The organism is Pseudomonas sp. GL-RE-29, from assembly GCF_019947275.1.
GTDB lineage: Bacteria > Pseudomonadota > Gammaproteobacteria > Pseudomonadales > Pseudomonadaceae > Aquipseudomonas > Aquipseudomonas fluorescens_A.
On the sequence record NZ_JAGYGD010000005.1, the window covers coordinates 109,001 to 208,239 of the forward strand.

Below are 99,239 nucleotides of genomic sequence, written 5' to 3' on the forward strand. Positions count from 1 at the left end.
CCGCCATCGAAGTCCACGACATTGGCCTGGAGCCGGTGCACAACGCCGCTGGCGAACTGGGTTTCCGTGTGCTGGTCGGCGGTGGCCTCGGCCGTACGCCGGTCGTAGGCGCGTTCATCAATGAATTCCTGCCATGGCAAGACCTGTTGAGCTACCTCGACGCCATCCTGCGGGTTTACAACCGCTATGGCCGTCGTGACAACAAGTACAAGGCGCGAATCAAGATTCTAGTGAAAGCGCTGACGCCTGAAGTCTTCGCCCAGAAAGTCGATGCGGAAATGGAACACCTGCGCGGTGGCCAGACCACGTTGACCGAAGCCGAAGTGCATCGCGTCGCCAAACACTTCGTCGACCCGGACTACAAGGCTCTGGACGATCAGAGCGCCGCACTGGCCGAGCTCGACCAGCAAAACCCGGGCTTCGCCCGCTGGCGTGTGCGCAACACCCTTGCTCACAAGAAGCCGGGTTATGTCGCTGTGACCCTGTCTCTGAAGCCGACCGGCGTTGCGCCGGGCGACATCACCGACAAGCAACTCGACGCCGTTGCCGATTTGGCCGACCGTTACAGCTACGCTCAACTGCGCACTTCCCACGAGCAGAACATCATCCTGGCCGACGTTGAGCAGGACAAGCTGTTCACCCTGTGGGGCGAGTTGCGCGAGCAAGGTTTCGCCACGCCGAACATCGGCCTGCTGACCGACATCATCTGCTGCCCTGGCGGTGATTTCTGCTCCCTGGCCAACGCCAAGTCGATCCCGATCGCCGAATCGATCCAGCGCCGTTTCGACGACCTGGACTACCTGTTCGACATCGGTGAACTGGACCTGAACATTTCCGGTTGCATGAACGCCTGTGGTCACCACCACGTCGGCCACATCGGCATTCTCGGGGTGGACAAGAAAGGTGAAGAGTTCTACCAGGTTTCCCTCGGCGGCAGCGCCAGCCGCGACGCCAGCCTGGGCAAGATCCTCGGCCCGTCCTTCGCCCAGGAAGCCATGCCTGACGTGATCGAAAAGCTGATCGACGTGTACATCGAACAACGTACCGAAGACGAGCGTTTCATCGACACCTATCAGCGTATTGGCATCGACCTCTTCAAGGAACGCGTCTATGCAGCGAATCATTAAGAACAACGAAGTCGTCGACGAAACCTGGCACCTGCTGCCCAAGGATTTCAGCATCGACGAGATCACCAATTGCGACGACTACATCGTGCCGTTGCAACTGTGGCGCGAACACAGCCGCATGCTCCTGGCCCGCGACGGCGGCCTGGGCATCTGGCTGGACGCCGGTGAAGAAGCCGAAGAAATCGGTGAAGACGTGGCGAATTTCCAGGTCATCGCCTTGAACTTCCCGGCCTTCACCGACGGCCGCAACTACTCCAACGCGCGTTTGCTGCGTGACCGTTATGGTTTCAAAGGCGAACTGCGGGCGATTGGCGATGTGCTGCGCGACCAGCTGTTCTACATGCATCGCTGCGGTTTCGACGCCTTTGCCGTACGTCCCGACAAAGACCCGTACGAAGCACTGGAGGGCCTCAAGGACTTCTCGGTGACCTATCAGGCCGCCACTGACGAACCGCTGCCGCTGTTCCGTCGCCGTTGATCGTGATGCCTTGAACCCCTTCGCGGGGTTCAAGGCCATCCACTTACAAAACGTTTGCTACTTCCCTATCGGAACGCCCCGCCCCAACGCCACCCAGTCTCTGTAGAGCCGCGCCCTGTCCTCCAGCGCGGAAAACATCACGAACGGGTTTTCGGCATCAGCGATGGTGGTTTCCAATGTTCTTCTCAACCAGCCCCACAACTCATCTGAAGCATCCGCTTCGTGCAGCAGTCGCCAGACCCTTGCCTGCAAGTCCAGGTAACTGACCCGAAAATCCGCGGTCAGGCTCAGACCGTCCATTACCCGCAAGAAACCCGTGCTCGAAGGCCTGGCCTTCAGTCGCTGCCAGATCAGTGCCCTCGTCTGACGCAACGCCTCGTCGCCCTCACGCAACCAATCGGTAGCGCTGCCATAACTGGCTCCCGGCTCAGCCAGCCACAGGTTGATTCCCGTCAGTTCCCGATGCCTGACAATGCGCAACAACGTGTCTTCGTCCGTCAGTGGGTTACCCCACAATTTCACGCGACCACGGGCTATGGCTTGATTCAACACAGCTTGCGGGACACGGCTGATGTGGTTGTCGCGCAGGTCGAGCGACGTCAGGTACGGCTCATCCATGATGCCGATCGGGCACGTGGTAATCCGCGTGTTGCGCAGGTTTACTTCTCGCAGCTTGTCCATCCCCAGCAGCACCGGCGCCACGTTCAACGGGTTGTCACTCAGGTCCAGCGCTTGCAGATTGACCAGCTCACGGAGCTTCGATGCGGTGTTTTCCTGAAATTCAAGGGAGGTTGCTCTCAGATTGAGTGCCGTGAGCTGTTTCATCTGCGGGATAACGGGAGGTAACCCTCCTATAAGGCGGCCTTCGGGGTTGGGTACGCCCAGATCGAGACGCTCCAGACTCAGTGCCTTGAGATTGGGAAAACTCTCCAGAAACGCACCCAGACTCTCACCCGCGCCCAGAGACATGCCTCGCATCGACAAACCTATGACCTCGTTGAACCTTACGCTCATGTCGGGCAATCGGTGGTATTCCTCAAACTCCAGATCCAGTTTGTATCCGGCAAACACTCCATTCGAATAACGTTTGCTGGCCTGTGGTGCGCGTTTCTGCCAGATGGCAATCAACTCGTGGGCCAGTTCAGTGCGGGTCTCTCGCTCGTACTCCATCACATGCTGCGCCAACCCGATGTTGTGCGCGGCCACTTGCGCCGCATTCATCCCGGCTGCCTCTTCATCGCCCACGGCCAGGAAGTCGACGTCCATGGCATCGATGTCCAGCGCCGTTCGGTCGATCCAGGCAGTCAGGTCAATGTGAAGCTGCTGAAACTGCTGCATCAACCGGTCCAGATGTCTCTGAGCGGCCTCGCCTGCCACCAGCAACAGAGCATCGGCTTCGCTGTCAGTGAATTCCGGATACAGGTGCTGCACCTGGATCCGCATCATCTGCTGTGTCAGGGCGCTACCTTGTGGTGTTGCCGGGTAACCACCGCCGCGCAGTCCTTGCGCGTCGAACGGCAATCCGGAATCCATCCTGCCCAGTCCTAGCATGAACCCGGAACGCGGTAGCGCCATTTCACTGAGAAGTCGTCGCAACTCAATGGCCTGATCCAGCGAGTGCAAGGCCAGCGCTGTACGTTCTTCAGCAGACAAGAGACTCAGGAGAGCCACAAACAGGTCAGTACTTTCTTTGGCCGGGTCCGCCACACCCGCCCCGGCATAGCGACCACCCGTTTTGATCAAACGACGGCAGTCCGGCGCATCGAACGGGCCGCTACGGTCCAGCACGCGGCCGCTGATCGAGCCATCCAGCACTTCGATTCGCACGCCTTTTGGCCATCCGGGCAAGCGTTCCAGCGAGTGCAATGCCAGGACGTTGGTATCGGAATGAGCGATGGAGCGCAGGTAAAGGCCTTCGTATGCCCGGTTAAGACGCAAATGCTCTTGGTATTGACGCACCTTGCTGTCCAGACGCTGGAGCACCGGTATGACCTCGGTAGCTTCAGGTGACCGGTTGATATCAACGCCGGAGCGGTCGAGGATCTGCTGCACAACGCTTTTCGGCAGGCCGGGATACTCGCGCTCGAAAATGCGAACCCATTCAAGCTCTGAATGCTGGAGCGCCTGATAGCGCTGGTTGAACAGCTCGGCCCTGGCGCCCGGATCGACGACACCGTCAAGCGCCTGATCGAGCTTGAAACGACTGATGCTGTCGGCCAGTAGCGGCGTCGGTGGACGTCCAGCATGCATCAGCCGCAGCATGTCGTCATCGACGGTGGTCACCCGGCCAATGTGCGCCAGCAGCTCATTGCTGAAGGTGGCCTCGGGGGCACAGATACCGCGCAGCAACTCCATACGGGATAAGGCTGTCTGGGGCAGAACTGCCGGCGGCACGCCCGGCCTGGGCACAATCTTGCTCTCTGGCAACCTCTCCACCGTCGTGGCTTCATGCGGTAACTCGGCACTGGAACCGGCCACGTTGAGATCGGCCACCGCTTTTGCCAGAGGCAGCGCATTGAACAATCCGAATATCGTGCGTGACACGCCCTCTGCGCGCTCTTCCGGGCTTTTGCCATTCACCGCCTCAGCGACGCCATAGCCGGCATCGATGATCCCGGCCAATACCACCACCCCCTCACCACCCGGTACAAACAATGCCAATGGGCCAAACTGGTTGATCCACTTGACGAGAGGCTCGACGACCGCACTCAAATTGTCTCGATTGACCTGCGCATCGTCGCGGATGCTTTCGACGCTGGCCATGGCGGTCTTCTTCATGCTCAGCACCAGTTGCGCGAAAGGGTCGGTGCCTGGAGGCGGTGTATCAAAACCAATGTATTGCCGCGGATCCCAAAAGCCATCGTCGTTGAACAGTCCGGCATTTTTCCCCAAGTGATGTTGCCTGGGGTAAATCGCCATGCCATCCAGCGCGGTCAAGACACCGGCGTGGAAAGTGCCGTCCGCACGATCGTCTTCAACGAAGTGTGCAGCCAGTGACTGTTTCGTGTCTGACGCCGAGGCTTGTTGCACAACCCATTTGCGTAACGTTCGAATGTCAGTGAAAGGGTGCAAGGGTGACGAATTACCGGGGATGTACAGCAAATAACCGCCGGTAGTGTGCTCGTAAAAACACCAGATGTCCGTCGAGGTGTAGCGATAGAGTTTCAGTCGACTGACCTCAATCGACGACATCGCGTGGGTCGGCGCTTGCAGTTGCGCCAGGGTCAGCGTGCCCCAGGTTTGATCGGCCGGCAGTCCGGCCGCCTGCATCGCCAGTGCCAGACCTGCCTCGCCCAAACTGTTTTCCTTGCGTTGCAAGCAGGCCGCAATGACAAATGCTGACTTTACCGATGTTCGCAGCGGGTAAGGATCGTGTGCCAGGATGCGCTTGTCCGATGGCCAGGTACGGTCGAGGTATTCCTGAAAGTGCCTTTTGAGCTCCAGCTCCCAGACCCATTTCTTGAAGTCTGCGGGCCGCAGGGCGATTTGCGTCGAAGGGCCATAAGTCTGTGGCTGGGTGCGGCGGTAGACGCCTTCATAGGTGTCATGGTTGCCGTTACCGTGGTCGGCGAACTCATCGACATTTTCCACGATGCGAACCGAGGGGCCGACGTCGGGGGGCGTGTACAAACCAAACGCGGTTTCGCCAAAACGTCCGTCGCCGACGGTTTGCGCGTTGGACAGCAGTGCCTGGAGCAACGTTTGCGACGTGGCGATCCGGCCCTGCTGGATGCCGTCCTGTGGCGGGTGCCCTCGGTAGTTGTAATCCAGCGTGACGAGTTGGGCAGTCTGCGGATCGATGTCCTGCCCCCACTTTTTCTTGAGCAGTTGCCCACCAAAAAGCTCGGGGGTTTGCGGTTGCGCATCGGCCACGGCCGATTGCAATCCGGCCGGCATTCGCACATTTGGCGCAGGGCTCGGAGGTGCATTGAGCGGAGGGTTAATCATGTGCATTCCTTTGCAAGGTCGAGGAAAACCAACATAACCACCCGCCATCGAAGGGGCAGCAGGAATGAGCGACGAGCTGCTTCAGAAAATTCGCTGTGATGTGGAGGACGTTGGAAGCAGCGAGGATTCGCAGGCGAAAAAAAACCGGGGCAATGTGCCCCGGCTTGATGTTTTCGATGCAGCTTTGCGCGTTACCAGAAACGCTGCTGAGTCAGGCGGCTCCACCAGCTCAGCAACAGACGATCGACCGAACCGCTGGCCGCCATACCGATACGTTCTTGCAGGCTTTTACGCTCGGCGTAATGCAGATGATAAAGCTCGGACTGCTTGGCACGTTCGGCGAGGTACTCGTCGCTGGTCTTAAGTTCGTCCACCAGTTGCTTGTCGAGTGCCGCGACACCGAGCCAGATTTCACCGGTGGCCACATCGTCGATGGCCAATTGCGGCCGGTAGCGAGCAACAAAGTTTTTGAATAGCTGATGAGTGATATCCAGGTCTTCCTGGAATTTCTCCCGGCCCTTCTCGGTGTTTTCGCCGAACACCGTCAGGGTGCGTTTGTATTCGCCAGCGGTGAGGACTTCGAAGTCGATGTCGTGCTTTTTCAGCAGGCGATTGACGTTAGGCAACTGCGCCACAACGCCGATGGAACCGAGAATCGCGAACGGCGCGCTGATAATCTTCTGGCCGATGCACGCCATCATGTAGCCGCCGCTGGCCGCGACCTTGTCGATGCACACGGTCAACGGCACGCCTGCCTCGCGGATACGCGCCAGTTGCGATGACGCCAGGCCGTAGCTGTGCACCATGCCGCCGCCGCTTTCCAGACGCAGCACCACTTCATCCTTCGGCGTCGCCAGGGTCAGCAGCGCGGTGATTTCGTGACGCAGGCTTTCGGTGGCCGAGGCTTTGATATCACCGTCGAAATCGAGCACGAACACCCGGGGTTTGGCCTCGGTTTGTTTCTTCTGTTTTTTCTCGGTTTTAGCCTGCGACTTGCGCAAGGCCTTGAGCTGATCCTTGTCGAGCAGGGTTTGCTCCAGGCGTTCGCGCAACCCTTTGTAGAAATCATTAAGCTTGCTGACCTGCAACTGGCCGGCAGCCTTGCGCCGACCTTTGCTGCGCAATGCCGCAAAACTGGCCAGGACCACCAGAATGGCGATCACCAGGGTCACGGTTTTGGCCAGAAAACTGGCGTACTCGGTGAGAAACTCCACAGGGACTCCTTAAACGATGCGCGGCTCGAACGCGCGCGGGATACCTCCAGCATACCCATGCGCCGGCCTTGCGACCAGCCGCGAAACCTCTGGCAACAGGCCTGTAACGAGCATTTCAAACAAGCGTATGTTTTTTCATTGACAGCTCACCGCCATCCTCATAACCTCGCCAAACCTTCAACGTACCGGGATGACGCGGACGTGGGCAGCATCTATTTGATTCGACATGGCCAGGCCTCCTTTGGTGCAGACGACTATGACGTCCTGTCGCCGACCGGTATTCGCCAGGCAGAAATCCTCGGCCAGCACCTGGCCGAGCTCGGCATCAGCTTCGACCGCTGCCTTGCCGGCGATCTGCGCCGCCAGCAGCATACGGCCAATAGCGCGCTGGAACAGTTCGCTGCGGTGGGCCTGCCTGTGCCGATCCTGGAAACCGATGCCGCCTTCAACGAATTCGATGCCGACGCGGTGATCCGCGCCCTGCTCCCGGCGATGCTGCCGGAAGAGCCCGAAGCGCTGAACATCCTGCGCAACGCCGCGCAAAACCGTAGCGAATTCCAGCGCATTTTCGCCCTGATCATCGAACGCTGGCTATCCGGCACCTACGACACACCGGGCCTGGAAAGCTGGCTGGGCTTTGTCGAGCGGGTTCAGGCCGGTTTGCAGCGGATCCTCGAACAGGCCGACAACACCCAGAAAATCGCCGTGTTTACTTCCGGCGGCACCATCACTGCCCTGCTCCACCTGATTACGCAAATGCCTGCCAAACAGGCCTTTGAGCTGAACTGGCAAATCGTCAACACCTCGCTCAACCACCTGAAGTTTCGTGGACGCGAGGTGGCCCTGGCTTCCTTCAACAGTCATGCGCACCTGCAACTGCTGAAGGCCCCGGAACTCATCACGTTTCGCTGAGTCCGGACTATTGTGACCCTGGCTGTAACCACCCAGCGCTTTATTACCCAAGAAAGGATCGAACCATGACCTCCGTAGCTGATGCCGTACAAGCAATGAAAGCCAAGTTCAACCCAGCCGCTGCTGCCGGTCTGGACCTGGTCTTCGGTTTCCGCATCGACGACACCAAGAACTTCTCGCTGATCGTCAAAGACAGCACTTGCGAGCTGCAAGAAGGCGAAAACCCGGACGCCCAAGTGACTCTGGTGATGGACGGCGAAACCTTGCAAGGCATCGTTGACGGTTCGACCGACGGTATGCAGGCGTTCATGGGCGGCAAACTGCGCGCTGAAGGCGACATGATGCTGGCGATGAAACTGTCCGAGCTGTTCCCGAGCTAAGCACGTCGCTCCCGACTTACGGGAGCGCACCTGCCTGCCAACGAATCCCGCCCCTTGTGGCGGGATTCGTCGTTTTCGGCCTCATGAAACGACCACCTGCGGATTTGCCGTCTATATTCCTTCTGGCCGCATGCGTCAGACATCGGCCGTTTGCCCCTCGATCCTTTTGCGCGGAGCACTGCCATGAGCCCACCTGACGATCACGACGGTTTCAATCGCCGTCGTGTACTGCAAGGCCTTTCGGCAGGTGCCGTCGGTGCCTGGATCAGCCCGCTGTTCGCTGGGAGTAAAACCATGCCCGATAAACCCGCCGACCTCATTCTGTATAACGGACGCCTGCACACCGTCGACCGCAAAAAACCCCAAGCCAGTGCCGTGGCGATCAAGGACGGCCATTTTGTGGTGGTCGGCAGCGATGCCCAGGCCATGGCCCTGCAAGGACCCGGCACGCAAATCGTCGACCTGCACGGGCGCACGGTGATTCCCGGTCTCAACGACTCGCACCTGCACCTGATCCGTGGCGGCCTCAACTACAATCTGGAACTGCGCTGGGAAGGCGTGCCGTCGCTGGTCGATGCCCTGCGCATGCTCAAGGAGCAGGCCGACCGCACGCCCACGCCGCAATGGGTGCGGGTGGTCGGTGGCTGGAACGAATTCCAGTTCGCCGAAAAACGCCTGCCCACCCTCGACGAATTGAACAAGGCCGCGCCCGACACGCCGGTGTTTGTCCTGCATCTCTACGACCGCGCCCTGCTCAACCGCGCGGCGTTGAAAGTGGTGGGTTATACCCGCGACACGCCAAACCCGCCGGGCGGGGAAATCCAGCGCGACACCAATGGCGACCCGACCGGCATGCTGATCGCCCGACCCAACGCGATGATTCTGTACTCGACGCTGGCCAAGGGACCGAAGCTGCCACTGGAATATCAGGTCAACTCGACCCGGCAGTTCATGCGCGAACTCAATCGCCTGGGTCTGACCAGCGCCATCGATGCCGGTGGCGGTTATCAGAACTACCCGGACGACTATCAGGTCATCCAGCAATTGGCCAAAGATCAACAACTCACCGTGCGCATTGCCTACAACCTGTTCACCCAGAAACCCAAGGAAGAGCTGACCGATTTCAAGAACTGGACCAGCAGCGTGACCCTGCATCAGGGCGACGACTTCCTGCGGCACAACGGTGCCGGGGAAATGCTGGTGTTCTCCGCGGCGGACTTCGAAGATTTTCTTGAACCGCGCCCGGACCTGCCGTCCAGCATGGAGCAGGATCTGGAGCCGGTGGTCCGCCATTTGGTGGAACAGCGCTGGCCGTTCCGCCTGCACGCCACCTACAACGAATCGATCAGCCGCATGCTCGACGTGTTCGAGAAGGTCAATCGCGACATTCCGTTTGATGGCTTGCCATGGTTTTTCGACCACGCCGAAACCATCACCCCGCAGAACATCGAACGGGTCAAAGCCCTCGGCGGCGGCATTGCGATTCAGGATCGCATGGCGTTCCAGGGTGAGTACTTCGTCGACCGCTACGGCGCCAAAGCCGCCGAGCACACGCCGCCGATTGCGCGCATGCTCGCCGAAGGCGTGCCTGTGGGCGCCGGCACCGATGCCACGCGGGTGTCGAGTTACAACCCGTGGACTTCGCTGTACTGGCTGGTCAGCGGTCGCACCGTCGGCGGTCTGGAGCTGTATCCGCAAGGCTTGAGCCGCGACACCGCGCTGGAGCTGTTCACCCACGGCAGCGCCTGGTTCTCCTCCGAGCAAGGCAAGAAGGGCCAGATCAAGGTCGGGCAACTGGCGGATCTGATCGCGCTGTCGGCGGACTATTTCCACATTGAGGACGAAGGCATCAAAGGCATCGAATCGGTGCTGACCATCGTCGACGGCAAGGTCGTCTACGGCAGCGTCGAGTTCGAAAAACTCGGCCCGCCGCCGATTCCGGTGGTGCCGGAATGGTCGCCGGTCGCAAAAGTTCCGGGGCACTGGAAACCCTTGGCGCCGCTGACCGCGCAGGTTCATCAATGCGTCGGGGCCTGTGCGGTGCATGCGCACAGTCATGAACGGGCGCGGTTGTCGAATGCGCCGGTGAGCGATTTTGCCGGTTTCTGGGGGGCGTTCGGCTGTTCTTGCTTCGCGTTTTGAAGTGAGACCACGCATCTGTGGCGAGGGGGCTTGCTCCCGCTCGAGCGCGTAGCGCTCGCATAAAATCTGTGGCTGCCGATTTTTTGGGGCTGCTGCGCAGCCCAGCGGGAGCAAGCTCCCTCGCCACGGGTGAACGGTGCTCCTACAATGCGAGCACCTCCCACACCGGCCACCCCATGGACATCGACCTCGCCCGCACCTTTCTGGAAATCGTCCGTCACGGCAGCCTCGCCGCAGCCGCCGAAAAACTCCACGTCACCCAGACCGCCATCACCGCGCGGGTGCAAAAACTCGAGAGCCACCTGGGCAGTACGCTGTTTGTGCGAAACCGCGCCGGCGCCCGCCTGACGCCCAATGGCGAAGCCTTCGTGGTGTATGCCAATCAACTGGTGGAAACCTGGGAAGCCGCGCGCCGTGACTTGCCGCTACCCGAGGGTTATCACGACGTGCTGCACATCGGCGGCGAGGTCAGTCTGTGTAATCCGCTGATGCTCAGTTGGGCCGGCGAACTGCGCGAAAAGATTCCCGGCCATGCCCTGCGCATGGAAATCCGCGATGGCGAGAACCTGCTGCGCCAACTGGAGCTGGGGGTTCTGGATGCCGCGCTGGTCTATCAACCGGAATACGGGCCACGCCTGCAAGTCGAGCAGATTCTGGAAGAAAAACTCATCCTCGTCCGCCAACCCGGCCGGGCCGACCCTTACGTGTACATCGACTGGGGCGAGGATTTTCGGCGCCAGCACGATGCCGCCCTGCCGGAAAAAGCCAGGGCGCCCCTGAGCTTCAATCTCGGCCCGCTGGGCTTGCAGTACATTCTGGAAAACGGCGGCAGTGGCTACTTCCGTACCCGCGTGGTGCAGAGTTACCTGGAAAGCGGCGCGCTGGAGCAAGTGCCCAAGGCGCCGGAGTTCAGTTACCCGACCTATCTGGTTTACTCCCGCGACCGTGATTCGCCAACCCTGCAACGGGCCTTCGACCTGCTGCGCGAAGTCATCCAGTCCGATGACGACTGGTCGCAACGCTGGAACCCGCTGACCTGAGTCGCCCTGCACCGGATCATGGCATTTGTGTCATCAGGTTCGGCCAGCCAAAACGCCGGAATCGACTACTCTGCTGGAGATAACAATAACGACAGGTGATTGCAGTGAGGCAGACCACCGAAGCATTCCGCAGCCGCTACCGCGCCAACATTCATCCACTCTATAACCCATGGCTGCACGGCACCTTCGTGCTCGTGTTCGGCCTGATGGCGATTACCGTCTTCTGGAGCAGCGTGCATCAGGTGCTACCGCTGGAATGGCTGGCGGTGCCACTGACCCTGTTGTTTTACAACTTTGGCGTGTACATGGTGCATCGGCACCTGGGCCATCAGAAAAAGAACTTCGCGCGCCTGTTCTATGCCCGCCACACTGGCGACCATCACAGTTTTTTCGCCCCCGGTCACATGACGTACAACAGCGCCCGCGACTGGCGGGTGATTTTGTTTCCAGCCTGGCTGATCGTGTTGCATACGCTGGTCATTACCCTGCCCGTCTGGTGGCTGCTCAGCCAGTTCAATGCCAACGTCGCGGGAATGGTCGGGGGTTGTCTGGTCCTCGGTTACCTGGCCTATGAGGTGTTCCATGCCTGTGAGCATCTACCGCCGCACAATCCGCTGACTCGGCTGCCGTGGATTCGCCAGATGCGCCGCTTGCACGAGCTGCATCACCGCCGCGAGATGATGCAGGAGCGCAATTTCAACATCGTTTTTCCGTTGATGGACTTCCTGTTCGGCACCCTCCACTGGGAGCCGGAAGACGCCACCCCGTACCTGACGAGAACACCCATGACGCGCATGCAGCATCAGATCGACATTGCCGGAAGTCCCGTTGCCGTACTTGCCTATGCCAGCACCGTGACTCGGTGGCCGGAATGGCACCCGTCTTCGCTCAAGATCAATGCGCAGCGCGGGCCGTTGCATGCCGGGGCACGGTTCGAAGAAGACATCCGCGCTGGCGAGCGCGAGGGGCATTTGAGTTGGGTGGTCGATGAGTATTTGCCCGGGCGACGCTGGGTTGCCCGGGCTTACGGCGACAACGGCCTGTCTTTGCTGCTGACTTACGAATGCGAATCCGCAGGCGAAGGCACGCGATTTGTTCGCACGCTGGAGTATGAGTTCAGCGGTCTGATCATGCGCGTTGCCAACAAATTGCTGCTCAAACGACGCATCGATGACGAATCGGCCGCGTCGATGCAAGCCTTGCGCGAAATGGCGGAAAAACACCTGGTGCTTTCGGGAGCTCGCGTGTGAGGCGATCGTTCAAGTTTCGCCATGGGCTGTTGCTGCTGATCGTGGCCATCGGCGCCTTCCTGCTGCTGATGCCGACCAAAGTCAAACCGGTGGCCTGGAGCCCGCCACCGGCGCCGTCCCTCACCAGTGGTGTCTACGCTGATAACCAGCGCCTCAAAGGTGTGGAGCGCGTCGGCGCGGCGGATATCGACGGGCCGGAGGCGCTGTTGCTCGAAGGCGATACGCTGATCACCGGCCTGCATGACGGTCGGGTCATCCGCACCAGCCTGGACGGCAAGGTCACTAAAGTCCTGACCGATACCGGCGGCCGACCACTGGGCCTGGCCCGCCATCCCAATGGTTTGCTGGTGATCGCCGACGCGGTCAAGGGCTTGCTGTCGCTGGACGCCCAGGGCCGCCTGGTGGCACTGACCACGACCGCCAGCGGTGTGCCCTTCGGTTTCACTGACGACGTGGCCATCGACAAGTCCGGGCACTACGCCTATTTCAGCGACGCCTCCAGCCGCTTCGGTTATGGCAAGGACGGTGAGGCGATCATCGAGCATGGCGGTGACGGGCGATTGCTGCGTTATGACTTCCAGACCGGGAAAACCGCGGTGCTGCTGGACAAGCTGGAGTTCGCCAACGGCGTCGCTCTGGGCCCGGACGACAGCTTTGTGTTGGTCAACGAAACCGGCGCCTATCGCATCAGTCGTTATTGGCTGAGCGGACCGAAAGCCGGCACCCATGATCTGTTCATCGACAACCTGCCGGGCTTGCCGGACAACCTGTCCTTCAATGGTCACGATCGCTTCTGGGTGGCGCTGTATGCCCCGCGCAACGCGCTGCTCGATGCCACGGCGGAGCATCCCTTGGTGCGAAAGATGATCGTGCGGGCCATGACCGTCTTGCCCAAACCGGTGGAAAAACGCGCCTTCGCGCTGGGGCTGGATCTTGAGGGTAAGGTCATCGCCAATCTGCAGGATGGCAGCAGCGGAAACTACTCGCCGATCACCACCGTGCGCGAATATGGGGAGTGGTTGTACTTGGGTTCGTTGAAAGCGAAAAACATGGCGCGATTGCCGCTGAGTAAAGCGTTGCAATAAACCTGTAGGAGCGAGCCTGCTCGCGATGAGGTCCTGACAGTCGACATTGATTTTGAATGTGCTGCCGTCATCGCGAGCAGGCTCGCTCCTACAAGGGTTGGGGTAAACCAGCACTACCGGGGATCAACCTCGCCATCGCGTTCCGCATTATCGGTTTCTTCGCGCATGCGATCCCGGTCGATATCCGTACCGTCGTCCTGGTCCATGGGGATGGCACCTTCGTTGTTCGGCAATTCGTCAATTCCCGGCTCGTCTTCCGGATTGACCGCAGTCCGGCCGGGACTCAAAGGTTCGGGATGGGTTGGAATGGGGTCGTAGCCGCCCTGCTCTTCACTGGGAAATTTTGGGTCTGTCATGAGGCACCTCGTGTCGAGCCGTCAAGTCGGGCTCTGAACATTCGAGGTGCCGGTTAACATCGCCGTTCCAATTATTCAGCCACCGATGGTCGGTGGCTCATGACGGTGCGTCAGGACGGCGATTGAAGTTGTTTGACGATCCTGTCCTTGACCTCCAGGCGCTTGGCCTTGAGCCTGGTCACTGCGTCATCGCTGGATTTGGCTTCCTCTGCCTTCACCACCTCAGCATCCGCCTGCGAGTATTTATTTATCAATGAATCCAGTAACGGATCATTGGTGCGTTTCTGCTGGATTTCTTCCTTTGTTGTGAAATTCAAATCCTTGTAAAGATCGTGTGGCACCGGCATGGAACACCTCCGTTTGTTAATCGGAAGCAAACGCGACTGATTGCGTTCGCCAACTATCAGAATGGCCTTGGTTTGCCGGTTCTGTCGACCATCTGTCAGACCAGCGGTGGCCGTTCGTCGCCCTGTCGCAAATGCGATAAAACCTTTACCCGCGCCGCAGCCTCCACAGAATAACGATCAACTCGATCGCCAATAAAAACTGTGTGGAGAAGAACCAATGGACGGATTTAACCTGCGCCACCTCACGCTGGCCATCGCCCTGAGTACCAGCATGGGCGCGGCATTCGCGGCGACCTCCAATGATTTTGTCGACAAGGCAGCCGCCGGCGGCATTGCCGAGATCGAGACCAGCCGACTGGCGCTGGAAAAAAGCCAATCGGCAGACGTCAAGGCTTTCGCCAACATGATGATCACCGACCATTCCAAGGCCAACGACGAACTGGCCGCCATTGCGAAAAAGAACGACATCGAAGTGCCGGACACCACGACGCTGGTGAAACAGGCCAAGGAAAAAATCCTCGATATGCGTGATGAGTCCTTCGATGCGGCCTACGCCAATAATCAGGTGAAGGCTCACGAAGACACCATCGAGCTGTTCAAGAAAGAAGCCAACACCGTGACCGACGACAAAACCAAAGGCGCCACCGAGCTCAAGGGCTTTGCGCAAAAAATGTTGCCGGGACTGGAAAAACACCTGGATATGGCGAAAAAGCTTCAGGCCGCCCATCCGGACAAATAACACCCTCACACACAAAGAGGCCGCATCCAGGATGCGGCCTCTTTGTGTGTGAGGGTTCCACCTAGCCACCGTCGGTGTCGATATCTGCATCGGTGTCATCACTGGGCTTGGGTCGATCAGGATTGGGTTTGAAGCCCGGGCTGAATTCATTGTCGTTATCGGTATGGCGATTTTTCTGATCAACCGCCGAGTCACCACTTTGTGGTTGCGGGGTTGCTTCCTCGGGCTGGCCAAGGTTGTCACGCTTGGGTTGGTCTTTCATGAGTACCTCCCATCAATGCAAGCTCACGACTGAAACTGTCAGGCCTTGATGTTTCGAAGCCGTGACACAGGCAACGTTCCATCGGATGGATCAATACACCGCGATCTCTACTGTGCAAGGCACCTGTAGGAGCTGCCGAAGGCTGCAATCTTTTGACGTCGGCACATGTTGCAGAAGATCAAGATCGGGATCAAAAGATCGCAGCCTTCGGCAGCTCCTACTACAGTCCGTATGCACATCCGATAAAAAACCTGTGGTCGCCGAACAACTATTTGTTGCGGCAAATGTCACTGCTTTGCGCCGGTCATTTTTCAGGGAATCGGCTGCATACAATCAAGGAGTCAAGTCTCATGGCGGCACTGCAATCCAGCACTCTCGATGCGATGAAAAAAAACCAGACACAACTGCTTGCCGAATGGAAAAACGGCCTTGAGGCCAGTGGCGCCACGCGCAATCTCAAAGAGCAGGATCTGCAACAGCAGACCTCGGAATTCCTACATCTGGTTATCTCGGGTCTGCAAAATGGCAACGGCCAAAACATTGCTGCGTCCGGCTGGGATGAAATTCGCCAGTTCCTCGACAAACTCTCCCATAGCCGCGCCCTGCTCGGCCAGGATTCGCACCAGACCGCCAGTTTCATCTTCTCGTTGAAAGGCCCGCTGTTTGCCCTGTTGCAGAATCATTACCAGGACAGCCCGGCCCTGTTGGCCGAGCAACTCTGGGAAATCTCCGAACTGCTCGACGCTCTGGGCATGCACACCATCCGCACCTTCCAGAAGTCCCGCGAAGCGGTGATCAAGCGCCAGCAGGAAGAGTTGCTGGAACTGTCGACCCCGGTGGTCAAGCTCTGGGACGGTGTTTTGGCGTTGCCGATGATCGGCACCCTCGACTCGCAACGCACCCAAGTGGTGATGGAATCGCTGTTGCAGCGGATCGTCGACACCGGCTCCGAGATCGCCATCATCGACATCACCGGCGTACCGACCGTCGACACGCTGGTGGCGCAACACCTGCTCAAGACCGTCACCGCCATTCGCCTGATGGGTGCCGATTGCATCATCAGCGGTGTGCGCCCGCAAATCGCCCAGACCATCGTGCACCTTGGGCTGGACCTGCAAGGCGTGGTGACCAAGGCCAACCTGGCCGATGCCCTGAAACTGGCCCTGACCCGGTTGGGACTGACCGTCAGCAAGGCGGATTGAGCCGATGGAACGCATACCGATTTTGCAAATGGGCGACTTCCTGCTGGTGACCATTCAGGTGGACATGCATGACCAGTTGGCCCTGACCCTTCAAGACGACTTGTCCGAGCGCATCAGCCGGACGTCCGCGCGCGGCGTGTTGATCGATATTTCCGCGCTGGACATGGTGGACTCGTTCATTGGTCGGATGATCGGGACGATTTCCGGGCTGTCGAGAATCATGGATGCCCAGACGGTACTGGTCGGCATGCAACCCGCGGTGGCCATCACCCTGGTGGAGCTTGGCCTGACCCTGCCCGGTGTCAGTACCGCGCTGAATGTCGAACGCGGGATGAAACTGCTTCAGGAACGAGTACGCAACCAATGACTGTGCGCAGCAGCGGCACTCATCCGATTCACATCGAGCAGGACGTGGTCCTGGCCCGCCAACTGACGCGCAAGCTCGCTCAGGAATGCGGCATGCGCCTGATCGACCTGACAAAACTGGTGACCGCGGTCAGCGAATTGGCGCGCAACACCATGGTGTATGGCGGTGGCGGCGACATGGACTGGGAAATCCTCGATGAAAACTCGCGTACCGGCCTGCGCCTGCTCTTCCGTGACGAAGGGCCGGGCATTCCCGACATCAAACTGGCCATGACCGATGGCTGGACCTCCGGTTCCGGTTTGGGCCTGGGCCTGACCGGTGCCAAGCGCCTGGTGAATGAGTTCGAACTCGACACCGCGCCAGGCAAGGGCACTCGCATAACGATTACCCGATGGACATGAATATCAGCGGTTCGATGACACAAGTGCTGGTCATCGAGGACAGCAGCCAGATCGGGCATGCCCGACGCACCGCGCAGAGACTCGCGGAACAACACGGCTTCGATACCACGGATGCGGGACGTGTGGCGCTGGTCGCCACCGAGCTTGCCAGCAACATTCTCAAGCATGCGGCCCGTGGCGAATTGCACCTGAGGGTTTTGCCCCGCGCGAATGGCGCCGGCATCGAAATGCTCGCCATCGACCGCGCCCAAGGCTTTGATTTGCACGCGTGCCTGGCCGACGGTTTTTCCACCGGCGGCACCCAGGGCATTGGCCTTGGCGCCGTGTCACGGCAGACTGAAGTGTTCGATGTGTATGCCGATTCACGGGGTGCCGTGCTGCTCACACGGTTGTATCCGCGAACGGACAAGGCCCCGGACCGACGCATTGGTGTCAGCCAGCATTCGTTGCACCACGATCCCGCTTGCGGCGATGTCTGGCACCTGGCGTTTGACGGTCCGCGCATCAGCGCCCTGGTGATCGATGGCCTCGGTCACGGCGAGGAGGCGGAACGCGCCGCCCGCGCCGGGGAGAAAGCCTACGCGCTGATGCCGTTCGCCTCCCCGTTGCTGTTGCTGGAGGACATTCATCAAGCCATGACCGGCACTCGCGGCGGCGCACTGGCCATTGCCCAGTTCGACGGTGCTGGCGACGCGTTGAAATTCGTCGGCATCGGCAATATCGGCGCCTGTCTGATCGCGCCGGACAAGTCCCGCGGCCTGGCGTCTCATCCGGGCATCGTCGGCGGCCAGTATCGAAAGGCGCAACCCTTTGACTATGCTCAGGTGAACGGACAGCTATTGATCATGTACAGCGACGGCCTGCAATCGCGTTGGAACCTGCAGGACTACCCCGGCCTGGTGCACCGCCATCCCGCCGTCATCGCTGCGATTCTGCACCGCGATTTCTGTCGTGGACGGGACGATGTCACGGTGTTGGTCATTGCTCTGGAGGCCGACCATGGCTGAATTACCCATCAGTCAGATTGATGAACAAGCCGCACTGATCGCCCGCCTGCAAGGCGAAGCCAATGCCCTGCGTGAAGAGCTGGACGAAACCAACCAGGGCGTTCTGGCGCTCTATGCCGAACTCGACACCCAGGCTGAACAGTTGCGCCAGGCTTCGGACCTGAAAAGCCGTTTCCTGTCGTACATGAGCCATGAGTTCCGCACGCCTTTGGGCTCGATCCTCAGCATCGCCAGCCTGCTCTCCGACGAGCTCGACGGCCCGCTCAGCCCCGAGCAGCACAAGCAGGTTGCATTCGTCAGCAATTCCGCCCGCGAACTGAGTGACATGGTCGACGACTTGCTGGATCTGGCGAAGATCGAGGCCGGGCGCATCAGCATTTCGCCGGCCTGGTTCGACATGTTCGACCTGTTTTCCGCGTTGCGCGGCATGTTTCGCCCGATTGTCGATGCCAGTGCGGTTGACCTGATTTTCGAGGAGCCAGTGGGGCTGCCGCAGTTGTATACCGACGACAAGAAACTCGCGCAGATCCTGCGCAATTTCATCGCCAACTCGCTGAAGTTCACCACTCATGGGGAGGTCCGGGTCTCGGCCCGGCTGGAAAACAGCGATCACGTACGCTTTGCCGTCAGCGACACCGGAATAGGTATCGCTCCTGATTTACATGGCGCATTGTTTGAAGACTTCTCCCAGGTCGATTCACCGCTGCAAAAACGCCTGCGCGGCACCGGGCTCGGATTGTCCCTGTGCAAACGCTTCGCCGAGTTGCTGGGTGGCGAAGTCGGAATGCAGAGTACGCCAGGCATTGGCTCGACCTTTTTCGTGATCATCCCGCTGGCCATCGCCGTGGAGCCTGCCGATGAAGCGTGACATCCGATTACTCATCGTCGACGACAACATCGCCACGCGCTATGCCCTGCGCCGCCGCCTGGAGAACCATGGCTATGAAGTGCTCGAAGCAGGCACGGGTAGCGAAGGCCTGGAACTGATCGACAGCGTCACCCTCGATGCGCTGATTCTCGACGTCAACCTGCCGGACATGAGTGGTTTCGACATCGTCCGCAAACTGCGTTCCGACCCCGCGACGGCCCTGCTGCCGGTGATCCACGTGTCGGCGGCGTCGATCCAGACCGGCGACATCATCACCGGCCTGGACGCCGGCGCCGATGCTTATCTGATTCACCCGGTGGACCCGGATGTGCTGCTGGCGACCCTGCGCACCTTGCTGCGGGTGCGCGAAACCGAAAATGCCCTGCGTGCCAGCGAGGCGCGTTTTCGCGAGATTTTCGTCAACGTTTCCGCACCCATTGCGGTGCTGGATGCCGAGATGAAAGTGCATGAATGCAACCATGCGTTCGCGCAACTGATTCAGGACAATCGCACCCCGGACACCTTGCTCGAATGTTTCGCCGAGGACCAACAAGCGGTCATCGAAGAACTGCGCCTGCGGCTGGCTTATGGCGAACGCTGGAAAGGCACCTTGAGCATGCGAGTCGGCGGCGAAATTCGCGAAACCGAGTGGCAGATTTCGCCCTACCGCACGCCGGAATTGAGCCTGGTATTCGTTGAAGATGTCACCGAACACCGGCACCGCGAACGCTCGCACCTGGCGCGGCTCGACGATGCCACGGAACAGTTGGCCAAGGAGGTCGCCGAACGAGCGCGCACCGAGGCGCAGCTGTTGCAGGTGCAGAAAATGGACGCGTTGGGCAAGCTGACCGGCGGCATCGCCCACGACTTCAACAACCTGCTCACCGGCATCATCACCAGCCTGGAGCTGATCCAGAAACGGGTCGCCGAGTCCCGCACCGACAAGGTCCAGTTCTACACCGAAGCGGCGTTGAACTCAGCCATGAGTGCAGCCGCCCTGACCCATCGCCTGCTGGCCTTCGCCCGACAACAACCCCTCGACACCCGGCCGGTGGACATCAACGAGCACATCCGCTCACTCGAAGAGCTGCTGGTGCGCACCATCGGCGAACGCATTTCGCTGAAACTGGAACTGACCTCAAAAGCCGCGATCGCGCTGGTTGACCCGATTCAGCTGGAAAGCGCCGTGCTCAACCTGGTGATCAACGCCCGCGACGCCTTGCCCCAGGGCGGCAATGTCTGGGTCAACACCTATGCCGCCTACTCCCACGGCGACCCCAATCTGGCCGATGGCGCGTACGTCGCCTTGTCGGTGCGCGATGACGGCACGGGCATTGAGCACCACGTGATCGACAAGGTGTTCGATCCGTTCTTCACCACCAAACCCTTGGGCCAGGGCACCGGGCTCGGCTTATCCACCATCTACGGTTTCGCCCGGCAATCCGGGGGCGATGCGCACATTCGCAGTGTGGCGCGGCGTGGTACCGAAGTGACCATCATGTTGCCGGCCAGCTCTGATCCCACCATGAGCGAAGCGGCGCCGGTCACCGTCGATCCGCAAGGGGCCGGCGAGCATGTATTGATTGTTGAGGACACGCCGTCGGTGCGGATGTTCGTGGCAGAAGTATTGGTGGACGCCGGGTATCGCTGCACCCAAGTGGCGGACATCGAAGGTGCCCTCGAACGCCTGCAGAAAGACGAGTCCATCGACCTGCTGCTGACCGACGTCGGCCTGCCGCGCATGAGCGGCCGAGAGCTGGCCGACGTCGCGCGCGGCTGGCGCGAGAAGCTGCCGATCCTGTTCATGACCGGCTACGCGGAAACCGCGCTCAACCGTCAGGTGTTTCTGGGTGATGGCATGGAAATGCTGATCAAGCCGTTCCAGATCAAGGAGCTGCTGGACAAGGTACGACGCACAATCGACGGCGCTTAAGATCAAAAGATCGCAGACCTGAAGGAGCCCACAGGTTGTGTGAACGCCACAGATCCCTGTGGGAGCTGGCTTGCCAGCGATGGCGATTTCAAGCGCACCATCGCCAGCAAGCCGGCTCCTACAGAATGGTGTGAATCCACAGGTTGTGTGAACGCCACAGATCCCTGTGGGCGCTGGCCTGCTGGCGATGGCGATTTCAAGCGCGCTATCGCCAGCAAGCCGGCTCCTACAGAATGGTGTGAATCCCCAGGTTGTGTGAACGCCATAGATCCCTGTGGGAGCTGGCTTGCCAGCGATGGCGATTTCAAAGGCACCATCGCCAGCAAGCCGGCTCCTACAGAATGGTGTGAACCCACAGGTTGTGTGAACGCCACAGATCCCCGTGGGAGCTGGCTTGCCAGCGATGGCGATTTCGAGCGCGCCATCGCCAGCAAGCCGGCTCCTACAGAATGGTGTGAATCCCCAGGTTGTGTGAACGCCATAGATCCCTGTGGGAGCTGGCTTGCCAGCGATGGCGATTTCAAAGGCACCATCGCCAGCAAGCCGGCTCCTACAGAATGGTGTGAACCCACAGGTTGTGTGAACGCCACAGATCCCTGTGGGAGCTGGCTTGCCAGCGATGGCGATTTCAAAGGCACCATCGCCAGCCAGCCGGCTCCTACAGATTGAGCGCCCTCGCAAGGAACGGTGCCGTCCGGCTCTTCTTGCTTTTCGCGACTTTCTGCGGCGTCCCTGCAACCACAATCCTGCCGCCCTGATCCCCCGCCCCCGGCCCGATATCGATCACCCAGTCACTCTGCGCCACCACGCGCATTTCGTGCTCGACGACGATCACCGTATGCCCCGCCGTCACCAGGTTATTCAACTGTTCTAGTAAACGGTCGACGTCCCGTGGGTGCAATCCCGTGGTGGGTTCATCGAGCACGTAAAGCGTTGCCCCACGCTGGTTGCGTTGCAGCTCGGTGGCCAGTTTGATCCGCTGGGCCTCACCACCCGACAGCTCCGTCGCCGGTTGGCCGAGACGCAAGTAACCCAGGCCAATATCGCGCAATACCTCCAGCGAGCGGCGGATCCCCGCTTGCTCGGCAAACACCTCGACCGCTTCGTCGACGGTCAATTGCAGCACCTGGGCAATGTTGCGGCCCTGCCAGGTGATCGCCAGCGTCTCGGGGTTGTAGCGCGCGCCATGGCAGGTCGGGCAAGGTGCATAGACGCTGGGCATGAACAGCAATTCGACGCTGACAAACCCTTCGCCTTCACACGTCGGGCAACGCCCCTTTGCGACGTTGAAGGAAAACTGCCCGGCGTCATGGCCAGCGGCTTGAGCCTCGGGCGTGGCGGCGTAGAGCTTGCGCACGTTGTCGAACAGGCCGGTGTAAGTTGAGAGGTTGGAGCGCGGGGTGCGGCCGATGGGTTTCTGGTCGACCTGCACCAGACGCTTGATCGACGCCAGTCCTGCGGTGACCTGCCCTCCGCTGACTTGCGGGGTGTCGTCTTCAAGGTTCAGTTCTTCCGGCTCACTGTCGGTCGCCGGACGCCCAAGGTGCGCACCGACCAACTCCAACAACGCCTGACTGACCAGACTCGATTTGCCTGAGCCGGAAACGCCGGTGACCGAGGTAAAACAGCCCAGTGGAAACTCGGCACTGAGGTTGTTCAGGTTGTTGCGAGTGATGCCTTCCAGGCGCAGCCAATCGCTGGCCTGGCGCGCCGTACGGGGCTGACTGACGTGTTCAGCGAACAGGTAGGCGCGGGTTTGCGAGTCCTTCACATCGGCCAGACCCGCCGGTGCGCCGCTGTACAGCACCCGCCCGCCATGCTCGCCCGCCGCCGGGCCGACGTCGATCAACCAGTCGGCGCGGCGCATGGTTTCCAGATCGTGCTCGACCACGAACAGGGTATTGCCAGCGGCTTTCAGGCGTTGCAGGGCTTCGAACAGCGCCTCGCCATCCGCCGGATGCAGACCGGCCGAAGGTTCGTCCAGCACGTAGATCACGCCGAACAACTGCGAGCCAAGTTGCGTCGCCAGGCGCAGGCGCTGCAACTCGCCGGACGACAGCGTCGGCGTGCTGCGCTCCAGCGCCAGATAGCCGAGGCCCAAATCAGTCAGGGTGCTGACCCGCTCCAGCAAGTCCTGGGCGATACGTTGCGCGGCCAGACGTTTTTCCACCGACAGATTCGGCGTGTGCCGCACGTCCGGAGCGTTGGCGTGGCCACTGGCGCCGTGGGCCACCCGTTGTTCACGGGCTTCGCGGGTCTGGGTGTGGGTCAACACCTCGCCCGCTTCATCGCCCTCTTCAAGATAATGCTGGGCCGCCACCGGTTTCAGCACTTCGGCGACTTGCAGCAGCGGCATCTGCGACAACTCGCCGATGTCATAGCCAGCGAACGTCACCGACAACGCCTCGCGCTTGAGGCGCTTGCCGTCGCACAACGGGCACGGGCTGCCGAGCATGAATTGCGAGACGCGCTTCTTCATCAGCGCGCTTTGCGAGTGAGTAAAGGTATGCAGGATGTAGCGGCGCGCGCCGGTAAAGGTGCCTTGGTAACTCGGTTCCATCTTGCGCTTGAGGGCGACCCGGGTTTCCTCCGGCGTGAGCCCGGCATACACCGGCACTGTCGGGGTTTCTTCGGTGAACAGGATCCAGTCGCGCTGCTTTTTCGGCAGTTTGCGCCAAGGGATGTCGACGTCGATGCCCATGGTCACGAGGATGTCGCGCAGGTTCTGCCCCTGCCACGCCAAGGGCCAGGAAGCGACGGCGCGCTGGCGGATCGTCAGGTTGGGGTCCGGCACCATCAACGCTTCGGTGACTTCATACACCCGGCCCAAGCCGTGGCATTCGGGGCACGCGCCTTGGGGTGTGTTGGGTGAAAAATCCTCGGCGTACAGCATCGGCTGTCCCGGCGGATAGCTGCCGGCGCGGGAGTACAGCATGCGGATCAGGCTCGACAGCGTAGTCACGCTGCCCACCGAAGAACGCGTGCTCGGCGTGCCCCGCTGTTGCTGCAAGGCCACTGCTGGCGGCAGGCCTTCGATGGAGTCGACATCCGGCACGCCGACCTGATCGATCAACCGCCGCGCGTACGGCGCCACCGACTCGAAGTAGCGCCGCTGCGCTTCGGCGTAGAGGGTCGAAAACGCCAGCGACGACTTCCCTGAACCGGACACGCCGGTGAACACCACCAGTGCGTCGCGGGGAATATCGACATCGACGTTTTTGAGGTTGTGCTCCCGGGCACCGCGCACCTTGACCATGCCGGAGGTTGGGTTGGGGCTGCGCGTGGAAGTCATCAGGTCGCCTTGTTTAATTTCCTGGAAAACAAATGACTGTAGGAGCTGGCTTGCCAGCGATCGCGTCGGGCCAATTGCTTCTTTATTGACTGCGAAGCCGCCATCGCTGACAAGCCAGCTCCTACAGGGGAATCGTGTTCAGCTGTTGAGGACGGTGCGAATCATCCGGGTCAGCGCGTCGGGGCTGTAGGGTTTGCTCAGCAAGTGGGTATCCGGGCTGAGTTGATGGTTGCGCGAGATAATGTCACGGGTGTGCCCCGAGGTGAACAGCACCGTCACCGGCGGGTTTTGCACTTTCGCCCACGCCGCGAGGTCCGTACTCTTGATCAAACCAGGCATGACCACGTCGGTGAAAATCAGGTCCACCGCCACACCTTCCAGCAACATCTGCATTGCGGCGTCGGCATTGGCGGCCGTCAGCACCTGATAGCCCTCTTCGCGCAACAACTCCACGGTCGAAACGCGCACGGCTTCGTTGTCCTCGACCACCAGAATCTGTTCGTGGCCGCCCCGTTGCTGCACGTCGGGGGCGGTTGTTTCACTGCCCGCCGAGCGCAGGCTGCGCGGGAAATACATCTGCACCCGGGTGCCTTGGTCGACGACGCTGGACATCTCGATATGCCCGCCGCTCTGTTTGACGAACCCGAACACCATGCTCAAGCCCAGCCCCGTGCCCTGTCCGTCGGGTTTGGTGGTGAAAAACGGTTCAAACGCCTGCGCGAGCACCAGCGGCGCCATACCGACGCCCGCATCGGCCACCGATACACGCACATAGTCACCAGACGGGATGCCCTTGCCTGCGCAAAACGCGCGATCAAGGAAGATGTTCTCGGCGCTGAGGTCGATGGTCCCCTCGCCCTTCATGGCGTCCCGGGCATTGATCGCCAGGTTGAGGATGGCGTTTTCCAGTTGATTGCGATCAACGAAAACCTGCCAGGGGTCTGCGGGGGCGGCCAAATGGATCTGAATGGTTTCACCCAGCGCACGCTGCAACAGTTCGCCCAGGCCATCGAAAATCTGCTGAGGGGTGCAAATCGCCGGGGACAATGGCTGACGCCGGGCAAACGCGAGCAGTTGCGAGGACAGTTTTGCACCGCGCTCGACAGCGGCAATCGATGCTGCGACCCGGCGCTGGACGTTGGCGTTGTTCGGCTCATGGCGAGCCAGCAAGTGCAGGTTGCCGGCGATCACTTGCAGCAGGTTGTTGAAGTCGTGGGCCACGCCGCCGGTGAGGCCGCCAATGGCTTCGAGTTTCTGCGATTGCCGTAGTTGCTCCTCCGCCGTCAGCCGCGCTTCGACTTCGTCGGCGACCCGCTGCTCCAGGTTGCGGGTGAACCGGAGCAAAGATTCTTCGGCGATCTTGCGTTCATGGATGTCGATCAACACCCCGGGGAAACGAAACGGCTCACCCTGTTCATTGAACTCGCAGCAACCGCTGGCCAGTACCCACAGGTAAGTGCCATCGGGGCGCAGAACCCGATATTCGGCGTTAAAGGGTTCGCCGTTTTCCACTGATTGCTGGACTTGCTCCTGCACCCAACTGAAGTCGTCGGTGTGAATACGCGCTTCAGCAATGTCCTGCGGCAGGTTGTCCAGTGGCACGTCAGCGGGATAAGAAAAGGTCCGGGCGAAACGCTCATCGCCGCTCAGCACATTGCCTTTGACGTCCCAAACGAACGAACCGAGCAAGGCCCCGGCATTCAGTGCCAAGCGAACCCGTTCGTTGTCGGCGCGATAGGCGTTTTCGGCAGCCTGGCGCAAGCGTTCGGAAATCACGAACTCCGTGGTTTCGACCACCATCGCCATGACTCCGGCCGGGCATCCGTCATCATTGGCCACCGGGCTGTAATAAAGGTCCAGCCAGACGTCTTCGGGAATCCCGTTGCGTAGCAACACCAATTCCTTGTTGCGGTAGGACAAGGTGCCGCCGGCCAGGCAAGTGTCGACCACATGCCGATTGAACTCGGCGACTTCCGGCCAGCCCAGTTCTACCGGCGAGCCCAACAGATAAGGATGCCGCCCGCCGGCAAATTCCGAATAGGCATCGTTGTAGATCATGTACCCGGCGCGGCCCCAGAGCATCACCATCGGCAGTGGTGAAGCGAGCATCAACTGCACCGTACTGCTCAGGCTTCTCGACCACATATCGAGAGCCCCCAACTCGGTGCGACTCCAGTCGAACGCACGAATACGCTCGGCCATTTCGCCGCTCCAGCCGGCACATCCGTGGCTATCGTCAAGAAACTGCATCGGTTGGCTCTGTCCCGGTCATCCACACCCGTTTGTTTCGAGCATCGTGGGTGCCATTGGTTTCATAGAGGTATAGCTGAAGCGAAGAAATAAATGTCCCCGTAGGAGCTGCCGCAGGCTGCGATCTTTTGATCTTAAAAAATCAAAGTCAAAAGATCGCAGCCTTCGGCAGCTCCTACAGGGGTTGCGTGGGTCAGCGGAAATCCCGGCTACGCACGTAATGACGCCATCGCTGGCAAGCCAGCTCCTACAGAAGTACGGAGAATGGTTTGGCTTTGTCCCCCAATAAACAGATGTACGGGTCAGCGGAAATCCCGGCTGCGCACGCTGATGCCGTCCAGCAGTGGGCTCAGGTCGCTCAGGCGTCCGGCGATCAGGTGTCGCACTTCGCCCTCCTTCTCCCAGCGCCCATCGACCTTGAGCAACTGCGACCCCACCAGCACCTGGCGCTGGCGCTCGGCCAGGTCGCGCCAGACCACCACGTTGACGTTGCCGAACTCGTCTTCCAAGGTAACGAAGGTCACGCCGCTGGCGGTGCTTGGCCGTTGTCGGCCGGTCACCAGCCCGGCGACGCTGACCGGGCGCCCATGTTCCACTTCCAGCAACTCCTTCGAACTGCGGCAGCGCCGGGCTTTCAACTCAGCGCGCAACAGGGCCAGCGGATGCGGCCCGAGGGTGGTGCCGAGGCTGTTGTAATCGGCCAACAAATCCTCGCCGACCGTGGGTTTGGGCAGCGCCACCGCCCCCTCCTCCTGACTGGGCAAGCCGGCAAACAGCCCAAGCTGTTTCTGCACCCCCGCCACTTCCCAACGCGCCCGATGGCGATCACCGGCCAGCCCGCGCAATGCACCGGCATCGGCCAGTTGTTCCTGGGCGCGGGCATCGAGTCGCGCCCGTTCGCCAAGGTCGGCGATGTCGGCAAACGCACCTCTCTCCCGTGCCGCCTCGATGCGCCGGGCATCGTCCTCGCGAAAGCCCTTGATCATCCGCATGCCCATGCGAATCGCCGGTTGCGCGCCGGCAATCGGTTCGAGACTGCAATCCCAATCGCTGGCCCGCACGTCCACCGGGCGAATTTGCAAATGGTGACGGCGGGCGTCCTGCAGGATCTGGTCCGGGCTGTAGAAACCCATCGGCCAACTGTTGATCAAGGCACAGGCGAAGGCCGCCGGTTCGTGGCATTTCAACCAGCAACTGGCGTAGGTCAGCAAGGCAAAACTGGCGGCGTGGGACTCGGGGAAACCATAACTGCCGAAGCCTTTGATCTGCTCGAAGATCTGCGCGGCGAAGTCAGCGGTGTAGCCTTTTTTCTTCATCCCGGCAGCCAGGCGATCCCTGTGCGGCTCCAGTCCGCCATGGCGTTTCCACGCCGCCATGGAACGGCGCAACTGATCGGCCTCGCCGGGGCTGTAGTCGGCGGCGACGATAGCGATCTGCATCACTTGCTCCTGGAACAGCGGAACGCCGAGGGTGCGTTTCAACACTTCCCGCAACTCTTCGGAGGGATAGCTTTCGAGTTCTTCCTTGTTTCGCCGGCGCAGGTACGGGTGCACCATGCCGCCCTGAATCGGCCCGGGGCGAACGATGGCCACCTCGATCACCAGGTCATAGAACTTGCGCGGCTTGAGCCTGGGCAGCATCGACATCTGTGCCCGTGATTCGATCTGGAACACCCCGACGGTGTCGGCGCGGCCAATCATGTCGTAGGTCAACGAGTCTTCGGAGGGGATCGACGCCAGGCTCAAGTCCAGGTTGCGATGACGACGCAGCAAATCAAGGCAACGACGAATCGCGCTGAGCATGCCCAACGCGAGGATATCCACCTTGAGCAGGCCGACCGCATCCAGATCGTCCTTGTCCCACTGGATGATGGTGCGCTCGGCCATGGCAGCGTTTTCCACCGGCACGAGGTGATCCAGCGGCTGCTCGGAAATCACGAAGCCGCCGGGATGCTGGGACAGGTGCCGGGGGAAACCGATCAGTTGCTGGGTCAAACTCAACACCCGGCGCAGCACCGGGCTCTCGGGATCGAAACCGCCTTCACGCAGGCGCTCCACGGGTGGTGTTTCATCACTCCAGTGACCGCAGCAATCGGCCAGGGCGTTGATCTGATCCGGCGGCAAACCCAACGCCTTGGCCACATCACGCACGGCTCCGGCCGCATGGTAAGTGCTGACCACAGCAGTCAATGCCGCTCGAGTCCGGCCATAGCGCTGGAACACGTACTGCAAGACTTCTTCGCGGCGTTCGTGCTCGAAGTCCACATCGATATCCGGCGGTTCGTCGCGCTCCTTGGAGAGAAAACGCTCGAACAGCATGTTCATCCGGTCGGGGTCGATCTCGGTGATGCCCAAGGCGAAACACACCGCCGAGTTGGCCGCCGAACCCCGGCCCTGACAGAGGATTCTTTCGCGCCGGGCGAAGGCGACGATGTCCTGAACGGTGAGGAAATAACTCTCGTAGCCCAACTCGGCGATCAGCCCCAGTTCCTTGTCGATCAACCCGCGCACTTTCTCGCTGGCCCCCTGAGGCCATCGATCGCGAATGCCGCGCTCGGTCAATTCCCTCAGCCACGACGCGGCGCTGTGTCCGTCCGGCACCAGCTCCCGCGGATACTGATAACGCAACTGGCCAAGATCAAAGGTGCAGCGCCGGGCAATGTTCAACGTTTCGTCGAGCAAGGCTGGCGGATAGAGCTCGCGCAGCACATCAAGGCTGCGCAAATGCCGTTCACCGTTGGGGTGCAGGCGCAACCCGGCATCGGCAACCGGCAAGTGATGGCGGATCGCGGTCATGGTGTCCTGCAGGGCGCGCCGTCCGCGCGCGTGCATGTGCACATCACCGCTGGCCACCGCAGGAATCTGCAGCTCCCTGGACAGCGTCAGCAAATCGTTGAGGCGCCGGGTATCGTCCTGACAACGATGCAACTGCACCGCCAGCCACAGGCGTTCATCGAAGACCTGCTTGAGCCAATGACCTTGAGCAAAATCATCGACGGCGTCCGGCACCCAGAGCGCCAACAGTCCCGGCAACGGTTCGCTGAAGTCTTCCCGCAGCACTTGATACTGGCCTTTCTGCGTACGGCGCCGGGCGCGGGTGATCAGTCGGCACAGGGTCTGGTAACCCACGAGATTTTCCACCAGCAGCACCAGTTTCGGGCCGTTTTCGATGCGCACTTCACTGCCGATGATCAGCGGCAGCTCCACGGATTTCGCCGCTTGCCAGGCGCGGACGATGCCGGCCAGGGTGCATTCGTCAGTGATCGCCAGGGCTTGATAGCCCTGCTTTTTCGCCCGCTGAAACAGCTCAAGGGCGCTGGAGGCTCCGCGCTGGAAACTGAAATTCGACAGGCAGTGCAGTTCGGCATAACCGGCGTTCATGCGAACCAGCCTTGCAGCCACAACGGCCCATCCTCGCCCACCGCGCGATAGGCCCAGCCCTGCTGGCCGGTACGGGTTTCGATCAGGTAGTAATCGCGGCGCACGTCAGCGCCGTCCCACCAACCGGACTCGATGCGCTCCGGCCCCATGAGAATGCGCGTCGAGCCTTCGTGCACCGCCATCGGCTCGCTCAGCAGCCAACCCGGTCGTTGCACGGTCGCAAATCCGGCGCAAGGCTGGCTGTCGGCACTGGCCTGCCACGCGCACTCGGGTCGGTGATCGGCCTGAAAGCGCAAGCCGTGCACCGCCTCATCCCCCAACCGTGCGCGCAGGCGTTCGCGCAGTTGCTCCCAAGGCAAGGTCTGCTGCGGACGGTCGTCGAACAGCTCCTGGAACTGGGGAACGAAGGTCGGCAAGTCTTCGGCGCGCAAGCGGAAACCGCGCACAGGGGCTTCGACCTGGACCTGCTCCAGACGCCCACGCGCCAGTTCGAAGAGCATCGCCGGATCGCGCTCGGCGCTGAGCAGGCCAACCTTGATGACGGTATCCGGCAATCCGGTGTGTTCCAGGTGCAGGTCGAAACGCTGTACGCCGCTGTCCCGACCGCAGAGGAACGCCGACAAGTCGCCGGTCAATCGACGCAGTGGAAACAACAAGGCCTGATGGGATTGCACATCGAAATTGAGCTCGATGCGCACGTCGAAGCGGTCCGGCGGCAGGTAGAACGCCAGCGCCAGCCGCCGCGTACCCTGCAACGCATCCAGGTGTTTGAGCACCTGGGCCTCGAAACGTCGAGCCAGGCTGTGCCGGGGCAACGCCTGCACCTGGCTCAAAGTGCGCAGCCCCATGCGCGACAACGCTGTGGCGACGCTGGCCTCCAGCCCGATGCGGTCGACGGGCAATTGCCCGAGGTAATGCTGCAAGGCTTGCTCGTCGGGCACCACCAGACCGTCATAAGCGTTGGCCAGCACCCGCGCCGCCACCGGGTTGGGGGCGGCGACAATGCGGTGACGAAACCCCAGTTCGCCAAGCTCAGTGCGCAAACGCGCCTCGAATTGCGGCCAGGCGCCGAACAGCCCAAGGCTGGACTCGATTTCAAACACCAGCGCCCGTGGGTAATGCACGCTGACCTGCGAGCTGAAGCGATAGGCCCAAGCGGCGAGAAATTGCTGCCAGTGCTCGATGTCAGCGCCGTCGTACTCGGCCGTGGCAAAGCCTTTGCTCAAGGCTTGCGCGGCGCTCATCGACTGACCGGGGCGCAAGCCCAGTGCCCGCGCCGCGCCGTTGACTGCCTGCAACACCCGACGCTGGGCCGGGCCGGTCAGCAGCGCCAGCGGCTCTTCGGGGTCGGCGCGTTGGCGCAGTACCGCGTCCAGCGCCAATTGCGGGAAAAGAATGCAAACCCAGCGCATGGCAACCTCAATGCCCCACGGCAAAGGCAATCGGCGCCGAACGGGCCAACCCGCCCCGGCACTTGAGCACCCGCAATTGCGCAGGTTTGGCATCGATGGCGATGCGCAGGGCCGCCGGTGACGGGTTGATCGCTTCACTGAGCGAGCGATAGGCAAACGCCAGGGTCGAGCCGGTTTCCGCCGCCACCTGCAAGCGCCGTAGCGCCCGGTCATCAGCCTTGTGCGGCCAGCACAGCACCGCGCCGCAACTGCCTGAACGCAGGCATTGTTCCGCCGCCCACAACGCATCGCGCTCGCTGGCCTGGATGATCGACAACTGACGCAGATCGACTCCGGCGCTCTGCCAGGCCTGGGGGTACGGCACATACGGCGGCGCCACCAAGACGATGCGTTCGCCCGCCGCCGACAGTCGCGCCAGCGCTGGCCACACCAATTGCAACTCGCCGACGCCCTGCCCGGCCAGGAGGATTTCGCTCAGGGCCGCTTCCGGCCAGCCGCCCGTGGGCAGCGCCGCATCCAGCGCGGCATGCCCGGTCGGTTGCGGGCTGGCGGCCGGCGGCGCAGGCCGGCCCTTCCAGACCTGGCCGCCATTGAACAGCGTATCCAGCGCAACGACGGCACCCATCAGCCTTGCCTCACCAGACCGCAGAACACGCCTTCGATGGCCAGATCGCGGTCACCTTCGACGATGATCGGCTGATAGGCCGGGTTGCGCGGCAACAGGCGCACCGTGTCGCCGACCCGTTCGAAGCGTTTGATGGTGACCTCGCCGTCGAGGCGCGCCACGACAATCTGGCCGTTGACGGCTTCAGGACTGCGATGCACGCCCACCAGATCGCCATCGAGAATGCCGTCCTCGATCATCGAGTCGCCGCGAACGCGCAGCATGTAGTCCGGCACCCGGGAGAAGATCGACGGATCAAGCAGCAATCGGCTATGGATTTCGGCATCGGCGCCAATCGGCGCACCGGCCGCCACCCGGCCGAGTACCGGGATGTCCAGCAGCTCGGGGCGCGGTGGTTGCCCGAGCAGGCGAATGCCCCGGGCCTGATGCGGGTTGACCTCGATAAAACCGGCTTCGGTCAGCGCCAGCACATGCTTGCGCGCCACGCTGCGGGAGGCAAAACCGAACGCCTCGCTGATTTCAGCGAGGCTCGGGGACTGACCGTGTTCGGCGATGCGTTCGCGGATGAAGGTCAGGATGGCGGTACGGCGGGGAGTGAGAGTCGTCATGGAGTACATTTGTACTCTTTCCGGATTTTTCTGGCAAGCACCTGTGGTCGGAGCGGTGTAGGAGCTGACGAGTGAAACGAGGCTGCGATCTTTTGATGTTGTTTTTAAAGAGCAGGATCAAAGGATCGCAGCCTCGTTGCACGAGACAGCTCCTACAGGGGATCGAGTGCCCCCAAACCACGGGACTCCAGAAAACCTGCGATGTAATCGATAAAGGCCAGCACTTTGGCCGTGGCCCGCCGATGGCTGGGGTACACCGCCAGGATATGCGGGCCGAAGCTGTCCGGGTCAATGTCGTAGTCGGCCATCAGCCGCACCAGTCGCCCGTCCGCCACGTATGGCGCGGCACTCCACAACGGTGTGTGCAACAAACCACGCCCGGCCAGGGCATTGGCCAGCAGCAGGTCGTAATTGTCGCTGCGTAACCGTGGCGACTGCGGTTGCGGCAGGCTCAAGCGCTGGCCGTCGCGCTCGGCCCACCAGAATTCTCGGCTGAGCAGAGGGTGGCGATACAGCAACCATTCGTGGTCATCGAGGGTTTGCGGGTTGACCGGCAGCCCCTTGCGCGCCAGGTATTCCGGACTGCCACACAGCGCCAGGCGATTGCTGCCGACCACCCTGGCGATCAACCCCGGCAAGTCATCATGGCCTTCGCGCAAGGCCAGGTCGTAGCCGCTTTCCAGCAGATTAACGAACTCGTCGCACAGGTCCACTTGCAGGTTGATTTGCGGGTATTGCTCCAGGAAACCGCCACACACCTGATCGAGAAAAGCCTGCCCATAGGCGAGCGGCGCAGTGATTTTCAGGCTGCCGCGCAGGCCATGCTGCAACTGCTCGATTTCCTCGCCGGCCTCGTCCAGCCGCTGCAACACCTGTCGTGCGGTTTCCAGGTAAAGCCGCCCGGATTCGGTGAGCAAAATCCGCCGGGTGCTGCGCTCGAACAAACGCGCGCCAAGCTCCGCTTCCAGGTGATTGACCGCTTTGGTCAGAGCCGACGGGGTCTTGCCCAACTGCTCGGCGGCGCGGCTGAAACTGCCCAGTTGCGCCGTGACCACGAACATTTTCAGTGCACCCAACTTGTCCATTCTTTTTCCATTCAGGCAAAAACGTTTTTCGCGAGTGAGGCGTTCTACCGAGCGCGGCAAGCCACTAATCTGGCCATCAGACGCAATAACAAGGAAACATTCAATGAAAAGATTCATCCCGAATCTGTTGATGGTGGCAGTGAGTTTTGCCTCGTTGGAAGCCATGGCGGCGACCGATCTGGTGCTGTTCAATGGCAAAATCTTCACCGCCGACCGCAACCAGCCGAAGGTCCAGGCCCTGGCGGTACAGGACGGCAAAGTGCTGCAAGTGGGCAGCGATGCGCAGATCAAGGCCTTGATCGAAACGGGAACCAAGGTCATCGACTTGGGCGGCAAGACCCTGATGCCCGGCCTGATCGACAGCCATTCCCACGCGATTTTCGGCGGATTGGAGATGGTCTCGGCCAACATGGAAGACGAAGTGGTCGACCTCGACGAACTGGAAAAACGCCTGCGCGCCTGGCGTGAAGACGGCAAGGCGAAGCATGGCGATGTCCTGAGCGTGGCCGGCATGAGCTCGGCTTACTGGGCGCAGGCCGAAGCCTTGGGCAAGAAATTCAACAGCGGCGAATGGGCCGACGTCGCCGTGGTGTTCACGGGCAGCGACCACCACACGGCGTGGGCCAACAACGTGATGCTCAAACGTGCCGGGGTGGATGCGGCGCTGCTGAAAACCCTGCCGGACGCCGAGAAGGACACCATCGGCAAACTGGCCGATGGCAGCCCCAACGGTTTTCTGGTGGATGCAGGTTGGGACCGGGTCGCCTCGAAAATGCCGTCACCGAGTGCCGCCGACATGCTCAAAGCGGCGCAAACCGCCGTGAGCTACAACAACAGCGTCGGCATCACCGCGTGGATGGACCCCGCCGCCAACGCCGCGCCCGGCGAACCGATTTTCGCCCTCAAGCCTACGGAGAAAACCGTCGGCGTGCTGCCGGTGTACAAGGCGCTGTCGGAAAGCGGCGGCATGAGCGTTCACGTCGCCGCGCTGCTGGTGGCCAATGGCAAAAGCGTTCCCGCCGATCTCGACACCCTCGACAAAGTCCGCCAACAATTCCAGGGCATTCCCAACCTGACGTTGCCCGGGATCAAGATCTTCGCCGACGGCGTGATCGAGTACCCGGCACAGAGCGCGGCGATGATCGACCCGTACACCAACTCGCACAAACCGGGCGAATTGCTGATCGATCCGCAGCACTTCGGTGAACTGGTCAGCGCCATCGATCAGCGCGGCTGGCTGGTGCACATCCACGCCATCGGCGACCGTGCGGTGCGCGAATCACTGAACGGCATCGCCCAGGCGCGCAAGGACCGGCAGAGCGGCGTGACCCACTCGATCACGCACTTGCAAATCGTCAATCCGAAAGAGTTCGCGCGCTTCAAACCGCTCGACGTCATCGCTTCGATGCAACTGCTGTGGGCCAGCGCCGACGACTACACCACCGACATGATCAAGCCTTACGTCAGCGCCCTGGCGTTCCGTTACCAGTACCCTGCGCATTCGCTGCTCAAACAAGGCGCGACCATCGCCGGGGCCAGTGACTGGCCGGTGTCTTCGCCGAACCCGTGGAACGCCATGGCCCAGGCCATGACTCGGGTCGGTCCGCTGGGGGTACTGAACGCCGATGAACGCATCGACCGCGAAACCATGTTCTACGCCTACACCCTCAACGCCGCCCGCACCATTGGCCTGGACAAACAGATCGGTTCGCTGAGCGCCGGCAAACAGGCCGACTTCATCGTGGTTGACCGCGATGTGTTCAGCGTCGATGAGAAAGCCCTGCACGACACCCAAGTGCTGCAAACCTGGTTCGCCGGCCGTCAGGTCTACGCGCCGACCCTCTAATAAAAACCACTTCACTGCCCGACTCCGTGTTTCCCGACACGGGGCCTGGCGCAGCCTTGCCTGAAATCTGCCCATAACAATCACAACAGCGGGATCCCCCATGAAAGCTTTCACCCTGTTCGCCCTCGGTTCCTTGAGCTTGCTGCCCTTGAGCAGCCAGGCTGTGCCCTTGAACGATGACTTTTCGTTGCTGATGGATGTGACCTTGGCCAGCGACTATCGCACTCGCGGCATCTCACAAACCCAAAATGATCCGGCCCTGCAAGGCTCTGTCACCCTGGCCCACAGCAGCGGCCTGTACCTGGGCGCGTGGAGTTCCAACGTCGATTTTGGCGGCGGCCTGAAGACCCGTCAGGAGGTCGATTACTACGCCGGTTGGTTGTGGCAAGCCACCGATGATGTGAGCCTCGACGTGGGCTATCTGAAATATTCCTATCCAAAAGAGAGCCAGTTCAATCAGAGCGAGGTCTACGGGATTCTCAGCGTGTATGGGGTGAAACTCGGGGCCTATTATTCCGACGACGCGCCGGGTATCGACAGCGAACAGAACTCGCTCTACAGCTACGTCGGTTATGAGACCGCGTTGCCCTACGACGTGGGACTGAAACTGCGTTATGGCTTGATGGACTTCAAGGATCCGCACCTGTATTCGAGCTCGGGTGAAGCCGAGGATTCGTACCGTGAATGGGAGGTCAAGCTGACCCATGAACTGGCGGGGGTGATGCTGGGCTTGAGTTATGTCGACACCGATTTGTCGAAGAGCCAGTGCGCCAGCAACTGGGGCTTCGATGATGTGTGCAGCGCGACGGTGGTAGCGAGCATCAGCAAATCCTTCTAATCACCATAGATCCCCTGTAGGAGCTGACGAGTGAAACGAGGCTGCGATCTTTTGATCTTGCTTTTAAAAGCCAAAGTCAAAAGATCGCAGCCTCGTTTCACTCGTCAGCTCCTACAGGGTTCCGGTCAGGCTGGAGAGGTAGGGCCAAGGATAAATCCCGCGTTCGTGGCCGTCGCTGAACACCAGTTGCAAGCCGTAGCCCTGTGAATTCACTTCGATCACCTGAACCCGTGAATCCACCAACGGCGGCATCCCCTGCAACCGAAACGCCCGACACTGCGAACACGGACACTGGCGCCGCAACTCCACGTGATCCAGCCGCTGTTCGCGACCATCCGGCCAGTTCAATCGAAGCTGCTGTTGGCTCCGGGAATTACCCACCGACACCGGGTTCATTGCAGCTGACTCAAGGCAATGCGCACGGCTTTGCGCACTTCCGGGTCGCCGTCGTCTTGCGCGGCGAGTAATGGCGCGATGGCACCTTTTTCATTCAGTTCGCCGAGGGCCAGGGCGGCTTCCTTGCGCAGGTTGCTGATGCGGTGGCCGAGGGTTTCGATCAGCGCGTCGAGGGCCGGAACGTAACGCAAGCGACCGAGGCTGCGAGTGGCACGCAGGCGAACTTGCCAGTAATCGTCGCTCAAGGCTTCGACCAGGGCCGGGCCGGCGTCGACCTGTCCGACTTTGCCCAGCGTGGTGGCCGCTTCTTCGCGCACTTGCCAGGCCTGGTCCTGTAGCGCCTGTCGCAGGGCCGGCAAAACGTGTGCATCAGACGCCAGACCGAGCGCGCCAGTCGCAGCGCGACGGACTTCAGTGTCCGGATCAGCGCTGGCCAATCGCGCCAGCGCCGGCAAGGCATTCAGCTGTTTGAGCCAACCCAGCACACCGACCGCTTCACGGCGGACATTGGCATCCTGATCGCCCAACGCCACAAGCGCCGCCGAAGCCGCTTCTGGATAGCGCAACTCGCGCAACGCCCTGAACGCCGCGATGCGCACACCGATATCGGCATGCGTTGTCCACGGCAGGATCACCCTGCCCGCTGCTTCGCTCTTGAGCAGGCTGAGGCTTTGCGCGGCGGCGGCTTGCACCGCTGCGGCTGGATCGGTCAGCGCCTGACACAGCGCTTCGACCACAGGCTCATCCTCCCAGGCTTCCAGCAAGCGCGCGGCTTCGGCGCGGACCTCTTCAGCCGGATCCTCGGCCAGTCGATTGACCAGCCACAGCAGGCCATCCGGTTCTTCCAGGTCAGCCAAGTCGATCAGCGCGATGCGGCGCACGCCGGCATCTTCATCGGTCAGGCGCGGTTGCAGGGCAAGAATGTCGTCGTTGTCGGTTACATCGAATAGTGAGGTCATAGGGCAAATCGCGGCAGTTTGTTTTCAGGGGGAAGTCCGAGAGGGTTCAGGCGCGGTAATTGCCGACCGTCTTCGTGACGCAGTAATTCGAGGCAGTGACGCTTCAAACGGGAGAACTCATGGCTGGTCACCAGTTCGGTGGTGCGTGGCCGGGGGAAGTCGAGGCGCAGGTCTTCGATGATCCGGCCGGGGCGCGAACTCATCACCAGCAGGCGATCGGCGAGGAACAGCGCTTCGTCGATGTCATGGGTAACGAACACCACGGTGGTGCGAATCCGCGTCCAGATGTCCAGCAACAGTTCCTGCATGTTCAAACGGGTCAAGGCATCGAGAGCGCCGAACGGCTCGTCCATCAGCAACAGCCGAGGGCGATTGACCAGCACCCGGGCGATTTCCACCCGTTGCTGCATGCCACCGGACAACTGATCCGGCCAGCGCTCGGCAAAGCCTTCGAGACCGACCAGAGCGAGGATTTCATCAGCCGCGTTATGCCGCTCGGCTTTGCCGATGCCGCGCATTTTCAGGCCGAAAGCGACGTTGTCACGCACGGTTCGCCAAGGGAACAGCGTGTGATGCTGGAACACCATTCCGCGCTGGGGCGAAGGTCCCGAGACTTTTGCACCGTCGACATTCAGGGTCCCGGTATAGGTGGTCAGATGCCCGGCCAAGGCGCCGAGCAAGGTGGATTTACCGCAGCCGGATGGCCCGAGGATGCACACAAACTGTCCCGGTTCGATCTGGCAATCAAGGCCCTGCACCGCTTCGAACGCGGCGCTGCCCTCGCCCAGGCTGATCGACAAACCGCGAATATCGATGCGCCCTTCCGGGTGTTGAAAAACGCTCATCAGGCTTTTCCTCGTGGTCGATGCCAGGGCGTGAACAACCCGCCCAGGCGTTTGATCAGCAGGCTGCTACCCATCCCGAGGACACCGATCAGCAACATGCCGACGACGATGTCGGCGTAGTTCTGGATGGTGTAGGACTCCCAGGTGTAATAGCCAATGCCGTATTGGCCGGAGATCATTTCGGCGGTCACCAGGCAGAACCACGAGGTGCCCATGCCGATGGCGAGGCCGGTGATGATGCTCGGCGCGGCCCCCGGCAGAATCACTTCCAGCAGAATCGCCCGCCGCCCTGCCCCGAGGCTTTTCGCCGAGGCGATCAGCCGTGGATCGACGCCTTCGACGCCGTGCACGGTGTTGAGCAGGATCGGGAACAACGCGCCGGTGAAGGTGATGAAGACCATCGACAGCTCTGACGACGGGAACATCAGGATCGCCAAGGGTATCCAGGCGACTGCCGGGATCGGGCGCAGCACCTCCAGAGGCGGCAGCAGTAAATCTTCGGCCCATTTCGAGCGGCCGATCGCCACGCCCAGGGCAACGCCGATGACCAGCGCCGCAAGGTAACCGGCGAAGACCCGGCTGAGGCTGCTGCCCAGATGCTGAGCGAGTTTGCCGGAGTCGCCGAGGCCGAGCGCGGCTTCAATCACCGCAAGCGGGGTCGGCACGTTGGCGAAGGTCACCAGGCCGAGGTTCCAGTGGTGGCTGGCGGCGAGTTGCCAGAATATTAGGCAGAGCAGCAAGGATGCGGCCCTTGGAATCCAGCGTAAAAATGATCCAGACATACAAAATTTCCAATGGCGACCACTTCACCTGTAGGAGCTGCCGAAGGCTGCGATCTTTTGATCTTGATCTTCGGCGTATTTGAAGCCGCCAAAAGATCGCAGCCTTCGGCAGCTCCTACAGGTGGTTGCGGTGAACGTGGGTTAGCGAACGGCCACGGCCTGCGTGGTGGCATCGGTGAAGTCGAACACCTTGCCGCCCTGGGCCGTGGCGAATTGCTGGGCCTGGCCTTTGAGCAGGAATGCGCTGAGCCGGCCTTTCGCATCACTGGCGAACCACGCCTGATCCGCCAGCAACTTGATGCCGCTGTCACTGGCCTGGGCGTACACCGCGCGAATGTTTTTGCCTTCCTGCTTCAGGGCAGCCAACGCAGAGAATGCCTCTTCCGCTGAAGCGTACTGGCGGACTTTCGGCTCGCCGCGCACCCAAATCTCGGCCACGTGGCTGAAGTCAGTGATGGCTTTGCCACTGGCGGCATCGACGACTTTGAGCGGCGTCTGCGCGTAGTTGGCCAGTTGCGCGCTGTAGTCGAGGTTCGAGGCTTTGAAGGCGGCGCGGATGTACTGATCGTCGATGAAGGTATTCAGGTCGAGACCGCGATCAGCCTTTTTCAACAGCTTGAGGGTGTCGATGGCGGTGCCGACGGCCTGGCGGTATTCCGGCTTCCAGCTCAGGTCGCGGGTCTGTACGCCGAGCGGACCGTGGAACAGGTAATTGACCTCGGCATCCACCCCGGTGACTTTGGCGATCAGTTCGCTGTACTTCTCCGGCTCGGCGGCGAGCAACTGGTTGGCTTCGATGCTCGCACGAAGATAGGCGACGACGATCTCCGGGTATTTTTTCGCATAGCTCTGATCGACCAACGCCCCGTGGAAGGTCGGCGCGCCCGCCTGGGAACCGTCATAAATCTTGCGGGCGAAACCCCGGCTCGGGAACAGTTCGGCGAACGGCACAAAGTCGGCATGAGCGTCGATTTTCCCGGCCTGCAATGCGGAGCCGGCGACTTCCGGTGGCTGGGCGATGATGTTCACGTCCTTCAACGGGTCCCAACCCTGGGCCGCCACCGCACGCAGCAACATGCCATGGGCAGTCGAGGCGAACGGCACGGAAATGGTCTTGCCTTTCAGCTCTGCCAACGACTGCACGCCCGAGGCGCTCGGCACCACGATGCCATTGCCACTGCCCTTGGTACTGCCGGAAAGCACGCTGATAAACAGGCTGTGCTTGCCGGCGGTTTCGAACGCCACGCCGTTGAACGAACCGGGGAAATCGGCCATCGCGCCGAAGTCGAGTTTGCCGGCAACCATCTCGTTGGTCAGCGGCGCGCCACTGGTGAAGTTCTTCCACTCGATGTCGTATTTGGCGTCTTTGTACTGGCCGTCGTGGGGCAGGTATTTGTCCAGCAGGCCCAGTTCGCGAATCAACAAACCGCCGGCGGCGCAGTTGATCGTGGTGTCCTGGGTGCCGATCGCGATACGGATGGTTTCGGCCGAGGCCGACAAGGTGAATGAGGCCAGTACCAGACCGGCAAATGCTGCACGCAATAACATGGTGAATCCCCTCGAATCATTTATAGGATGTTCGTCTCCGCCACGATCAGGGCGTGGTGGGAAACGAGGGGTTTTGCAAATCAAGCGTCCGGGAGTGGCCCGGATAGCTTTTAACGCATTGCCGCTGCAACGCACGACCTGTAGGAGCCGGCTTGCTGGCGATTGAGATCTGACATTCAACATTGATGCTGGCTGGACAAACGCTATCGCCAGCAAGCCGGCTCCTACAGGGTTGGTGTTTCAGCGCAGCAGGTACGGGATTTCGACTTTCACCGCCCCGGTCGGGCAGTCCTTTTCACACGGCATGCAGTACCAGCATTCATCGAACGCCATGTAGGCCTTTTGCGTGGTCGGGTTGATCGCCAGCAAGTCCATCGGGCAAACATCGACGCATACAGTGCAGCCCTTGTGAGCGATGCACAGGTCCCCGTCGACCGTGACCGGCGCGTTGGAGCGGAAGAAGATTTCCTGGGGTTGATAGGCCATGTTCGGTCTCTCTTTTGTGGACGGCATCAAGCCGCATCGGCACCGACCCGCAACCGGTCGTAGGCCTGCATTTCATCGGCATCCAGCGGGATGATGTAAGGCTCGACGGCTTTCTTGAAACTGGTCATCAGGCCGTTTTCGCCCTTCTTCAGGTGGCAATGGCAGAACCAGTCGCTGTCATTGCGCTGCGGATGATCGACCCGGTAGTGGTAAAGCCCCCAGCGACTTTCGGCGCGGAACAGCGAAGCCCTTGCAGCCATTTCCGCACAATCGCGGATCATGCTGACTTCCATGGCGCGCATCAGTTCGTGGGCGTTGTGGGCCTTGATCTGGTCGAGATCGCGCTGGATATCGCTGAAGCGTTGCAGGCCGATTTGCATTTTCTTGGTCACTTTCGGCGGTTGCAGGTAGTCGTTGACGAAGCGACGCAGCTTGTACTCGACCTGAGCCGGTGGCAGACCGTGTTCACGGTCCAGCGGAGCGTAGACCCGTTGCTTTTCGGTTTCGATTTGCTGCGTATCCAGCGCTGAGAACTCGCGGCCAGCGACAAAATCTGCCGCGTTATTGCCCGCAAACCAACCATAGGTGAACGCGCCGAGCATGTAGTTGTGCGGCACCGCCGCCATGTCCCCCGCCGAGTACAAACCCTTGACCGAAGTCTCGGCCTTCTCGTTGACCCACACCCCCGACGCCGAATGCCCGCTGCAAAAACCGATCTCGGAGATATGCATCTCGACCATCTGCGTGCGGTAGTCGGTGCCGCGATTGGCGTGGAATTGGCCGCGACTCGGCCGCTCGTTGCTGTGGAGGATTTCTTCAATGTTCTGGATGGTTTCCTCGGCCAGGTGATCGAGCTTGAGGAACACCGGGCCGTTGCCGCTTTCGAGTTCCTGGTGGAACTCCCACATCATCTGACCGCTCCAGTAGTCGCACTCGATGAAACGCTCGCCCTTGTTGTTGGCGGTATAGCCGCCCAAGGGGCCGGTGACGTAGGCGCAAGCCGGGCCGTTGTAGTCCTTGATCAGCGGGTTGATCTGGAAGCTTTCGAGGTTCGCCAGCTCGGCCCCGGCGTGGTAAGCCATCGCGTAGCCGTCGCCGGCATTGGTCGGGTTTTCGTAGGTACCCATCAGGTAACCCGAGGACGGCAGGCCCAAACGCCCGGCCGCACCGCAGGCGAGGATCACTGCCTTAGCCTTGATCACATGGAAGTCGGCCGTGCGGCAATCGAAGCCCATCACACCGTTGACCGCGCCCTCTTCGTCCGTCAGCAAACGGGTGCAGACCAGGCGATTGGTGATGCTCACCCGCGCCCGCTTCAACTGGCGATAGAGGACTTTCTTGATGTCGTGCCCTTCCGGCATCGGCAGCACATAGGCGCCCATGTGGTGGACCTTTTTCACCGCGTAGTCACCGGTTTCGTCCTTCTCGAATTTCACGCCCCAGCGGTCCAGTTGCTCGATGGTTTCGAAGCTGTGGGTGGCGTAGGCGTAGACCGCCGCCTGGTTGACGATGCCATCGTTGGCGATGGTGATTTCCTTGGTGTACTGCTCCGGCGTGGAGTGGCCGGGGATGATCGCGTTGTTCAGGCCGTCCATGCCCATGCTGATCGCGCCGCTGCGCTTGACGTTGGCCTTGTCGATCAGCAACACCCGCAGATCGCGGTTGCGCTCCTTGGCCTTGATCGCCGCCATGGGGCCAGCGGTGCCGCCGCCGATCACGACGATGTCGTATTCCTGTTCGAGAGTCGTTCGGGTCATGCCTGCGCCCCTTTTTGCCGGTCGATCCGCAGGCGGTACTGGAAAGCATCGCCACGGTAGTAAAGGTGTTCGAAGTCCACGGGCTGGCCGTTTGCATCGTGGGTCAGACGCTCGATGCGCATGATCGGCGAGCCGGGTTCGACGTTCAGCGCTTGGGTCAGGTCGCTGTCGGCCAGTACGGCATCGATGGCCAGGTCGGCGTGACCGAGGGCCAGACCGCAGTCGTTTTCGAGGATCAGGAAGATGTCGCGGGTGACCAGATCAGCCTTCTCCAGCCGTTCGCCAATGGCTTTGGGCAGGTAGGTGATCTCCAGCGATATCGGCTCGCGGTTGATCAAACGCACGCGTTTGATCTGCGCTACGGTCTCGCCTTCAGCAACCTGCAAACGCTCGGCGACCAGTTTGTCGGCGGCAATGAATTTAAAGCTGCGCAGACGGTTGATCACCTCGTAGCCGCGCCCGGTCATGGACTCGGCCAGGCCTTGCAGGGTGCTGACGTTCTGGAAGGTTTTCGGCTTGGCGACGAAGGTGCCTTTGCCGTGGATCTTGAAGATCAAACCTTCCTTTTGCAGATCGCCGAGGGCCTGGCGCACGGTGATGCGGCTGACCTTGAACAGCGCGCCAAGCTCGCTTTCGGAAGGCATCTGGCTGTCTTGCGGGTATTCACCGTCGAGAATGCGCGCGCGAAGCACATCCCTTAGTTGGGTATGCAAAGGAACGCTGTTGAGGGATAGAACGTTATCGGTCATGAGGATCACTTGTCATAACGAGTTATGACGTGATCTTAGAGTTCTAAAGATCGGCTTGAGAAATACTGTTTGAGCATAAGGTTAGAGCCGACAATCAGCCGAGCGCTGAAACACCTGTGGCGAGGGAGCTTGCTCCCGCTCGGCTGCGCAGCAGTCGTAAACCCAATGCACGCGATTTATCAGATGCGGTGCGTTTTGCCGGTTTTGGGGCCGCTTCGCCGCCCAGCGGGAGCAAGCTCCCTCGCCACAAAAGCATGTCAGCCGATGCGCAGTGCACGCAGATCCAGATGACCATCCTTGAGCGGCGGGCACCAGTAATAACCACCGGTAATCGGCCGGCTGATTCGGTACAAACCGTCGGTGACACCGTCTTCCAGACCGCTCATGCGGCGCAACTGGACTTCGAAAGCGTCAAGCGAGAAACCGAACGCAAGGAACATCAGGCCGGCGCGATCGTCTTCGATCCACGGCATCGAACGACGGACGATGAACGCCTCGGGCGCGAAGCTTTCCTGGGCGGTGCGTTTGACGTGGGCGGAGATCGGCGCGTCGTCGAGCTCTTCGTTGTCGCTCAGGCGACGGCCCATGATGTCGTCGGTTTCATGGGACGGCATGGCGTGGAAACCCTTGAGGTCATGCTGCCATTGCTGGATCGCGGCAAAGCTGCCACCGACCATGCCGTCAGCGCCTTCAGCCACCAGCGCGGCAGATTCGGCGGCTTCGTCGCGTGGGTTCTCGGTGCCGTCTTCATAGCCAGTCAGGTCGTGGCCGTCACGGTGGCGAAAGCCTTCTGTCACCTGCACCAAACGAAAGGCCGGCGCCAATGCTGCTTCATAGGCATTGCTGCGATTAAGCAACTCGCCACGGTCCACACCGTGCAACCAGCACCACAGCGCGTGTTGGGTCGACGGGTTATCTACGCCCACGCCAGTCAGCGCCGGGAACGCGCGCAGCCCTTCAATGTTGCCGTCCAGGGCTTTGACCAGGGATTCACCGAAGCCAACCACGGCCGACTTGCCATCCACCAGTTGCATCAATTTGTCTAGCGCGGCCGGCAGTGCCGCAGCGGATTCGAGGGCGAAGAACATATGACGGGCGTGAGGCGGAACGGGGGTGGCGAGAATGCCCGGCTGGTAATGACTCATATGAACTCCTTAAGAAAGTGCGCCAAGTTTAACCGCAGCACCGGCCATTGTCTGGGCTCAGGTCAAAAGTCCGGTTACAAGAACCGGGCAAAGCGGTCTACGCTTGAGGCACAAGATTCAGTTCCTCAACCCCTCTGCCCTGCCTGTCGCCGCTCGATTGACGTAAAAAATCGAGTCATTAAGGCGTATAACCCTTGAAGCGCAATCCAACCAGCACACGGCTGACATCTCACACGGGGTAGCGAAATGACTACAGCGAATATCCTTGGCAACCTGTTTCCCGAGGCCGGCAGCATCCCGGAAAAATACCGGCTCGACGGCCCGACCGAACAGCGTGAATACCTGGTCGATGGCGTCCTGAAAACCTGGCCCGGCCCCCTCGCCCAGGTCCGTAGCCCGGTGTACCTCAGCGGCGCCAACGGCGACGAACAAGTGATCCTGGGCAGCACGCCGCTGCTGGACGCGGAAACCGCATTGACCGCCCTCGACGCCGCCGTGCGTGCCTATGACCGCGGCCAGGGTTTGTGGCCGACCATGCGCGTGGCCGAGCGAATCCAGCATGTCGAAACCTTCCTCAAGCACATGCGCGAACAGCGCGAGGCGGTGGTCAAGTTGCTGATGTGGGAAATCGGCAAGAACCTCAAGGACTCGGAGAAAGAGTTCGACCGCACCTGCGATTACATCGTCGACACCATCAACGCCCTCAAGGAACTCGACCGCCGCTCCAGCCGTTTCGAGCTGGAGCAGGACACCCTCGGCCAGATCCGTCGCGTACCACTGGGCGTGGCGTTGTGCATGGGCCCTTACAACTACCCGCTGAACGAAACCTTCACCACGCTGATCCCGGCACTGATCATGGGCAACACCGTGGTGTTCAAACCGGCGAAACTCGGCGTGCTGCTGATCCGGCCACTGCTGGAAGCGTTTCGCGACAGCTTCCCGGCCGGGGTGATCAACGTGATCTATGGCAGCGGTCGCGAGACCGTCAGCGCGCTGATGGCCAGCGGCAAGATCGATATTTTTGCGTTTATCGGCACCAACAAGGCTGCCAGCGACCTGAAGAAACTCCATCCAAAACCTCACCGCTTGCGCGCGGCACTGGGCCTGGATGCAAAGAACCCCGGCATCGTCCTGCCGGAGGTGGATCTGGACAACGCGGTCAACGAAGCGGTCACCGGTTCTCTGTCGTTCAACGGCCAGCGCTGCACGGCGTTGAAAATACTCTTTGTCCATGAAGACGTTGTTGACGCCTTCATCGAAAAATTCAACGCCAAACTCGCCACGCTCAAACCCGGCATGCCGTGGGACAGCGGCGTGGCCCTGACGCCGCTGCCGGAGTCGAGCAAGGTCGATTACCTGCACGCGCTGGTGGCGGACGCCATCGGCAAAGGCGCAAAAGTGGTGAACCCCAACGGTGGCGAAGCCCGCGCATCTTTTTTCTACCCGGCGGTGTTGTACCCAGTGAACCCACAGATGCGCGTCTACCAGGAAGAACAGTTCGGTCCGGTGGTGCCGATCGTGCCGTATCGGCATCTGGACACCGTCATCGATTACGTCCTGGAATCTGACTTCGGCCAGCAGTTGAGCATCTTCGGCACCAATCCCGTGGCGGTTGGCCGATTGGTCGACACCTTCGCCAATCAGGTCGGACGAATCAACCTCAACGCCCAGTGCCAGCGCGGCCCTGACACCTATCCGTTCAACGGCCGCAAAAACTCCGCCGAGGGCACCTTGTCGGTGCATGACGCGTTGCGGGTGTTTTCAATTCGGACATTGGTGGCGACCAAGTTCCAGGAGACCAACAAGGACCTGATCAGCGAAATCATCAGCGGTCGTAGTTCGAGTTTCCTGACCACCGATTACATCTTCTGAGGAGACCAGGCCTGAACACATCGACAGCTCATCGCCTGCCACCGTTAATGCGCCGGCTACTGCGTCCGTTGCTGGACCCGTACCGGCGCTATCGCCACGCCAAAGTGATCCACGCGGTACGGGTATCGCTCGGATTGCTCGCCTCTATCCTGCTGACCACCGGCATCCACCTGCCCCACGGTGAGTGGGCGTCGGTGACGATGCTCGTGGTCATCGGCGGTTTGCAGCATCACGGCAATATCGGCAAAAAAGCTGCTGAGCGGGCCATCGGCACCTTGGTCGGGGCGGCAATCGGATTGGCGTTGGTGGTGCAACAGGCCTGGCTCGGAATGCCTTGGTTGACCTATTTCGCCATGGCGGTGATTTGCGGATTTTTCTCCTACCATGCCATCGGCAAGGGTGGCTATACCGCGCTGCTGGCCGGCATTACCGTGTTCATCGTCGCGGGCCACGGTGACAATCAGGTGTCTGACGGACTGTGGCGCGGGGTCGATATCCTGATCGGCATTGCCTTGGCCCTGGCGTTTTCCTTCGCCCTGCCGCTCTACGCGGTCTATTCCTGGCGCTACAACCTGGCCGATGCCTTGCGTGATTGCGCGACGGTGTACGGGCGGATCATCAACGGCCAACCCGTCACCGCCGATGAACACCTCAAGCTCATGGGACGGCTGAATACGGTGATGGTGCAGCTACGGTCGCTGATGCCGTCAGTGTCCAAGGAAGTGAAGATTTCCATGACCGAACTTGATGCCATTCAGCGTCACTTGCGCATGTGCGTCAGCACGCTGGAGATTCTTGGCAACACTCGACCTGACGCCAATGACCCCGAGGCCATGGCGCGTCTGCAATCTGAATTGAAGGCGGAACATCGGTTGATTCGGGTGCAACTGATCGGCATGGCCCGGGCGCTGAAGTCCGGCTCGTTCCAGCGACTCAGTCGCCCCATGGAACTGCCGGACTCCACGTTGGACGCGCCGATCTACAACCCGCTGGACGGCTATCGACTGTTGATCCGCCAATTGGCCAGCAACATCGGTGAGATGCGCCAGCGACTGGCGAAGACTGCGCCCCGCTGGAACATCTGACACCTGTTTACTGGGTAATCGAGCGACGAAACTTCAGGCTCCAACCCTGTTGCATGCCGGCCGCCGCCAACAGGATCGCCGCTACGCCGATCCATTGCAGCGGCTCCAGGTGATGGCCAAAGGCGAACCAGTCGACGAAAATCGCTGCGATCGGGTAGATGAACGACAACGCCCCGGTCAATGCCGTCGGCAGTTTCTGGATCGCGCCGTACAGCAACACATACATCACGCCGGTGTGGACGATCCCCAACGTCACCAGGCTGGCCCAGGCACTCGGCGCTTGCGGCAATGCCGAAAAGTGCGCGAATGGCGCGAGCAACAACACGCCGGTGCTGACCTGAATCAGGGCGATCAGGTGCGGCGGTGTGCCGGTCAGGCGTTTGATGATCAACGCGGCAATGGCGTAAAGGAAAGCAGCGCCCAGCGCCAGAACAATGCCGATCAGGTACTCGTTGCCACTCTCGCCCTGCCCGCCATGGGCACTGACAATCGCCAGCATCCCAAGAAATGAAACACCCAGCCAGGCCAGTTTCTGCAAGGTGATTTTCTCGTTGAGGAACACCGCGGCCAGTCCCACCAGCATGAAGGGCTGCACGTTATAAACCGCCGTGCCGATGGCAATCGAAGCGCGCGAATAAGAGGCGAACAACAGCACCCAGTTGCCGACAATCGCCACGCCGCTGAGCACGGCCAGCAGGAAGGTGGTTCGGGTCAGAATGCCAGGGCGCAGGAAACCGAATGCCGCACATATCAGCAGCAAAGTGCCGGCGCCGAACAGGCAGCGCCAGAACACCACATCCAGCACCGGTTGCCCGGACACCAGCACGAACCAGCCAATGGTCCCGGAAATCAGCATGGCGGCGGTCATTTCGAATGAGCCGCGACGTATTGTCTTGTCCATCTTCAGACTCCTCTGTTTATGGGCAAAGTATGCCAATCAGCCGAGGGGCTTCTCCAGCGCAAAAAGCAGGCTAAACTCGGTATCTGCCTTTATTGCGAAGGCTATTTTGAAAAATTGCCTAATAGAGGTTTTCGTCATGACCGATGATATCGACCAAGTGCTGATCACTGCATTGATGGAAGACTCACGGCGCTCGCTCAAGGCCCTGGCGCAAATCAGCGGCCTGTCGTCGCCCAGCGTTGCCGAGCGCCTGCGTCGCCTGGAAGAACGTGGCGTGCTCAAGGGGTACACCGTCGAGATCGATGCCAAGTGCTTTGGCTATCAGCTCCAGGCCATCGTGCGCATCCGCCCGCTGCCGGGCCAGTTGCAGGAAGTGGAACGGCAGATTCAGGCCATCCCGGAATTCACCGAGTGCGACAAAGTGACGGGCGACGACTGCTTCATCGCGCGCCTGCATGTGCGTTCCATGGAACAGTTGGACACCCTGCTCGACCGCCTCAACACCCACGCTGAAACCAACACGGCAATCGTCAAGAAAACCCCGGTGAAACGGCGGTTGCCGCCGATGGCGTAGCGGCCGTACCCAAACCAATGAACGAAAAAAACCCGCCGAAGCGGGTTTTTTTACTCATGGCCGACGATCAGTCGTCGCGGCTCATAATGCCGAACAGCTGCAACAAGCTGATGAACAGGTTGTAGATCGATACATACAGGCTGATGGTCGCCATGATGTAGTTGCGCTCGCCGCCGTGAATGATGGCGCTGGTCTGGAACAGAATGCAGACCGAGGAAAACAGCACGAAACCTGCGCTGATCGCCAGTTGCAGGCCGCTGATCTGGAAGAAGAAGCTCGCCAGCGTCGCACCCAGCAGCACGAAGAAACCTGCAGTGATGAAACCACCGAGGAAGCTCATGTCCTTGCGGGTGATCAGTACGTAGGCCGACAAGCCGCCGAACACCAGTGCCGTCATCGCGAATGCCGAGCTGACGACTTCAGCGCCGCCCTGCATGCCCAGGTAACGGTTGAGGATCGGGCCGAGCAGGAAACCCATGAAACCGGTCAGGGCAAATGCCGACACCAGGCCCCAGGCGGAATCACGGAGTTTGTTGGTGAGGAAGAAAAGACCGTAGAAGCCGATCAGCACCACGAAAATATTCGGGTAGCCAACACGCATCTGCTGGGCAACGAAAGCCATTACACCGCTGAATGCGAGGGTCAGGGCGAGCAAGCCGTATGTGTTGCGCAGGACGCGGCTAACCTCTAGCTGCTCAGCCTGCACGCTGTTATTAACTGCGTAATCCTGTTCGCGCATGGCGACACTCCTGTTGGTTTGAAACGTTCAGTCGCAAAGATCATAACAGACGCTCTGTAACAAGCTATGCAGAGAGTTTGACAGTGTGTTTCATTCAGGTATTATGGCGCCCGCAACGCAAACGGAGGTGTGGCCGAGTGGTTTAAGGCAACGGTCTTGAAAACCGTCGACTGTAACAGGTCCATGAGTTCGAATCCCATCGCCTCCGCCATCTTTATACGACAAAGCCCTGATTATTCAGGGCTTTGTCGTTTCTGGCTTTCAACAAAACCTTAAAGCCCCTACTTCAGCCCATGCCTTGGAAAAAACCCTTTTTTCGACGAGAGGCAGGCCCTTGGGCGAGTTCATGTCATCGCCCCGCCAACCCTCATCAGGGTTGCTGGAACTGGTAGATCGTTACAACGCAGAAACCGTGCCTGGCGATTCAGACTGCTCATATCGCCTGAGTAACCATATTGAGTTTGCGAAGACTTCGCCTTTATCGAACCCCTTCCCCCGCGATAGGTCTGCTCCTGTATCACTCCTCGGAAATAATCCAATGTCCGCTCAACACACCCTTGTCGTACTCGCTCGGGGCGGATATGCCGCTCGAGGTGTTCTGTATCTGATCATTGGTATCTTCGCTCTGCTGGCGGCTCAGGACTCGACAAGACCGAAGGACAGTCACAAAAGCCTCGAGGCGTTGTTAAGCCAGCCATTCGGATATGTCCTGGTCGGGCTAGTGGTGGCGGGTTTGCTGGCCTTCGCCGGGTGGCGAGTGCTGCAAGCGATTCGCGACGTCGATCATCACGGTACGAAGCTGAAGGGGTTGGTGATTCGTGCAGGTTTATTGGCGGGAGGTTTGGTTAACGGTGCTCTTGCGTTTTTTGCATTGGGCCTACTCATCACCGGCGTCAGGAGTTCAGGCAATTCCGGAGGTGGGGAGACAAAGGATTTACTGGCGCATCTTTTATCCTGGGATCACTCAAACGTGGTGGTCTACCTCGTGGCGCTAGTCCCATTAGGTGTGGGCATTGCTCACATCATCAAGGGATGGAAGGCGTCGTTCGAGAAGTACTTCGAGGCTGACGAAGATGTGATGCGTTACATACGCCCGGTATCTCGATTTGGACTCATAGCCCGAGGCGTGGTGTTTATTGAGATAGCCCTGCTACTGGCGATCAGCGGCTCCCGTTATCAAGCTACCGATCCACCTGGCATGAAAGAAGCCCTTGATGCGCTCCAGAACCTGCCAGCCGGGGCCTTGATTTTGATGGTGATGGCTCTTGGGTTGATCGCCTTTTCGGTTTACAGCTTTGCCGAAGCCGCCTGGCGCAAAATAAACATGGATGTGCCTGGGGTACCGCAATCTTAGTCGCTACCAGATGCTGGTGAAGGAAGGCTCGCCGGATGGTGCTGGATTCCAGGAAAAACGTCTGGATTTTTGGCTTCAGACTGAACGATCCGATTCGGGCAACAATCAGATATTGATGAATTGCCTGTTTTCGTCAGCAAACCAGTGTGAGGAGGTTTTATGAGCGCTCAGCCAATTGAGTACTATTTCGAGATCTACGAGGTGTCTTTCACTAATGCCCCAGTTTGGAGCGCTCAAGCAACAACGCCCTTCCCAGCTGTGTCGATAGGTGACCGTTTCAATCTTCTAGGCCTTGAAGTTGCAAGAGACAGAACTGCCTCCGAGGAGGAGGAATATCGAGTCGTAGACATCGACCATGTTTTTTCGGATGCCGAAGGCAAACTTGCTTACAAAACCAGGGTGAAACTGATGCTGACACACCGCAACCAAGTTTATTGAGGGTGAATCCGCATTAGCTGGATTGATCGACGACCTTAATCTGCGTCAGCCCTACTCGTTCAGCCTGCTCTAGGATCTCAACTGTCGTGGCGTCCGCATTGGGCATCATCAGGCTGTTCTCTCCGTCCCCAAAGTGCAGTTGGAGCAGGTGCATCGCCGCCTCATGCAAAGGCAACCGAGTCTGCTCGAGTTCAAAAATGTGTGTACGGGGCTCGCCGTTGAACAGGTATTCCAGGATGAATTTGCACATATTGTGTTCCTTGTTATGAGAGAAGTGCGCCTGTCATCCCATTGCCTTCGCATCCCACAGGATCACACGTGTCGCCTCGCGCATGAATATTTCGACGGTTTTTGGGCCAATGCCTTCAAAAGCGATAAGCCGTTTCTCGAAATCCTGACGATCAACACTCGCGTCTACGATATTGCTCACCTTTCCTGCATATTCATTGTTGAGTTTTTCAGCCAAGGCCAACAGACGTGCTGAAGTGGTTTCGTCGTAGCGTACATAGTGCGCCTCGCCCAACATAGCGACGAGCTCGCGATGGGTACAGTGGCCAAGCTTGTGTGGGGTGTCACGCTGATGCTTATCGACAATCACTCGATAAGCCTCAGCGGCAATCTGGGCCTGAATCCTTTTGCCCATTAAAAAACTGGCGACCAACCATTTGAACAAGCCCTGTTCATTCGCGTTTTCCAGGTCGATCTTCAAATCGAGTGCACTGATAATTTTGTGCATTGAACCTTCCCCTGATGACCTGGAATCGCGCGTTATGCAGACAGCCGGCTGATATGCATCGACTCGATGTCAGGCACCTCTTACTTCTTGTGCGGTAGCACCGCGCCGAATACCTGCTTGGCGGTTTGCACGATCACCCCGGCTTCGTTCGGATCGCCCTTGAGCAAAGTCGTGGCAAACTTCCTGGCCTGTTCGAGCTTGATGTGTGGCGGCAACGGAGGAACGTCGGGGTCGGTCTTGAACTCGATCAGCACCGGAACCTCCGAAGCCAGCGCCTGTTCCCAGGCGGCGGCAACGTCTTCCTCGCGGTCGACGAAAATCCCTTTCAGCCCAATCGAAATTGCGAACAGGTGGTACGGCACGTCCGGGATGCTTTGCGAAGCCTCGAACTTGGGATCGCCCTCCATCACCCGTTGCTCCCAGGTGACCTGATTGAGGTCTTCGTTGTTAAACACCGCGCAGATCCATTTCGGGCTTTCCCACTGGCGCCAGTATTTGGCGACGGTGATCAGCTCGGCCATGTTGTTCATCTGCATGGCGCCGTCTCCCACCAGCGCAATCACCTGGCGCTCGGGAAACGCAAACTTCGCCGCAATCGCATAGGGTACCGCAGCGCCCATCGAGGCCAATCCGCCGGAAAGCGAGCACTTCATGCCGCGACGAATTTTCAGGTCGCGGGCATACCAGTTAGCACACGAACCGGAGTCACTGGTGATGATCGCCCGCTCCGGCAAGCGGGGTGACAACTCGTAGACCACCCGTTGTGGGTTGATCGGTTTGGCTTTGGCCATGGCGCGTTTTTCCAGGGTCTTCTCCCAACTACCGCGCCAGCCTTCGACTTTTTTTCGCCATTTTCGCTCGGTTTTCTGTTCGAGCAACGGCAGCAATGCGGCCAGTGTCTCTGCAGCATCGCCGACCAGGTTGACCTCCATGGGATAACGCAAGCTGAGCATGTCCGGTTGCAAGTCGATCTGCACGCCGCGCGCCTGCCCTTCTTTGGGCAAGAACTCGGAATATGGAAAGCCCGAGCCGATCATCAGCAAGGTGTCGCATTCGGTCATCAGCTTGTAGCTGGGTTCAGTGCCGAGCAAACCGATACTGCCGGTGACCCACGGCAAATCGTCGGGCAGTGCAGCTTTACCGAGCAAGGCCTTCGCCACCCCGGCGCCAAGCTTTTCCGCCACCGCAATCACTTGATCGGTAGCCTGCAGCGCGCCGGCACCCACCAGGATCGCGACCTTTTGACCCGCGTTCAAAACATCTGCCGCACGCTGCAGATCCGCCTCGTATGGCACCACTTTCGGCTTGCTGTAACCCACCCCTGAATGCGCGGTGCCATGGGCTCTGGCCGGCGCTTCATACTCAAGATCTTGCACATCATTGGGCAGAATGATTGCCGTGACGCGCCGTTCGCCGATGGCGGTGCGCACTGCGCGGTCGATCAAGTGTCGTACTTGTGCCGGTGCCGAAGCTTGCTGGACAAAAGCTCCGGCGACATCCTTGAACATCGACAACAAGTCGAGTTCTTGCTGGTAGTGGCTGCCCAGCGCCGTGCGGGCCTGCTGGCCGACGATGGCCAACACTGGCATGTGATCCATCCGGGCGTCATAAAGGCCGGTGATCAGGTGCGATGCGCCTGGTCCCGAAGTGGCAATGCACACGCCCAACTCACCGGTAAACTTGGCATGCGCCGACGCCATGAAGGCGGCCATTTCCTCATGCCTGGCCTGAACGAATTCAATCTTTCCCTTGGCCCGGCTCAGCGCTCCGAACACGCCATTGATGCCGTCCCCTGGATAACCAAAAATCCGGGTCACACCCCATTCGCTAAGCCGTTCAATCAGAAAATCGCCAACTGTTGTCGTCATGTCGTCCTCGACTTCTACCCGTGCATCAAGCCTCTCCGACAGAACATCCCGTCGGAACGTGTAAGGGTCTGGACACTTGGGTGCAGATCGAAGTTCTGCCGGATGTCAGTCACGATTCACCCGAACCTTCCCGCTAAAGACGCTAAAGCCATAGGTGTTGTAGATGAGCGTTACCGGAATCAACACGGCGAAACCGACCAGCATGAACATCTGGCTCTTGGGACTTGAGGCAGCAGCCTGCAAGGTCAGCTGCGGCGGCACGATCATTGGAAAGAGCGCTGCGATCATCAACACAAACGCCAGGATGAAAACACCCAATGCGCAGAACAGTGGCAGAAAATGTCGACGACTGCGAAACCCCAAGGCAAAGGCAACAAGCAGAGCAACCAGTAGCGTCATGGCCGGCATCCACACAAGTCGATCTGAAAGCCGTTGCGCATAGCGAGTGTCCAGTGTCGCGGTCCATGCAACCAACACGATCAACAACACTACGGTCACGGCAGCCAGTATCTTCGCCTGCAAGCTGGATCGCAGGTGAAGTTCGCCCACGGTGCGCCAATAGAGCCAACAAGCCCCCAACCACGTATACCCCACCACGAGCACTGCACCACAAAACAGTGGGAACAGGTTGAGCCACTCCGCGCCATCACCCCTGTATTGGCCGCCATGATTCGGTACGCCTTGTACGAGAGTTCCCAAGACGATTCCTTGAGTTCCGCCAGCGAGCACTGAACCGCACAACAACAATCCATCGACCAAACGCTTGATACGATTGCCAGGCGCGTAATCACGAAACTCCAACGCAACCGCGCGCAGAATCAGCGCCAAAAACATCAAGATAAAAGGCAAATAAAGCGCCGGAAGCAGGATGGCGTAAGCCAACGGGAACAACGCCAGCAAGCCACCACCTCCCAGCACCAGCCAGGTTTCGTTGGCATCCCAGATCGGCAAGATTGTCACGGCCATGGCCCGCCGTTCCTTGCCGCATCGCGTCAGGCCCATCAGCACACCAACGCCCAAATCGGTGCCGTCGAGCAGCACATAGTTCATCACCGAGAAAGCCAGGGCTCCAGCAGAAAGCAGAACTATCCAGTCAGTGTCCACGATGGATTCAGCTCCTCAGGATTGCCCTGTCTCGTCCGCCAACGTTGGTTGCGGTCCGGCTTCATCGTTGCGCGGTGGCTCGCGCAGAATTCGCAGCAGCACCCAGAGCCCGATACCGAAGATCAGCAGGTAAAACACCAGGATCGTCCAGGTTGCGCCAATCACCTGCTGGCGCGACACCGACGACAAACTGTCGGCTGTGCGCAGCAATCCATAGACGGTGAAAGGTTGGCGGCCTACCTCTGTCACTACCCAGCCACAAAGCATCGCGAGGAATCCAGCCGGGGCCATCAGCACGCATCCGCGCAGCATCCAACGCGCGGTGAACACCCTATGGCGCCAGCGCAACACCATACTGGTCAGCCCCTGCCCCACCATCAACAGCCCCAGACCCACCATGAAACGAAACGCGAAAAACACAATCGGCACTGGTGGAGTGTTTTCGGGAGGGAATTCATCGAGCGCAGCGATGGTGCCCGTCAGATCGTGCCGCAGGTACAACGAGCCCACACGTGGAATCGCCAATTCCCAATGATTGCGTCGTTCGGTCATATCGGGAATCGCAAACACGCGCAACGGTTCACCCGCGCCATCCGGTGGACGCGTCCAAGAGCCTTCAATCGCGGCAACCTTCAGAGGTTGTACCTTGAGGCTGTGTTGTCCGTGCAAATCACCCACCACGATTTGCAGAGGAGCGAGCACAACGATCATCCACAACGCCATGGAAAACTGAAGACGTGCTCTGGGATGTTGCGGCTGCCGCAATAGTTGCCAGGCGCTAATACCGGCCACCAGGGTGGCGGTGCCCAGAAACGCCGCCAGCGTCATGTGGGCCAGGCGATAGGGAAACGATGGATTGAAAATGATTGCCCACCAATCCTCGGCCATGAAACGGCCATCGGTACCGATGGAGTACCCGGCGGGAGTCTGCATCCAGGAATTGGCCGACAGGATCCAGAACGCGCTGATCAATGAACCCATGGCAACCGCACAGGTGGCGAAGAAATGCAGACGAGGTCCGACTTTCTTCATGCCGAACAACATGATGCCCAGGAATCCCGCCTCCAGAAAAAAGGCGGCGAGCACTTCGTAGAACATCAATGGGCCCAGGACATCGCCCGCCTGGGTGGAGAGTCGCGACCAGTTGAGTCCGAACTGGTACTCCAGAATCAGACCCGACGCCGTGCCTACGGCCACGTTGAGGGCAAATATCTTCAGCCAGTAGAGGTAAACATCCAGATAGATTTTTTGCCCGCGCCACAGCCAGAGACCTTCCAGCACCATCAGAAAGTTGGCCAATCCGATGCTGAGCGCGGCCAACACAATATGAAAACTGATGGTGATCGCAAACTGAGCACGCGCGGCCATCAGCGCCGAATCAAAGGCGTCCATGCCCTCAAGGCTCTAACGGGATGACAGAAATCTTGCCGTTGCGTTCCAGGATCGCAAACTTGATCTGGTCAATGGTTTCTATGCCCTGGCTTGAGCGGGCCGCCTCCATCACATCGGCTTCGACCAGCCGGGCATGCCGTAGGCGCTTACTTAAAAGCTTTCCGTTTTCAACGATGATGGTAGGACCGCCATCAATGAGTTTGGACACCCAGTCTGAGCGTTGCTTGAGCAGTGAAAGGCCGACATCGATGGCGATTAACGTGACGATAACCAGGACGGAATTCGTGAGGGAAAAGTCATCCCCCAGCAATGCCTGCTGCGTGGCTTCGCCAATGATCATCAACAACACAAAGTCAAATGTCGTCAGTTCCGCCAACGAACGCCTGCCGGCGATCTTGAACAGCACCATCAAGACCAGATACATCGCGAAGGCACGCAATACCGAATCCATATATCACCTCAAGGGAGAATGAATTGATGCATGGCCACTGGTGCCGCTCCTGGTGAGGACACCCGGGTACTGAACAGTCCCAATCCGCCACCACGTAACGTCATATATAGATTCGCGCGTCCTTGGGCGTCCGCTTGCAGCCATAGCTTCATACCCTCCCCGGCACTGCTGGCGCGGACAGGCTGCGGAAGCAATGTTTCGATGTTGAAACCGTGTAGAAAATCCCCGGACAACTCGATTTCAACCATGGCGTCCGGCGTGCCGACCACACTGATCACCATCGGATTGGTTGAACCGTTCCGGTGAAAAACCTCGTACTGCACCCTGAGTTTGCCGTCGCTGCCGTGGACGTCTCGCAAGCTCATTGGCCCGCGTGAAAACATTCCACCTAGTCCCAGCACGACCAACAGCACCAACACGTACCAACCGCATCGCTCAAACCGCCAAACCTTGACCTGATAGGCCATGTCTTCGCGAACGGGATAGTCGCGGCTCTTGAAGTCGTCGTGGCTGCCTTTATCACTCATGGCGCGCTCCTACCCTCGTTCACCTGCCAGTGCCCGGCGGTGGAATTCCGGTAAATGCTTCAATGCGTATTCGGCGGCTTGGAGTTGCACCTGGCAACGAGTGTCGAAAAATCGATGTTTATGACTGAACAAACTACGACCATGCCCGGACTGAAAAGCCCAAGCGAAGCAGATGGTGCCTGCTGGAATTCCATCGACATCTTCCGGGCCCAGGATTCCAGTGGTCGCCACAGCAACATTAGCCGTGCTGTCGAACAACGCGCCCAAGGCCATCTCTCTCGCGACCTCACAGCTGGTGAGGTTGAAGGTCTCGATGGTCTGGGGATTGACTCGCAACAGACGCTGCTTGGCTTCAGGGGAATACACCACATAGCCACTTTCAATAAGCTCTCCGCTGCCCTCGATCTCCGACAGAAGCGTCACAATTTTTCCTGCCGTACACGACTCTGCTGTGGTGAGCACAAGATTGTGCTCACGAAGGTAGTCAATGGTCATAGCCGCAATGGACATCACGTTTTTTCCGATAAGGTCTTCGCAGTTGACCCCTGCGAGTCTCGTTCATTCCAAGTTCTGCTCACGGGTCATTCATTCCCCTATTCCGAGCCAATGCCCTTCCGATATGTGCGGGAGCGGATCAGCGCGAAGAGGCCGCCAGATCCTCTTCGACGAAGCGCAGCATCGCCTCCGCCAGCGCCTCGCGCGGATAGGCATTCTGTGTCACCAATAGTGAACCGAGGGTCGAATGCGTGCGGGCGATCGGCACTGCCAGTGCCCAATGATCGGCGTTGATAAAGCCCATCAGGCTGCTGCCAGGCACAATTTGATCGTAGAAAATCACTTGGCTGTCGTTGCGGGCATCGATGCTTGCCAGCTTGTTGTAACTCGATTTCAGTATGGCCGAGATGTGATCGGGTTGCGGGAAGGTAACGAGCGAATAGAAGTTCACTTCGGACGGCAACCGGTTCTGCGCCAGCCAGTTCTTGCGCGTTGCGGGTCGAAGGCTGTTGATCGCGCCACCGTCGCCCGAATCGCAGGTCGAGCCGGGAAAGTGTCGCAACAGGTCCGCCTGGTACTGCTCGGCATCGTTGGCAAGCGCCGAGCCACCGACCGAGCCGGCTGCGCTGACCACTGCCGCCACGCGGCCGCGGATTTCCGGGTAATTGACCATCGCTTCGAGAATGTCGGGGGCGCCCTTCGAATAACCGATCAGGACGAGCCGCGGCGGTCCGGCTTCGGCTGGCATCGCCATGATCGCGTCGCGTATTTGCCGAGCGTTCTTTGTGGAACTCGATAAGGCGTCGACCTTCATCTGCACCAGGTCATATCCGAACTGACGAAGATGAATCGCTACACTGCCGGGCGCTTGCAGCCATTGCTCGAAGCATTCGTAGCCGACACCGGCCACCACAGCGCCGATCAGACGGCGTTTCGATTGACCGAGATCGACGGGTTTGCCAGTGCCAACAGGTTCGCTACCGACGCGCGTCAGTGCCTCCTCGCAAGGGCGGTTATCGGGCAGCTCGCTGCCTCGCGTGTTGAGGATCGAGCAAAAAACCTCGCGAAAGCGCGCCCGCTGGTCCTTCACACCGACCTGCGACGCAGGGACCAGCACAAGCGGCGGTGTGTCCGTCGAGTAGGGAACAAGCGGCGCGGGTGCGCAGGCGGTGAGCGCATGGCAGCCAGCGATCAGCAGCCATGCCATGCCAGCGCTGCGCAACAATGGGTAGGCGCTGCACAAACGGCCGGCCGAGTCATCCGGACTGCCGAACAGGTCACTTGCGGGCATCGTCGAGCTCCTTCGGTGCAGGCGATTCGCGCCGGTCCAGGTACGGTTCCCAATCGAGCATCTCCACGTCCGACAGGCTGAGCGGCCGCGTCGCGAAGAACATGACCGCACGCAGACCGTCGCTGAAATAATGGGCGCCGCTGAACGTCGTTCGCGATTGTGCCTGGGACGCGGGACCGACGCCGGTGACGAAACCGAGCTTGTCCAGACCGGCCGAATACATCATGTCCTGGATCAGTAAATTTCTCGCCTCATCGACGTCTTCATGCAAGACGAGATTTTCCGAATCGCGCGGTGCAAAGCGTCCGCCGATCGGTCTTGCGACCTGCGCGAGATAAACGGATTGACCGTCGAAGCGTATTGGCGTGACCCAAAGACGCACCCAAGTCGCCGGCGCTCCGGCTTGTGATTGCTTGCGAACCACGGCATCGGGCATGCGGCCAAACACACGTTCCGCTGCATCCGCGGGATGCGCGGCACGCCGGTAGCCGCGACGCACAAAGGCGGTGGCGATATCGGCGAAATCGCCGACGAGAATCACATTGAACGGATCGCCGTTCGCCCTGCCGTTCGCGTCAGTGGCGCAACAGGGAAGGCGCTCCAACGCGGAACGCAACGCGGCCAGATCGTCATAGTCCTTGATCTCTGAACCGTGATGCTGGAACAAACCTTCGGCAAACCATTTCTCCCCGGCATCGTCCGGCACCCGCAAGAAGAGAGAGAACGGGACAAGCGACTTTCTCTGCAGCAAATCGATATTCAGCAGCCGCGTAGCGCGCTCCGGGTTGATGAACAGCACGCCCGCTTTCGTTTCGCCTGGCAGGACGGGATTCTTGAATCCCAGTTGGTCCAAGTGTGCATTGATGCGCGCGTTCGCTGCCGGGGTGAATGTCCCGTGCACGGACCAGGCGACTTCGAGTGGCGAGAAATAGTCGGGATCGGTTCCCGGCTGCAGCAACAAGAGCGGATCGGCAGTCTGGTTCTGGACTTCGACCCACACGGGCTGCACGCGCGTCTTGTCCAACTCCACCCCCAGCATGCGCTGCCTGTCTTCGGCACTGAGCACGGCGGCGCTGACGCGTATCTCGTTCCTGGTGGCCGTCTGCGCACGTTCACGCAATCCGGAGGTATTGAAATCGGCAGGCGCCTGCCAGGTCGAACAAGCAACGGCGAGCGCAAGAATCGCTGCACAACTCAGGGTGCGCGAGCAGCGCATTGCACATCGCAGAGTACCCCTGGCGCGCGGCGCCGACGGCAAACGGCTCATGGCTTGACCCGTCCCGCGGATTGTCCGCCATTCTCGTAGATTCCCTTCGATAGAAAGAATTCGATTTCCGCCAGGGAGGTGTGCGTGTGATCGAATACCAGGACACAGCGCAGCCCATCGGTGTAGTAAGGATCGGTCGTCAGGTTCTCGCGCGGTGCGCTCTTGGGCGCGGCCCCCACACCCTTCACAAAGCCGAACTTGGCCAGCGTTACCGAATACGCCATATCCTGTGTCAGTGCACTCCGTGCTTCGTCAACATCAGGGTCGATCTTGTGCGTTGTCAGCGTCGGAGAATGCACGGTCATCCGGCTGCCGATGTCACGGCTGATCTGACCGACCCACACCTGCTTGCCGTGATATTGCATCGGACTCAGCCACAACCTCAGGTGATTGCGCTGGTGGACGTTGTCGCGCGCCTTTTGCAGGGCAAGGTCCTGGGCTCGCCCGAACAGATAGAGATCGCTCACCGGCGCATAGGGATAGCGCTCGCCGGCAAGCGCCGAATTAACCATTTTCATGATCGACCCCGACCACTTTTCCTCGGTTCCACGCCAGCCACGACGCGCGAACGCGGGAAAGGCATCATCGAGGCCGCCGACGACCACCAGGTTCAGCGGATCGCCGTTCGTGGAACCCTCCTCATTGGTAACGCAGCACGGCAGCGCCTCCAGCGCCGCCTGGAAACTGGCGTCATCCGTGTAGTTCACAATGTCTTCAGGCGGATAGATGCCCCGCCTGAACACTTCGCTGATGTGGTAATCGGTGCGCAGGCCCGGCACGATGGCCAGGACAGAGAAATGCCTCGCCCGCCCGTCCGCCACCAGATCGAGGTTAACGAACTTGAAGCCCTCGTCGAGATGGGTCAACACGAAGCCCGAGGTGGTCGCGCCAGGTGCGACAGGGTTGCGCAAGGCCAGCCGACGAAAGTGCCGGTCCAGCGCCGTCCGGTCGTCCTGCGGGATGCCCGGGAAAAATGCTTCGGCCGCCTCGGATGCAGGGAAAAAATTTGGATCGAGGCCCGGCGAAAGCAGATAGTAGGCGCGGTCTTCCCGATTTTTGACTTCGATCCAGACTGGCTGTATCGATGTATTCGCCAGAGGCACGCCGTAGACCGCCTCGCTTTCCGCGGCCGACAATACGGCGGTCGACACGCTCAAGCCGCCATCGTGGCGTGTTACGGCGCGGCTCTTATAGTCAAGGCTCGTCGTTGGCGGAGGCTGGGAGGCGCAGCCGGCGAACGCGGCTGAGATGGCCGTTGCTGCGAGAACGTGTCTCACCATGCGATGCATCGCGTAACCTCATCAACTGAGCTTTACCAATCTTCGCTGTCCTGCCTGTGTCATCAGTGGCTACTACGAACATTAGTTTCGACATCGCAGCTTTTCATTATTAATCGCCCCTGGAATTGCGCCGGCTTTTAGGTGTGAGTCATGCCGTCATCGCAGAATAGTCGAACTATCGATAGCAGTAGTGCTCGATGCCTTTGCGCTTCAATAACTCGACATTGAGTTCAGCCCGTCTCGGAAATGTCAGTTGTGTGAAACCGTCATAGAGCTGTCAGAACCGAGACTGCAATCGAACATATGCGATTCCGATGGGCGATTCCTGGTGCGTTGCGCCGGGAGCCACCTATGCTTAAGACAAGAACATCGACATCAACATCAACATCAGTGGGCCGATGGTCAGGGCGGCTGGCGAAAAAACGCCTTGACCCGACGACTTGCTCACCCGGCAGACGCTGGATGAATCGCATAACTATATGAACAGCAAGGCTAAAGGCGTGCTGCGTCAGAACTTTTTTACTCAACGCCGAAGTTTCCGTTGTCCTCTGCCCTGCTACGCTTTTTAATCCTTACAATGTAATCAGACGACCATTCCGAATACACTTTGGTGGGTTCGTGAGGACAAGGCTTTTGAAAGGCACACTGAAAGGCACACTGATTGGAGCCACGGTAGCCATCGCGACACTCTGCGTTGTGATGTACGGGTTTAATACTTGGAAGGTTGCTCAAAGCCAGCGGCAGGAAGCGTTATGCGCGGTAGCGCAGCAGCACATGAAAACCGTGGAAGCACAGGCCCGGGCCATGGCCGCAGGGCTGTCGGTAGAGGGGTACGCCAAGGCGGAAGAGGCTGAGGTTGGCAAGCTCGTCAGTGCCCTGGATACCGCCAAGAACGAAAAAGAGGTGGACGCGGTTATCGAGGAACACGCAGCCTCCGTCGAGGCGCAGGTCGCGGCTACGGACGCGGAGGTGAAGTCCCGTGGCGAACAGCCATTCCTCGGCCAGCAGCGAAAAGAACAGCGCATCACCACCGACGTCAAACAGGAGATCCAGCGCGCCGAGAAGGCTGTAGCGACGGAATGTGATTAACGCAGCGCGCCGCATTCAACTCAGGATTTCATTTCCGCCGACAGCAAATTCACTAACGCCGCCGCCGGCATTTCCCGTGCCAACGGTGCGCCCTGCCCGGCCCATTGCACTGCGAACTCGGTGTTGGCCTTGGCGGCGGCCGCAGCGTTGAGTGCTTTGTTGGCGTCGTAGGCAATTGGATAGTCCGGCAGCTCCGTAGTATTCGCCGGCAGCGAGGTGAAATTGCGATTGACCATGCCCCGGGCCGGACGCCCGGAAATCAGGCTGGTGACTTTTGTCTGGTGGGCACGCGGGCCTTTCAGGGCTTCACGATAGGCCGCGTTGGCGGAGGATTCGGGGCATAGGATAAACGCCGTGCCCAGCTGCGCGGCACTGGCACCCAGTTGGATCACAGCATTTATGCCGGCGCCGTCCATGATGCCGCCCGCCGCGATAACCGGTAGCAGGCACGCGTCGGCCAGCACACGTACCAGGGCGAACGTGCCCATCTCACTGTCCTGCTGTGGATCGAAAATCCCACGATGTCCCCCGGCCTCAAAACCTTGCGCCACCAGCGCATGCACACCGGCGTGTTCGGCCAGTTGTGCTTCGGCCAGACTGGTCACGGAGCACAGCAGGACGATGCCGGCTTGCTTGAGCGCATCGACGGCCGGTTGCGGCGGCAAACCAAAATGGAAACTGACCACCGCCGGTTTTTCTTCCAGCAGCATTTGCAGCATGTCCGCGTCTTCGACGAACGAGGTGTAAATCTCACGCAGCGACGTCGGCGAAGCGGCGTCGAATTCGGCAAAAAACGGCGCAAGCGCATTCAGCCACTGCGACTCGCGCGCGCGGTCTTGCACCGCAGGTGCGTGACAGAACAGGTTCACATTGAACGGTTTGTCCGTCAGCGCAGCGGTTTCCCGCAGCATGCTCCGTGCCTGCTCGACCGTGCTCGCGCCGACCCCGATGGAACCCAGCCCGCCAGCATTGGACACCGCAGCCGCCAGTTTGGGCGTGGAGACGCCCACCATCGGTGACTGGATGATCGGCAGTTCGATGTTCAACAGGGATAACAGTGGAGTGGACATGGCAGCACCTGAATGTAATGAGTGAACGAAAAAACTAAAGCTCCCCGGTCAGGAACTGCGCCCGACCACCGCCGAACGACCAGTCTGCGTCGGAGTTTTCCACCAGCGAAACAATCAGGTCATCGGGCGACAGGTCACAGTCGACTTGCAGTTGCTCGGCCAGCAAGCGGTAAAACGCGATTTTCTGCGCCTGCGGGCGCGGTCGCGAGATCACTGTCAGCAACACCACATTAGCCGAGCGGGTGTAACCCAACCCCGTGTCATGCAGCACCAGTTCCCCCGGTCGATGTTGCGTGACGCTTTGGTAGCGATCACTGACGGGTACGTCAAATGCCTGGACCATGGCCTGATGCGCCCCATCGAGCAGGGTTCGCAGTTGTTCATCGTTGCGGCCCTGGATGATGTCGAACTTGAGCAATGGCATAGCGATTCACCCTGGCGATAAAAATTGGGAGCGAGGAGTTCGCCCCCTGGGAAAATGGCTGGCGTGCAAGCCCGCGCCTACACCCCCACCAACCCGAAAACATCAATGCTTACTTGGAGGTCGGCATGGCGAACTCGGCGCCTTTGGCAATGCTGTTCGGCCAGCGTTGCATGATCGACTTCTGCTTGGTGTAGAAGCGCACGCCCTCTTCGCCGTAGGCATGCATGTCGCCGAACAGGGAACGCTTCCAGCCTCCGAAACCGTGCCACGCCATCGGCACCGGAATCGGCACGTTGATACCGACCATGCCGACCTGAATACGGCTGGCGAATTCACGGGCGATGTGGCCGTCGCGGGTGTAGCACGCGGTGCCGTTGCCGAACTCGTGGGAGTTGACCAGATCAACCGCCTCGGCAAAATCTTTCACGCGCATGCACGCCAGCACCGGGCCGAATATTTCTTCTTTATAGATTTTCATTTCAGGGGTGACATGGTCGAACACCGTGCCGCCGAGCCAGAAACCTTCGGCACAATTGACGCCGGCCTGCGAGCCGTCAAAGCCGCGGCCGTCGACCAGCATTTCGGCGCCTTCGGAAATGCCCTGCTCGATGTAGCCGGTGATGCGCTGCAAGGCGGCCGCCGAGACAATCGGGCCCATTTCGGCGGTCAGGTTCATCCCTTCAAGGATCTTCAGCGTACGGGTGCGCTCCACCAGTTTAGGCATGACTTTGTCGGCGACATCCCCGACGAACACCGCCACCGAAATCGCCATACAGCGCTCGCCGGCAGAACCGAAAGCCGCGCCGATCAAGGCATCGACAACCTGGTCGATATCGGCGTCAGGCATCACCACCATGTGGTTCTTTGCCCCGCCCAACGCTTGCACACGCTTGCCGTGACGGGCGCCAGTTTCGTAGATGTAGTTGGCAATCGGCGTCGAGCCGACAAAGCTCACGGCTTTGACTTCCGGGTGATCGAGCAGCGCGTCCACGGCTTCTTTATCACCTTGCACCACGTTGAACACGCCGTCCGGCAGCCCTGCTTCCTTGAACAGTTCAGCGATCAGCAGCGACGGCGACGGATCGATCGGGCTCGGCTTGAGCACAAAGGTATTACCGCAAGCGACGGCCACCGGGAACATCCACATCGGCACCATCACCGGGAAGTTGAACGGGGTGATGCCGGCCACCACACCCAAGGCCTGACGCATGGTCCAGTTGTCGATATTGGTCGAGACCTGTTCGGTGTAGTCACCCTTGAGCAACTGCGGGATGCCGCAGGCGAATTCGACCACTTCGATTCCGCGCGTCACTTCGCCCTGGGCATCGGTGAACACCTTGCCGTGCTCGCGGGTGATCATCTGCGCCAGGGTGTCACGGTGCTCGTTGAGCAGCGCCAGAAACTTGAACATGATGCGGGCGCGGCGCAGTGGCGGCGTGGCCGACCAGGCCGGGAAAGCAGCGGCCGCTGACTGCACGGCGGCGTCGACTTCAGAGACATTGGCCAGGGCCACTTTGCCGATCACCGAACCGGTGGCGGGGTTGGTGACGTTCTGCGCGCGACCGGAGTTGCCCGGCGTTGCGCGGCCGTGAATGTAGTGTGCGATGTCTGCTGGCTGGTTGCTCATGGCGGATGTCTCCTGGTGGTGGATCTCTTGTTGTTGTCAGGAAAGGTGCCAGGCGGGTGTTCAGCGTCTCTGGCAGAGCCAAAGTAGGTCAGCGGTAGAATCATGTAAAATGATGATTAATGATTACATGAATCAGAATTGGTGAATGTATCCCATGAGAAGGGTCATCTGGCGTCGAATGATTGAGTGGATAGCTTCAGAAAGGGAGTGACGGTTGCGATGCGATCGCATTGGTGGGCAGTGCGCACACCAATTTGCAGGGGGGCGAGTTGGTGGCCAGCGGTGAAGCGTGGGTACAGTGGAACTCATCCATCGGCGGGGGCGCTTACATCTTGCTGTTCTGTACGGGGGCGGCCAAGCAGGTTGCCCTTGCCACCAAAAGCCAACATGCGGTTGCGCTCAGCCAGCTGGAACAGGCTGTTAAGTCGACCGCCGCTCGTGTTTCTGGTCTAGCGGGCAAGAACAACTCCGCGACGCCCGGCACGAAGTTCGATTTCAGCGCGTTAAGTGTCACGCTACGCAATCCTGTGACCGGCGCTACTGCCGTTGTGACCAACACCGGTACGATTACCAACAACGTGGCCCTGGCCGGGCCAGTCGCCAATGGGCGTGACCAGGCGGCGGCCTTTAGCCCTTCCCGGTGGCTCTATTTCTATTTCATCTGGAATCCGACCACATCGGCACCGTCGACGATTGCGAGTCTTGCTTTGCCCACTGTAGGGCCGGCATTGCCTGCCGGGTATGCACATTGGGCGTATATCGGCGCTGTGTATTTCGGTGCTGGGTCAGCGCTCGCCTGGGGCAACTTCCGAGGGAGTTGGTTTTACTACCAGGCTACGCAATCTGTAGTCGTCAATGGGTCGTCGACGGCACCCGCGGCTACCACCGTGACGTCATTTGTCCCGCCTCCATCAGTTGCGCCACTGATGGAACTGGCGATCCCCAATCTGTCCATAACCTCTACGGCAGGGGGCTCATACAGCGTCACCTGTACTATCTCGATGGAAGGTGGAGCCGCAACGGTTTTTCAAATTGGATTGCAGGGAGGCGGGCTGGCAGGCGCCAACTTCGGCGTGGCCGGAACCGGAAAGCGCGTGGCAAATCTCTCGCAAGGATTTAATTACGCGCTCACCCCCCAGGCTGGCTCTGGATATGTGGTGAGCATTAGTGTTTGTGGGTACAACAATGCCAATGGGGGCGAAGGATGAACGCATTTATCGATAGCGACGGCGTGTTGACGTCTTGGGGTTATGCCTCCTCTAACAATGATGACGCGTTGGTGGTGGTGCCCGATGACTTCGTCAGGACTCCTGGGTCTGTCAAAACGAGCGATGGTGGGCAAACGTGGGTGCCCGTCCCTGCGGAACACACCCCAGCCAACCCCCGTTCAGAAATTGAAGTCTTACGTCTGCGGGCATACGCCGATCCTATCAGCGGTTCGGATCGCTACTTCGCCGAAGCCGCGCGGGTCCAGGCCATGGGCGGCACCGAGGAAGAAGTCGAGGCGGCGCGTGCCGCCGGCGCAGCACGCTCGGCAGAAATTCAGGTGCAATATCCGTGGCCAACATGATTTCTATGCTTAGACGCTCGCTCCATTTGGATAGCTGAACAGGTCGAGTGATTTACGAGTGCCAAATGTCCCGCTAGCTACCCATAGTTTCGCAAGTTTTAGCGGTGCCAATTGACTTGCTAAGCGGTGCCAAATCCGGCACGCGCTTACAATCACTTCGAATCAGGTCGGCTGTCAGGCCGCCTCGCTTTGCTTTGCTTTTGATCTTCTTGCCCCATCGAGAGGCCGAGCGCAGGTTCTGCGCAGTGGGCAACCCGGCAAGGATGCCGGGTTAGCCGCCCCTGGCCATGGATGGCCGATGGCGGCGGGCCCACGGAGCAGGACCGGAGCGAGGGCATGCCGAGCATTAGCGAGGCACCGAACGACAGGGGCAAAGCCCTTGGTTACTTGGGGCTTTTCCAAGTGACCCGCCGTAAGGGCGGAACCTTTAGTGGCCGTTACCGCAGGAATGGATATGTATTCCGTCAGAATCATCCAGGTCGCTGTCAGGCCGCCATCGCTGGCAAGCCAGCTCCCACAGGAATCGAGTACGACCGCAATACAGGTTGGCTGTCAGGCCGCCATCGCTGGCAAGCCAGCTCCTACAGGAATCGAGTACGACCGCAATACAGGTTGGCTGTCAGGTCGCCATCGCTGGCAAGCCAGCTCCCACAGGAATCGAGTACGACCGCAATACAGGTTGGTTGTCAGGCCGCCATCGCTGGCAAGCCAGCTCCTACAGGAATCGAGTACGACCGCAAAACTCAGGTGGGCTGTCAGATCGCCCGGGTCAGTTAACGTTGTCAGCGCGCTTTTGCAGATACTTCGCCCGCTCGGACAGGCGTCTCTTCCAATCCTCGGCCAGGCCCTGCGCAGCCGCCAGTGCGAATAGATCATCGATCACCGGCCGGTGCGCCAACTGCACCTGCCAGAACTGCTCGATAGTGAAGCGTTCGGTGTGCCGCTCCAGCAGCTCGATCCGCCCCCCCGCTTCGATGAAGCCCGGCTCAACAATGCGGTAATACCAACCCGTGATGCGCTCCTTGGCGACAAACATAGACATGTGCTCGGCATCAAAACGATGGTTGATCTTCCAGCACGGACTGCGCGGTTGGGAGACCTGCAACACACTGCTGCCAACCCGGAACACATCACCGATGTGCACGTTGCATTCGGAGAGCCCGGACGCCGAAATATTCTCCCCCAGGCTACCCGCTACCAGTTGCGAAGCGCTATCCGGAAATGCCTGTGCCAGACGCTCATAATTCTGCGCCGCATACTGGTGTACCGCCTTTTCCGGGCCGCCGTGCACTCGGGTATCACCGTGCTGGTCACCGACAATGCCATGCCGCTCCACGCGCACGGGGCCAGCGTGCCGTTGCTTGAAGATGCCCGTGCGCTGCCCTTCGGGCTGCAACACGCCCAGGCCTCCGGCGAAAACATGGTCGATTTTCGAAGTGAGTGTCATTGGTCGAACTGCGCTCATTAGTCGGTTTTGGCCACTTTACTAACCGCTGTCGACGACCGTAAAGTGATCGTTAAGTATGCTGACAATCACTTTTTCTGATGGATGGTGACGATCATGGAAATGCGCCAACTGAAAATTTTCTGCGCCGTGGCCGAACTGGGCAGCTTTACCGCCGCCGCGTTGCAGGTGAATACCGTGCAGTCCAACGTCACCATGCGCGTGAAGGAACTCGAAGCCGAACTCAACCGCGAGCTGTTTATCCGCAAGAAGTCGGGTGTTGTGCTCACGTCGGCGGGCGAGACGTTCCTGCCTTACGCGCGGCGCATCCTGCAACTCACCGATGAGAGCCGCAGCGCCCTGATGGACACCGGCAGCCCGAGCGGTCTGCTGCGGCTGGGCTCAATGGAAACCACCGCCGCCATCCGCTTGCCGCAAGTGCTGACCAAGTACCGCGAGCAGTATCCCGACGTGCAGTTGTCGTTGCTGACCGGGACAACGGTGGAGCTGATCAAGGCAATTGAAGCTCATCGGCTGGATGGCGCATTTGTAGGTGGATTCCACCAGAACTCGGCGTTGTTCCAGGAAGAGGTGTTTTCCGAAGAACTGGTGCTGGTCAGCAGCAGCCAGTTCGATTCATTGCCGGCGCTGATGGACAAGATGCCTCAGCAAACCGTGCTGGTGTTCCGCACGGGGTGCTTCTATCGCTCAACGCTGGAAAACTGGTTCTACCAGGTGGGACTGGTGCCGAACCAGATCATGGAACTGGGCACGCTCGACGGCATCCTTTCGTGCGTCGCCGCCAGCATGGGCGTGACCTTGCTGCCCAAGACCATCGCGGAAAATTGCAGCGTGCGGCATGCGATCCACTGGCACACGCTGCCGCCCGAATTCGCCAATGTCTCCACCGTGTTCATCCGCCGCAATGACTCGATGATCACCTCGGCCATGAGCGCGTTCGTGGGTTTGGCGCAACAGCAAAATGCGCGACCCTGACTACTGTAGGAGCCGGCTTGCTGGCGATAGCGGTGTGTCAGTCGTCATCCATGTTGATTGATGTGCCGCCATCGCCGGCAAGCCGGCTCCTACAGGTGATCTGAGTGTGTCAGTCGTCATCCATGTTGTTGATGCGCCGCCATCGCCAGCAAGCCGGCTCCTACAGGTGATCTGAGTGTGTCAGTCGTCATTCATGTTGATTGATGCGCCGCCATCGCCAGCAAGCCGGCTCCTACAGGTGATCTGAGTGTGTCAGTCGTCATCCATGTTGTTGATGCGCCGCCATCGCCAGCAAGCCGGCTCCTACAGGTGATCTGAGGATCGGTTATTGCCAGCCGAGTGTCCTGCGCTGCTCATTCAGAAACCGCCCTGTGGCGGAATAGTCAGTGAAGCTGCTCTCAGCGACGGGCTGTTGGTCCAAACCACGCGCCAGCTCCGCCACCCGCTCCGCCGCCGGGACCACACTGTGAATCTTGCCCACACCCTGCCCCGCATACAGCGACAGCTTCTTCGCCATCCGCGGCTTGTCGATTGCCCGGGCACCGCCGCCGATCAAGCGCAGCAGGTTCCACTTGTCCCGGTTCGGAATCACCCGGTGCGGCGTGCCGTAGGTCCAGCCGAATGAGTAGCCGGTTCGGTACTCGGTGTCATCAGTGGTCGCCTCGACAATCTTCTGCTTGTACAGCGGATGCGCATTCGACTCATCGGTGGCAATGAACGCCGTGCCCACCACCACCCCCGAAGCCCCAAGCGACATCAATGCGCGCACATCGTCGCCATTAACGATGCCACCGGCCGCGAGTACCGGCCGGCCCTCGGCGACGGCGAGGATCGAGGTCAACAGCGGCATGATGCCGATGGTGCCGCGATTCAAGTGACCACCACTTTCACTGCCCTGGGCGATGATGATGTCCGCACCTTGGGCGATGGCGATTCGGGCCAACTCCATCGACCCCGTTTGCACCATTACCACCAGCCCGGCGTCTTTCGCCCGGGGAATCATGTCGGCGGCATACTTCTCGGCATAAAACAGCGACAGCAGTTTGGGTTTTTCCTTGAGGATCACCTGAAACTGCGCTTCAAAGACATCTGGCCCGCCGAACTGCGGCACCAGGTTCACACCAAACGGCTGATCGGTCAGTGCGCGGGTTTCCTGTATCCAGCGGCGCAAGGCCAATGGCGGCAAGCGCAAGCCACCAAGGACGCCCATGCCCCCGGCGTTGGCCACGGCGCCCACCAGTTGCGGACCTGAAATGGCCGCCATGCCACCGAGAAAAATCGGGTACTTCACGCCGCAGAGCCGGGTGATGGCGTTACCGGCGAAATCGAATTTGGCTTCGTTCATGACTCACAGCTCCACATGTTTTCCAAGCATCCGCTTGAGCGTGTTGTTCTTCAGGAGAAAGTGATTCTTGACCGCGCCGAAGATGTGCAGCGCCAGCCCGGCGAGGAACGCCGAGGCGCCAATGTTGAACAGCACATCGACCACGTGTTTCAAGGTTGCATTGGTGGGCAGGAGTGCCGGAATCCACAAGCCGCCGGGCAATTCCACTACCTCTCCCGCCGCAGCCCGTGAAGCCCATACCGCAATCGGCAACAGCACCATGGCCAGGGCCAGCGACGCCGCCACCGAACGGCTGATGATCACTTCAATGGGATTGGGCGTGCCCACCGGCAGCGGATGGTAAGAGGTGATCCGCGCCCAGAATCGATAAATCGAGACGAGGAACAGAATCAACCCGAGCAGGTTTTGCACCCTGCCCAGCCCCATCCTCAGTGCCTCGCTTGAGGCTTGTCCAATCGACAGCTGCAGAACAAAAATCGCCAGCAGCGAAAATGCCACGACCCAGTGCAGCGCAACGGTGATGGGTGAAAATCTCAAGCCATTGTCTCTAAGTTGCATGGCTGACTCCTTTTGCAAAGGACGCAAATCAGGAAAGGAAAAGAGTGATCGGCCGCGTCTTAATGGCTGACCGCTTGCGAGGCGCCGAGGCCGGTCTGGGCACGAATCAGCTGATCATCGAACAGCTCGCGCTCAAGCACCGCCCCGCGACTGCGATCAGTGACCGAGCCTAGCCAGGTGAAGAAGAACGCCACGTTCATCGAGATGATTGCCGGGTAGTCGTACGGGAAAATCGCCTCGGCGTTGCCCAACACCTTGACCCACACCGCAGGCGAGAGAATCACCAGGCTGACCGCGCTCACCAGACCCGCGACGCCACCGATCAGCGCGCCACGTGTGGTCAGGCCTTTCCAGTACATCGAGAGCACGAGGATCGGGAAATTGACCGAAGCCGCCACGCCAAAGGTCAGCGCCACCAGAAACGCGATGTTCTGATCCTTGAACAGAATCCCCAGCACCACCGCGACAATGCCGATGCCCACCGAGGCAATTCGCGACACCCGGCGTTCGTCCTTGGCATCGGCCCGGCCCTTCTTCATCACCATTACGTAGAGGTCATGAGAGATCGCCGACGTGCCGGCCATGGTCAACCCGGACACCACGGCCAGAATCGTCGCAAACGCCACGGCGGAGATGAAACCGAGCAGCAGGTCGCCGCCCACGGCTTTGGCCAGGTGCATCACCGGCATGTTGCCGCCGCCGATCAATTTGCCCGCCAGATTCCCGCCCTCGTAGAACGCCGGATCTTGTCCAACAATCACGATGGCAGCCAACCCTAGTACCGCCACGATCAGGTAGAAAAAGCCGATGAAACCGGTGGCGACGAACACCGATTTGCGCGCTTGCTTGGCGTCCGGAACGGTGAAGAAGCGCATGAGGATGTGCGGCAGTCCCGCCGTGCCAAACACCAGGCCCAGTGACAACGAAATCAATGACAGCGGATCGGCCACCAGTTTGCTCGGCAGCAGAATCCGCTCGCCATCGTGATGCGCGGCCACGGCTTTTTCGAACAACAGATCGAAGGAAAATCCGAATTTGCTCAACGCCAGGAATGCCAGCAAGGTTCCGCCCAACAGCAGCAATCCGGCCTTGATGATCTGCACCCAGGTGGTGGCGACCATGCCGCCAAAGGTGACGTAGACCGCCATCAACAGCCCGACAGCAATGACCGCATAGTTGTAGGGCAGGCCGAACAGCAACTGAATCAACTGCCCCGCCCCCACCATCTGCACCACCAGATAAAAGCACACCACCGTCAGCGAACCGAAGGCCGTCATGGTGCGGATGCGGTTTTGATCCAGTCGGAAAGACGCGATGTCCGAGATGGTGATGCGCCCCAGGTTGCGGATGCGCTCGGCGAACAGAAACAACAGCAACGGCCAGGCGACAAAGAAGCTGATCGAGTACAACACGCCGTCGAAGCCGTTGAAGAAAATCATGCTGGTGACGCCCAGCAATGCCGCCGCCGACATGTAGTCACCGGCCAGCGCCAGGCCGTTCTGGAAACCGGTGATACCGCCGCCGGCGTTGTAGAAGTCATCCATGGATTTGGTTTTGGAAGCGGCCCAGTACGTGATGCCCAGGGTCGTCACGACGAAGACCAGGAACATGCTGATCGCGGTGATGTTGATCGGTTGTTTTTCGACGTTTTGCAACACGTCGCCGGCCATGGCGCGCGCGGCGAATACGCTGAGCAGAACAGGCAGCATGAGGTTGCGAAGGAGGCGTTTCATACAATGGCCCCCGCGCGGATTTCTGCAGTCAGTGCGTCGAACTCACCGTTGGCACGAAGGATGTAGAGACCGGTGAACAACCAGGCCCCGATGATGAACACCAGGCCCAGCGGCCAACCGATGTTGATGATGCTGGTTGCGGAAAGCTTCGTCGCCAGAAGCTGAGGGCAAAACGCAGCGACGAGGATAAACGTGAAGTACGGGACAAGCGTGGCGGCCGTCAGGCTGGCGACGAATCTTCGCTGCCTTGAGACCAAATCCTTGTAACGGGGGTGATTCCGAATTCTCGACGATTCAGTTGCATGGTTCACGTTGACTCCGTGTAGCAGTGGTTGCGTTATTGTTGTTCCACAGCCTCAGATTCGAAGACTCGATCCGCCACTGGCTGCGGTATCTGTGCCCCTTCAACCTATGCCCGGCACATGATCATGTAAAATGATCATTTGTGATTCAGTTGATCGTTTTTCGTGAACCTTCAGCGTCTCGATTCTGCCTTGTGCTCACAACCAATAACGTCGACACTCATCTCCTCAGCGCTGATTTTTCTGAGTCGGTTATTCCTGTTTGAGATAGGTGAATTCGGTGGACGTGACGGATCTCAAGGTGGTGGACGCGGTGGCCCGCCATGGCAGCATGAACAAGGCCGCGAGTGAGTTGAACACCGTGCAGTCGAACGTTTCAGCGAGGATTCGCTCGCTGGAAGACGAGCTCGGCGTGGCGCTTTTTCAACGCAGCGCCAGAGGCGTGCAAGTGACGCCGGCGGGTCGGCGAATCCTGCCATTTGCGGCGCGACTGTCGAAGTTGCTGATGGATGCGTCGAGTGCCGCGCGCGATGACGGTCACCCAAAAGGTGTGTTGGAAATCGGCACGCTGGAGACCACACTGGCGATGCGTCTGCCGCTGCTGATCGCACAGTTTGCCAAGGCGTACCCTGAGGTTCGCCCGGTGGTTCGCACGGGTACTACGTGCAGCCTGATCCAGGGGGTAATCGACTGTAAGCTCGAGGGCGCGTTCGTCGCCGGTCCGGTCAATCACCCGGAACTGCTGAGTGAAGGTGCGTTTCGCGAAGAGCTTGTACTGGTCACTTCCCCTGCCCTGCGCAGCCTCGACGACATCGCCGGCGTCGACCATCTGAAGACCGTGGTGTTTCGCATCGGTTGTTCCTATCGCCAGCGCCTGGACACCTTTTTGGTGAGCCTGGGTGTGGTGGCGCCCGAGCCGCTGGAGTTCGGTTCGATCGAAGCGATCATTGCCTGCGTATCGGCCGGGGTCGGGGTCACGTTGTTGCCCAGAGGCGTTGTCACTCAAGCTGCCCGCGACGGGTCGGTCGCGGTGCATGAGCTACCGGCAGAATTGGCGGAGGTTGAGACCGTTTTCGTGCGCCGCATCGACGGTTATTTTTCCAGCGCACTGGCGACCTTTTTGCACAGCGTACGACTGGACGGTGTCACCGCAACGGCCCCCGCTACTGTGGCGCTGTAGCGACCGGCACCGCATCCACGCGATGTCTGACCCAGCCATTGATCGCGGCGCACAGCACCAATAACGCGCCAGTCACCAGGAACACGTGATGCAAGCCGAAATGCGCGCCGATCTGGCCACCGATCAGTGGCCCGATCACCTGCCCCGAAAACTGCGCCGATTGCAGATAGCCCAGGACTTTGCCGGTGTTGTGTTCTTCGACTGAATGGCGGATCAACTTGGCAATCGCCGGCAGCAGTCCGGCGATGGTCATGCCCATGACGCCGCGCAGTACCGCCAGTTGCCACCATTGCGTGACATAAGCCTGGGGAACCATGACCACGGCCGTTAACACCAGGCAGCCAATGATGACGTTCCAACTGCCGACGCGATCCGCCAGCGCTCCCAACCTGGCGGCGGTCAAAATACTGCCCAACGCCGAACAGGCCATCACCACACCGGCAATCCGCGCCTGATCATCCAGCGCCACGCCGAGGTGACCGATGTAGACGGTGATGATTGGTTCGATCGACATGTTGGCCAACAGCACCATCATCGCTGTCATCAGCAACGCGGCAATGATTGGCCATCGGGAAGTGACGCCGTCGGAAGGTGTTTGGATGCCGCGTCGTGCCCCGTCCGACTCACGATTGAAATCCTCACGAATGAGCAGGATGGTCGTGAGCGCCGCCACCGCGATCATGGCGCCGCCGACAAAAAAGGTGCCACGGATGCCGACAAACTGCGGCAAGAATCCACCCACCAGCGGCCCGATCAGGTTACCGGACAAAGCTCCCGTGGACAGAACTCCCAGCGCCCAACCCGCCTTCTCGCGCGGCACTTGTGAGCCGATCATCACGATGGACGCCGATGCGTAGCCACCGATGAGGCCGGCGACCAGGCGCAGCACCACCAGATCGGTCACGTTCCGCGCCAACCCGATCAACGACATCACAACGGCCATGCCAATCGCCGCGCGGATCAGCATCGGTTTGCGCCCATATCGATCCGCGAGCCGCCCCCAGATCGGTGCGGTAATCGCCGTGCCGAAAAACGTTGCGCCGAAGGCCACGGCTGACCACTGCACTACATCGGCCTGGTCTGTCACGCCCAGTTGCTGCACGTAAAGAGGCAGGAACGGCAACAGCATGCTCAAGCTCACCAGCGTGGTGAACGAGCCGAACACACAAACGGCCAGGTTGCGACGCCAGTAGGGAAGATTGCGTTCGGCGTAATTCACTTGCTCAAATCCTCGCCTGTCGAAACCGGGTGGCTGGCACTTCTGGCCAGCGCAATCACATCAATGACAAACGCCATCAACATGGCCGACGTGCCGATGAGGAACAGCAGGCTGTAGTTACCGCCGCTGTAGGAAAACAGGAATGACAACCCATAGGCGGCGACCGCTTGGAACAAGGCAAAACCCACCGTCGCGGTTTGCCAGGCGGCGGTTTGTTGCGCGGGATGCCTGGCGAGGATTTCGTGGACGCGACCCAGCACCAGCGGCACCGTACCGGTAACAAAAGCGCCGACGATCACACTGGATGCCATCAGCCAGACACTGCCCAGTCCGAATGCCGGCACCGCGACGCTGATCGCTTCGATGATGAATGACACCCGCAACGCGCGACCGAAGCCGACCCGATCCGCCAACACCCCCGCCAGCAACGGGCCAACGGTGGCGCCGATGCCAAACAGCACCCAATACTGCGCCCCGGTTTGCAGGCCTTGGCCGAGGCCTCGGGCGACAAAATCCACCAGGAAAATCATGTGTGGCACCCAACCGGCGGCGTTGAGGGCGTATTCGACGTACAGCGCCTTGAGGGTGCCGTTGGGTGCAGGGCGACGGTGATGCACGGTGCTGGCGACCGGGGCGTTTTCCGTCGGCCATCCGCGCCAGGCAATGGCGGTCAGCAGCAGCGCGATCACCCCGAGACCCAGCCAGGTTTGCGCCAGTCCCTGTTGCAACAGTAGAGGCACCAAGGTTCCGGAAGCCGCAATCCCGACGCCCACGCCCATGAAAATCACCCCACCCGCCAAGCCACGTCGGGATGGCGGCACGTGAGCCAAAACCGTAGGCGCGGCCAACACCATCAACGCGCCACCGGCTACACCGGACAGGAAGCGCCATGCGAAAAACCAGGCGAAAGACACGGGATAAGCACAGGCGAAAAACGCGATGCTGGCCAGCAGCATCATTGCCCGCAGGGTAAATCGGGTTGAGGTTTTCGCCGCCAGCGAACGTCCAAAAAGCGCCCCGGCCAGATATCCGGCGAGATTCGCCGCGCCGAGGTAAGCCGCTTTGGACGCATCAAACCAATGGGCACCGACGATCGCCGGAAGCAGCGGCGTGTAGGCAAATCGCGCCAGGCCGATGCCCACCAGGCTGGCGGAAAAACCGGCTGCGGTGCCTCGCCATGGGCTGGCTGGTGGATGCGCCGTTATGGCAATTGGTGGCTTCACGCTGTTCATTTTCTGCCCTTCCACTACTTCAGTTGGGCCGACTCTACGCGCGAGGGTTATATCTCAATAAACGCATTAAACAGGCAACTGTTATCTGTTAATTAGATATGCAACTTGTGGCGAGGGTGCTTGCTCCCGCTGGGTTGCGCAGCGACCCCAAGCTTTTGGGCCTGCTGCGCAGTCCAGCGGGAGCAAACTGCCTCGCCACAGGGGGTTGAGTGAGGTTTTTGATTACACGGTGTATCAACAGTAATTCCGCGCAAGCGGTATATCTTCCCCCCGGGGCTTTTTACATTGGCCGATCCTCCGTTCCTTCCCACGAGCGAACCTTCATGCCCCATGACTTGAATCGACTTGATACTGCACTCTGCGCTTACCCTCGGGTGGCATTGCTCGAAGGCCCGACCCCGATCCAGAAGCTGTCACGACTGAGCCAGCTAGCCGAATTCAACGGCTGCAATCTCTACGTAAAACGCGATGACCTGACCGGGCTCGGCGGCGGTGGCAACAAGCTGCGCAAACTGGAATTCCTGCTCGGCGAGGCACTGGCCGAAGGCGCGGACACACTGGTGACCTGGGGCGGCTTTCAATCCAATCACGCCCGACTGACCGCCGCCGTCGCCGCGCGCCACGGCCTGGCTTGCGAACTGATTCTGACCCCGTCCGCCGTGCGCAGCGATGATGACTTTTGCTACAACGGCAACGTCCTGCTTGATGGCTTGTTTGGGGCGAAAGTCCATCGCTTGGCCCGGGGTGTGACACCGGACAGCTACGCTGCCGAGTTGCTCGACACGCTCAAGAGTCATGGAAAAAAACCTTTCGTCATGCCATTGGGCGGTTCCAGCCCTCGCGGCAGTCTGGGCTATGCAGCCTGCGCGTCGGAGATCCTGCGCCAATCCGATACGCTGGGTGTGCAATTCGAGCGAATCATCGTCCCCAATGGCAGCGCCGGAACCCATTCGGGATTGCTGGCCGGCGTGACCCTGGCCCAGTCATCCACGGAAATCATCGGCTACTCCGTGTTGGCAACCGAGGAACAGGCAACGGCCACGACGCTGGAAAAAACCCGGCAAGCTTTGCAGCTCCTTGACCCTGCCTCTTCACTGTCCGATAGCGCGGTTAGCGTCGATGGCAGTCAGCGCGGCGAAGCCTATGGCGCGCCGACCGGCGACATGCTGGAGGCCGTGCGGTTGCTGGCATCCCACGAAGGATTACTCATCGATCCGGTTTATGGCGGCAAGGCCTTCGCCGGTTTGCTGGCCGCCGTGCGCCGCGGTGATTACCCGGCGGGCAGCAACCTGCTATTTGTGATGACGGGCGGCTTGCCCGGCCTTTTCGCCTATCGCAGCGCCTTTGACTGACCTGGCTTTTCAGCAGGCATAAAAAACCTCCCCGGACGCGAACCCGGGGAGGTTTTTTTACGGCTGGATCGAGCAATCAGCCCTGGGCTTTGCTCATTTTGGTGAACAGCTCGGTCGGCACTTTCTTGCCGTTGGAAGTGAACTGGTTGGTGCGGAATTTGTAGACCTCGCCTTCGGAGAGGAAACCGTCGTTGTTGGTGTCCATCGCCTTGAATTCCTCACCACCCTGCGGGGCCACGGTCAGCAGTTCTTTCAGCGAGACGCGGCCGTCGTGATCGGTGTCGGTACGGGCGAACGACGCATCGCCGCACTTGCCTTCACCGCATTTGCCTTCGCTGGTCTTGGTCGCTTTGGCTTCGGTTTCGCCAGCACCGCACTTGCCTTCGCCACACTTGCCTTCACTGGTCTTTTCCGCGGCGGCGAGTTGGTAGCCTTGTGGCAGCGCTTCTGCGGCGAAGGCAGTCGAAGCGAGGTTCATGCTGCCGGCCAGTGCAACAGCGATCAGGCCAATACGGGATTTGTTCGACATACGGGACATGGTGATTCTCCGGATACTGTGTGCGGCCGAGCCGCTTAGGGTCACTGCCACAAGGGCGATAAGCCGTGGTGCGAGGGCGTTTGCTTTCTCGCTAAGGCAGGGCTATTTGACGGCAGTGGTGTATCCGGGATGTATCCGGATCAAGGGCATTTGTAAGCCAGTCTGCTCACACGGGGCTGGGATACACAGCGATACATAGGCGATCCCAACATCACACACAACCCTGTGGCGAGGGAGCTTGCTCCCGCTGGGCTGCGCAGCGGCCCCAAAAGATCGCAGCCTGCGGCAGCTCCTACAGGTTTACGCGGTCCCTTGTAGATATCGACTTGCCCCGAACTCGCTAAACAATCCAGCTTCACTCACATACCTGTGGCGAGGGAGCTTGCTCCCGCTGGGCTGCGCAGCGGCCGCAAAAGATCGCAGCCTGCGGCAGCTCCTACAGGTTTACGTGTGTTCCTGACTTTTCGTAATCAGCCAACTAAAATCATGGCGTTACGTACCATCTGAACATCAAAGCAGAAAGGGAGTTTGCATCATGACCGAAGATACAAAAGCCAAAGGACCCGCCTCGTACTTCCCTTCGATAGAGAAAAAGTACGGGCAGCCCATCTCTCACTGGTTGGATCTACTGAAAACGGTGAGCACCAAGAAGCATATGGAGATGGTGGCCTGGCTCAAAACGGAGCACGGCATGGGTCATGGCCATGCCAATGCGTTAGTCGCCTATCATTTGGCAGCCGCCAAAAACAGCTAGCCATGCGGCCGAGTCGTCGCTACGTTGACGTGGTGCCGGCAAATCGGCGCCCCTTTTATCCGGAAATTCATTGGGGACTCAGTGTGTAGTGGTAGTGCACCGCGCCAGTATCCGGATGCACCAGCCAGTAGTCATCTTTGTCCTTTTTGAGTCGATAACACTCTTTGGGGATTTTGGCCCCAGTGAAACAAATCACGCCATCGTTGACGGCCCAATACTCTGTCTCTGGCGGATTACCCGACAATTTGAATATTTCGGTGCCATCCGCGTTGAAACTCAATGAGTATGGCAACCCCGTAGGTCCGACATTATTCAGTTTGTTTCCAATCAAGGTGCTGCGGACCTGGGCATCATCAAGTGCCACTGCTGAAGCACTTACCGGCTTCACCGTTTTTTCGCCAGTCGAAGCACAACCGGACAAGACAAGCGCCAGCAAAACACAACTCCAATATTTAATAAGCATGTTGCACCTCTACAGAGGTTCTCTCTGAAATACTCATTAATTAGACAAATCTAATGAGCGGTGAATTTGTTGTTGGTTGTATTTTTCACACTGTCGACAAACCAGATCGTGACGCCATCACTTAATACTTTATTGCATTCCTTGCCATATTTTTGATACGTAATACAGATGACGTCTTCGGTGATGACCCACGTACCAGATTGCATGGATTCACTGGAAATCTGGATCCTGGCGGTCCCGTCAGGGCTTAGTGTTTCAGAAAAAGGATACCCGGTGGATGTAACGCTGGAGTGCTTGCGACCAATGACTGTCGAGTTTATCTCGCTGCCACTTAGTTGTTTCGCGTGCGCCGGCGCATCGGCATGAGCATCAACTGCCGCTTGATGACCAGAGGATGAGCAACCCGTTATAAATAGCACCACAGCGGCGCAAAGGATTTTCTTGTTCACTGCCTTCACCCTTTCAACTTCAAATATAAGGAGAAACAAGCTTCATAATAGACACACTACAGCCCGCTTATATAATCAATCACGATATAGCTAATAGCTCGACCTACTTCGAAAAGTTAACACCTACAAAGTTGTAAATTATCCGGACACTATAATTAGTTGCAGCAGCCTCCATCGCCAAAAAATCGCCCATCACATATCTGGATTTTTCGTCTAGCGTAATGGGGTGCGTTTCCGTGATCCATGCCCTCTACACGATGGAGTTCGACGATGAAAACTTTCGCTTCCTGGCTGACGATTTCGCTGTTGAGTGTGCTGCTGTGCGCCTGTGCCGCAGTTGACGCCGGGAGCGGAGGCGCTGGCGAGATGGAGATTCGCTCGGGGAAAATCGAGCAGATTTCCCAGGTCCAGATGCAGACTAATCACGACAGCGGGGTCGGCGCCATATTGGGCGGCATCGGCGGTGTTGCACTCGGCAGTCTGATCGGGCGTGGCACCGGTCGGGACGTTGCGATGGTCGCCGGCGCCCTGGCCGGTGCGGCCGGTGGCAACTATGCGGAAAAGAAAAAATACGATCAGCCAAAAGCCGGGCAGCAAATTATTGTCAGGACCAACAGCGGCGTTTTGGTTTCGGTGACCCAGCCGATCAATCCGTCACTGACCAAAGGCATGAGCGTTTATGTTGAAGGTACCGGCAGCGAAGCACGGGTAGTGCCTCAAGGCTGATCCTGTCTCTAAATGGCAACCCCGTTACAGCGGTCGGGTTTCAGGGCTCGCAATGTTCTGAGTCGGAGGTCACTGAAGACCTCCGACAAATCCTCCCTCGTCAGACCGTCGTCTGCACCACCGCAGCCTGCCGCCCCTTGAACGCCAGGGCAAAACAGAAAAAGATCGCCAGGGCAAAACCGGCCGGGAACAGCCAGATGCTTTTCCAGTCATGGCTACCCGCCGTCGCGGCGTAATGGTCGGTCACCTGCCCCGCCACCCAGAAACCGATCAACATGCCCAAGCCGTAAGTCGCCAGTGTAATCAAACCCTGGGCGGAACTTCTGAAGCGTTCCGAAGCCTTGGCGTCGGTGTAGATCTGCCCGGAAACGAAGAAGAAGTCATAACAGATGCCGTGCAAGGCGATGCCGGTGAACAGCATGAAAGCCAGGTCGCCGTTGTTGCCGTAGGCGAACAACAGGTAGCGCAAGGCCCAGGCCAGCATCCCCACCAGCAGCGCAATCTTGATCCCGAAGCGGTGAATGAACAGCGGCAGCAGCAACATGAACAGCACTTCGGACACCTGACCGATGGCCATTTTCGCCGTCGGGTTGGTCACGCCGATTTCCGCGAGGAACGGGTTGGCATTCTGGTAGTAAAACGCCAACGGAATGCAGATCAGGATCGACGCGATGAAGAACACCAGATAGCTGCGATCCTTGAGCAAACCCAAGGCGTCCAGGCCGAGCATCTGCTTGAGGCCGCCGGTTGATTCGCCTTTGAGCGGTGCGGTGCGCGGCAACGTGAAGCTGTAGAGCCCCAGCAGCAGCGACGCAATCGCCGACATCAGGAAAGTGTTGCGCAACCCGCCGGACGATATCGCCGCTTGCGAGTCCCAGGCAAACACAAAACTGATCACCACGCCGGCGACGATCCAACCGATGGTGCCCCACACACGAATGCGCGAAAACTCCAGCGCCGGGTCAGTCATCTGGCGGAACGCAACGGAATTGACCAAAGCCAAAGTCGGCATGTAGATCATCATGTAGGCCAGCACGAACGGATAGAACGTAGTGAAGTCCGGTGCTCGATACAGCTGATAGAGCAACACCGCGCCCACCAGATGCAACACGGCGAGGATGCGTTCGGCATTGAAGAACCGGTCGGCGATCAAACCGATCACGAACGGCGCGATGATCGCCCCCCATGACTGGGTCGAGAACGCCATGCCGATCTGCCCGCCAGTGGCGCCCAGATTGCTCGCGAGGAAGGTGCCAAGGGTGACGAACCAGCCACCCCAGATAAAGAACTGCAGGAACATCATTGCGCTGAGACGCGCGGTCATCGTGGTCATAACTGTCACCGTCTTATTGTTGTTTTTGTACGAGAGAATGGATTCAGGCGTCGGGCAGCCCCAGCAGCTTTCGATTGAAAGCGGCATCGGACGAGACGCTGGCGAAATCGTCGAAGGCCTTGCGGGTCTTGTTGATCATGTGTGCCTCGATGAACGCGGCGCCTTCTGCGGCACCCTGCGCGGAATCCTTCAGGCAACACTCCCACTCCAGCACCGCCCACCCGGCGAAGTCGTATTGGGTCAGTTTGCTGAAGATCGATTTGAAGTCGATCTGGCCATCGCCCAATGAGCGGAAACGCCCCGGCCGCTCCACCCAGCCCTGATAGCCGCCGTAGACACCGGAACGGGCATCGGGGCGGAACTCGGCGTCCTTGACGTGGAACATTCGGATGCGCTCGTGGTAGCGATCGATGAAGCCGAGATAGTCCATTTGTTGCAGCAGCAGGTGGCTCGGGTCATACAGAATCGCCGCGCGCGGATGGTGATCGACCGCCTCCAGGAAGCGCTCGAACGAGGTGCCGTCGTGCAGGTCTTCGCCGGGGTGAATCTCGTAGCACAGGTCGACGCCGGCCTCTTCGAAACAATCGAGAATCGGCAACCAGCGCTTGGCCAGTTCGGCAAAACCTTGCTCGACCAACCCACTCGGCCGCTGCGGCCAAGGGTAGATGTAGGGCCAGAGCAGTGCGCCGGAAAAGGTTGCGTGCGCCTTCAAGCCCAGACGCTGACTGGCGCGCGCGGCAAGCTTCAACTGATCGATGGCCCATTCGGTACGCGCCTGGGGTTGGCCGCGCAAATGAGCCGGTGCGAAGTCATCGAACAACGTGTCGAACGCCGGATGCACCGCCACCAGTTGGCCTTGCAGATGCGTCGACAACTCACTGATTTCGACACCGGCCTGGGCGCAGACAGCCTTCAATTCGTCGCAGTAGCTTTGGTCTTCGGCGGCGCGCTCAAGGTCGATGAACTGGGTGCCGAGTGTTGGCAATTGAATGGCTTTGTAACCCTGGGACGCTGCCCAGTGGGCGATGTTGGCCAAGGTATCGAAAGGCGCTGCGGCGGACATGAATTGCGCGAGGAAAATCCCCGGGCCGCGCATGCCGGTTACGGTCGTGTCGGTCATGGAAGTCTCCAGAGTCATGGGGTGCAGACCAGTTCGGTCCATTTGGCGTCGCCACGATGATTGGCGATGACGGTTTCGATGAAGGCCATGCCGCGCAGACCAACGTCGATCCCGGGCACGCCAGGCGCATCGTGGCCTGCGACCTCGCCACGAATCGCTCGGGCAAAATCGCCGTAGAGATTGGCCATGGCCTCCAGATAACCTTCGGGATGCCCGGCAGGCAAACGCATGCGTTGGCTGGCGGCGTCGCACAGCCAAGGCTGGCCGACGCCGGAACGCAAGATACGCAAGGGCTGATCGAGGGCGCGATGGATCAGGCTCGCAGGATCTTCCTGACGCCATTCCAGCCCGCCCTTGTCGCCATAGACGCGGATCTTCAGCGGGTTTTCTTCGCCTGCACAGACTTGGCTGGCGATCAGCACGCCGCTGGCGCCATCCGCCATCTTGAACAGCATCGAGGCGTCATCGTCCAACTGGCGGCCTGCGATATGTACGCCCAACATGGCGCACAGGTGCTGGATCGGTTGGTCCGCGACAAATTCAGCCAGGGAAAAGGCGTGGGTGCCGATGTCACCAATGCAACCGCCCAAACCGGACTGCTCGGGTCGGTCGCGCCATTCGGCCTGCTTGTTGCCCTGCCCGGCCACGTCCTGGCTGAGCCAGCCTTGGGGATACTCGACAATCACCTTGCGCACCGCACCGATCACGCCGCTGCGCACCATCTCCCGCGCCTGCCAGACCATTGGGTAACCCAGATAGGTATGGGCCAGGCCGTAGAGACGGCCGCTGCGCTCGACCACTTCTTTGAGGGCGAGCAATTCGGCCAGATTCAGCGCCGCAGGTTTTTCGCTGAACACGTGAAAACCCGCGCTCAGTGCCTGGCTGGCCACCGGCGCGTGCAAGTGGTTGGGGGTGACGATCACCACCAGTTCCATGCGCTGTTCGGCGGGCAACACGCGCTCGGCCTCGATCATCTGCTGCCAGTTGCTGTAGCAGCGCGAGGCTTCTAAACCGAGTGCTGCAGCGGTGTTCTGATTGTTCTGTGGATCCCGGCTGAACGCCCCACACACCAGTTCAAAACGGCCATCGAGCCCGGCGGCCTGACGGTGGGCTTGAGCGATGAAAGCACCCTCGCCGCCTCCGACAAATCCTATTCTTATTTTTGCCACTGCAGCGTTCATCGCAATTTTCTCTGTTCGAAACGGGCTTTTCCGGTTGAATTCCGGCCATGATGTAACCGGTTACATCATGGCGGAAATTTAGGCTCAGTTTCGGGGCCTGTCAAACCCCGGATTAGCATCGATGAACATTTTGGTGCATGGCCAACCTGCGTTAAGCTCGCCAGCCGTGCGGTTCGATAACGAGGTGATTTTGTCCAATATCCGTGAAGTAGCCCGGCTGGCCGGCGTCTCGGTGGCCACGGTGTCCAGGACCCTGAAATCGCCCGAGCGCGTGCTCCCGGAAACCCGGGACAAGGTCAACGCGGCCGTGGAACAGGCCGGCTACCGGCCAAACCTGATGGCGGTGCAGTTTCGTTCGCGCCGTACCGGCAACCTGGTGATTCTGGTGCCGGCGATTGCCAACACCTTTTTCGCCCGGGTCATCAGCGGTGCGCAACAAGCGGCCCAAGCTGCCAACTATCGGTTGCTGTTGTGCGACACCCAGGGCCGCGAGGAGATCGAACGGGAATTCGCCGAGTTGGTGTACAACCATCAGGCCGACGGCGTTATCCAGTTGCGCGCCTATGACCCGTTTCAGGCGCCCTTCCCCAGCGCCGAAATGCCGCCCATCGTCAATGCTTGCGAGGTGATTCAAGGCGGGCGACATCCGACCATCAGCCTGGATAACCGAGCGGCCGCCAAGGCCATGACCGAACACCTGATCGAACTGGGTCATCGCCGGATCGGCCTGATCAAAGGCCCGAAAAGCAGCCCGCTAACCCGCGATCGCGTGGCCGGTTATCAGGACGCCTTGCGTGAGGCCGGCATCGACTCCGACGCGGCATTGATCTGCCACGGTGATTTCAGTCTGAAGGCCGGTGATGAGGGCGCAGCTGCGATGCTGCAATTGCCCGAGCGCCCTACTGCGCTGTTTTGCGAAAACGATGAAATGGCCATCGGCGCGTTGAAACGCATCAAGCGGCTGGGCTTGCGGGTACCCGAGGATATTTCGCTGGTGGGTTTCGACGACATTCCTTTCGCGGCGTACTGCGACCCGCCGCTGACGACCATTGCGCAACCCGCCGAAGTCTTCGGCCAGAAAGCCGTCGAGATGCTGATTGCGCTGATCGAAAAAAAACCGCTGGCACAGCGGCATGTGGTGTTGCCGTTCGAATTGACGTTGCGCGGCAGCACGGCAGCCGTCAACCCGTAACGGTTTCGGCCGCCGCCTTAAAGGCATTCCTGCGCCGCGCGTTCAAGCCTGGAAGGCCCGAACGTCGACGCCAACAACGTGCGCTCGTACAAGAAAACCTTGCCGCCATTCGACGCCTTGTAGGCCTCAAGCACGTCGTTTGCAGCGACTTTGCTTGAAACCACGATGCGATAGCTGCGTTGGGTTTCCGACACCGTCGCGTTTAGCGCGTCTTCTTGCAGTTTGGGCAAGACACAGTGGGCGTAGTCCCCGGGGGCTTTTTTCGTTTGCAGCGTCAGTGTCGGGTCGTTCGGCGTGGAAGCACAGCCCGACAACAGCAAGGATGCGACAAGCGCCGATCGGGTAAACATGTTCATCGCGCCGATTCCTGGAGAAGGTTTTAGTTGGGCGCGATTTTCCTTGTTTCCCGGCAAAACAGAACTTGTGATCGGTGATGGTCACTATTATCCGAACGAATAGTGAAAGCGGCGCTCGTCAGTCGGCGTTATCGACGGCTGTAGCGCCGGCCTTGCGATTGCCTTTGAACGCGTCTCGTCGTGCCTGTCGTTCGGTGGCGTAGGCTTCGCTCGGCTCGCTGATCAACTCATCCCGGCGCAGCAGTTCTCCGCAATGCTCGCACAGCGGCCCCAGCCCGGCAGGATGCCTGCAAGTCTGGTGGGTATAGCGCACGGCCACCCCCTCCTCTGCCGATTTGCACCAGGTTTCGCCCCAGGCACGCAGCGCCAGAATCACCGAGTAAAACGCCTGGCCTTTTTCGCTGAGGTGGTACTCGTAGCGCGGCGGCCGCTCGCTGTACGCACGACGCACAACCATCCCGTCAGCCTCCAGGCTCTTCAAGCGTGCAGCAATCATTTGCGGCGTTCCGCCCGTCTGCGCCTGGATCTCGTCGTAGCGATGATTGCGCATGAACAACTCGCGCAACACCAGCACGGTCCAGCGATCACCGACGATCGCCTCAGCCTTGTCAATCGGGCACAGGGTTTGAGCAGAACTATTCTTTACCGCCATACGGGCTTGCCTCTTTCGCAGTAACTATGATTATCATATCAACAATGCCACGGGGCAAGCCCGGGGCACAGGTCAGTCAATTTCTCTGGAGAACTCGTCATGTCGAATGCTGCTTATCCTCTCGATCGCACCGCCTATTTGCTGGTCGATCCGTATAACGATTTTCTGTCTGACGGCGGCAAAATCTATCCGCTGGTCAAGCCGATTGCCGATCAGGTCGGCCTGCTCGACAACTTGCGCGCCCTCGACCGCACCGTCCGCGCCCTCGACATTCCGGTGTTCATCGTACCGCACCGGCGCTGGGAACAAGGCGACTACGAAAACTGGGATCACCCGAGCCCGACCCAATGCAAGATCCAGCACATGCACCACTTCGCTCGCGGTGAATGGGGCGGTGAATGGCACCCCGATTTCGCGCCCCAAGAAGGCGACGTTGTCGTTCAAGAGCACTGGGGTTCCAGCGGTTTCGCCAATACCGACCTGGATTTTCGCCTCAAGCAAAAAAGCATCACCCACGTGATCATCGTCGGTCTGCTGGCCAACACCTGCATCGAGGCCACTGCCCGTTACGCCCAGGAACTCGGCTACCACGTGACCTTGGTGCGCGACGCCACCGCCGCGTTCAAGCCGGAAATGATGCACGCCGCCCATGAACTGAACGGCCCGACCTATGCCCATTCGATTGTGGCAACCGACGAACTCATCGCCACCCTGAAGCAGTGATCACACCATGAAATTGACTGGAAATCTCATCATCGGCGCCAACGAAGTCCTTGCTACGGAAGGGACCATGAAGGCGCTCAACCCCACCACTAACCAACTTATCGAACCGGATTTCGCCTTCGGTGGCGTAGCCGATGTTGACCTGGCGGCGACGCTCGCCGACGAGGCGTTCGATCGTTACAGCCACACTTCGCTCGCCGAGCGTTCGGCGTTCCTCGAACGCATTGCCGACAATCTCGTCGCCGTCAGCAAGGAACTTGCCGCCCGAGCCGCGCTGGAAACCGGTCTGCCCGAGGCGCAACTGGAGGGCGAAGCGATAAAGGCTGCGACGCAGTTCCGCCAGTTCGCCGATGTCGTTCGCAAGGGGCGTTTCCTGCAACTGGCCATCGACCCGGCACAACCTGAGCGCCAGCCGCGCCCGCGAATGGATCATCGACTGCAAAAAATCGCCATCGGCCCGGTGGCGATTTTCGGCGCAAGCAACTTCCCCATCAGTTATTCGGTGGCCGGTGGCGATACCGCTTCAGCGCTGGCAGCTGGTTCGACGGTGATCCTCAAGGCGCACAACGCCCATCCCGGCGCCTCGGAAATTCAGGCCCGGGCCATTCGCCAAGCGGTGCAGGACAGCGGCTTGCCGGAAGGTGTGTTCTCGATGGTGCGCGGTGGCGGCAATGCGATTGGCGAAGCGTTGGTCGACCATCCGTTGATCAAGGCCGTGACCTTCACCGGCTCCGAACAAGGTGGAATGGCGTTGTATCGCCGTGCGCAGCTGCGCCCGGAACCGATCCCGGTGTTTACCGAGATGACCAGCGTCAACCCCACATTCATCCTGCCCGAGGCGCTGGCCGTGCGTGGCGCACAGATCGGCGATGGTTTTGTCGAGCGCATGCTGGTCAATGTCGGGCAAGCCTGCCTCAAACCGGCGATCCTGATCGCCATCGAAGGCACAGGTTTCGAAGCCTTGCGCGCGGCGATGGTCAAGCGGGTATCCGACGCACCGGCGCGTCCGATGCTGACACCGGGCATTCACGCGTCCTACAACAGCGGTATCGACCACCTGCAAAGTGCCGGGGCAAATCTGGTGGCTGTGGGCGCGGTATCCCATGCGCACCTTGATGGCCGATCAGCATTGCTCGAAGTCGACGGCCAGCGTTTCCTCAGCGAAACGGCGCTGGCACACGAAGTCTTCGGCCCGGCGGCGTTGCTGGTGAAGGTCAAGGATGAGTCTGAAATGCTCGCGGTGGCGCGTTCGCTGCGTGGTCAACTGAGCGCGGCGATGCACCTTGAACAGGCTGACCTTGAGCTGGCCCAACGCTTGTTGCCGATTCTGGAGCGGCGCACCGGGCGCATTGTCGTCAACGCCTTTGCCCATCCCCAGGAAGTGTCGTTTGCCACCATCCACGGCGGCCCGTTTCCGGCATCGTCGGACAGCCGCTTCACCTCGGTGGGCATGACGTCCATCGAGCGGTTCTTGCGACCGGTGTCGTATCAGGGCTTTCCGGATGCCCTGTTGCCCGAGGCGTTGCGTGAAACCAATCCCCTCGGACTGCTGCGCAGCGTGGACGGTCAATAGACACACGCCACTGAAGTGGACTTGCGCGACTCAACAGCAGCGCAGGTTCACTTCATCACGGCCGTCGATTGCTCAATGCAATGCACCTGATTACGCCCGTTGCGTTTGGCCTCGTACAACCCGTCGTCCGCGCGCGTCAGCAGGCTTTCCAGGTTGTCGCCGGGTTGCGTGAACGCGACACCGAAGGACGCCGTGATCGTGTCCAGTACGGTCTCGGTGCCCCGCGCCTTGATCCGCAGTGACTGGGTCTTCAGGCGTAGCAGTTCGGCAAAAGCGCAGGCACTGGCGAGGTCTGCGCAATCTTCAAGCACCACGCAGAACTCTTCACCGCCGTAGCGCGCCGCAAAAGCCTTGGCGGGCAGGGCCCCGCGCAACACCTGGCCGACATGCTGGAGCACCCGGTCGCCCAGCGGGTGGCCGTACTGATCATTGAATTGCTTGAAGTGGTCGATATCCAGCATGACCAGCGCCACACGCCGGGAGCGCTTGCCCAGCGCTTGCTCCAGCAGACGGGTGAACGCCGCGCGGTTGAGCAGTTCGGTCAGGCCATCCAGCGTCGCCGCCAATTGAGCCCGTTCGAGCTTGTCTCGCAGGGTCTTGATCTCGCTCTGCGCCGATTGCAGCTGAGAGAGGAACTGTTCCTGCTGGCCCTGCATCACCCGCGTGCTCTGCTGCAGCTCGGTCAAGATGCCCGGCAAGCGCTCGCTGACCGGTTCCGCCAACATCTCCAGGCACTCGCCGAGACGGTTCTGAAAATTCAGGCTGCCCGCCACACTGCGCGAAACGTCGCGCTCCATGCCATCGACCAGGCTGATGACCTGTTGCTGCTCCGCACGGGCATCTTCCAGCTCATCGCGAATGATGTACTCGCGAAAAAGCCGGGTCGCCGATTCTGGCGGGAAGTAGTCGAAGTCTTTGAGAACCCGGTCCAGGTGCCGATTGAGCTCCGGTTCCTGACCTTTGCTGTAGGTGTACCAAAGCGCGTAATGCACGGGGTTGGGCGGGATGTTGTGACGAACCATCAGTGGCACGGCTTGCTTGAGCAGGGCCGCTGCCTCGCGGGAGTCTTCCGGATACAGCGCTAGAACGTTCGCACGCGATTCAGATTGGCTCATGGCATCACTGTGGTTGTTTATCATTGGCGATTGGAGAGCCAGTCGAGCATACCGATACGCCCGACAAACGGCTATCCCCGCCAAGCCCCACCGCGATAATAAGTCGCAAGCACAAAAAAACAGGAGCCGGCTTGCTGGCGATGGCGTCAGTGAGATCGCTATCGCCAGCAAGCCGGCTCCTATAGTGCGTTGTTGCCTGGGTTTTATTGCGTTAACAGCACTTCGGCCCCGCCTTGCTGCCGTAACGGGCCTCCTGGCGTTCGCGGAAGAACGCCTCGTAGTCCATCAGCGGTTTGTCCGGGTGTTTGGTTTGCATGTGCTCGACATAATTGTCGTAGTCGGGCATGCCGACCATCAGGCGCGCGGCCTGACCGAGGTATTTACCGAGGCGACTCAAGTCATTAAACATGCTGCAATCCTCACTTACGCCTTAGGCAGTGCCTGAAATGGCGCTTCTTTATCCGTGCGTTCCTTGGTACCCCAGGCCGCAACACCCACCTTGAGCGCAAAGAACAGGATGCTGAACACCACGAACAGGAACAGCGCGGTCAACGTGGCGTTGGTGTAGGCGTTGAAGATCACGTGCTGCATCTGGTCGATGTTCTTGGCCGGGGCCAGCACCTGACCGTTGGCCAGTGCATCGCTGTACTTCTTCGCCAGGGCCAGGAAGCCGATCGCCGGGTTGGCGTCGAACAGCTTGATGAAGCCGGCCGTGGTGGTGCAGATCAGCAACCACACGGCTGGCAACAGCGTGACCCAAACGTAGCGCTGGCGCTTCATCTTGATCAGCACCACGGTGCCGAGCATCAGCGCAATACCGGCGAGCATCTGGTTGGAGATACCGAACAGCGGCCACAAGGTGTTGATGCCACCCAACGGATCGATCACGCCTTGGTACAACAGGTAACCCCACATCGCCACACAACCGGCGGTCGCGATCAGGTTGGCGGTCCAGGATTCGGTACGTTTCAAGGAAGGAACGAAGGAACCGAGCAAGTCTTGCAGCATGAAACGACCGGCACGGGTACCGGCGTCCACCGCCGTCAGGATGAACAGCGCTTCGAACAGGATCGCGAAGTGGTACCAAAACGCCATGGTGTTTTCACCCGGCAGGACACTGTGCAGGATCTGCGCGATACCGACCGCCAGGGTCGGCGCACCGCCGGCACGGGCCAGGATGGTGGTTTCACCAATATCCTTGGCCACCGCTTGCAAGGCTTCCGGAGTGATTGCAAAACCCCAGCTGCTGACGGTTTGCGCGACGGAAACAGCATCGGCACCGACGACGGCAGCCGGGCTGTTCATGGCGAAGTACACACCCGGATCGATGACCGAGGCAGCCACCATGGCCATGATCGCCACGAACGACTCCATCAGCATGCCGCCGTAACCGATGTAACGGGCATGACCTTCACTGGCCAGCAACTTCGGCGTGGTGCCGGAAGCAATCAGCGAGTGGAAACCGGATACCGCGCCACAGGCGATGGTGATGAACAGGAACGGGAACAAACCGCCCTTCCATACCGGACCGGTGCCGTCGATGAACTGGGTCAGTGCCGGCATTCTCAGCTCGGGCATGGTCACCAGAATGCCGATGGCCAGGGCAACGATGGTGCCGATTTTCAGGAAAGTGGAGAGGTAGTCACGCGGCGCCAGAATCAGCCACACCGGCAGAACCGCAGCGACAAAACCGTAGCCGATCAGCATCCAGGTAATTTGCACGCCGGTGAAGCTGAAGGCCTTGGCCCACACTGGATCGGCAGCAATCTGCCCGCCCAGCCAGATCGAACCCAGCAGCAGCAATACACCGATGACGGAGATTTCACCAATACGCCCCGGACGGATGTAGCGCATGTAGATGCCCATGAACATCGCGATCGGAATAGTCGCCATGACGGTGAACATGCCCCACGGGCTTTCAGCCAGGGCTTTGACCACGATCAGCGCCAGCACAGCGAGGATGATGATCATGATCAGGAAGCAGCCGAACAGCGCGATGGTGCCGGGGATGCGGCCCATTTCTTCACGGACCATGTCGCCCAGGGAGCGACCGTTGCGGCGAGTCGACATGAACAGGACCATGAAGTCCTGAACCGCACCGGCCAGCACCACACCGGCGATCAGCCACAGCGTGCCGGGCAAGTAGCCCATCTGCGCCGCCAGGACCGGGCCAACCAATGGACCCGCGCCAGCGATGGCCGCGAAGTGGTGACCGAACAGTACGTGTTTGTTGGTCGGCACGAAGTCCAGACCGTCGTTGTTGAGCACAGCGGGAGTGGCTCGATTGGGGTCGAGCTGCATCACTTTATTGGCGATGAACAGGCTGTAATAGCGGTAGGCAACGAGGTAGATAGCGACGGCTGCGACGACGATCCACAGGGCGTTGATCGCTTCGCCGCGGCGCAGGGCCACGACACTCAGCGCAATCGCTCCCAGGACAGCCACGGCAAACCAGGCGAGGTGTTTAGCCAGACGGGGCATAGAGATCTCCTGCCGACAGCTCGTGACTGCGGCGGTAATTTTTATAATTGTGTCCGCGGAGCGGAGCTGGCCCAATATCCGCGCATGTCGTCCACAAATAAATCCGCGTTACTACGTACGTGTCGTCTACGTAGTTCTACGTAGATAGCAACCTACACGTACCGCGACGAGCAGCGAAGTTTGACATCCCGGCCACCGGTCATTCCGTCCCGCCGCGCTACTGACTCGCCCTCGCTTTGGCATATGATGCCGAGCCTTCGCCCTCCCCCGGCCCGGCCTGGAGTAGAGATGCAGCTCAAACATAAAATCGTCGCCCTCGGGATTCTGCCGCTGGTGCTGGCCATTGCCGTCATCTGCGCGCTGGTGATTTCCCTGAATCGCCAACTGGGTGATCAACAGGCGCAGCTCATCGAAGACAGCATTCTGGCGAGCAAGCGTGCGGAACTGAAAAACTACGTGGAGATGGCGCAAAGTCTGATCGCGCCGCTGTACGACGACGGCCACGGTGACGCCCACGCCCAGAAAAAAGTCCTGGAAGAACTGCGCAAACTCAGCTTTGGCATCAACGGCTACTTCTTCGTCTATGACCACGAAGGCCGCAGCCTGATGCACGCGCGGCAGTCGGATTTGGTGGGTCAATACCTGTGGGACATGAAAGACCCACACGGTTTGCCGGTGATCCAGGCGCTGCTGAAAAGTGCGCAATCCGGCGAAGGTTTCCAACGCTACGCCTGGAACAAACCCTCCTCCGGCCAAGTGACCGACAAACTCGCCTATGTGGTGATGCTCGATCGTTGGGGCTGGATGCTCGGCACCGGCATCTACCTCGAAGACGTCGAACGCGCCACCCAGCAGGCTCGCGCCGAAGTCGCCATGGGCATCCGCAAAACCATGATGGCGATTGCCGTGGTTGCGTTGGTGGCGGTGCTGTTTGTCTTCGCCACCGGCATGACCCTGAATGTCAGCGAGCATCGTCTGGCGGATAAAAAACTGCAGCGCCTGACCCAGCGTATTGTCAGCCTGCAAGAGGAAGAACGCTCACGGGTTTCCCGCGAACTGCACGACGGCATCAGCCAGGTTTTGGTCTCGATCAAATTTCAGTTCGAACTGGCCAGTCATCTGCTGGATAGCGCACAAGCCCACGACAAGGGCTTGAGCACGTTGAGAGTCGCCACCGAGCGGCTGGGCGATGCAATTGGCGAGGTCCGCAGCCTTTCCCACGACTTGCGCTCATCCCTGCTCGACACCCTCGGCCTGTCGGCGGCTATCGGACAATTGGCCGCCGAATTCGAGCAACGCAGCGGCCTGACCGTGACTTACAACGACAATGAGTTTGACTGTCAATTGGTCGACGGCGCGGCCGTTTCGTTGTTTCGCATCGTCCAGGAAGGCCTGACCAATATTGAACGCCACGCCCAGGCGAAGAACGTTTCCATTACCCTGCGCGGCTGTGAACAATCGGTTCGGCTGACGGTGGTCGATGACGGCATCGGCTTCAACGTCGCCCAGGTCGAGCGACGTCACGCGGGAATCGGCCTGCGTAATATCCGTGAGCGTGTCGAGCATTTTGGTGGCCGGTTCGAGCTGATATCGATGCCGGGAAGAAGTGAGCTGGACGTGCTGCTGCCAATGAATTTACCCGGCAGCAAACGCTGACCCAACAACAAGAGTGAAGCCTGCCATGAACCTGCCCTCCCCGATCCGCGTCGCTTTGGTCGACGATCACTCCCTGGTCCGCGACGGCATCAAAGCGCTGTTGGCCGTCATGGCGCCACTGGAAGTGGTGGGCGAAGCGGAAAATGGTGCCGATGCGATCGAGATGGTCGGGCGCTGTCAGCCGGACCTGCTGCTGGTCGACATCAGCCTGCGCGACATGAACGGCCTGGAGCTGACGCGCGTACTGCGCAGCCAGTATCCGTTGCTCAAGGTGCTGGTGCTGAGCATGTACGATAACTACGAGTACGTAAGTGAATCGGTGCGCTCCGGCGCCAGCGGTTATGTGCTGAAGAACGCCCCGTCTCGGGAAATCATTGCCGCCATCGAAGCCATCACCAGCGGCGGGACTTTCTACAGCGCCGAAATTGCCCAGCGCTTGATCGCCGACAAGAACACCGACAGCGAACTGACCCCGAGAGAAAGCCAGGTGCTCGCCAAGATGGCACAAGGCTTGAACAACAAGGAAATGGCCCGGGAACTGGACATCAGCGTGCGTACCGTGGAAACCCACCGCCTGAGCATTCGCCGTAAACTCAACATCGACAAGCCTGCGGCGTTGGTCAAATACGCCCTCGATCACGGACTCATTTCCCGTTAACGCAGAGAAACCTGCAGGAGCCGGCTTGCTGGCGATAGCGCCCTTCAGATCGCCATCGCCAGCAAGCCGGCTCCTACAAATAGCGGGACGAAAAACCGATCTGATCAGCTACCGGCACCACCGTGCGCTTCTTCGAAAAAGTAATCCTTCCAGCTGTCCGCCTTGTTTTTCAGTACGCCTAACTCCTGCAGTTTCTCGGCATAGACAGCTGTGCGTTGCGGAGTAATCGTGAAGTCGATTTCAGGATCGTTGACGATTTTCTCAACCAGCGGCAGCGGCAACTTCGATTGCTCCACCCGGATATAGGTCTGCGCTGCGGACGCCTTGTCGGCCTTGATGATTTTCTCGGCCTCGGCCAGTGCGTCGTAGAATGCCTTGTAGGTTTTCGGGTTTTCGTCGTGGAATTTTTCGGTGGTGTACAACACGTTAAACGTCGCCTGCCCGCCCAGCACGTCGTAGGAACTCAGCACTTTGTGCACGTAGGGGCTTTGCAGTTCTTGATACTGGAACGGCGGGCTGGAGAAATGCGAGCTGATTTCCGAGCCACCGGCGATCAGTGCCGCCGTCGCATCCGGATGAGCCAGGCTGATCGAGATGTCGTCGAATTTCTTGTATTGGTCATTGCCAAACTGCTTGGCGGTTTCGATCTGCAACGTACGTGACTGGAACCCGACGCCCGCCGCCGGCACCGCGATGCGGTCCTTTTCGGTGAAGTCCTTGAGGCTCTTCACGTTCGGGTTATTGGTCAGCAGGTAGTTGGGCATCGAGCCCAGCGAGGCGATGGCCTTGACGTTCTGCTTGCCCTTGGTCCGGTCCCAAATCGTCAGCATCGGTGGCACGCCCGCCGACACAACATCCAGCGCGCCAGCCAACAACGCTTCGTTCATCGCTGTGGCCCCGGAGATGCTGTTCCAGTCGACCTTGATATCGAGGCCCTGAGCCTTGCCTTGTTTCTCGATGAGCTGCTGATCGCGCACCACATCCAGAATCAAATAGCCGATGCCGAATTGCTGGGCAATGCTGATTTTGCCTTCCGCCTGGGCACCGGGGCTGAGCAACGTGCTCACCGCCGCGACGGAGGCTGCCAACAGGGTCAGCGCGGAATGCTTGAAGCGAGTAGCCATGAAAACCTCGGGAGTGATACCAACTGGAAATGTTGTTGCCCTTGTGGCGAGGGAGCTTGCTCCCGCTGGGCTGCGAAGCGGCCCCCTTCATGCTTGAAAAGAGGGGCCTGCTGCGCAGTCCAACGGGAGCAAGCTCCCTCGCCACAGGTTATTGATCGATGCTGAAAAACTCAGAGTTTGGCAATCGAGACTTCGGTGGACTTCACGAAGGCAATGACTTCGCTGCCGATCTTCAACTCAAGGTCGCGCACCGAGCGGGTGGTAATCACTGAAGTGACGATTCCGGAAGCGGTTTGAACGTCGATTTCGGAGACCACTTCGCCTTCGAGAATTTCCTTGATGACGCCCTTGAACTGGTTACGGACGTTGATCGCTTTAATGGTCATATCGATGCTTCCTGTCTGAGGTCGACTACATCCACATGGATGTGCAGGGCTTCAAGGTGCACCGCCTTGACCAACATTAAAAGGAATAAATAATTATCTGATTATTCTTTTTAGAAATATAAAATCACCTCAAGCAACGCCAATCAACACCGCCTCAATCAAGAACCAAAAAGCATTAATAAATAGATAATTAGTATTTATCGTTATAAAAATATCCGCGTACTCTCAAGCCATCCCGTCATTCACCACCACCGTGAAGCGCCCTATGAATCCGACTGACAACCTCATCGACTTCGCCAGCTACCGCAAACGCAAACAGGCTCAGCAACGGGCACGGGCCATGTGGGAGATGTACGCACGCAACGCAGGATTGCAGGCCTTTCAGTGGGTGCAAACCGCCAAAGCGACCGAGACCCGTCACGCGTGAACATCAACGAACCCTCGCGCTTTCTGGCGAGCGCCGACGAACCGGTCCTGGACCTGAACAGTCTGGAACAGCTGGAAGAGGACCCGATCTGCGAACGGGTTGCACAGAACCTGCAACGTCTGCGCAGCAAACGCCATCTGTCCCTTGATGCCTTGGCGCGGCAATGCGGCGTGAGCCGGGCGATGCTGGCGCAGATCGAATCCGGGCGCAGCGTGCCATCCATCAAGGTGCTGTGCAAAATTGCCAAAGGCCTGAAGGTATCGGTGGCTGCGTTTCTTGAGCACCGTGCGTTCGAAGGTGTGGCCGTGTTATCGGCGAGCCAGAGCAAACGCCTGGTCAGCGCCAACGGCGCCTTCGTCAGCCGCGCTCTGTTCCCCTTCGACGTGGCGCGCCAATCGGAGTTTTACGAACTGCGCCTGAGCCCGCTCGGCGAAGACCAGTCAGAAGGGCATGGCCCCGGCGTGCAGGAAAACCTGGTGGTGGCGCAGGGCGTGTTGGAAATCAGCGTCAACGATGAGCGCTACCTGCTTTCCACAGGCGACTCGATCCTGTTTTACGCCGACCAGCCCCACCGCTATCGCAATCCTGCCGACAGCGAAGCGCTGGCTTATCTGGTGGTGACCTACCCGGAACGCCTGGACTGAACTAGACATAAAAAACCGGCATGGATAACCCCGATGCCGTTCAGTCAAACGCCTAAATCGTTCTTCGTAGGAGCCGGCTTGCTGGCGATGGCGCTCTCAAATACGCCATCGC

The 99,239-nt window shown here is 59.8% G+C and carries 95 protein-coding genes and 1 tRNA gene (1 of these 96 cut by a window edge); 39 read left to right on the top strand and 57 right to left on the bottom strand.

What is annotated here, in order from left to right:
* On the top strand, positions 1-1,127 hold the 3' portion of the coding sequence (locus KGB21_RS06610) for a nitrite/sulfite reductase (RefSeq protein ID WP_223504353.1). It extends 532 nt beyond the left edge of the window; 1,127 of the gene's 1,659 nt are visible here — the last part of the coding sequence; its start codon lies off the left edge, out of view; its stop codon occupies positions 1,125-1,127.
* Positions 1,111-1,605, top strand: coding sequence for a DUF934 domain-containing protein (locus KGB21_RS06615; RefSeq protein ID WP_034147181.1), 495 nt, complete (start codon positions 1,111-1,113; stop codon positions 1,603-1,605). Before KGB21_RS06610 ends, KGB21_RS06615 begins: the two co-directional genes overlap by 17 nt.
* 57 nt (positions 1,606-1,662) lie before the next feature.
* Here the strand turns inward: KGB21_RS06615 and KGB21_RS06620 are convergent, their stop codons facing one another.
* Positions 1,663-5,559, bottom strand: a complete 3,897-nt coding sequence (locus KGB21_RS06620) for a leucine-rich repeat domain-containing protein (protein ID WP_223504355.1) — start codon at positions 5,557-5,559, stop codon at positions 1,663-1,665.
* A 185-nt stretch (positions 5,560-5,744) separates the two neighbouring features.
* On the bottom strand, positions 5,745-6,767 hold the full coding sequence (gene sohB / locus KGB21_RS06625) for a protease SohB (RefSeq protein ID WP_034147183.1): 1,023 nt from the start codon (positions 6,765-6,767) through the stop codon (positions 5,745-5,747).
* A 201-nt stretch (positions 6,768-6,968) separates the two neighbouring features.
* Here sohB and KGB21_RS06630 point away from each other — a divergent pair, with 201 nt between their 5' ends.
* The 6 genes from KGB21_RS06630 (at position 6,969) to KGB21_RS06655 (ending at position 13,576) form a co-directional block, all read left to right on the top strand.
* Positions 6,969-7,679, top strand: a complete 711-nt coding sequence (locus tag KGB21_RS06630; RefSeq protein ID WP_034147184.1) for a histidine phosphatase family protein — start codon at positions 6,969-6,971, stop codon at positions 7,677-7,679.
* A 65-nt stretch (positions 7,680-7,744) separates the two neighbouring features.
* Entirely contained in the window at positions 7,745-8,059 is a 315-nt protein-coding gene (locus KGB21_RS06635) for an SCP2 sterol-binding domain-containing protein (RefSeq protein WP_007946492.1), read from the top strand.
* A gap of 294 nt (positions 8,060-8,353) precedes the next feature.
* Complete coding sequence (locus tag KGB21_RS06640) at positions 8,354-10,201, top strand: amidohydrolase (RefSeq protein ID WP_223504459.1); 1,848 nt, start codon at positions 8,354-8,356, stop codon at positions 10,199-10,201.
* 176 nt (positions 10,202-10,377) lie between these two features.
* Positions 10,378-11,241, top strand: a complete 864-nt coding sequence (locus KGB21_RS06645; RefSeq protein ID WP_223504357.1) for a LysR family transcriptional regulator — start codon at positions 10,378-10,380, stop codon at positions 11,239-11,241.
* A gap of 104 nt (positions 11,242-11,345) precedes the next feature.
* The gene (locus tag KGB21_RS06650) at positions 11,346-12,491 is read left to right on the top strand and encodes a sterol desaturase/SRPBCC family protein (protein WP_223504359.1); all 1,146 of its coding nucleotides are present in this window, start codon (positions 11,346-11,348) and stop codon (positions 12,489-12,491) included.
* Positions 12,488-13,576 (top strand): SMP-30/gluconolactonase/LRE family protein, encoded by a 1,089-nt coding sequence (locus KGB21_RS06655; RefSeq protein ID WP_223504361.1) that lies wholly within the window; start codon positions 12,488-12,490, stop codon positions 13,574-13,576. The genes KGB21_RS06650 and KGB21_RS06655 overlap by 4 nt, the downstream gene beginning before the upstream one ends.
* Before the next feature lie 113 nt (positions 13,577-13,689).
* On the opposite strand, the gene KGB21_RS06660 is transcribed toward KGB21_RS06655, so the two are convergent.
* Positions 13,690-13,932 (bottom strand): hypothetical protein, encoded by a 243-nt coding sequence (locus tag KGB21_RS06660; RefSeq protein WP_034147188.1) that lies wholly within the window; start codon positions 13,930-13,932, stop codon positions 13,690-13,692.
* A gap of 110 nt (positions 13,933-14,042) precedes the next feature.
* The gene (locus KGB21_RS06665; RefSeq protein WP_034147189.1) at positions 14,043-14,279 is read right to left on the bottom strand and encodes a DUF465 domain-containing protein; all 237 of its coding nucleotides are present in this window, start codon (positions 14,277-14,279) and stop codon (positions 14,043-14,045) included.
* Between the two features lie 217 nt (positions 14,280-14,496).
* On the opposite strand from KGB21_RS06665, the gene KGB21_RS06670 reads away from it, so the two are divergent.
* Positions 14,497-15,018 carry a DUF4142 domain-containing protein gene (locus tag KGB21_RS06670; RefSeq protein WP_034147190.1) on the top strand — a complete coding sequence of 174 codons (522 nt, stop codon included), beginning with the start codon at positions 14,497-14,499 and terminating at the stop codon, positions 15,016-15,018.
* 61 nt (positions 15,019-15,079) lie between these two features.
* On the opposite strand, the gene KGB21_RS06675 is transcribed toward KGB21_RS06670, so the two are convergent.
* Entirely contained in the window at positions 15,080-15,280 is a 201-nt protein-coding gene (locus tag KGB21_RS06675) for a hypothetical protein (protein WP_034147191.1), read from the bottom strand.
* A gap of 350 nt (positions 15,281-15,630) precedes the next feature.
* On the opposite strand from KGB21_RS06675, the gene KGB21_RS06680 reads away from it, so the two are divergent.
* Genes KGB21_RS06680 through KGB21_RS06710 form a run of 7 tightly spaced genes read left to right on the top strand, consistent with a single transcriptional unit; the run spans position 15,631 to position 21,727 of the window.
* Positions 15,631-16,482, top strand: a complete 852-nt coding sequence (locus tag KGB21_RS06680) for an STAS domain-containing protein (protein ID WP_034147192.1) — start codon at positions 15,631-15,633, stop codon at positions 16,480-16,482.
* 4 nt (positions 16,483-16,486) lie between these two features.
* Positions 16,487-16,849 carry an STAS domain-containing protein gene (locus KGB21_RS06685; protein ID WP_034147193.1) on the top strand — a complete coding sequence of 121 codons (363 nt, stop codon included), beginning with the start codon at positions 16,487-16,489 and terminating at the stop codon, positions 16,847-16,849.
* A complete protein-coding gene (locus KGB21_RS06690; RefSeq protein WP_034147194.1) occupies positions 16,846-17,250 on the top strand; it encodes an anti-sigma regulatory factor in 405 nt (134 codons plus the stop codon). Before KGB21_RS06685 ends, KGB21_RS06690 begins: the two co-directional genes overlap by 4 nt.
* On the top strand, positions 17,247-18,257 hold the full coding sequence (locus tag KGB21_RS06695) for an ATP-binding protein (protein WP_223504461.1): 1,011 nt from the start codon (positions 17,247-17,249) through the stop codon (positions 18,255-18,257). The genes KGB21_RS06690 and KGB21_RS06695 overlap by 4 nt, the downstream gene beginning before the upstream one ends.
* Positions 18,250-19,125 carry a sensor histidine kinase gene (locus KGB21_RS06700; protein WP_223504363.1) on the top strand — a complete coding sequence of 292 codons (876 nt, stop codon included), beginning with the start codon at positions 18,250-18,252 and terminating at the stop codon, positions 19,123-19,125. Before KGB21_RS06695 ends, KGB21_RS06700 begins: the two co-directional genes overlap by 8 nt.
* Positions 19,115-21,058, top strand: a complete 1,944-nt coding sequence (locus tag KGB21_RS06705) for a response regulator (RefSeq protein WP_034147196.1) — start codon at positions 19,115-19,117, stop codon at positions 21,056-21,058. Before KGB21_RS06700 ends, KGB21_RS06705 begins: the two co-directional genes overlap by 11 nt.
* 39 nt (positions 21,059-21,097) lie before the next feature.
* Positions 21,098-21,727, top strand: a complete 630-nt coding sequence (locus KGB21_RS06710) for a hypothetical protein (RefSeq protein ID WP_223504365.1) — start codon at positions 21,098-21,100, stop codon at positions 21,725-21,727.
* Here the strand turns inward: KGB21_RS06710 and KGB21_RS06715 are convergent.
* From KGB21_RS06715 to KGB21_RS06745, 7 genes are all read right to left on the bottom strand, one after another.
* On the bottom strand, positions 21,717-24,350 hold the full coding sequence (locus tag KGB21_RS06715) for an excinuclease ABC subunit UvrA (RefSeq protein ID WP_223504367.1): 2,634 nt from the start codon (positions 24,348-24,350) through the stop codon (positions 21,717-21,719). The genes KGB21_RS06710 and KGB21_RS06715 overlap by 11 nt on opposite strands.
* A 138-nt stretch (positions 24,351-24,488) precedes the next feature.
* Complete coding sequence (locus tag KGB21_RS06720) at positions 24,489-26,600, bottom strand: PAS domain-containing sensor histidine kinase (RefSeq protein ID WP_172668645.1); 2,112 nt, start codon at positions 26,598-26,600, stop codon at positions 24,489-24,491.
* Between the two features lie 302 nt (positions 26,601-26,902).
* Positions 26,903-30,001 (bottom strand): error-prone DNA polymerase, encoded by a 3,099-nt coding sequence (locus KGB21_RS06725; RefSeq protein WP_223504369.1) that lies wholly within the window; start codon positions 29,999-30,001, stop codon positions 26,903-26,905.
* The gene (locus KGB21_RS06730) at positions 29,977-31,392 is read right to left on the bottom strand and encodes a Y-family DNA polymerase (RefSeq protein WP_223504371.1); all 1,416 of its coding nucleotides are present in this window, start codon (positions 31,390-31,392) and stop codon (positions 29,977-29,979) included. The genes KGB21_RS06725 and KGB21_RS06730 overlap by 25 nt, the downstream gene beginning before the upstream one ends.
* Before the next feature lie 7 nt (positions 31,393-31,399).
* Positions 31,400-32,017 carry a translesion DNA synthesis-associated protein ImuA gene (imuA, locus tag KGB21_RS06735; RefSeq protein ID WP_223504373.1) on the bottom strand — a complete coding sequence of 206 codons (618 nt, stop codon included), beginning with the start codon at positions 32,015-32,017 and terminating at the stop codon, positions 31,400-31,402.
* Entirely contained in the window at positions 32,017-32,634 is a 618-nt protein-coding gene (lexA, locus tag KGB21_RS06740; protein WP_034147202.1) for a transcriptional repressor LexA, read from the bottom strand. Before lexA ends, imuA begins: the two co-directional genes overlap by 1 nt.
* A 143-nt stretch (positions 32,635-32,777) precedes the next feature.
* Positions 32,778-33,710, bottom strand: a complete 933-nt coding sequence (locus KGB21_RS06745) for a LysR family transcriptional regulator (RefSeq protein WP_223504374.1) — start codon at positions 33,708-33,710, stop codon at positions 32,778-32,780.
* Positions 33,711-33,813: 103 nt separating this feature from the next.
* On the opposite strand from KGB21_RS06745, the gene KGB21_RS06750 reads away from it, so the two are divergent.
* Together KGB21_RS06750 and KGB21_RS06755 are read left to right on the top strand one after the other, a co-directional pair.
* Positions 33,814-35,556 carry an amidohydrolase gene (locus KGB21_RS06750; RefSeq protein ID WP_223504376.1) on the top strand — a complete coding sequence of 581 codons (1,743 nt, stop codon included), beginning with the start codon at positions 33,814-33,816 and terminating at the stop codon, positions 35,554-35,556.
* Between the two features lie 100 nt (positions 35,557-35,656).
* Complete coding sequence (locus KGB21_RS06755) at positions 35,657-36,394, top strand: TorF family putative porin (protein ID WP_034147205.1); 738 nt, start codon at positions 35,657-35,659, stop codon at positions 36,392-36,394.
* Positions 36,395-36,505: 111 nt separating this feature from the next.
* Here KGB21_RS06755 and KGB21_RS06760 read toward each other — a convergent pair whose 3' ends face one another.
* The 9 genes from KGB21_RS06760 to KGB21_RS06800 all read right to left on the bottom strand — a co-directional run bounded on the left by KGB21_RS06760 (position 36,506) and on the right by KGB21_RS06800 (position 45,061).
* Positions 36,506-36,790, bottom strand: coding sequence for a DUF971 domain-containing protein (locus tag KGB21_RS06760; RefSeq protein ID WP_034147206.1), 285 nt, complete (start codon positions 36,788-36,790; stop codon positions 36,506-36,508).
* Positions 36,787-37,749: a HEAT repeat domain-containing protein gene (locus KGB21_RS06765; RefSeq protein ID WP_223504377.1), complete on the bottom strand. Its 963-nt coding sequence runs from the start codon at positions 37,747-37,749 to the stop codon at positions 36,787-36,789. Before KGB21_RS06765 ends, KGB21_RS06760 begins: the two co-directional genes overlap by 4 nt.
* Positions 37,746-38,594: an ABC transporter ATP-binding protein gene (locus KGB21_RS06770; protein WP_223504379.1), complete on the bottom strand. Its 849-nt coding sequence runs from the start codon at positions 38,592-38,594 to the stop codon at positions 37,746-37,748. The genes KGB21_RS06765 and KGB21_RS06770 overlap by 4 nt, the downstream gene beginning before the upstream one ends.
* Entirely contained in the window at positions 38,594-39,376 is a 783-nt protein-coding gene (locus KGB21_RS06775) for an ABC transporter permease (RefSeq protein WP_223504381.1), read from the bottom strand. The genes KGB21_RS06770 and KGB21_RS06775 overlap by 1 nt, the downstream gene beginning before the upstream one ends.
* 141 nt (positions 39,377-39,517) lie before the next feature.
* Positions 39,518-40,924, bottom strand: coding sequence for an ABC transporter substrate-binding protein (locus KGB21_RS06780; RefSeq protein WP_223504383.1), 1,407 nt, complete (start codon positions 40,922-40,924; stop codon positions 39,518-39,520).
* 240 nt (positions 40,925-41,164) lie between these two features.
* Positions 41,165-41,410, bottom strand: a complete 246-nt coding sequence (locus KGB21_RS06785) for a ferredoxin family protein (RefSeq protein ID WP_223504384.1) — start codon at positions 41,408-41,410, stop codon at positions 41,165-41,167.
* 26 nt (positions 41,411-41,436) lie between these two features.
* Positions 41,437-43,167, bottom strand: coding sequence for a fumarate reductase/succinate dehydrogenase flavoprotein subunit (locus tag KGB21_RS06790; protein WP_223504386.1), 1,731 nt, complete (start codon positions 43,165-43,167; stop codon positions 41,437-41,439).
* Entirely contained in the window at positions 43,164-43,916 is a 753-nt protein-coding gene (locus KGB21_RS06795; RefSeq protein ID WP_223504388.1) for a GntR family transcriptional regulator, read from the bottom strand. Before KGB21_RS06795 ends, KGB21_RS06790 begins: the two co-directional genes overlap by 4 nt.
* Before the next feature lie 257 nt (positions 43,917-44,173).
* Positions 44,174-45,061, bottom strand: a complete 888-nt coding sequence (locus KGB21_RS06800) for a Dyp-type peroxidase (protein WP_223504389.1) — start codon at positions 45,059-45,061, stop codon at positions 44,174-44,176.
* Positions 45,062-45,307: 246 nt separating this feature from the next.
* Between KGB21_RS06800 and KGB21_RS06805 the strand changes: the two genes are divergently transcribed.
* Positions 45,308-46,933, top strand: a complete 1,626-nt coding sequence (locus KGB21_RS06805) for an NADP-dependent glyceraldehyde-3-phosphate dehydrogenase (protein ID WP_223504391.1) — start codon at positions 45,308-45,310, stop codon at positions 46,931-46,933.
* A gap of 47 nt (positions 46,934-46,980) precedes the next feature.
* Complete coding sequence (locus KGB21_RS06810) at positions 46,981-48,018, top strand: FUSC family protein (RefSeq protein WP_034147215.1); 1,038 nt, start codon at positions 46,981-46,983, stop codon at positions 48,016-48,018.
* Positions 48,019-48,025: 7 nt separating this feature from the next.
* On the opposite strand, the gene KGB21_RS06815 is transcribed toward KGB21_RS06810, so the two are convergent.
* Positions 48,026-48,919: a DMT family transporter gene (locus tag KGB21_RS06815; RefSeq protein ID WP_223504393.1), complete on the bottom strand. Its 894-nt coding sequence runs from the start codon at positions 48,917-48,919 to the stop codon at positions 48,026-48,028.
* A gap of 136 nt (positions 48,920-49,055) precedes the next feature.
* On the opposite strand from KGB21_RS06815, the gene KGB21_RS06820 reads away from it, so the two are divergent.
* A complete protein-coding gene (locus KGB21_RS06820) occupies positions 49,056-49,493 on the top strand; it encodes an Lrp/AsnC family transcriptional regulator (protein ID WP_034147217.1) in 438 nt (145 codons plus the stop codon).
* A gap of 67 nt (positions 49,494-49,560) precedes the next feature.
* Here KGB21_RS06820 and KGB21_RS06825 read toward each other — a convergent pair whose 3' ends face one another.
* Complete coding sequence (locus KGB21_RS06825) at positions 49,561-50,232, bottom strand: Bax inhibitor-1/YccA family protein (protein WP_034147218.1); 672 nt, start codon at positions 50,230-50,232, stop codon at positions 49,561-49,563.
* 123 nt (positions 50,233-50,355) lie between these two features.
* On the opposite strand from KGB21_RS06825, the gene KGB21_RS06830 reads away from it, so the two are divergent.
* The 3 genes from KGB21_RS06830 (at position 50,356) to KGB21_RS06840 (ending at position 52,024) form a co-directional block, all read left to right on the top strand.
* A tRNA-Ser gene (locus tag KGB21_RS06830) sits at positions 50,356-50,443 on the top strand.
* Positions 50,444-50,770: 327 nt separating this feature from the next.
* Entirely contained in the window at positions 50,771-51,586 is an 816-nt protein-coding gene (locus KGB21_RS06835; protein WP_223504395.1) for a DUF1206 domain-containing protein, read from the top strand.
* A 159-nt stretch (positions 51,587-51,745) separates the two neighbouring features.
* Complete coding sequence (locus KGB21_RS06840; RefSeq protein ID WP_223504397.1) at positions 51,746-52,024, top strand: hypothetical protein; 279 nt, start codon at positions 51,746-51,748, stop codon at positions 52,022-52,024.
* 13 nt (positions 52,025-52,037) lie between these two features.
* Here the strand turns inward: KGB21_RS06840 and KGB21_RS06845 are convergent, their stop codons facing one another.
* The 11 genes from KGB21_RS06845 to KGB21_RS06895 form a co-directional block, all read right to left on the bottom strand.
* Positions 52,038-52,274, bottom strand: coding sequence for a hypothetical protein (locus KGB21_RS06845; RefSeq protein WP_223504398.1), 237 nt, complete (start codon positions 52,272-52,274; stop codon positions 52,038-52,040).
* Positions 52,275-52,307: 33 nt separating this feature from the next.
* Positions 52,308-52,760, bottom strand: coding sequence for a DNA methylase (locus tag KGB21_RS06850; protein ID WP_223504400.1), 453 nt, complete (start codon positions 52,758-52,760; stop codon positions 52,308-52,310).
* Between the two features lie 80 nt (positions 52,761-52,840).
* Positions 52,841-54,628, bottom strand: a complete 1,788-nt coding sequence (locus KGB21_RS06855; RefSeq protein WP_223504402.1) for a thiamine pyrophosphate-requiring protein — start codon at positions 54,626-54,628, stop codon at positions 52,841-52,843.
* A 105-nt stretch (positions 54,629-54,733) separates the two neighbouring features.
* Complete coding sequence (cydB, locus tag KGB21_RS06860) at positions 54,734-55,732, bottom strand: cytochrome d ubiquinol oxidase subunit II (RefSeq protein ID WP_223504403.1); 999 nt, start codon at positions 55,730-55,732, stop codon at positions 54,734-54,736.
* Between the two features lie 15 nt (positions 55,733-55,747).
* Entirely contained in the window at positions 55,748-57,124 is a 1,377-nt protein-coding gene (locus KGB21_RS06865) for a cytochrome ubiquinol oxidase subunit I (protein ID WP_223504405.1), read from the bottom strand.
* Positions 57,125-57,128: 4 nt separating this feature from the next.
* Complete coding sequence (locus KGB21_RS06870; RefSeq protein WP_034147226.1) at positions 57,129-57,575, bottom strand: DUF421 domain-containing protein; 447 nt, start codon at positions 57,573-57,575, stop codon at positions 57,129-57,131.
* An 8-nt stretch (positions 57,576-57,583) separates the two neighbouring features.
* The gene (locus KGB21_RS06875) at positions 57,584-58,102 is read right to left on the bottom strand and encodes a hypothetical protein (protein ID WP_223504407.1); all 519 of its coding nucleotides are present in this window, start codon (positions 58,100-58,102) and stop codon (positions 57,584-57,586) included.
* Between the two features lie 9 nt (positions 58,103-58,111).
* Positions 58,112-58,612 (bottom strand): CinA family protein, encoded by a 501-nt coding sequence (locus KGB21_RS06880; RefSeq protein ID WP_223504409.1) that lies wholly within the window; start codon positions 58,610-58,612, stop codon positions 58,112-58,114.
* Positions 58,613-58,736: 124 nt separating this feature from the next.
* Positions 58,737-59,888 (bottom strand): hypothetical protein, encoded by a 1,152-nt coding sequence (locus KGB21_RS06885; protein ID WP_223504411.1) that lies wholly within the window; start codon positions 59,886-59,888, stop codon positions 58,737-58,739.
* Positions 59,875-61,155, bottom strand: coding sequence for an LssY C-terminal domain-containing protein (locus tag KGB21_RS06890; RefSeq protein WP_223504412.1), 1,281 nt, complete (start codon positions 61,153-61,155; stop codon positions 59,875-59,877). Before KGB21_RS06890 ends, KGB21_RS06885 begins: the two co-directional genes overlap by 14 nt.
* On the bottom strand, positions 61,152-62,306 hold the full coding sequence (locus tag KGB21_RS06895; RefSeq protein ID WP_223504463.1) for an LssY C-terminal domain-containing protein: 1,155 nt from the start codon (positions 62,304-62,306) through the stop codon (positions 61,152-61,154). The genes KGB21_RS06890 and KGB21_RS06895 overlap by 4 nt, the downstream gene beginning before the upstream one ends.
* 828 nt (positions 62,307-63,134) lie before the next feature.
* Between KGB21_RS06895 and KGB21_RS06900 the strand changes: the two genes are divergently transcribed.
* Positions 63,135-63,524 carry a hypothetical protein gene (locus KGB21_RS06900; RefSeq protein WP_052321202.1) on the top strand — a complete coding sequence of 130 codons (390 nt, stop codon included), beginning with the start codon at positions 63,135-63,137 and terminating at the stop codon, positions 63,522-63,524.
* A gap of 20 nt (positions 63,525-63,544) precedes the next feature.
* Here the strand turns inward: KGB21_RS06900 and KGB21_RS06905 are convergent, their stop codons facing one another.
* From KGB21_RS06905 to KGB21_RS06915, 3 genes are all read right to left on the bottom strand, one after another.
* The gene (locus KGB21_RS06905) at positions 63,545-64,594 is read right to left on the bottom strand and encodes an NAD(P)H-dependent flavin oxidoreductase (protein ID WP_223504414.1); all 1,050 of its coding nucleotides are present in this window, start codon (positions 64,592-64,594) and stop codon (positions 63,545-63,547) included.
* A gap of 34 nt (positions 64,595-64,628) precedes the next feature.
* The gene (locus KGB21_RS06910; RefSeq protein ID WP_223504416.1) at positions 64,629-65,018 is read right to left on the bottom strand and encodes a tautomerase family protein; all 390 of its coding nucleotides are present in this window, start codon (positions 65,016-65,018) and stop codon (positions 64,629-64,631) included.
* Positions 65,019-65,127: 109 nt separating this feature from the next.
* Positions 65,128-66,645 carry a CoA-acylating methylmalonate-semialdehyde dehydrogenase gene (locus KGB21_RS06915; protein ID WP_223504417.1) on the bottom strand — a complete coding sequence of 506 codons (1,518 nt, stop codon included), beginning with the start codon at positions 66,643-66,645 and terminating at the stop codon, positions 65,128-65,130.
* A 272-nt stretch (positions 66,646-66,917) separates the two neighbouring features.
* Here KGB21_RS06915 and KGB21_RS06920 point away from each other — a divergent pair, with 272 nt between their 5' ends.
* Both KGB21_RS06920 and KGB21_RS06925 read left to right on the top strand, forming a co-directional pair.
* Complete coding sequence (locus KGB21_RS06920; RefSeq protein ID WP_223504419.1) at positions 66,918-67,853, top strand: hypothetical protein; 936 nt, start codon at positions 66,918-66,920, stop codon at positions 67,851-67,853.
* Positions 67,850-68,215 (top strand): hypothetical protein, encoded by a 366-nt coding sequence (locus KGB21_RS06925; protein WP_223504421.1) that lies wholly within the window; start codon positions 67,850-67,852, stop codon positions 68,213-68,215. Before KGB21_RS06920 ends, KGB21_RS06925 begins: the two co-directional genes overlap by 4 nt.
* 769 nt (positions 68,216-68,984) lie before the next feature.
* On the opposite strand, the gene KGB21_RS06930 is transcribed toward KGB21_RS06925, so the two are convergent.
* A complete protein-coding gene (locus tag KGB21_RS06930) occupies positions 68,985-69,662 on the bottom strand; it encodes an MOSC domain-containing protein (RefSeq protein WP_223504423.1) in 678 nt (225 codons plus the stop codon).
* A 114-nt stretch (positions 69,663-69,776) separates the two neighbouring features.
* Between KGB21_RS06930 and KGB21_RS06935 the strand changes: the two genes are divergently transcribed.
* The gene (locus KGB21_RS06935) at positions 69,777-70,655 is read left to right on the top strand and encodes a LysR family transcriptional regulator (protein ID WP_223504425.1); all 879 of its coding nucleotides are present in this window, start codon (positions 69,777-69,779) and stop codon (positions 70,653-70,655) included.
* A 325-nt stretch (positions 70,656-70,980) separates the two neighbouring features.
* On the opposite strand, the gene KGB21_RS06940 is transcribed toward KGB21_RS06935, so the two are convergent.
* The 4 genes from KGB21_RS06940 to KGB21_RS06955 are packed head-to-tail and all read right to left on the bottom strand — an operon-like array spanning position 70,981 to position 74,602.
* The gene (locus KGB21_RS06940; RefSeq protein WP_223504426.1) at positions 70,981-72,000 is read right to left on the bottom strand and encodes an NAD(P)H-dependent flavin oxidoreductase; all 1,020 of its coding nucleotides are present in this window, start codon (positions 71,998-72,000) and stop codon (positions 70,981-70,983) included.
* A gap of 3 nt (positions 72,001-72,003) precedes the next feature.
* On the bottom strand, positions 72,004-72,558 hold the full coding sequence (locus KGB21_RS06945; protein ID WP_223504428.1) for a cytochrome b: 555 nt from the start codon (positions 72,556-72,558) through the stop codon (positions 72,004-72,006).
* 59 nt (positions 72,559-72,617) lie between these two features.
* Positions 72,618-74,291 (bottom strand): cation acetate symporter, encoded by a 1,674-nt coding sequence (locus KGB21_RS06950; protein WP_223504430.1) that lies wholly within the window; start codon positions 74,289-74,291, stop codon positions 72,618-72,620.
* Positions 74,288-74,602 carry a DUF485 domain-containing protein gene (locus KGB21_RS06955; RefSeq protein ID WP_223504431.1) on the bottom strand — a complete coding sequence of 105 codons (315 nt, stop codon included), beginning with the start codon at positions 74,600-74,602 and terminating at the stop codon, positions 74,288-74,290. The genes KGB21_RS06950 and KGB21_RS06955 overlap by 4 nt, the downstream gene beginning before the upstream one ends.
* Positions 74,603-74,873: 271 nt before the next feature.
* On the opposite strand from KGB21_RS06955, the gene KGB21_RS06960 reads away from it, so the two are divergent.
* Positions 74,874-75,773, top strand: a complete 900-nt coding sequence (locus KGB21_RS06960; RefSeq protein WP_034150385.1) for a LysR family transcriptional regulator — start codon at positions 74,874-74,876, stop codon at positions 75,771-75,773.
* Here the strand turns inward: KGB21_RS06960 and KGB21_RS06965 are convergent.
* Both KGB21_RS06965 and KGB21_RS06970 read right to left on the bottom strand, forming a co-directional pair.
* Positions 75,757-76,992, bottom strand: coding sequence for an MFS transporter (locus KGB21_RS06965; protein WP_223504433.1), 1,236 nt, complete (start codon positions 76,990-76,992; stop codon positions 75,757-75,759). The genes KGB21_RS06960 and KGB21_RS06965 overlap by 17 nt on opposite strands.
* Positions 76,989-78,224, bottom strand: a complete 1,236-nt coding sequence (locus tag KGB21_RS06970) for a YbfB/YjiJ family MFS transporter (RefSeq protein ID WP_034150386.1) — start codon at positions 78,222-78,224, stop codon at positions 76,989-76,991. The genes KGB21_RS06965 and KGB21_RS06970 overlap by 4 nt, the downstream gene beginning before the upstream one ends.
* Positions 78,225-78,547: 323 nt before the next feature.
* Between KGB21_RS06970 and KGB21_RS06975 the strand changes: the two genes are divergently transcribed.
* On the top strand, positions 78,548-79,576 hold the full coding sequence (locus KGB21_RS06975) for a D-cysteine desulfhydrase family protein (protein ID WP_223504434.1): 1,029 nt from the start codon (positions 78,548-78,550) through the stop codon (positions 79,574-79,576).
* A gap of 76 nt (positions 79,577-79,652) precedes the next feature.
* Here KGB21_RS06975 and KGB21_RS06980 read toward each other — a convergent pair whose 3' ends face one another.
* The gene (locus tag KGB21_RS06980) at positions 79,653-80,114 is read right to left on the bottom strand and encodes a hypothetical protein (RefSeq protein WP_034150388.1); all 462 of its coding nucleotides are present in this window, start codon (positions 80,112-80,114) and stop codon (positions 79,653-79,655) included.
* 535 nt (positions 80,115-80,649) lie between these two features.
* On the opposite strand from KGB21_RS06980, the gene KGB21_RS06985 reads away from it, so the two are divergent.
* Positions 80,650-80,868 (top strand): DUF4287 domain-containing protein, encoded by a 219-nt coding sequence (locus KGB21_RS06985; protein WP_034150389.1) that lies wholly within the window; start codon positions 80,650-80,652, stop codon positions 80,866-80,868.
* Between the two features lie 67 nt (positions 80,869-80,935).
* On the opposite strand, the gene KGB21_RS06990 is transcribed toward KGB21_RS06985, so the two are convergent.
* Positions 80,936-81,331: a hypothetical protein gene (locus KGB21_RS06990; protein ID WP_034150390.1), complete on the bottom strand. Its 396-nt coding sequence runs from the start codon at positions 81,329-81,331 to the stop codon at positions 80,936-80,938.
* 50 nt (positions 81,332-81,381) lie between these two features.
* Complete coding sequence (locus KGB21_RS06995) at positions 81,382-81,780, bottom strand: hypothetical protein (protein WP_155292776.1); 399 nt, start codon at positions 81,778-81,780, stop codon at positions 81,382-81,384.
* 270 nt (positions 81,781-82,050) lie between these two features.
* Between KGB21_RS06995 and KGB21_RS07000 the strand changes: the two genes are divergently transcribed.
* Positions 82,051-82,506, top strand: a complete 456-nt coding sequence (locus tag KGB21_RS07000; protein WP_034150391.1) for a glycine zipper 2TM domain-containing protein — start codon at positions 82,051-82,053, stop codon at positions 82,504-82,506.
* Positions 82,507-82,606: 100 nt separating this feature from the next.
* Here KGB21_RS07000 and KGB21_RS07005 read toward each other — a convergent pair whose 3' ends face one another.
* From KGB21_RS07005 to KGB21_RS07015, 3 genes are read right to left on the bottom strand one after another with little or no spacing between them, the layout of a single operon-like run.
* Complete coding sequence (locus KGB21_RS07005) at positions 82,607-83,839, bottom strand: nucleoside permease (RefSeq protein ID WP_223504436.1); 1,233 nt, start codon at positions 83,837-83,839, stop codon at positions 82,607-82,609.
* A 43-nt stretch (positions 83,840-83,882) separates the two neighbouring features.
* A complete protein-coding gene (locus tag KGB21_RS07010) occupies positions 83,883-84,935 on the bottom strand; it encodes a sugar phosphate isomerase/epimerase family protein (protein ID WP_411741332.1) in 1,053 nt (350 codons plus the stop codon).
* Positions 84,936-84,973: 38 nt separating this feature from the next.
* Complete coding sequence (locus KGB21_RS07015; RefSeq protein WP_223504439.1) at positions 84,974-86,140, bottom strand: Gfo/Idh/MocA family protein; 1,167 nt, start codon at positions 86,138-86,140, stop codon at positions 84,974-84,976.
* 190 nt (positions 86,141-86,330) lie between these two features.
* On the opposite strand from KGB21_RS07015, the gene KGB21_RS07020 reads away from it, so the two are divergent.
* Positions 86,331-87,332, top strand: coding sequence for a LacI family DNA-binding transcriptional regulator (locus tag KGB21_RS07020; RefSeq protein WP_223504464.1), 1,002 nt, complete (start codon positions 86,331-86,333; stop codon positions 87,330-87,332).
* Positions 87,333-87,349: 17 nt separating this feature from the next.
* On the opposite strand, the gene KGB21_RS07025 is transcribed toward KGB21_RS07020, so the two are convergent.
* Positions 87,350-87,688: a hypothetical protein gene (locus KGB21_RS07025; RefSeq protein ID WP_034150395.1), complete on the bottom strand. Its 339-nt coding sequence runs from the start codon at positions 87,686-87,688 to the stop codon at positions 87,350-87,352.
* Between the two features lie 118 nt (positions 87,689-87,806).
* A complete protein-coding gene (locus KGB21_RS07030) occupies positions 87,807-88,340 on the bottom strand; it encodes a winged helix-turn-helix transcriptional regulator (RefSeq protein ID WP_223504441.1) in 534 nt (177 codons plus the stop codon).
* Between the two features lie 99 nt (positions 88,341-88,439).
* Between KGB21_RS07030 and KGB21_RS07035 the strand changes: the two genes are divergently transcribed.
* Together KGB21_RS07035 and KGB21_RS07040 are read left to right on the top strand one after the other, a co-directional pair.
* Positions 88,440-89,063 (top strand): isochorismatase family cysteine hydrolase, encoded by a 624-nt coding sequence (locus KGB21_RS07035; RefSeq protein WP_223504443.1) that lies wholly within the window; start codon positions 88,440-88,442, stop codon positions 89,061-89,063.
* Positions 89,064-89,070: 7 nt separating this feature from the next.
* Entirely contained in the window at positions 89,071-90,636 is a 1,566-nt protein-coding gene (locus KGB21_RS07040) for an aldehyde dehydrogenase (NADP(+)) (RefSeq protein ID WP_223504445.1), read from the top strand.
* 47 nt (positions 90,637-90,683) lie between these two features.
* Here the strand turns inward: KGB21_RS07040 and KGB21_RS07045 are convergent, their stop codons facing one another.
* The 3 genes from KGB21_RS07045 to KGB21_RS07055 form a co-directional block, all read right to left on the bottom strand.
* Complete coding sequence (locus tag KGB21_RS07045; protein ID WP_223504447.1) at positions 90,684-91,751, bottom strand: GGDEF domain-containing protein; 1,068 nt, start codon at positions 91,749-91,751, stop codon at positions 90,684-90,686.
* Positions 91,752-91,962: 211 nt separating this feature from the next.
* On the bottom strand, positions 91,963-92,160 hold the full coding sequence (locus KGB21_RS07050) for a YbdD/YjiX family protein (protein WP_034150399.1): 198 nt from the start codon (positions 92,158-92,160) through the stop codon (positions 91,963-91,965).
* A gap of 14 nt (positions 92,161-92,174) precedes the next feature.
* The gene (locus KGB21_RS07055; RefSeq protein WP_223504449.1) at positions 92,175-94,232 is read right to left on the bottom strand and encodes a carbon starvation CstA family protein; all 2,058 of its coding nucleotides are present in this window, start codon (positions 94,230-94,232) and stop codon (positions 92,175-92,177) included.
* 288 nt (positions 94,233-94,520) lie between these two features.
* Between KGB21_RS07055 and KGB21_RS07060 the strand changes: the two genes are divergently transcribed.
* Together KGB21_RS07060 and KGB21_RS07065 are read left to right on the top strand one after the other, a co-directional pair.
* Entirely contained in the window at positions 94,521-95,888 is a 1,368-nt protein-coding gene (locus KGB21_RS07060; protein WP_223504451.1) for a cache domain-containing protein, read from the top strand.
* Between the two features lie 25 nt (positions 95,889-95,913).
* Complete coding sequence (locus KGB21_RS07065; RefSeq protein ID WP_034150402.1) at positions 95,914-96,546, top strand: response regulator; 633 nt, start codon at positions 95,914-95,916, stop codon at positions 96,544-96,546.
* A gap of 104 nt (positions 96,547-96,650) precedes the next feature.
* Here KGB21_RS07065 and KGB21_RS07070 read toward each other — a convergent pair whose 3' ends face one another.
* Entirely contained in the window at positions 96,651-97,670 is a 1,020-nt protein-coding gene (locus KGB21_RS07070) for an ABC transporter substrate-binding protein (protein WP_223504453.1), read from the bottom strand.
* A gap of 170 nt (positions 97,671-97,840) precedes the next feature.
* Complete coding sequence (locus KGB21_RS07075; protein WP_034150404.1) at positions 97,841-98,056, bottom strand: molybdopterin-binding protein; 216 nt, start codon at positions 98,054-98,056, stop codon at positions 97,841-97,843.
* A 265-nt stretch (positions 98,057-98,321) separates the two neighbouring features.
* Here KGB21_RS07075 and KGB21_RS07080 point away from each other — a divergent pair, with 265 nt between their 5' ends.
* On the top strand, positions 98,322-98,483 hold the full coding sequence (locus KGB21_RS07080) for a hypothetical protein (protein WP_172668700.1): 162 nt from the start codon (positions 98,322-98,324) through the stop codon (positions 98,481-98,483).
* Between the two features lie 53 nt (positions 98,484-98,536).
* Entirely contained in the window at positions 98,537-99,127 is a 591-nt protein-coding gene (locus KGB21_RS07085) for a helix-turn-helix domain-containing protein (RefSeq protein WP_223504466.1), read from the top strand.
* Positions 99,128-99,239 lie beyond the last annotated feature (112 nt).

Bases quoted from the DNA above. Each gene is read 5' to 3' on its own strand.
- KGB21_RS06615 (WP_034147181.1), top strand. From the start codon at position 1,111: ATGCAGCGAATCATTAAGAACAACGAAGTCGTCGACGAAACCTGGCAC.
- KGB21_RS06620 (WP_223504355.1), bottom strand. From the start codon at position 5,559: ATGCACATGATTAACCCTCCGCTCAATGCACCTCCGAGCCCTGCGCCA.
- KGB21_RS06635 (WP_007946492.1), top strand. From the start codon at position 7,745: ATGACCTCCGTAGCTGATGCCGTACAAGCAATGAAAGCCAAGTTCAAC.
- KGB21_RS06640 (WP_223504459.1), top strand. From the start codon at position 8,354: ATGCCCGATAAACCCGCCGACCTCATTCTGTATAACGGACGCCTGCAC.
- KGB21_RS06645 (WP_223504357.1), top strand. From the start codon at position 10,378: ATGGACATCGACCTCGCCCGCACCTTTCTGGAAATCGTCCGTCACGGC.
- KGB21_RS06660 (WP_034147188.1), bottom strand. From the start codon at position 13,932: ATGACAGACCCAAAATTTCCCAGTGAAGAGCAGGGCGGCTACGACCCC.
- KGB21_RS06665 (WP_034147189.1), bottom strand. From the start codon at position 14,279: ATGCCGGTGCCACACGATCTTTACAAGGATTTGAATTTCACAACAAAG.
- KGB21_RS06670 (WP_034147190.1), top strand. From the start codon at position 14,497: ATGGACGGATTTAACCTGCGCCACCTCACGCTGGCCATCGCCCTGAGT.
- KGB21_RS06675 (WP_034147191.1), bottom strand. From the start codon at position 15,280: ATGAAAGACCAACCCAAGCGTGACAACCTTGGCCAGCCCGAGGAAGCA.
- KGB21_RS06680 (WP_034147192.1), top strand. From the start codon at position 15,631: ATGGCGGCACTGCAATCCAGCACTCTCGATGCGATGAAAAAAAACCAG.
- KGB21_RS06685 (WP_034147193.1), top strand. From the start codon at position 16,487: ATGGAACGCATACCGATTTTGCAAATGGGCGACTTCCTGCTGGTGACC.
- KGB21_RS06690 (WP_034147194.1), top strand. From the start codon at position 16,846: ATGACTGTGCGCAGCAGCGGCACTCATCCGATTCACATCGAGCAGGAC.
- KGB21_RS06695 (WP_223504461.1), top strand. From the start codon at position 17,247: ATGAATATCAGCGGTTCGATGACACAAGTGCTGGTCATCGAGGACAGC.
- KGB21_RS06700 (WP_223504363.1), top strand. From the start codon at position 18,250: ATGGCTGAATTACCCATCAGTCAGATTGATGAACAAGCCGCACTGATC.
- KGB21_RS06705 (WP_034147196.1), top strand. From the start codon at position 19,115: ATGAAGCGTGACATCCGATTACTCATCGTCGACGACAACATCGCCACG.
- KGB21_RS06715 (WP_223504367.1), bottom strand. From the start codon at position 24,350: ATGACTTCCACGCGCAGCCCCAACCCAACCTCCGGCATGGTCAAGGTG.
- KGB21_RS06720 (WP_172668645.1), bottom strand. From the start codon at position 26,600: ATGCAGTTTCTTGACGATAGCCACGGATGTGCCGGCTGGAGCGGCGAA.
- KGB21_RS06730 (WP_223504371.1), bottom strand. From the start codon at position 31,392: ATGCGCTGGGTTTGCATTCTTTTCCCGCAATTGGCGCTGGACGCGGTA.
- imuA (WP_223504373.1), bottom strand. From the start codon at position 32,017: ATGGGTGCCGTCGTTGCGCTGGATACGCTGTTCAATGGCGGCCAGGTC.
- lexA (WP_034147202.1), bottom strand. From the start codon at position 32,634: ATGTACTCCATGACGACTCTCACTCCCCGCCGTACCGCCATCCTGACC.
- KGB21_RS06745 (WP_223504374.1), bottom strand. From the start codon at position 33,710: ATGGACAAGTTGGGTGCACTGAAAATGTTCGTGGTCACGGCGCAACTG.
- KGB21_RS06750 (WP_223504376.1), top strand. From the start codon at position 33,814: ATGAAAAGATTCATCCCGAATCTGTTGATGGTGGCAGTGAGTTTTGCC.
- KGB21_RS06755 (WP_034147205.1), top strand. From the start codon at position 35,657: ATGAAAGCTTTCACCCTGTTCGCCCTCGGTTCCTTGAGCTTGCTGCCC.
- KGB21_RS06760 (WP_034147206.1), bottom strand. From the start codon at position 36,790: ATGAACCCGGTGTCGGTGGGTAATTCCCGGAGCCAACAGCAGCTTCGA.
- KGB21_RS06765 (WP_223504377.1), bottom strand. From the start codon at position 37,749: ATGACCTCACTATTCGATGTAACCGACAACGACGACATTCTTGCCCTG.
- KGB21_RS06770 (WP_223504379.1), bottom strand. From the start codon at position 38,594: ATGAGCGTTTTTCAACACCCGGAAGGGCGCATCGATATTCGCGGTTTG.
- KGB21_RS06775 (WP_223504381.1), bottom strand. From the start codon at position 39,376: ATGTCTGGATCATTTTTACGCTGGATTCCAAGGGCCGCATCCTTGCTG.
- KGB21_RS06780 (WP_223504383.1), bottom strand. From the start codon at position 40,924: ATGTTATTGCGTGCAGCATTTGCCGGTCTGGTACTGGCCTCATTCACC.
- KGB21_RS06785 (WP_223504384.1), bottom strand. From the start codon at position 41,410: ATGGCCTATCAACCCCAGGAAATCTTCTTCCGCTCCAACGCGCCGGTC.
- KGB21_RS06790 (WP_223504386.1), bottom strand. From the start codon at position 43,167: ATGACCCGAACGACTCTCGAACAGGAATACGACATCGTCGTGATCGGC.
- KGB21_RS06795 (WP_223504388.1), bottom strand. From the start codon at position 43,916: ATGACCGATAACGTTCTATCCCTCAACAGCGTTCCTTTGCATACCCAA.
- KGB21_RS06800 (WP_223504389.1), bottom strand. From the start codon at position 45,061: ATGAGTCATTACCAGCCGGGCATTCTCGCCACCCCCGTTCCGCCTCAC.
- KGB21_RS06805 (WP_223504391.1), top strand. From the start codon at position 45,308: ATGACTACAGCGAATATCCTTGGCAACCTGTTTCCCGAGGCCGGCAGC.
- KGB21_RS06810 (WP_034147215.1), top strand. From the start codon at position 46,981: ATGCGCCGGCTACTGCGTCCGTTGCTGGACCCGTACCGGCGCTATCGC.
- KGB21_RS06815 (WP_223504393.1), bottom strand. From the start codon at position 48,919: ATGGACAAGACAATACGTCGCGGCTCATTCGAAATGACCGCCGCCATG.
- KGB21_RS06820 (WP_034147217.1), top strand. From the start codon at position 49,056: ATGACCGATGATATCGACCAAGTGCTGATCACTGCATTGATGGAAGAC.
- KGB21_RS06825 (WP_034147218.1), bottom strand. From the start codon at position 50,232: ATGCGCGAACAGGATTACGCAGTTAATAACAGCGTGCAGGCTGAGCAG.
- KGB21_RS06835 (WP_223504395.1), top strand. From the start codon at position 50,771: ATGTCCGCTCAACACACCCTTGTCGTACTCGCTCGGGGCGGATATGCC.
- KGB21_RS06840 (WP_223504397.1), top strand. From the start codon at position 51,746: ATGAGCGCTCAGCCAATTGAGTACTATTTCGAGATCTACGAGGTGTCT.
- KGB21_RS06845 (WP_223504398.1), bottom strand. From the start codon at position 52,274: ATGTGCAAATTCATCCTGGAATACCTGTTCAACGGCGAGCCCCGTACA.
- KGB21_RS06850 (WP_223504400.1), bottom strand. From the start codon at position 52,760: ATGCACAAAATTATCAGTGCACTCGATTTGAAGATCGACCTGGAAAAC.
- KGB21_RS06855 (WP_223504402.1), bottom strand. From the start codon at position 54,628: ATGACGACAACAGTTGGCGATTTTCTGATTGAACGGCTTAGCGAATGG.
- KGB21_RS06865 (WP_223504405.1), bottom strand. From the start codon at position 57,124: ATGGACGCCTTTGATTCGGCGCTGATGGCCGCGCGTGCTCAGTTTGCG.
- KGB21_RS06870 (WP_034147226.1), bottom strand. From the start codon at position 57,575: ATGGATTCGGTATTGCGTGCCTTCGCGATGTATCTGGTCTTGATGGTG.
- KGB21_RS06875 (WP_223504407.1), bottom strand. From the start codon at position 58,102: ATGAGTGATAAAGGCAGCCACGACGACTTCAAGAGCCGCGACTATCCC.
- KGB21_RS06880 (WP_223504409.1), bottom strand. From the start codon at position 58,612: ATGTCCATTGCGGCTATGACCATTGACTACCTTCGTGAGCACAATCTT.
- KGB21_RS06885 (WP_223504411.1), bottom strand. From the start codon at position 59,888: ATGCCCGCAAGTGACCTGTTCGGCAGTCCGGATGACTCGGCCGGCCGT.
- KGB21_RS06890 (WP_223504412.1), bottom strand. From the start codon at position 61,155: ATGAGCCGTTTGCCGTCGGCGCCGCGCGCCAGGGGTACTCTGCGATGT.
- KGB21_RS06900 (WP_052321202.1), top strand. From the start codon at position 63,135: ATGTACGGGTTTAATACTTGGAAGGTTGCTCAAAGCCAGCGGCAGGAA.
- KGB21_RS06905 (WP_223504414.1), bottom strand. From the start codon at position 64,594: ATGTCCACTCCACTGTTATCCCTGTTGAACATCGAACTGCCGATCATC.
- KGB21_RS06910 (WP_223504416.1), bottom strand. From the start codon at position 65,018: ATGCCATTGCTCAAGTTCGACATCATCCAGGGCCGCAACGATGAACAA.
- KGB21_RS06915 (WP_223504417.1), bottom strand. From the start codon at position 66,645: ATGAGCAACCAGCCAGCAGACATCGCACACTACATTCACGGCCGCGCA.
- KGB21_RS06925 (WP_223504421.1), top strand. From the start codon at position 67,850: ATGAACGCATTTATCGATAGCGACGGCGTGTTGACGTCTTGGGGTTAT.
- KGB21_RS06930 (WP_223504423.1), bottom strand. From the start codon at position 69,662: ATGACACTCACTTCGAAAATCGACCATGTTTTCGCCGGAGGCCTGGGC.
- KGB21_RS06935 (WP_223504425.1), top strand. From the start codon at position 69,777: ATGGAAATGCGCCAACTGAAAATTTTCTGCGCCGTGGCCGAACTGGGC.
- KGB21_RS06940 (WP_223504426.1), bottom strand. From the start codon at position 72,000: ATGAACGAAGCCAAATTCGATTTCGCCGGTAACGCCATCACCCGGCTC.
- KGB21_RS06945 (WP_223504428.1), bottom strand. From the start codon at position 72,558: ATGCAACTTAGAGACAATGGCTTGAGATTTTCACCCATCACCGTTGCG.
- KGB21_RS06950 (WP_223504430.1), bottom strand. From the start codon at position 74,291: ATGAAACGCCTCCTTCGCAACCTCATGCTGCCTGTTCTGCTCAGCGTA.
- KGB21_RS06970 (WP_034150386.1), bottom strand. From the start codon at position 78,224: ATGAACAGCGTGAAGCCACCAATTGCCATAACGGCGCATCCACCAGCC.
- KGB21_RS06975 (WP_223504434.1), top strand. From the start codon at position 78,548: ATGCCCCATGACTTGAATCGACTTGATACTGCACTCTGCGCTTACCCT.
- KGB21_RS06980 (WP_034150388.1), bottom strand. From the start codon at position 80,114: ATGTCCCGTATGTCGAACAAATCCCGTATTGGCCTGATCGCTGTTGCA.
- KGB21_RS06985 (WP_034150389.1), top strand. From the start codon at position 80,650: ATGACCGAAGATACAAAAGCCAAAGGACCCGCCTCGTACTTCCCTTCG.
- KGB21_RS06990 (WP_034150390.1), bottom strand. From the start codon at position 81,331: ATGCTTATTAAATATTGGAGTTGTGTTTTGCTGGCGCTTGTCTTGTCC.
- KGB21_RS07000 (WP_034150391.1), top strand. From the start codon at position 82,051: ATGAAAACTTTCGCTTCCTGGCTGACGATTTCGCTGTTGAGTGTGCTG.
- KGB21_RS07005 (WP_223504436.1), bottom strand. From the start codon at position 83,839: ATGACCACGATGACCGCGCGTCTCAGCGCAATGATGTTCCTGCAGTTC.
- KGB21_RS07010 (WP_411741332.1), bottom strand. From the start codon at position 84,935: ATGCGCGGCCCGGGGATTTTCCTCGCGCAATTCATGTCCGCCGCAGCG.
- KGB21_RS07015 (WP_223504439.1), bottom strand. From the start codon at position 86,140: ATGAACGCTGCAGTGGCAAAAATAAGAATAGGATTTGTCGGAGGCGGC.
- KGB21_RS07025 (WP_034150395.1), bottom strand. From the start codon at position 87,688: ATGAACATGTTTACCCGATCGGCGCTTGTCGCATCCTTGCTGTTGTCG.
- KGB21_RS07030 (WP_223504441.1), bottom strand. From the start codon at position 88,340: ATGGCGGTAAAGAATAGTTCTGCTCAAACCCTGTGCCCGATTGACAAG.
- KGB21_RS07035 (WP_223504443.1), top strand. From the start codon at position 88,440: ATGTCGAATGCTGCTTATCCTCTCGATCGCACCGCCTATTTGCTGGTC.
- KGB21_RS07040 (WP_223504445.1), top strand. From the start codon at position 89,071: ATGAAATTGACTGGAAATCTCATCATCGGCGCCAACGAAGTCCTTGCT.
- KGB21_RS07045 (WP_223504447.1), bottom strand. From the start codon at position 91,751: ATGAGCCAATCTGAATCGCGTGCGAACGTTCTAGCGCTGTATCCGGAA.
- KGB21_RS07050 (WP_034150399.1), bottom strand. From the start codon at position 92,160: ATGTTTAATGACTTGAGTCGCCTCGGTAAATACCTCGGTCAGGCCGCG.
- KGB21_RS07055 (WP_223504449.1), bottom strand. From the start codon at position 94,232: ATGCCCCGTCTGGCTAAACACCTCGCCTGGTTTGCCGTGGCTGTCCTG.
- KGB21_RS07060 (WP_223504451.1), top strand. From the start codon at position 94,521: ATGCAGCTCAAACATAAAATCGTCGCCCTCGGGATTCTGCCGCTGGTG.
- KGB21_RS07065 (WP_034150402.1), top strand. From the start codon at position 95,914: ATGAACCTGCCCTCCCCGATCCGCGTCGCTTTGGTCGACGATCACTCC.
- KGB21_RS07070 (WP_223504453.1), bottom strand. From the start codon at position 97,670: ATGGCTACTCGCTTCAAGCATTCCGCGCTGACCCTGTTGGCAGCCTCC.
- KGB21_RS07075 (WP_034150404.1), bottom strand. From the start codon at position 98,056: ATGACCATTAAAGCGATCAACGTCCGTAACCAGTTCAAGGGCGTCATC.
- KGB21_RS07080 (WP_172668700.1), top strand. From the start codon at position 98,322: ATGAATCCGACTGACAACCTCATCGACTTCGCCAGCTACCGCAAACGC.